Below are 113,349 nucleotides of genomic sequence, written 5' to 3'. Positions count from 1 at the left end.
GCGCGCCGCTCGAGGCCAAAAAATGCCGGGGGCTCGTGGGCCACCACCGGCATGCAGCTGCGAGAGGGCGGGGGAGCGCGTCAGGGCGCACGCGTCTCGGGCGCGGTGCTCCCGTTGCCCTTGCGCCTGCCGCTGGGGGAGGGCTTCTTGCCCGTCTCCTCCTGCTTGCTCGGAGTCGTAGTCGTAGCGGCGGTGCGCTGGCGCCCGGGCACGGCGAAGACCTCTCCCTTGTCCTTCCCGTGGAGAAATTGCTCCACCGCCTCCTGGCGGCGCGTCAGGTCCGCCACGGCCTCGCGCAGCTCCTCGCCGAGCGCCCGCGTCTCGCTCCGCTGAGCGTCGAGCTGGCCCTCGAGCTCGGCCATGGAGGTGATGACCTCCGACTGCGCCTCGTTAATGAGCAGCCTGAAATCGGTCATCGTCTTGGTGTTCATCGCGGTGAGCTTGTCCAGCAACTCCGCATGCTTCTTGTCCAGCTCGTCCGGAGCCAGATGGCCGTGGAGGTTCTTGAGTGACCCGGCCGTCTTGAGCACGTCCGTCACGTCCTGGGGGCGTCCCTGGTTCCGCTTCTCGGAACCGGACTCCTCGTCCGAGAACCAGCTCTGGCGGATGCGCTCGCGGTTGACGTAGCCGACGACGCCCAAGGTGGCTGCCGCTGCGGTGGCGATCTTGCCGAGGTTGTTGGCGATGATGGAGAGGAAGACCATTCGAGACTCCGGGTAGAAGCCGGGAGAAATTTCCCGAGCTCATGTGCTGATACCCACCGGGAGCTGCGGATTTCGGAACAGACGTCCAGCGCGAAGGTCCTCCGCAGCAGCCCAGCCTTGTCCTGCCGGATGTGCGCTCTTTCGCCACGCCCCCATCGGCCAGCTCGGCTCCTCGTCATCTCCGCCTTCGCTTGAGACAGCAGACGACGTATGTGAGAGTGCTGGTGAATCCCTGGGGGGGCGGGCTGGGACACGGCGATCCCTCCCGGTATATTGGGCGCCTCGCAGTCACCGCCATGCTCCAGCTCCAGAACGACACGCCGTTCATCGTCAATCTCGCGATTCTTCCCGATGAGCGGGGCGTCGACACGGCGTACGTGATGGTCAAGGCCACGTTCGACATCCAGGCCGGGGCGCTTCGGGTCGCCGCGAAGCAGCGCCCCCTTGTGGTGGCGGACGAGTACTGGGGCGAGCCCGGACAGTCGAGCCTGAAGTACGCGAGCGAAGTTCACCTCCTCAAGCCACACACGGACGTTGTCCTCGTCGGTGAGGCACACGCGCCCCGGGGACGTCCAGTGGAGTCATGCCCCATCTCCGTGAAGGTGGGATTGCTTCGCAAGGTGATTCTGGTGTTCGGAGACCGCCACTGGGCTCGGGGCGTGCTGGGGCCGCGAATCTCCGCGCCTGCCCCCTTCGTCACCCTGCCGCTCGTCTACGAGCGGGCCTTTGGTGGCACCCACGTGGTGGACCGAGACAATGCGCAGGTCCTCTCTGAGCCCCGGAACCCAGTGGGCACCGGATTCCGGGGCAAGCGGAGCCACTCGGAGATGCTCGGCACGAAGTTGCCGAACCTGGAGGACCCGTCCCACCTCATCCAGTCCCCGTCGGACCAGCCCAGGCCCTTCGGCGTGGGGCACGTGCCTCCCTCGTGGGCGCCCCGGGTGGCTCTGGCGGGGACCTACGGCGACGCTTGGCGGACGACCCGGGCTCCGTATCTACCCCTGGACTTCAAGCGTGAGTTCTTCCAGTCCTCGTCCGAGGGGCTGTGCGCTTCGGGGCACCTGAAGGGCGGGGAGCCGGTGGAGTTGGTGAATGTCTCGCCCGCGGGGACTCTGCGGTTCGCGCTGCCCCGCTGTGACCTCTCCGTCACGGTGTTCATCGCGCGCAAGCGCCATGCGCCGCCGATGCAGCTGGAAACGGTGCAACTCGAGCCGGGACACCAGCGCCTGTGCATGCTCTGGCGGGGCGCCGTGTCCTGCGACAAGCAGGCACTGAAGGTGAGCCTGGCCCACATCCAGTTGAAATCCCTCGAGGGAGCAGCGTAATCCCCATGCGAACGCAGGCTGCGGAGATTCTCGGGCTCGGGATGGTGGCGCCGGTGGGGCTGACCGCGTCGGCCGTGGCCGCCGCCCTTCGGGCCGGAATCGTGCGAGTGCGAGAATCCTCATTCGTCGACCGGCACTCCGAGCCCATCCTGGCGGGCTTCCTCGACGAGGAGTTCCTGCCCGAGCTGAGCCTTCCCCAGGCCATGCTGAAGGTCCCCACGGCCCGCTACGCACGCATGTTGCGGCTGGCCTCCTCCGCGCTCCAGCAGGCGGCCCAGGGCCTCTCGAAGCCTACGCTCCTGCTGGCTCTTCCCGAAGATGGCGGCGTCGTCGGCCCGAAGTTTCTTGAGCAGCTCGCGCACCAGTCCGGCGTGGAGTTGGATGTCCGCGGCAGCAAGCTGTTTCCCCAGGGTCGGGCGGGGGGGCTGTTGGCGCTCGCGGAGGCGCTGCGGAGACTGGGGACTGCCTCCCTGGAGCAGGTCCTGGTGGGAGGGGTGGACACCTATTGCGACCTGCCGTTGCTGGACGCCTTGTGGGACGAGAAGCGCCTCCGGGTCCAGGGGCTCACGGATGGGTTCGTGCCTGGCGAAGGAGCCAGCTTCATGTTGCTGGGCCGGCTGGGACGCGGGCGGCGGCTGGGGTTGACTCCCATTGCCCATGTTCTGGGGGGCGGCACAGGTGTCGAGAAGGGGCACCTGTATGCGACGGAGCCCCATCTCGGAGAAGGCCTGTCGGATGCATTTCGCGAGCTCTTCTCCTCGCTGGCCGGACAGGCGCCCCGGGTCCGGTGTGTCTACGCCGGTCTGAACGGTGAGAGCTTCTGGTCCAAGGAGTGGGGGGTGTCCTATCTGCGGCATTCGCGCTACTTCGAGGAGGGTTTCCGCTTCGAGCACCCCGTCGATTGCATGGGAGACCCGGGCGCCGCGCTCGGACCGCTGCTGGTGTCGCTCACGGCCATTGGCATCCAGCGGGGGTACAGGGAGGCCCCGGGTCTGATATCAGGCTTGATTCAAAGTCCCACGGGAGAGGTCATCCCACCCGGGCCTACGGCTGAAGTATAGTCCCGCCTACAGGCGCCCACCGGAGGCGAGCAGCCGCGGGCAGATCGCGAGGGGGAGCGCCAGCACAGAGCCGGAGACGGGCCGGACAGGTCCGGGGAGAAGAAGGATGAGTGGGAAGAAAAACCGGGGCGGGAGGACTGGCGGGCCATCCACACCCCAAGCGGGAAACGGGAAGGGGAAGAAGGACGAGCAGGAAACCCCCTCCCGCGTGCAGAGGATGATGGCGAGCCTGGGGCTGACATTCAAGGAGGTAAAGGACCCCGGGCCCGCCGGGGACAGAGGCACCCGCTGGCGGCGATGTTGATGCTGCTGGTGCAGGCGATGGCGGTGGGGCGGCGGGTGTTGAGGCATGCCGAGGCGCTGGGGGAGGACATGCTGCGCGAAGGCACGGCGCCCGAGGGGCTGAAGCGGCCGGTGTCCGACACGACGTTGGATAGGCTGCTGGGGAAGTTGGAGCCAGAGGGGTTGGAGCAGGAGGTGCACCAGATGGTGCACCGAGGCCTGGAAGTGGGGCTGATACGCCATGAGCTCTTCGCCCGGGGCGTCGTCAGCATTGACGGGAAGGCAGGGAGAGCACGCCGGGGCAGCCGCCGTGCGAGCCGAGCCACACGACGAAGGATGAGCAGGGGCGGGAGTACTGGTACCCGTACGCGCTGCGCGCCAGTCTCACCAGCAGCGCGGCCCAGCCGGTGCTCGACCAGAAGTTGCTGGAAGGCAAGCAGGGAGAGGCGACGGCGTTCCCGGAGTTGTTCAAACGGGTGGTGGAGAAGTTCGGGCGGCATTTCGAGTACGTGACAGTGGACGCGGGAATGACGAGCGCGGCCAATGCGCGGGTGGTGAGGGAGGCGGGCAAGCACTACCTGATGGCGCTCAAGGAGAACTTCCACCGGCTACATGACAAGGCGTGGGTGGCGCTGGCGGTGGCGCCAGTGAAGGTGCGCACGCGCGAGCGGACGAGCGGGGAGTGGGTGGAGAGGGAGTTGAGGGTGGTGGACAAGCCGCCAGAGGAGGACTTTCCCGGCGCCCAGCAATGGGTATGGGTGAGGCAGACGCGAACCAGAGACGGCGAGCTGCCGAAGGTGGAGACGCGGCTGTTCCTCACCTCCATTCCCACAGGGCAACTGTCCCCGGAGCGGATGCTGACGCTGGTACGCCGGCACTGGGGGATTGAGAACGGGCCCAACTGGACAGCGGACGTGGTGCTGGAGGAGGACAGCGCCTCGCCCAGCCTGCGAGGCAATGCACCCCTGGTGCTCAGCTGGCTGCGTTTGCTGGCCTACAACCTGCTGGCCCTGGTGCGCACGCACCTGCCGACTCGCGACAAACGGCCCCAAAGCTTCGCACGCACCATGGAGGTGCTCTACCAGGGCCTGTTGGGTCTGGCCGTGCTGCCCGAGAGTCTGGCCACACTTGCCTGAGCGCCCGCCAGCTGCTCCCGCTCCGGCCTTCCCGCGCCTCTTCTCCCCTGGCTGTTCGGCCTGTGTACCTTCACTCCTGTCCTTCCACGGCGCCCCTCTTTCAGGCGCCGTCCGGAGGGATGCTCCCTCTTTGCCTGTGAATGTCTGGACTTGCTCTCCGCCTCTTCAAAACCTCTCCTATGGACTTTGGATCAATCCTGGGGTCTGATATGGTGCTCGTCTGACCGCGACGCTCGAGGGGCTGCGTTGGTGGGGGCGGTCCCACGTCAGGAGGCGCGATGAGCACGAAGGTCTTCGCCAACGGTCGGGGCATCGCCAGCGAGGACAGCGGGGGACAGAGCATCGTGTTCCCCGATGTGTGCAAGACGCCCACGCCTGGAGGGCCCGTCCCGATTCCCTACCCGAACACGGGCATGTCCTCGGACGCCTCGAAGGGCCCGACGTCGGTGACTGTCAACGGCAAGATGCCCATGGTGAAGGGCGCTCAGTACAAGCAGACGGCGGGCGACGAGGCGGGCACGGCCGGCGGAGGCGTCGTGAGCGGCTCCACCAAGGGGCCGGCGGAGTTCATGATGTATTCCTTCGACGTGAAGTTCGAAGGCAAGAACGTATGCCGCCTGGGCGACCCGCTCTTTCACAACAAGAAGAACATCATGGGCTGAGCTCCGTCCGTCGCGATGACGGCGAGGGTTCCGGGTTGTGTCCGGGAAACGCAAGGGGAGTGGCTATGGAAATCGGCGAAGCCGTCAATGTCCCGGTGGCAGCCTCCGCCGAGCTGAAGGAGTGGAAGCTCCGGGCTGAAATCCTGGAGGTGACCTTCAAGGGGACCATCAAGGTCAGCCGCGGCAAGACGCTGATCTCCCCGCCCCACTGGAAGAAGGGCGAGGACGTCAATGACGTCTGGACCGATGCCAAGAAGATGGGCCTTCCGCAGGAGGCGGCGTACTCCAAGAAGGCGGCCGCCATGCTCATCCATGAGGCCGATGGCGCCACCAAGGACGTCGAGGTCAAGGTCAAGGTCATCGAGGCGGAGAACGTCAGTGGCGAAGGAGAGCTGCTCGGCTGCCTGGGCGACATGGAGATCACCGCGAAGCTCCCGCTGGGCGTGGGGGAGCACGTCGTCAAGGCCCAGATCAAGACGCTGCCCTATAGAGTTGCCTGGTACCGCGGCAGCATCCAATGGGAGGTTTCCTTCGCGGATCCTGGGGCCACCATCGCCTTGGGCGGGTCCGACGTGGAGGTCTTCTTCCTCCCCGCGGTCCCCATCATCCCTTTCAAGACGGGGGTCTGGGCCGAGGTACTCCGCTTCATCTGCAACAGGATGGGCGTGGTGGGTCTGAAGACTCCCAGCGAGGTCATGGAGAAGATCACCCGCTACTGCCACACGGGTCACGGGCTCGAGTACGACACGAAAGCAGGCGCGCCCCGCTTCGATCTTGCGGATCGGGTGTTCGAGCTCAATGCGTACATGAAGGCAGAGCCCGAGGAGTGCTGTTGCTTCGACCAAGCGTCCGCCGTGCAGGTATTTGCTGCGGCCCTGGGAGTGAGCACGGAGTGGCTGTGGATGGTCCCCTTCGGGTACATCCAGACGACGGACCTGGTTGGCGTGGGGGCCTGTAACAACCCGTTCTACCGGAGTAACGGCACCGACAAGATCGTCATGCCCCTGGACCCCAAGCGGAAGCCCTTCGACGAGCATGCGTTTGTCCGCATGGCCGGCAAGATCCTGGATGCGTGCGCGGGGCCTCACCTCGGGACGGAAAAGACCTGGAGGTACCTCGAAAACACCATCGACTATGACCCGAAACGCTATCCCTATCCCAACTGAGAACGGCCCGGGATGCTCGAGGACATCCTCATTGTTACGCCTGTGACGACTGTCATATGATTCATGAGTCTTCGTCCGGTCCTGTGTATGATTTTGCGGTGCTGGGCTTTCGGCGCGACTGCCTGGGGAGAACCCATGTCGTTGGTTAATCCGCAGAAGTTGAAGGAGTTCAAGGACCGGATTGGTTTCGATCAGGTCGTCTTCAGCCCGAACCCGGACGTCGGGGTGGTTGCGGACTGGGACGGTGTGAAGGAGTTCCTGCCCACGCCCGAGGCGGGCTGGGAACCTTTATCGGAGGATGTCTACACACTCCCCGGCGACTTGGTCATGCGGAAGTGGAGCTTCCGGCGTGGCAAGGCCACTTTCATCCTCAAGGTCCATGTCTTCAGTAACGGCACCGCCGCCGCGCGGGAACGCTTCCTCTCGGGGGTGACCACCACCTCCATGTCCAGGGTTCCCTATGTCCGGGGACCGGCCTGGCTGGGGCAGCTCTCCGTCCAGATGCCTGACACGCCGCTCCAGACGGTGTTCTGGATCTTCCACAATGTGTACGTCGAGCTGCGCGACACCAGTGGTACCTCGGTGGAGCCCATCGCGCGCTCCCTCCAGGGCTTCATGGAGCGGCACGTGAGCCAGCACGTGACCCAGAGCCTGCCGCGCATCGACAAGGTGACGGTGTCGAAGTCTCAGCTCCAGGTTGGCGAGGAAGTGGAGGTCCAGGTCCATCCCAAGCAGTCCCAGGCGTCGCAGCAGTTGCGCATCGAAATCCAATCCAACCCGGAGGAGCTTGACTTAACGAAGCAGTCCAGCACTTCCTCCACGTATCAGGCACTGCGCCCGGGAAAGAGCACCGTCGAGGCCTGGTTGAGCGACACGAAGTTCCTCCTGATGTCACGGGCCCAGGTCCAGGTGGACGTCCAGCCGAAGAAGTAGGCGGCTTTCAGCCTTGGGTCATCAGCCCGTCGAAGCGGCGGGGCGAGATGGATGCTGGGGCGGCGAGCGCTCTGGCCAGCTCGGACGCCTGACGGCGGGTAAAGGCCCGGGCTTCGAGCCGGAACTGCCCCCGGCTCCGGATGGCCAGCTCCAGCGCCAACACCCCCCGTCGGCGCATCGGCTCCTGGCGGAGCGCCCCGAGGAGCGACTGTGCGCTGAAGGGGGTGCCCCGCAGATAGCGGGTGCCCGGGTCGAAGCGTGCTCGTGCCTCCTTCCACCAAGCGACGACCGCATCAGGCGCCGGAGTGGCCAGCGCATCCTCCGGGCCGGGGACGAGGTCGGCGTCGAGGTCCTCCTCCTCCAGGGGAATGGGTTCCTCGGCTTCATCCTCCCGAGGAGGACCCACATAGGTGCCCTCGAGCCGCAACCCGGTGATAGCGGAGAACGCCTCTGCGGCGAGCGCGGCCGTCCCCCGGTCCTTCTCCATCCAAGTGAGACACGCCTCCGCGGCCGCTACTTGGCCGCTGAAGCCGAGCGCCCAGAGGGCGGAGGAACGCAGCTCCGGGATGTCCAGCAACTTCACGAGCTTGGTGACGTCCTGCTCGCTTCCCCCGAGGGCGAGGAGCACCCGCGCCTGCGCGCCGGCCGCCGAGGGCTCCGCAGCCCACTTCTGGCACTTATCCCAGGTCCTTCGGAGGCCGGCAATCAGTCCCGAGATGAGCGCTGCATTCCGCACGCGCACATGGGGATCGTCGAGCGCGGCGTTCAGCGCCTTCCTGGCGCTCTCCTCGGGACGTCCATCCAAGCCGAGCAGGGCAGCGCCCTGGAGCCTCGGGTCAGCGTGCGAGAGGAACCTCGCCAGGGCGGAGGGAGGCACAGCTCTCCGGAACACCAGCGCTTCGAGCACTACCGCCTGGGCATCCACGCTGGACGAACTCAACAGCGGGAGGAGCGCTGCGGGGGCCAGCGAATCGTCGAGCTCCAGGGCCCGTTGGATTCCAGCGAGGGCCGAGCCCTTGCCCGCCTCGAGCCGCTCCAGGACATGCTTCGCCCCGTTCTCACCGCTCGCGAGCAGCGCGAAGGCGGCCGAGGCCACCTCTGTCGGTGCTTCCAACTCGAGGGTGGGAATGAGCAGCCGTTCGGCGACCTCGGGGCCACCGAGGGCGAGTCCGTCCAGGTGGGCCAGGAGCCGCTCCTCCTGGGCTTCGGTTGCCGTGAGGTCCACGGCCGGTGAGGCCAGGCAGCGTTCCCACCGGGTCCAGAGGAAGCCCGCCTCGCTGAGGTGCTCCTCGTAGACATCCATCATCAATCGCGGAGGTGGCATTCAGTTCACCTGGACCGAGCCCCCCTTGATGCGGTTGGTCCCGGTCGCATGGCTCTCCACGTACGTGCCCTTCAGGATGATCTTGCCGTTGCGTCGCAGGGTGATGCTGGCCTGACCACACTTTAGGACAATCTCATCCTTGCCCTCGATGGTGACGCTCTTTCCGTCCACCGAGACATCCATTGGCTCGTGGGCCTTCTGCTCGGACTCCGCGAGGACGGCATTCACGAGGGGAGTGGAGACAGCCGGCTGGATGAAGCCCATGATGACGGGCAGGCCCGGGTCTCCGTTGGCGAAGATGAGCACCACGCGCTGATGGGTGCTCACGGCTTCCTGAATGATGGCGGGCATCAGGGTGACGACCGTTTGCGCTGCGAGCGGGCTGGCGGGGTTCCCCTCGAAGTCAACGAGGAGCTGTCCCGTGGCATCCACGCCGGTCACCCAGCCGATGCGGTTCCCGAGAATAGGCTCTGAGGCGAGCCCGGCGGACCGCTGGCGGCCCCCTGCGCCTTGTGGATCATTCATCCGGGTATCCAAGCAGCTGCATGTGGAAACGGTCAAGGGGCCGGCAGGAATGCGCTCGCATGGGTGAAGAGGACTGCTCGCCATGTCGAATCCTCTTCGCCCGATCACCGCGCGAGTGGGGATGCAGTAGCTAGCAACTGCCGCTCGGTCCACCGTCACCTCCAGCACGGGCTTCCTCCCCGCGGCTCTGAGCCTCGCCGTCTTCGCTGGGACATGGCGTGGCCGCGGCACTGGCCCTACTCATGTGGGGCTACCTGGGCTGGGAGCTCTTCGACCTGGTACGGGCCTGGTTCAAGCTCTGGGAAGAGGCGGCGGAGGCCAGCACGTTCGCGGAACTGCGCGAGGCGGGAGACCGATTCGGCAAGGTCATCGGGCCCAACAGCGTGCGGATTCTCCTCCTGCTGGGCACGGCGGCGGTGGGGGAGACGGCGGCGCTGGTGTCCAAGGCCCCGAAGCTGCCGGGCTTCGCGAAAGCCGCCGGTGCGCTCGAGTCCCATGCCGGCATCAGCGACGTGCTGACGGCCGTGCAGGAAGTGGACAAGGTGAAGGTCGCCGTGGCCGAGGGCACCTTCAGTGTCGTCCTTCCCGCCAATGTCGTGGCCATGACGGTGAACGGGCCATCGAAGTCCGAGCATGCCCGGCAGCGACAGCTGGAGGGCCGGCCTGTCGGGACAGCGTTCAACGATGCGAGGAACGCTCGCCCTGCCGATGTCTTCATTCAGTCGGAGAACGGCAGATTCGTCGTTCGGGGTCCGAACGGTCGAGAACACATCTTCGAGCAGAACGGTACGCACGTTACGACTGTAGCCAGGCGCAGCGCGGCTGCGCACAGGAGTAGAGTCCAAAGTGGTGTTCTCCGGCTGGCTACCGAGCACGAGTTCAATGCATTCAAGTCTCTCTTCGGGAGGTGATATGGAACCCATGAGTCTGGAGGTGGTGCTGGAACTCGTTTCTGGCGACATCGTTGGCATGAAGCGCCATCAGGAGGTTCTGAGGACACTTCTCTCCAGTCCAGCCGGTGAGTGGCGGGATCTCCGGCGACTCGACCCGACAGACGCACTCGCAGCGGAGTGCCAGAACTACTCTCCGGACGTGGGTCCGAGGGTTCTGGATGGTCTCCGGCTAGCGTGGACGCCCCATCCGGATGAGCCGTCAGACAGTCCTTACTGTCTCATCCTGTTCTTCTATGGCCGAGACGGGCTGATATGGCACTCCCTGGCCATCTTCAACCGCGACACGCTGTAATGGGTCATCTTGTAGGGCGAGGCGTGGAGTCGCGCTCGTTGCTGCGGTACCCCACCATGTTGCCGGAGAGGTGCGGCTCACCCACTGTCAAGGCGCTGCTGTCGGTGGAGCGGCAGACCCCCGTGGCGCACGGGAAGAAGGGCCGCAACGAGCTGGTGTGCCGGTTCACGGAGAGCGGCGCGTTGTGTGATGTCGCTCTGGGCTGGTGATGCTGCGCGGCACCGCAGCTGCACGGGCTGCGGAGGTCAAAAAATGCCGGGGGCTCGTGGGCCACGACCGGCATGCAGCTGCGAGAGGGCGGGGGAGTGCTTCAGGGGGCGCGCGTCTCGGGCGGGAGGACTTCTTGCCCGACTCCTCCTGTCTGCTCGGAGCCGTGGCGGCGGTACGCTGACGCCCGGCGCCGGCGAAGACCTCTCCCCGGTCCTTCCCGTGGAGGAATTGCTCCATCGCACCATCCGTCGCGCCAGGTATTTCTCGAACTGCTCGGCGGTGGAGTCACCCTCGAAGCGGTGTGACCGGCACGCCCACAGCCGAGGGGCAGCCGGGATTCTTGCTCTTGTTCTGGACGTCGACCACCATGCCGCTGAGCCGAGGGCGGCCACTCGCACCGAAGTCCCGCCGCGACTTCATGCGGTCGTCACCACTCCCGCGGCCACTGATACGCCTCGAGCTTCTCCGCGAGCGCGTCACGCGTTGGCGCCTCGATGAACACTCGCCCCGTTGGCTTGCCGAGTGCGTAGTGCTGCTCCGGCATCCAACAACCGCCTTCGGTCATGGCTGCCTTTGCGGCCGCTTCGGCTTCATCGGAATCGACGACCAGTTCCCTCACCCGGAAGACGCCGTCCTGCTCGAGGACGGCGACGAATGGGTGCGGTGAGCCGAAGACGAACGGCAGCCTTCCCGCGCGCAGAAGTGCGAGCACGCGGTTCTTTCCAAATGGAGCGACGGGCGCCATGCGCCGGAGTATATCATCACCGGGTCGGCGATTCCGTCCCCAAGGCGTCATTCGCCTCGGCCCCGCGCGCCGTCAATGGATGGTCGGCCGAGGCCGGAGTCCTCTTGGAATCCGGCTTTGTCGGGGGTATTCTTCAAGGCTTCACTTGTTCGCCCATCAGGGAAGGCACTCATGAAGAAGCTATTCGCCGCGGCTTGCCTCGTACTTGGCGTCGTCGCTTGTGGACCGGCTGTCGCTCCTGGCGAGGACAATGCGCTCGAGTCTGTCGAGCAGGAGATCTGCCCGGCGGCGTGTCCCGCCGGCACGACATTCGTCCAGTACACGTGGGTTTGTACCGGCCAGACGACGAGCACGTGCAGGTCTGGAATCGAGAAGGAATACGCCCTTTGCTACGACTCCTCGTCCGGCGGTTACGTGACGGGTACCACGACCTGCCGCACGCGGTGTGGCTGCCTCGTCGTTGAATAATCCATTCCGGGAGATACAAGCGGAGGGGCGGCGGAGGGCCGCGCCTCCCACAGGAGAGGGGCGCCAGGGGGCGCCTCATGCCGGGCCGGTGATGATCGGCGAGGGACGACCGGCGATCCGATCGTGGGTGCTGATGGACATCATGCGCCGGCGCGTGGCGGCCTCGGCATGGAGCACGTCGAACTCGTCCTTGAGCTCGCGCCCGAAGGACTCGGCCGAGGCGTTGCGCCCCTCGAACTGGACGATGTCATTCATGCCCAGGGTATAGGGCACGACCGCGAATGGTTTGCCATTCACGGGGATGAGGAAGGGCTCGTCCCGGCTCACGTCATCGATGTGGTAGGTGAACCCGAGGCTCTGGAGGCTCCCCAGCGTGTGGGGAGTCCCCCGCATCCAGAAGGCGTTGAAGCCCACCGGCTTCGTGCCCGTCGCGCGCGGCGTTCGGGAGCGGAAGGGGAGGGGATGGACATGGGCTTGGTGTGGGTCATGGCGTGGAAGGGGGCTCGTCTGATTCAGGGGACCGGCGCGGGGTTTCTCGAGGAGGCGGGGACCGGTTGGTTCCGGGTCCTGGCCCACCGGGCATCGAGCGAGAGGCGGTTGAGGTGGGCCGTGGCCATGAGCGCGGAGTAGAGGGCCGCGTAGATCATCTGCAGCCCCAGCGTCTCCCAGTCGCTCCGCAGGGCGGTGCCGAAGACGAGGGACACCATGACGAGGCCGCCGGTGAAGAGGGCGGCGCGCGTCAGCAGCCCGAGCGTGAGCAGCACGCCAAGGACGAGCTCGATGAAGGGCAGCAGCAGTGCGAAGAGGCGCACCAGCGGAGAGGGAATCCAGGTGTTGGCGAAGAGCTGCACGAGGGCATCGGCGAAGGCTCCGGGGTTGCCGATCCGGACCAGACCGTGCCCGAGGATGTTGATGCCGAGGGAGAGCCTCAGAAGGAAGAAGCCCGCCATCGCATTCGTGATGCCGGGGAAGGGAGTCGAGGTGTTTTCTGGGGAGGTCGAGAGCTTCATGGTGTCTTTCCGATGGGGTGCGGTGGGGAGGGCGGGATCGCGTCTCGTCCTCGCACCCTCTACTTGCTCTTCGCACCGGCGGTTGAGAACGTGGGCGTGAGGAAAGACGGCTGTGCCTGAACGGAAAAAGCAGGGTCCGGTGCTTCTCGAGGGGTTGATGCCCCTGGTCGTGTTCGTGCGAGCCGTCGACAACCAGGGCTTCTCGGCGGCGGCACGGCAGCTCGGGTTGACTCCCTCCGCCGTGAGCAAGCAGGTGGCCCACCTGGAGGAGCGGCTCGGGACCCGGCTGCTCCGGAGGACGACCCACCACCTGAGCCTCACCGAGGCGGGAAGCATCTTCTACCAGCACTGCCAGCGGGTGCTCGGGGAGCTGGAGGACGCCCGGCTCGCCATGGCGGCCCTCGCCGAGCGCCCGAGGGGCACCCTTCGCATCTCCGCGCCCACGGTGCTCGCCGAGGTTCACGTCGGGGCCGCCGTGGCTGTGTTCCAGGAGTCCTTCCCGGAGGTGCAGGTGGAGCTCGATGCGAGCGATCGCGTGGTGGACCTCGTGGAGGATGGCCTCGACGCGGCGGTGCGGATCGCCGGCACGATGAAGGACAGCGCCCTCGTGGTCCGGCGCCTCGCGGCCGAGGATCGCGTCCTGTGCGCGAGCCCCTTCTACCTCCAGCGCGCCGGCAGGCCCCGGACCCCTGAGGACCTGGCCCACCACGAGTGCCTCCTCTTCAAGCCTGGACGGGTGGTGCGGGAGTGGCAGCTCCAGGGCGCCGGGGGCTCCTCGAACGTGAAGGTCCAGGGGCACTTCGTGGCCAACAACAACCTCGTCCTGCGGCAGGCGGCGCTCCTGGGACGGGGCATCGCCAACCTGCCGCGCTACCTCGTATTGGAGGAGCTGCGCTCGGGGGCCCTGGTGTCACTCCTCACCGAGCACCCGGTGACCCACCGCCACATCTACCTCGTGTACCCGCATCGCCAGCTCACGCCTCCCAAGGTGCGGGCCTTCGCTGACTTCCTCGTCCGCTACTTCCAACGCATCCTGGGTCAGACCGAGACGCGGACGTGACACGGGCTGACGATTGTTCGGAGGACAGCATCCCAAGCAGGGAGTCCGGACTCGTCGGGTCTTTCCGGTTGCCGGGCTGACTTCGGCCTGTTACCTTCATGCCGATTTTTGGTTGATAGAATAGTCAATCAAAAATGACATGGAGAGGTCCATGTGTCTTCGGCAGGCCGACGCGACAACCCCAGGTAACACCAGGAGAAGAGCATGAAGGTCGTGGTCGATTGGGATCGCTGTGAAGCCAATGGCGTGTGCATGAACGTGGCGCCCGAGGCCTTCAACCTGGACGAGAAGGACCAGCTGCACGTGCTCGTGGAGAACGTGCCGCCCGAGCTGCGAGCCAAGGTGGAGAGGGCCGTGCGTGACTGCCCGCGCCAGGCGCTCACCCTGTCCAACGACTGACCCCGCGCAGTCCCCCCTTACCCCTCGAGAAGGAATTCATCGATGTCCGCCAACCCGACGAACCCGAGTGAGACCCGGCCTTCCGTGCAGTTCAATCCGTACGCGCCCGGATTTGACGCGAATCCCTATCCCGCGCTCGAGAAGCTGCGGACGGAGGCGCCCCTCTTCTACTGGGAGCAGGGGCGCGGCTGGCTGGTCAGCCGGTATGAGGACGCCGTCGCCGTGCTCCGCGATAACAAGAGGTTCTCGCCCGACCGGGCCGAGTGGGAGTTCGCCTCGGTGCTGGGCTCCGCCGCGATGGTTCCCGAACTGGCGGAGCTGAACAAGAACGGGCTGTTCGCCCTCAACGCGCAGGACCATGCCCGCGTACGCAAGCTCGTCAGTCCGGCGCTCACCCCGCGTGCCATCGAGCGGCTGCGTCCGGAGATCCAGGCCATCGTCGACGAGATCCTCGACGGCGTGGCGGCGAAGGGCCGGCTGGACGTGGTCAATGAGTTCGCCGAGCGCATCCCGGCGCGGGTCATCGGCTCCATGCTGAAGATCCCCAAGGGGCGCGAGGAGCTGTTCCAGGACTTCACGAACGCGGTGATCAAGAACGTCCTCCCCGGCCTGGTCGCGCCCGAGGAGCAGGAGCTCCTGCGCCGGCACATCCGCGAGGGGATCGCCCTGGTGGGGGAGACGATCGAGGACCGGCGCCGCAACCCGCTGGAGAGCGACATCCTGACGACGCTCATCCAGACGGAGGAGCAGGGGGACAAGCTCAACAAGCAGGAGCTGCTCTCGCTGGTGGCCGCGCTCATCGTGGGTGGTTTCGAGACCACCGTCCACCTGATTGCCTTCTGCGTGTACAACCTGCTGCAGCGGCCCGAGGTGCTCGCCCAGGTGAAGACCGAGCCCGAGCTGCTCAAGAACTTCGTCGAGGAGGTCCTGCGCTTCGACAACTTCGGGAAGTTGGGGATCTCCCGCTACGCCCTGGAGGACGTGGAGCTGGGCGGGGTGCGCATCAAGAAGGGGCAGATGCTGCTGATCATGCTCAACAGCGCGCTGCGCGACGAGAGCACGTTCGACAAGGCCGATGTCTTCGATATCCGGCGCAACACGAACGCGAGCATCGCATTCGGACACGGGGCGCACTACTGCATCGGGGCGAACCTGGCGCGGCTCGAGGTGCAGATCGCCGTGGGCACCCTGGTGCGCCGGTTCCCGGAGTTGCGGCTCGTGAAGCCGCCCTCGTTCGGGCCGCACCCCGTCATCCGCAGGATGGAATCGCTCGAGGTCGACTTGCGCTCGCCCTCGGCGTGATTCGCGGCGAGCCAGGCCCGGGCCCGGCTCTCCGCCAGGCAACCGAACGGGCGAGGGCTTATCGCGCGGGCCATGTCTCCCCAATGGTCGGGGACTTCCCCACCCTCAGGAGGCGGAGGAACGAGATGCAAATGGACTCGGCGCCCGACGTGCTCTTGCCGGAGGTACCCGCGCGGCGCGATTCACGCCACGAGGCGAAAGTCGAGCGGATCGCGCGGCAGTTGCGGCAGCGGAAGAGCACGCGGCCCGTGTCCTTCAAGAAGAAGACACCGCCGCACCAGGTGCCCAAGCGCTACGACCAGCGGCGCGGGGACGAGAAGATCGATCTGAGTGATCTCGACCAGATCCTCGAGATCGATCCCGTGGCGATGACGTGCACGGCCGAGCCCGCGGTCACCTTCGAGGAGGTGGTCCGCGCGACGTGGCGCTACGGGCTCGTGCCCATCATCATTCCCGAGCACAAGACCATCACGCTCGGGGGCGCCGTCGCGGGGTGCTCCATCGAGTCCATGTCCTTCCGGAACGGGGCAGGTGGGTGCACTCGGACAGCGTGCTGAGGGCCGCGGAGCGCTTCCACCGCTTGCTGCCGAAGAAGAACCCGCCGGTCTTCGTGGACGTGTTCATCCCCTTCTTGCGCACGGCCGAGTTCATGGACTGGTACCACCGCGAGATGCACTTCTACCCGGTGTGGTGCGTGCCCTACCGGCGAACGCGGGACTACGAGTGGCAGACGCCCCGCTGGTGGTCCGGCGTGAAGGATCCGCTGTTCCTGGACCTCGCGGTGTATGGGCTCGAGCAACAGCCCGGCCGTAACCTCTACAAGGAATTCGAGGATGAGCTGCAGCGGGTCAACGGCACCAAGACGCTCATTTCGTACAACTACTACGACGAGCAGACCTTCTGGAGCATCTGGAACAAGGAAACCTGGCAGGCCGTGAAACAGCTCACGGACCCGGACAACATCTTCCGCGACCTCTACACGAAGACATGTCGGGCGGCGCTCGGGCTGCGGGAGCAGGCGCCTGACTCCGGAGTCTCGGTGCATTGAGGCCCCGGCGCCACGAGCCGCGGCTCCGCTCCCGGAGGCGCTCGATCAGTCCGTAGATCGCCCGGTCGAACCGCCAGACCAACCACCTGAACCGAAGGTTCCGAGGTGTGGGGCGCTCACGCGTCCCTCAGCTGAAGGTCGTGGTCAGATTCAGCGGGCCGGCGGGGACGCCCACATCGCGGCCCGCGGGGTCATCCGAGGGCGTCTGCCAGGCGTTGGCCTCCGTCACGGTGTGGCCCGTGGCGTCGTTCGAGATGGACATCCTGCCACTGTGGCCCGCGGGGCTGATCTGGCTGGTGTCATAACCGCTCCAGCCCGTGCCGGCGTTCGCGAACGTTGCCTCGCCCCAGGTCTGACCGAAGTTCGCACCGGGCTTCGCCGAGCCGTCCTTCGATGCGCACCACGCCACACTGCTATTGCTGTCGAACGCCACGATCTGTGACTGACCGGGCTGCAGCGTGAACGTCTTCGGCGTGCTCTTGTCGAAGTGCTGCCCGTCGTTCGGGTTGCCGTTCTCGCCCGTCTTGTTCCAGAGGGTGATGGTCTGCGGCTGGTTCGTGTTGTTGACGAACGTGTTGGTGTATTTGAACTGGCTCTTCTGGCTCGGGTCGATGAGCTGCATGTTGCTGTTGTAGGGCGAGCCGACGTTGTTCTTGGCCAACCACGGCTCACTCGGATTCACCTGTTCGGTGGACCCGGCGGAAGGTGCTCCAAACCCCGGGCCCGCGTCACTGGAGTGGGTGCGTGGTGTCGAGTTGCCCGGGATCATGGGCGCGGCATTGGACGTCAGCGCCCCCTGGGACGCGAGGTCCAGCGGCCCCTCGACCTGGGCGCCGCCCGGGCCCCCTTGCAGCAGCGTCTCCAGGGCACTCATCAGCTGTGTGAGCTCGCCAAGCACCTGCGACATCTGCTCCACCTTGCTGGAGCCCGAGGCGCTGACTGGCTTGCTCGGGCCCTGCTCGAAGGCGTCGGACAGGAGCTTCCGCCACAGGTCGTTCCGGGGCTGCGGCGCGGAGGTTCCCTCCACGCTCCCGGCCGGAGCGGAGACTGGCTTGCAGTCGGAGGTGATCGAGAGGGGAGCGAAGAGGGGCGAGCGGTTGACGGACGTGATGGACATTTCCGACTCCGTGAGGCCGAGAAGTGGAGCGTGAGCGTGAACAGCGCAGAGCAGGACGCATGCCAACGCCCAGTCCCAGCCACCCGCGAAGGCCCGGGCTCCCCTTGTCTCGGGAAATCAGTCACTTGGCAGGAGCGCTCCCGTCACCCGGCTCCACCTGGCGTCGCGCGGCGCGATGACTGCATTCACCACCTGGTGTCTGGAGTCATCACCCGCCCGGGCCCCCGTTGCCCCTACCTTCCGAGCTCGTGATAGAGCCCCGCCGCTCAGGAGGCGTCATGAAGCGGTGGAATGGAAATGGGGGGGTGCTCGGAGTGTGCGCGCTGTTGCTGGCCGCGTGTGGGGGCATCAGCCAGGAGGACTATTCGGAGAAGTACAACGAGGCGCTGTGCCACCGGAAGGCACGCTGCGGGCAAATCCGCGACGAGGACGCCTGTGTGCGCGAGGCGCGCGAGTTCGCTCGTATCCAGCGCGAGGCGGGGATGCCGCCCTACTGGGCATACGAGGGCTCGTTCAGCTCTGGCCGGCTGCGTTTCGACGAGGACCAGGCCGAGGCGTGCGTGGAGCGCATCCGGGACAGCTCGTGCGATCAGAGCCTCGGCGAGGCCCGCGATGGGGACGTGTGTGACTTCCTCGTGGGCCAGCAGAAGGACGGTGAGCCGTGCCTGTTCTTCGACGAGTGCGGTCCCACCTCATACTGCGAGCGGACGGCCGTCCCGGTCTGCGCCGCGGGCACCTGCAAGCCGGGCGTGGGCCTGGGCCAGACGCTGGCCAATGTCCAGCAGGAGTGCGCTCCCGGGCTCATCCCCGTGGAGGGCATCTGTCAGGCCCGCCCGGGCGAAGGCGGTGCGTGCTCCCGGGATGCCCTCTGCGCCGAGGGGCTCTATTGCAACTCCAGCACCCAGACGTGCCAGCGCCTGGCCACGGAGGGCGCGGCTTGCGGCTCGGGCGGGGGCCTCTGCCTGCCGCACCTGCGCTGCGTCGAGGGGAGCTGCCGCCGGCTCGCCGACGTGGGAGAGGCCTGCACGGGAGGCGGCTGCAAGGAGGACCTCTTCTGCGAGAAGACGACCGATTCGGAGCCGGGGAGGTGTCGTGAGCTGCACGTCCTCGGCGAGCCGTGCTCCGACGTCTACGGCCTCTTCACGTGCCGGACGAATCTCGTCTGCGGCAGCGACAGTCGAGGCGCGGAGCGCACGTGCCGGCGGCCCGCGGAGGCGGGAGAATCCTGCTCCGGCACCGAATGTGGCCTGGGGAACTGGTGCGACAGGAGGACGGGGACGGAGAGCTGCAAGCCCCAGGGGAAGCTGGGGGAGGCGTGCGATTCGTACGAGTGGGCCTCATGCAGACAGGGCCTGCTCTGCGTCGACGGCACCTGCCAACCGGGCTTTCCTGGCACCTGCGAGAGCTGAGCGGGCAGGGGACCGGGGAATGCCCGCCCCCCCCCTCGGGGTGGGCCTCCAGCCCCTGCCGGCCAGGAAATCCGGGCACTTGGGCGCGCTGAAAAACATCGAAAATCCCATGTCGATCCCGGCGGCCCTCGTTCGACGTCAGGGTAGGAGCCAGGGAGCACACCCCGGCATCCACCCGGAAGGAGATACGGCGATGAAAGTCATGGTGCTGATCAAGGCCACGAAGGACACCGAGGCGGGCGTCCTCCCGACGACGGAGCAGCTGGCCGAAATGGGGAAGTACAACGAGGAACTGGTGAAGGCCGGCGTGATGCTCGCGGGCGAGGGCCTGCACCCAAGCTCGAAGGGCGCGCGCGTCAGGTTCTCCGGAAGCAAGAGGACGGTCATCGACGGGCCCTTCACCGAGACCAAGGAGCTGATCGCCGGCTTCTGGATGTGGCAGGTGAAGTCGATGGAGGAGGCGATCGAGTGGGCCAGGCGCTGTCCCAACCCCACTGGCTCGGAGAGCGAGATCGAGCTCCGCCGGGTGTTCGAGGCGGACGACTTCGGTCCCGCGTTGACGCCCGAGCTCCGGGCGGCGGAGGAGCGCCTGGCCGCGGAGTTGGCCGCGAAGGTCGAGAAGGCGTAGCCGGGGTTCCCCCGGCCTTGCACGGACGGCCGAAGTTGCTCTGATCGGCCGCCGTGACGGCCACCGAGACGCAACGCGCGATCCACGCGGTCTGGAGAATCGAGTCGGCCCGGCTCATCGCCGGGCTCACGCGGTTCGTTCGTGACGTCGCTCTGGCCGAGGAGCTCGCGCAGGACGCGCTCGTCGCCGCGCTCGAGCAGTGGCCGCAGTCAGGTGTGCCGGACAAGCCGGGCGCCTGGCTCATGGCCACCGCGAAGCGCCGGGCCATCGACATGTTCCGCCGGAACAAGCTGCTCGAGCGCAAGCACGAGCAGCTCGGCCACGAGCTCGAGACCGAGCGGACGCCGGACCTCGACGCGGCGATCGACAACGACGTCGGCGACGATCTCCTGCGCCTCATGCTCATCTCGTGTCATCCGGTGCTCTCGACCGAGGCGCGCGTCGCGCTCACGTTGCGCCTGCTCGGTGGCCTGACGACCGAGGAGATCGCCCGGGCCTTCCTGGTCCTGGAGCCGACCGTGGCCCAGCGCATCGTCCGGGCAAAGCGGACCCTCTCGGAGGCGCGCGTCCCCTTCGAGGTCCCGCGTGGGGAGGAGCTCGCCGCCCGGCTGTCGTCGGTGCTGGAGGTCCTCTACCTCATCTTCAACGAGGGCTACTCGGCCACCGCCGGTGACGACTGGGTCCGGCCCGCGCTCTGTGAGGACGCGCTTCGTCTCGGCCGCATCCTGGCCGAGCTCGTCCCGAAGGAGCCGGAGGTCCATGGCCTCGTCGCGTTGATGGAGCTCCAGGCCTCGCGGCTGAGGGCGCGGGTGGGTCCGTCGGGAGAGCCCGTCCTGTTGATGGAGCAGAACCGCGCGCTCTGGGATCGCATCCTCATCCGCCGGGGGCTCGCGGCGCGGGAGCGTGCCGAAAAGCTCGGGGGCGAGCGGGGCCCCTACGTGTTGCAGGCCGAGATCGCCGCCTGCCACGCACGCGCGCTCACGCCGGAGGAGACGGACTGGGCCCGCATCGCGGCGCTCTACGAGGAACTCGCCCAGCTCACGTCTTCGCCCGTCGTGGAGCTGAATCGCGCGGTCGCCGTCGCCATGGCGTCCGGGCCCGCGGCGGGGCTCGAGATCGTCGATGCGCTGACCTCGGAGCGCGCGCTCGAGGGCTACCACCTCCTGCCGAGCGTGCGAGGGGACCTGCTCGCGAAGCTCGGACGCCTCGACGAGGCCCGTGCGGAGTTCGAGCGCGCGGCCTCGCTCACGCGCAACGCACGCGAGCGCCAGTTGCTGCGCGAGCGCGCCGCCGCGTGTACTCCAGGCGCGCCCCGCGGTAGGCCTCAGCGCGTGGAGTAGGACGCGCCGATGATGGCGCAGTCCGTGGACTCGCTACCCCAGCGCAGCTGGGAGGCCACGTTGCCGTCCATGAAGGTCGAGCGGAAGTGCGTGTCCCAGCACTCGTTCATCGTGACGGGGCTGGCGAGATCGCCTCCGGTCGCGCGCACGTCCGCGCGGCCCGCGCCCGTGGCCGTCCAGCGGCTCTTGATGCTCCAGCGCTCCAGGGCGATCCGGGTCAGGTCGAACCAGTGGATGTTGGAGTCGACGGCGAACTCGAACGAGCCCTCGCCCCCGGGCACCTGGCTGTAGCGGTAGGCGGCCGTGTCGGGCCTGGAGGCGTCGTTGACGAACTCCTCGAGGTCCACGTCCACGGTGACCGCGGCCGTGGGGCTCTGCCGGTTGTAGTGGAAGCTCACCCGGCCCTTCTTGCTGTCCTGGTGCGGCAGACGCGCGGCCTTGTCGTAGTCGATGTCGAAGCGCCCCTCGCCATAGCCCTTGATGGCCTTGCCGTTCTCGTCCACCGCCACCGTATGCGAGCCGGTGATGACGGCGGCGTACTCGCTGTCCGCGGCGCCCCTGGCCTTGGCCTCCAGGGTGTAGCGGAAGGCATTGGGCGCGGTGCGCACGGCCGTCAGCTTCCAGGTGGTGCCCTCCCAGTCGTTGGTGTGCGGACCCCACACCGCCGTGGTGCCGTCATCCGAGGTCGGCTCGAAGCCCGCCACGAAGTTGAGCGAGCCGAGCGTCCACAGGGTGACGCCGTTGACGAAGAGCACCGTCCCCCCGGTCACGAGCCAGGTGCGGGACAGATCGCCTCGCAGCGTCTGCTCCACGTGGGCCAGACCCTGGTTGATGCGCTGCTCGCTCTCGGTGGGGACCTCCAGCTTCGCCATCTCCTGGGAGGGCAGGCCGTCCTTGAAGGACACCGTTTCGATCTGGGGGCCGCCGCAAGCGGCGAGGGAGAGCGAAGCCAGGACGCCGAACATCTTCTTCATGGTGTTTCCTCGGGTGGGAAGTCGTGCCGTCCCCATGAGCAAGGGGCGGACCACCGCCAAACCCGCGAAACCACGAGGTGCCCCCGCCGCGCCTGTAGGCCGAACCCTACGGGAGGCACCCGCGCCGTAGGGCGCGCTCTACATCGTGCCGAGGCTCACCGGCACCAGGTGGGGACGCAGACCTTGTTGCGGCAGGCGCCCGTGGGGCCGCAGTCCGCGTTGAGCAGGCAGGCCTCTCCGGGGGCGGCGTACTGCTGGCAGACGAGCTGGACGAAGGGACCGAAGGCGCACCGGCTCCCGAGGCACAGGGCCAGCTCCTCCGTGCCGTCCGGGTTGAAGCACGTCTGGCCGAGCTCCCTCCACGGGCGGCAGCGCGCGGAGGCGGCCTCACAGTAGAGCAGGCCGCCGCACTCGAGGGCCCCGGGCGTGCAGGCCTCGTCCAGGCCCCGGGCCGGGCGGCACTCGCGCGGGGCGGTCGCGCCCGCGGCCAGCTTCACGCAGGCCTGGCCGGGCGCGCACTCGTCGGCGCTCGCGCAGGCACCGGCCTCCTTGCGCGCGACACACAGATTGTTCACGCACGCGGCGTTGGCCTCGGGCGCGCAGCGCACCCCCCAGGCGCAGGACTCGCCCAGGTTCGCGTACGCGCGGCACACGTTGAGCGAGCAGGTGGAGCCGGGCTGGCACGGGACGCTGCCGTCACACCCGCTCCCCGCGGGCACGTAGCGCTTGCACACGCCGGGACAGCCGGCGCTCGTGTCACACCAGCCGCCCTGACAGTCCAGGTTGCTGCCACACGGGTTGCCTTCCGCCACCTGGGGCGTCAGGGCGTCGCAGTGGGCCAACAGGTTGCCCTGGCTGAACTCCTCGAGCGTCAGCGCGCCACAGGGCAGGCCGCGCAGGCGGCGCACGCAAGCGCCGAACTGTTCCGGGAGGAAGGTCTGCCGTCCCGTCTGGACGCTCGCCACCACCGAGGCACACACCGCTTCGGTGTCCACCATCCGCTGGTAGCTGTCCGGCGGCCCGCCGTCGCACTGGTTCGCGCGCCGGGCGAGCGTCTCCACCGCCGTGCGGCAGGACTCCAGCAGGTGCTCCCCGGAGCGGGCGCCCGCCACGCAGCGGCCCTCGGGGGTGCAGCGCTGGGCACTCGGGCACTGCAGGTCGTCCTCGCATGGCGCGCCCGTTACCTGCACGCCGCAGCCCGCCAGGGCCATCATCATCACCACCGTCAGCCAGGCGCGCACGTCAGAAGCTCCCCTCGAGGAAGAACAGGGTCGTGCCCGCCAGCAGGGCCACGCCCGCGGTACCGGTGAGGATGTTGGAGGCCCGCGCCCGTCCCAGGGCCGAGTCGTGCAGTCGCTGCGCCTCGGCGCGCTCGTGCGGCCGGGCCAGCAGCTCCCGCGAGTCGGAGCGCGCCAGTAGCCCGAGCGTCACCGCCCCCGCCGTCGCCACCCCCGCCGCGCCCGCGGCCACCCACGTCCAGACGCGCCTGCGTGGTTGTCCCGGGCTGCTTTCGAGCGCCACTCCGCTCCTCGACAAGGGCGTGAGCATCAACTGGAGCTCGAGGGGCTCGCCCGGCCGCAACTCCACGTCGCGCCGCAGTGGCTGGTAGCCCTCGTGTGTCACCTCGAGCCGGTGCGGGCCCACCTCCAGCTTGCTGCTCCAGGGCGTCACCCCACGCGCCTCGCCATCCACCTGGACGCGTGCTCCCGCGGGCTCGCTGGAGACGGTCACCTGGGGGCGGCGCTCCTCTTCGTGGCGTTTCTCCAGCCGGGCGATGAGCGACTCGACGAGTGGCCGGTCCTCCGCGTCGGGCACCATGCGCAGGTAGTCGCGGTAGTAGCCGATGGCCCGCTGGAGATCGCCGAGCTTCTCGTAACACTGGCCCAGGTTGTAGAGGACCACGCCGTTGGCGAGCGTCTGGTAGGCGGCCTCGAAGGCGGCGGCGGCCTCGGCGTAGCGGCCCTCCTGGTAGAGGGTGGTTCCGCGCTCGAAGTGCTTGCGAGCGGTGGCGCGGGCGGCTCCGGGCTCGGTGGCGCTCGCCCCCGTACCTCCCAGGGCGAGCAGCAGCGCGACGAGGAGCGCCGGGAAGGACATGCGGCGGTGGCGGGTGGTCATCGTCGGTTCAGAAGGGGTTGGGCTTGAGGTCCTGGACGTTGCCCTGGGCCTTGCCCGTCCGGGGCTTGTCGGGCCGCACGCGCGGCGGCGGTGGTTTCTTCAGCGTGACTTCCAGCCGCTCGCCCTCGGGCAGGCGCTCGAGCACCTCGGGGGTGTGGCCCTCCAGGGTGAGGCGTAGGGGGCCGGCGTCTCCGTCCGGGCGCTCCAGTTCCAGGGGCGTGACTCCGAGCACCCGCCCGCCCAGCGTCACCGTGGCGCCCTCGGGCCGCGAGGTGATGGACAGGCGTGGACGGGCCGGAGCCGGCGGGGGAGCGGACTCCTTCGAGGGCTCCACGGCCGGGCCTCGCGAGGTGACCGCCCACAGCCCCACGCCGCCGAGGAGCAGCAGGGCGCCCACTCCTCCCGCGAGGAGCCCGCCGCGCCCGCGACGGTGGACCGACTCCAGGCTCCGGGTGGACACCGCGGTGGGCTCGAGGGGCTCGGCCACGGTAGGCGGAACGGGCGGTGTGGCGGGCGGGAGCACGGGCACGCGGCCCGTAACGAGCGCCTCCAGCCCGGCTCGGAATGTCTCCAGGATGGGGCGAGCGGCCGGGTCCTTGGCGAGCGCGCTCAGCACCAGCGCGTCCAGCTCCGGCGGCAGGCCGAGGTCCGGGCGGCGCCGGCTGGGGGGCTCGGCGGTGGCCTCCAGGTGCTGCAACATCGTGGCGAAGGTGTTGTCCCCACGGAAGGGGCGCGAGCCGGTGCAGAGCTCGTAGGTGAGCACACCCACCGAGTACACATCCGCCCGGGCATCCACCGGTCCACCCGCCGCCTGCTCCGGGGCCATGTAGTTGGCGGTGCCGAGGATGGCGCCCGCCTCGGTGAGCCCGTTGCCCGGCTGCCCCTGCATCACCTTGGAGATGCCGAAGTCCACCACCTTGACGAAGTCCGCCTGCCCCTGGCGCCGCAGGAGCATCACGTTCTGCGGCTTCACGTCCCGGTGGACGATGCCGCGCGCATGCGCCGCCTCGAGTGCCCGGCACACCTGCGTCAGGATGGGCACGGCGCGCCCCAGCGGGAGGAAGTGTTCGCGCAGCAGCAGCGCCCCGAGGCTCTCTCCCTCCAGCAATTCCATGACGTAGAAGAGCTCACCGGTGGGGGTGCGGCCCAGGTCCGTCACGTTGACGATGTGCTCGTGGCCGATCTGGCTGGCGGCGATGGCCTCCTGCTCGAAGCGGCGGGCGAAGGTGGGATCTCGCGACAGCTCACCGCGCAGCAGCTTCACCGCCACGCTCTTGCGCAGGCCCAGGTGCTCGGCGAGGTACACCACACCCATGCCTCCCGCGCCGAGCTGCGACAGCAACCGGTAGCGGCCCTCCAGCACGGCGGGCAGCAGCGCCGCGCCGTCTCGGGGACAGTACGAGACGTCCTCCGCGTACTCGCTCTGGCACGTCGGACAGCGCGGCTTGGGAGCTGGGTTCATGGCACGGGGGAAGGGGAGAGCATGGACGTCAGCGCACCGCGTGCTTGCGCAACAGCTTGATGACGTGGGCCCGGTCCACCTCGGCCTCGCGCGCCATCTGGCTCACGTTTCCGCCCGAGGCCGCCAGGCGCTGGCGCAGGTACGTCTCCTCGAAGTGGGCGAGCCAGGCCTCCTTGGCCTCCTTGTAGGGCAGCTCCACGCGCACGGTGGGGGCCCCGGCCGACGCCGCCGGAGCGCTGGCCGCCTGGAGGAACGAGGCATCCAGCGCGCCGGAGAGGGCCACGCTGCGCTCGACGAAGTTGCGCAGCTCGCGCACGTTGCCGCGCCAGGGCAGGGTGGAGAGCTGGTGCAGCGTCTCGGGGCTGGGGGCGGTGAAGGGCCGGGGCGGCAGGCCGAGCGAGCGGAACGTCTCCGTCCACAGGTGCTCCAGCAGGTGCGGCAGATCCTCCAGGTGCGAGCGCAGCGGTGGCACGCGCACCATGCCCACGGCGAGCCGGAAGTACAGGTCCTCGCGGAACTGTCCGCGGTTGACGGCCTCGCGCAGGTCGCGGTGCGTGGCGGCCACGAAGCGCACGTCCACGCTCCGGTACCCATCCGCGCCCACGCGCTTGACCTGCCGGCGCTCCAGCGCGCGCAGCAGCTTGGGTTGCACGGCCAGGGGGAGCTCGCCCAGCTCGTCCAGGAAGAGGGTGCCCCCGCTGGCGGCCTCGAAGGCGCCCCGGCGCTCGTGGGTGGCTCCGGTGAAGGCGCCCCTCTCATGGCCGAACAGCTCGCTCTCCACCAGCTCGGCGGGGATGGAGCCGCAGTCCACCACCACGAAGGGGCCCGAGGCCCGCGGGCTGGCCTGGTGGAGCGCCTCGGCCACCAACTCCTTGCCGGTGCCGCTCTCGCCCTCGACGAGCACCGTGGCGTCCGTGGCGGCCAGGCGCGCCAGCTGGGCGAACAGGGCCCGCATCACGGCGCTCTCGCCCACCAGCCCGCCGAAGCGGGGCTCGGGGTGCAGGGGCAACACGTCCCGAGTGGCCACCAGGGAGAAGCGCACCGTGGTGCCGCCGAAGGTCAGCGTGGAGCCGTCCGCGACATAGGCGTCCTGCACGCGCACGTGGTCCACCCGCGTGCCGTTGGTGCTGCCCAGGTCCTTCACACGGTAGCCGCCGCGCTCGCGCACCAGCTCGGCGTGGAAGCGCGACACGGTGGTGTCGGTGAGCACCAGATCATTGCCCGGGGCCGTGCCGAGGGTGATCTTCTCGGCGGAGCTGCTCACCGTGGTGCCCGCGTCCGGGCCGGCCGACACCTCGAGGTTCACCCTCTGAACGGAGAGCCCGCTGGCCGGTGTCTGCGCGGGGATGAGCTCGGTACGCCCTGACATGCCAGCCGTGCATAGCACCTTCCGTCCGGGAGGGCACGGGGCGAGGAATCAAGGGGCACGCCGGCGTCACGCCTCCTCGTCCCCCTGGCCTTCGAGGAGGGCGGCGGAGAACGGGCTCGCGGCTCTCTTCCCGGGCCCGGAGGCCCCTGGGGTACGACCGGCGGCGAGCGTCTCCGCCACCAGCCCGGCCACGTGCCAGGGCTGTTCCGCCCCGGAACCGGTGTCCACGTCCAGCAGGGCGCGAGCCATGTCTCCCGCGGAGGCGAAGCGCTCGGAGGGGTGGGGGCGCAGGGCTCGCTGGAGGACGCCCGCCAGGGCCGGCCCGGCCCGTTGCAGCAGGTGCTCGGCGGGCTCCAGGCGCGCGTCCCGCACGGCGAGCAGCAACTGCGCGTCCGTGGCCGCGGCGAAGGGGCTGCGGCCCACCACCGCCTCGTAGAGGAGCACCCCGAGCGAGAAGAGATCGGCCCGCGCGTCCAGGGGGCCGCCGCGCACCTGCTCGGGGGACATGTAGCGCAGCGTGCCGCGCGTGCTGCCGGGCGCGGTGCGCGAGGGCGTGCGCAGCCCCTTGGCGATGCCGAAGTCCCCCAGCTTCACGTCGCCGGTGTGCCCCAGCAGCACGTTGGCGGGGCTCACGTCGCGGTGGACGAGCCCCAGCCACTCGCCCCGGGTGTCGCGCAGGCCGTGCACGTGCTCGAGCGCGCGCAGCAGGCACAGGCCCAGGTGCCGCACGAGCGCGGGTGCCAGCGGTCCTCGCGCGGCGAGCGCCCGGGCCAGGTCCACCCCCTCCACGTACTCCAGCACCAGGTACGGCGCGCCCGCCTCCAGCCCGAAGTCCAGCACCGAGACGACGTGCGCGTGGCCGAAGGTGGCCATCAGCCGCGCCTCCTGGGCGAACATCTGCCGGTAGGCCTCCTGTCCGGCCAGCTCCGGCAGCAAGCGTTTGATGACCACCGGCTTCTCGAAGCCCTCGGGCCCGGGCAGGACGCCGAGGAACACCTCCGCCATTCCACCGCGCGCCAGGCGGGACACCCGCCGGTAGCGGCCCACCGCGCCTGCCTCTCCTCCCTGCGTCATGGCGCCAATATAGCGGGCCTCCCACGCCCCTCGCTCCGAACACTCGACCTGATGCGGAGACGGCCCGGAGGGGCGGAGAGGAGCGGCCCATCGAGCCGCTCCACCGAACGCTCAGTCCTCGACGTCCTGGCAGACCGAGCCCGCGCCACAGACGAGGAGCGCGGTGTTGATGAAGTCCGTTGCACTCGAGCACGAGGTGGTGCGGATGCGCTCCAGGCACGTCTCGAGCCCCTTCTCGTTGATGGCAGGGCAGTTATCCGCCGTCCACACGGCCTGGAAGTAATCGCGGATCTTCACCTCACACTCGCTCCGGTCCTGGAACTGCTTGCCCTCGCCGGAGCCGATCTCCTCACACGCGTCGTAGTAGTCGCAGGCGGAGTCGGTGGCCTGGTCTTGCGCATCGGCGCGGGAGGTCGGGCCACACGCGGGGAGAAGGAGAAGCAGGGACAGCAGGGAGAGGGAGGAAGAGATGCGCATAGGGGTGATTCACGAAGCGGGTTGAGAGTTGAACACGACGGTGCGCCCCATGAGCAAGGGGCGGACCAACGCCAAACCCGCGAAACGACGAGGCTGCGGTGTGGGGGTTGTAGGCTCGAGACAACAGAGGGCGCCGGGTCTGTAGGCCGCGGCCAACACCGGAGGTGAGGCGGTGCAGTCCCTGGGACTGCCCACGCAGCGTGGGAGGCTGGCCCCAGCACGGGAGTCAACTCAGAGCGTGTGGTGTGGAGCCCGGAGCAGTGATTGTCAAAACGCCCAGGCCCCTGCCTCGCTGCTCAATAGACAGGACCAGGGCAGGTGTGTGCCCCAAGCGGGCTGCACTGCCTCTACGTATCCGTCCGGGATTCGACAGCGGGAGAGGGGCTTGAAGACGGACGGGTTCTGGAGCACCTGGGCCTGCTCACGGCTGGTGCGAGGCTGGCTTCGGCGCGCGAGCCCCCTCAGGCATATAGTGGCGCCCTTCGACGAGGGAGGTGAAGGGATGCGTGCTTACGTGCTTGGTTTCCAGGAGGTCGATCGAACCCGACTCATGGTTGTCGGGGGGAAAGGCGCGAGCCTGGGGGAGCTTTCCAGGCTGGAAGGGATCCGCGTGCCGGATGGCTTTTGCGTTTCGACCGAAGCCTTCCAGCGGCTCCTGGGAGAAGCGCCGACGATGGGCGAATGGCTCGATCGGTTGTCGCGTCTGAAGGAGGAAGACCGGGATGGAATCCGGGAGCTCAGCGCGGAGATCCGCACGATCATCGAAGGGATGGCCATCCCTGAAGACGTTCAGGAAGCGATCACCGGCTTCCTTTCCAGGCTTGGCGAGCAAGCTGCCTATGCCGTCCGGTCCAGCGCGACGGCGGAGGATTTGCCGACGGCTTCCTTCGCGGGCCAGCAGGACACGTACCTGAACGTCATCGGGAAGCCGGCGATCCTGGCGCACGTCAGCCGGTGCTGGGCGTCGCTCTTCACCGAGCGGGCGGTCACCTACCGCCTTCGACACGGCTTCGACCACCGCAAGGTCCACATGGCGGTGGTGGTGCAGAAGATGGTCGTCCCGCAGGCGGCCGGAACCTTGTTCACGGCCGATCCCATGACATCGAACCGGAAGGTGTCATCCATCGAGGCTGGCTTCGGCCTCGGTGAGGCCTTGGTCTCCGGCCTGGTGAACGCCGATGGCTACAAGGTGCGGAACGGCCAGGTCATCGAGAAGACGGTCGCCACCAAGAAGCTGGCGACTTGGGCCTTGGCGGATGGCGGTACGCAGGAGCGGGCGATCGAGCCCGAGCGGCAGAACAGCCCCGTGCTGACGGATGAGCAGATCGTGCGGCTCGAGCGCCTGGGCAGGCGGATCGAAGGGCACTTCGGTCATCCCCAGGATATCGAGTGGTGCCTGGTCGACGACGCGTTCTACATCGTCCAGAGCCGGCCCATCACGACCCTGTACCCCATCCCGGATGTGGGTGAGCGAGGCAACCACGTCTTCGTATCCGTCGGCCATCAACAAATGATGACCGACCCCATGAACCCCTTGGGACTGTCCTTGTTCCAGTTGACCGCCGCTCGCCCCATGTATGCGGCGGGTGGGAGGTTGTTCGTCGATCTCACGAAGGAGCTGGCTTCACCGGTTGGCCGGGGCGTCGTGTTGGATGCCCTGGGCCGATCCGATCCGCTCATCGAGGACGCCCTCATGACCCTCATCGAGCGGGGCGATTTCATCGAACCGTCGCCCGCGGATCCACCTGCACCGGGTCCTGCTCAAGGCAAGCCAGGTATGTCGCCCGCGGGTTCCCACCCGCCTATCGACGACGATCCGGCGATCGTCGCCGATTTGATCGCGCGCAGCCAGACGTCGATCGAAGCGCTGAAGCGGAACATCCAAACGAAATCCGGAACGGAATTACTGGATTTCATCCTGGAAGACATTCAGCACTTGAAGAAGAGCTTGTTTGAACCGCGGAGCTTCAGCGTGCTCATGGCCGCCATGAACGCTTCGTCTTGGATCAACGAGAAGATGATGGCGTGGTTGGGCGAGAAGAACGCCGCGGACACGCTCTCTCAGTCCGTGCCGAACAACATCACCTCGGAAATGGGGCTGGCGCTCCTGGACGTCGCGGACGCGATCCGGCCTCATCCGGAGGTGGTTGAATACTTGCAAAATGCCAAGGATGAGGGCTTCTTGGAGGGCCTGGCCGGGTTGGAGGGTGGACAGGCAGCCCACGACGCCATCTCCGCTTATCTCGACAAATTCGGCATGCGATGCGTCGGGGAAATCGATGTGACGAGGACGCGTTGGCGCGAAAGCCCCACGACCCTCGTCCCCTTGATCCTCGGCAACATCAAGACCTTCGAGCCCGGGGCCGGCAGCCGGAAGTTCGAGCAGGGGCGGCAGGAGGCCTTGAAGAAGGAACAGGAGCTACTGGCGCGATTGAAGCAATTGCCGGATGGGGAACAAAAAGCCGGAGAAGCGCAACGGATGATCAGCCGGCTCCGGAACTTCATCGGCTACCGTGAATACCCAAAATACGGCATCGTCAATCGCTACTTCCTCTATAAACAGGCCTTGCTGAAGGAAGCCGATCAGCTCGTGCAGGCCCACGTGATCCATGAAAAGGAAGATATCTACTATCTCACCTTCCAGGAGCTTCGCGAAGTCGTGCGCACGAACCAGCTGGATGGCCAGATCGTCAGCCGGCGAAAGGACGAGCACGAACGATACCGGAAGCTGACGCCACCGCGGGTCATCACGTCCGATGGTGAAATCGTCGCAGGTGCGTACAAACGAGCCGATCTCCCCGCCGGAGCCATCGTCGGTCTACCGGTCTCCTCGGGCGTGGTGGAGGGACGAGCCCGCGTCCTCTTGGACATGGCCGACGCAGATCTGGCAGTGGGGGATATCTTGGTCACCTCCTTCACGGACCCGAGCTGGACGCCCTTGTTCGTGACCATCAAGGGCCTGGTGACCGAGGTGGGGGGACTGATGACCCATGGCGCGGTGATCGCCCGGGAATACGGCTTGCCGGCCGTCGTCGGCGTGGAGCATGCGACCAGGCTGATCCAGGATGGGCAACGCATCCGCGTGCATGGAACAGAAGGGTACGTCGAGCTCCTGCCCTAGCCGGGCCAGCCCGGCAGGTAGGCGGGCGGCACGTGGACTCGGCGTGCGAGCTGGAGTTGCAGACGGTGGCCACGGCGCGGGCGATTTGGACGTCCTCGCCTGGGTCCTTCAGCCAGGTCAACGGCAAAACCCACAAGGTGGACGCGCGGGAGAGCTGAACATGGACGGTTCGACCCTCACCTCGCGCCGCTCCTTCCTGAAGGCTTCCGCTGCGATGGGCGGCGGTCTGCTGCTCAGCGTTTCCCTGCCGCTGCCGGCTGGATCGAGCAGGCGCTCGCCGACGCGACCCAATACGGCCGGCAGGTCGCTGGAGGCAGCATGGCGACGACGCTGCATTACGACGAGATGCGCCGCGTCGGCGCCGCCGGCCTCCGTTCCTGGCACACGCAACGCTGGAGCCGCGGAACTGCACCGCGTCGTACAAGAACGGCAAGGTCGAGATCTGGGCGCCGACGCAGAATCCCGAACCGGGGCGCACGCTGGTGGCTCAGGCGCTGGGCGTGAAGGAAAGCGACGTCACCATCCACCTGGTCCGGGCTGGCGGAGGCTTCGGACGGCGCCTGCAGAACGACTACATGGTCGAAGCGGCGGCGATCTCGAAACAAGCCGGTGTGCCGATCAAGCTGGTCTGGAGCCGCGAAGACGACATCCAGCACGACTTCTACCGCCCCGCCGGCTTTCACTTCTTCCAGGCGGGTGTGGATGCCCACGGCCGCATCACCGGCTTCCGCGACCACTTCGTCAGCTTTGGGGAGGGTGAGAATTTCGCGCGCAGCGCCGGCATGTCGCCCAACGAGCTCCCGGCGCAGCTCGTACCGAACATCGAGCTGGGCGTTTCGGTGATGCCGCTGGGCGTGCCAACCGGGCCGCTGCGCGCGCCGGGCAGCAACGCGTTGGCCTTTGTCCACCAGTCGTTCCTGGACGAGCTGGCGCACGCCGCCGGCAAGGATCCGTTGCAGTTCCAGCTCGAGCTGCTGGGCGAGCCGCGTGAGTTGACGGTGCCACCCAATCCGAACGGCCCTCCAACCGGCTGCCTTCCACACCGGACGCATGCGCGACGTGCTGAAGCTGGTCGCGGAAAAATCCGGTTGGGGCAAGGGCACGCTCCCGCCACGCACCGGCAGAGGCATCGCCTGCTATTTCTCGCATCGCGGCTACTTCGCCGAAGTCGTGCGGGTTCATGTCGCCAATGACGGTGCGATCCGGATCGAGAAGGTCTGGGCCGCCGGTGACGTCGGCAGTGAACACCGCTCGTGTTCGCGCCCGCTCGCCTCATGCCCTGCAACAAGTGCGCAGGAAGAGGTGAAAAGTTTGCGGACCTCGCACGCTTTGCGAGTTTTTCAATTTTTGAGAGACATGGCAATCCTGGGATTCCAGGAGGTTGGAGGGTGTTCGGGAGTGCACGCTCCCGGTATGGCGATTGCTGGGGTCGCGGGACCCAACCCGCCTCGAGGTCCTCATGACCCTGCCATTGCGCCGAAGGTGGACGAGTCTCTGGCTCGCCACCCTGTTTCTCCTTGGCTGTAACCAGACAACCCCTCCGGCCGCCGCGCCCCATGCCGCGGTGGTGGGCGCCGACGCCTTCACGGCGTTCGATGCCTGGGCGGAGCGCTACCTGAGAACGGAAGCCGCGGCCCGACCGGCCCTCGTGCCCGAAGGCGAATCCCTTGCAATGACACGCCGGGTGGCCCTCTCGGCGCTCATCTCCGGGGCTCCCCGTGAGGCGCTGCGGCACGAGGTGGTCTTCCATGTGAGAAGGGAGATGCCGGAGCAGGTGCTGCGGCACCTGGAACAGCCCTTCAGCGGCATGGGCCAACTGAGCGTCATCAGCGCCCTGCCTCCCGAGGGCGTTTCGGAGCAGGAAGAGCACGTCGAGCGGTTCGTGACGCTCGCGGGCCGGACGTACCGGGCCTTCGTCTATGGCTGGCGGTTGGAGCAGCCGAGCCAGGAGAACATCCCGCTGCACGGTGTGTTGCTCGACGACCGCATGGCGGTGAGCGACAGCCCGGTGCGGGTGCTGGCTCCAGAAGAGAGCGTGCGAGGACTGCCGGTGCGACAGGACACCTCGTGCGCTGGGAGGAACCTGAGCGCCGGTGGCGGCCTGCGCGTGCATGTCGGAGATGGGGTGATGGTGCTGTGCGAGCAGCAACGTCTGTCCGTGCTCAGTGAGTCCTTGAAGGACAAGGGCCGGGAGCAGGACCGTTCGGCGCTCGGTGTCTCGCCGCTCTCCGTCTGGACGGAGGGCCACAAGCGCGTGCTCCTCATCCGGGTGGACTTCAGCGATCTGGCCGGCGAGCCCGTCTCCGCCAGTTCCGTGCAGTCGCTCATCGACACGTCCGTGAGCAACTACCTCAAGGCCAGCTCCTACGGGCGCACCACGGTCGGAGTCACCGTGACGCCCGTGTTCCGGATGCCCGAGACGGCCGCCTACTACAAGAACGACTACGTGACCCTGCAGCGGCACGCGCGGGAGGCCGCGCTGGCCGCGGGCTGGGACACGGCCGGTTACGAGTTGGACATCGTCGGGTTCAAGAAGATCTACAGCGACTGGGCCGGGCTCGCCTCGGTGGGGCGCAAGGGACAGTGGGTCAACGGAGAGTTTTCCTTCCGGGTGATCGCGCACGAGTTGGGGCACAACCTTGGCCTGCGTCACGCCAACGCCTGGTCGACGACGAATGGACTGAGCATCGGTGACGGCACGAACGTGGACTACGGCCACCCGTTCGACACCATGGGTTCCAACGGCACGCCGAAGTATGACTTCAATCCCTGGTTCAAGACGTTGCTCGGGTGGCTCCAGACCACGCAGGTGCAGACTGTGACGACCAGTGGCACCTACCGCCTCTACGCACTCGAGCCCTCTGGTTCCAGCACGTATGCCCTGCGGATTCCGCGCTCCAATGACTCGAAGAGCTACTGGGTGGACTTCCGCCAGTCCGTCACCGCGAACCGCTGGTTCATGAATGGGGTCTCCATCAACTGGGGCTATCCGAGCTCCCAGGTGAGCCATCTGCTCGACATGACACCCGGCAGCCCCAGCGGCCGGAACGACTCCGCGCTCGTCATTGGCAGGACCTTCTCCGACGAGAACGCCGGCATCCACGTCACGCCGGTACGCCTCGGAGGCACGCAGCCCCAGTCCCTGGATGTCGTGGTGAACCTGGGGAGCTTCCCGGGCAACCGCTCGCCTCAGGTCTCCGTGAGCGCGAACACCACCGCGGTGGATCTCAATGGCGCCGTCACCTTCACCGCCACCGCGGAGGATCCGGATGGAGACGCACTCGCCTATTCCTGGGACTTCGGGGATGACACCTTTGGAACCAACAGCCCCACCGTCTCCCGCACCTTCGGCACCGCGCGGGACTACCGTGTCCGGTGCACGGTGACGGACATGAAGGGCCAGACCGCCAGCGCCTCCGTTCTGGTGAAGGTGGGCACGCCGAGCTCCTTCGTCCTCTCCGGGCGGGTGACGCACGGGACACTTCCACTCGCGGGCGTACGTATCTCGGATGGCACCGGCACTCGCGTCACGTACACCGACTCGGACGGCAGGTATGCGCTCACCCACGTGCCCGCGGGAAACCACACGCTGAGCGCCAGCCGCTACGGCTACGCCCTCACGCGCGGATTCACCGTGCCGGTGGCGGTGTCCGGCGCTCAGGAGGGCCTGGACTTCACCGCGAGGGCCATCCCCGGCTACACGCTCCAGGGCCGGGTGACGCACGCGGGAAGCGGACTGGCCGGTGTGCGCGTGAGCAATGGCACCCGTTCCGCGGTGACGAACAGCAATGGGGATTACACCCTGGAGGGCGTGCCGGACGGCTTCCACTCGCTCACGGCCACACTGCAGGGCTGGCAGTTCACCCCGTCCGGCTTCACCCTGCCCATCGAGGTCCAGGGCGCCACCGTCACGGGGAAGAACTTCACCTCCAGCGGCTGGTACGTCTCTGGCACCATCTCCGGGGCCACCGGGCCCGCCACCATCACCGATGGGCTGAGGACCAGCACCTCCTACTACAGCTCGGAGCAGGGCCTCTGGAGGTACAGCCTGGGTCCCATTCCGGCGGGGCAGTGGACGCTGACAGCCTCCATCCCGGGGGCGGTGGTCGAGCCGGCGAACTTCACCAATCCCGTCACCATCGGGGGCTCCACCAGGCCCGTCTTCGACTTCGTGGTCTCCGGGGCGGTAGCTGCCTCGCCATGATAGGATATGACGGAGCCTGGTCGCTCCACGTTCCGTGAGCAGCATCGCGCTCAGCCCGAGCCAGCCGAAGCGCATCACGCGAGGTTCTGGCACCCGGAACGCAATTGAGACAGAAGGCAATCGCTGACCAGGCCAGGGAGAGGTCATGTCGATTCGAGCAAGGAAGTCCTTCGTCGCGGCCACCTGTATCGGGGCCTCTCTCATCGCGTCCCTGACGCTCGGAGGGACACAGGCGCGGGCCGACTATGTCGCCACACCCAATCCCTCCAGCAACTTCGTCCGGACCGAGCTGAACAACCGCGGGCTCCAGGACGTGGCTCACGAAGTGGAGCTCCACGCTCGCGCGGACTCTTCCCGTCGAGGCGTCTGGTGCTTGGGCAGCGTCACCACGAACTCCGTACCGGTCTCGTGATTCTCGAACTCGAGCGTTCCGCCGTGGACATTGGAGACGATGTCGTAGCTGAGCGAGAGCCCCAGTCCGGTGCCCTCGCCCGGTGGCTTGGTCGTGAAGAAGGGGGCGAACACCTTGTCCCGAACGGCCTCGGGAATCCCGCCGCCATTGTCCCAGATGCGGAGCTCGATCCGGTCCTCGCGCTCCCGGGTGGAGAGCCGCAGGGTCGGCGTGAACGCGCCCGCGAGCTGCTGGGACCTCTTCTGGAGCGCGTAGAGGGCATTGTTGACGAGGTTGGTGATCACGCGCCCCATCCGCTGGGAGGACAGCGGCACGGGGGGGAGCGTGGGCGCGTAGCGCTCGTCGATCACCACCTGGAATCCGGTGTTCTGCAGCCGGAAGCTGTCATGGGCGAGCTGGAGTGATTCCGAGACCAGCTTGTTGAGATCCGTCTGCTCCAGCGGACCGGCCGTGCCACGCGCATGCTGGAGCATGGAGTTGACGATGGCGTCGGCCCGTCGCCCGTACTGGTGGATCTTCTTCGTGTTCTGCCTCAGCATCGCGAGAAGGTCCTCGACCTCGTCGCGAGCGTCCGCGCCGAGCCTGCTGGCCTCCTGCTTCAGTCTGGCGTTCAGCTCCTCCATGCCCTCGATGGAGAGCTCGGCGAAGTTGTTGATGAAGTTCAGCGGGTTCTTGATCTCATGCGCGATGCCCGAGGTCAGCATGCCCAGGGACGCGAGCTTCTCCTGCACCACCAGCTTGCGCTGGGTGTTGCGCAGGTCCTCCAGCGCCTTCGACAGCTCCTGTGTCCTCTCGATGACGCGGTTGTCGAGCGTCTCGTAGAGGCGGGCGTTCTCGAGCGAGATGGCGGCCTGGGCCGAGAGCAGTTCCAGCACCCGGCAGCGCTCGGGGGTGAACGCGTTCGCCAGCAGGTCATTCTCCAGATAGAGGATGCCCACCAGCTTGCTGTGGTGGAGGATGGGCAGGCACAGGATGGACCTGGACTTGCGCAGCGACAGGTACGGGTCGGTCTGGAAGGCCCCGCGGTCGGAGGAGGCATCGCCGAGCACCACGGCCTCGCGCGTCCGCTCCACGTAGCGCACCATGGCCATGGAGATGTCCGAGCGCTCTCGCAGGGGGGCGTGTTGGATCACCACCCGGTGATCCTCCCGGTGGGTGTCGTCCAGCTCCACGAGGAGCGGACGCTCTCCTGGGAGGAGCATCAGTCCGCGGCGGGCTCCCGCGTTCTCGATCACCAGGCTCATGATCTTCTTCAGGAGCTCCGGCAGCACCATCTCGCCAGAGATGGCCTGCGAGGCCTTGAGCACGGAGAGAAAGTCCAGGGAGCCTGACGAGGGCCGGGTGGTGGTCACGAGGCCCTGCGGCTTGCGCAGGGGCTCGTGCGATTGTGAGAGGGTGGGGTATTGGGCTTCGAGCTGGCGCACCTTGGCGCTCGCGCCCCACAGGCTGTAGAGGTGCCGCGCCTTGGCGATGAAGAGGTTGCCGAACTCCTCCTCTCCGCCCTTGAGCAGGAACCGGGCGAAGAGCTCCGAGGCCAGCGCCTGGTGGTTCGGGTAGTTGTGCTGCTGGCAGAGCGAGATCGCGCGGTAGTAGGCCGCTCGGGCCTTTTCCCGATCACCGAGCACGCGCGCCTGCTCGGCCTCGACGATCGCGTACGTGTGCGCGCGGTTCATGGGCGCGTGGGTGACCCAGCTCGCTCGCTTCTGCTGGCTGGCCTCGACCTTCTCCAGCAGCTGCGCGCGCTCCCGCGGAGAGGCGCGCTCGCAGGCCGCCAGCCGCGTGAGGGCGCCATGGAAGTTGACCATGTCGACGTAGTGCGTGCCGAGCATGCTGTTCTGGTGCTGCTCGGCGACCTCCAGCGCCTTCAGCGCCTCGGCGGTGCGCCCGAAGTACGAGCAGACCATGAGCTTGTGCGTATGTCCCCACCCGATGCCCGAGGCGTCCTTCGCTTCGCGGTGGAACTCCATCATGCGCTCGAAGTCATACCCCTCGTGGACCATCCTCCATGGCTCGGCGGAGTCGCTCTTCATGCTCCGGACCGCCGCGAGGTTGGTCTGCACGTACCGGAGGACGGTCACCTGCTTGAACCGCTCCATCGTCTCCACGTAGCGCGTGAGGAGCTGCTCCAGCTCGGTCAGGTGGGTGCCGAGGGTGAAGGCGTACAGCCCGACATACTGCGCGGAGTACAGGGCGTACTCGACGTCACCTGCCTCCAAGCCTGACTGGTAGTTCTCCTTGAACGCGACCATGGCTTCCTGGAGCGGTGTCTTCCAGTGCGTGAGGAAGGCACCCACGGTGGCGCGGGTCCGGGTCTCGAACTCCCGGGCGTCATAGCGCTCGAGCATCCGCAGCGCGAGCTGACCGAACTCGTGACCGGAGTCGACGTCCCCGAGCAGGGCGTTGAGGAGCAGCCCGTAGAGGCTGTAGGCGAACGCCACGGAGCCGTCGTGTCCCTTCGTCAGACCGAGCACCGTCAACCGCAGGCTGATGAGTGGGAACAGGGCGGGCGCACCGAGGTAGGACGCGGAGGTGACCTTGACGAGGATCCTCACCGCGGCCAGGGTCCGTGCGTCCTTCATGGGCGGGAGATCGATGAGGCTGGCGATGGGGCGGCCACCCAGGGCGGCCTGGGCCTCGGCGAGGTAGGCGCCCACATCCGCGGGCCCGGGATTCTCGGGGAACTCGATGCCGGTGAGCTCCTTCACCAGGTTCAACGCGGTATGGACCGCCTCCCAGAGGCGCGTCTGCGCGATGAGGGCCTCGATCTGGAGCTCGTGGGCCTTCACCTTCTCCAGCAGCTCCCGTGCATGGCGATCCACGGCCAGGACGTGGCGCTCCGTTTCGGCGAAGTCGCTGCCGAGGTAGGCCGCCTCGGCGGCCTGGAGGTGCAGCGCGAGCGCCAGCTCGTACCGCCGTGTCCAGCGGTGCTCGCCGAGCAGCTCCAGCCCGGTTCGACAGTACGACAGCGCGGCCACGCGCGCCGCCGAGGCATTCGCCTTCCGGGCGGCGGTGAGGTTGAGCTCGGCGACCACCTCGTGCTCCGCCGGGTCGGTAATCAGTCCGAGCCCCGCGTTCAGGTGGTTGACGATCTCGAAGACGCGCTCGTCCCGCTCCTCGGGCCGCACGCTGTCCCTCAGCAGCCGGCCGATCCGCAGGTGCAGCGCCGGGCGCTCGGTCTCGGGGATGAGGGAGTAGGCGGCCTGCTGGACGCGGTCGTGCAGGAAGCGCAGCACCACGTCCTCGCCCTGGTGGGACGCGGGTGCCATGGCCTCTGGTGAGAGCAACGCGAGCGTCGCCGCGAGGTCCTCGGCGAACTTGTAGGAGTTGCCCTCGGGCACGAGCAACCCTTCGCGCAGGGCGGGCCACAGCGCGGCGACGGCCTCCGCGACGGACACCGTGCTGACGACCGAGAGCGTCTGGAGATCGAACTTGTTCCCGATGCACGCCGCCAGCTGGAGCTCGCGCTGGGTCTCCGGCAGCAGGCGCTGAATCTTGCCCGCCATCAGCTCGACGACGTCGTCCGTGATCGGGGCCTGGGCGAGCCGCGCCAGCTCCCAGCGCCAGTACCCGTGGTGGGTGTCGAACTCGAAGACGCCCTGCTCATGCAACGCCAGCAGGTACTGGCTCATGAAGAAGGGATTGCCGCCGGTGTGCCGCAAGCAGAGCTCGGCGACGGGCTGGACGTCCGCGGGGCTCCGGTGGAGCGTGTCGGCGAGGAACTCGAGGCACTGCTCGGGGGCCAGCGAGCTCAGGGAGATGCTGCCCACGCGAGCGCCGCGCCGGTGCAACTCCTCCACCGCCTGTGTCAGCGGATGGGCACCCTCCACCTCATTGTCCCGGTAGGCGCCGATCACGAGCAGGTGATGGACCTCCGAGGTGGTGGTGAGGACTTCCAGCAGTCGCAGCGAGGGGAGATCCGCCCATTGGAGGTCATCCAGGAACATCACCACCGGATGCGCCTCGCCACAGAAGACGCCGAACAGCTTCTCGAAAGCGAGGTTGAACCGGTTCTGTGCCTCCTTGGGGGGGAGTTCGGGCACCGGGGGCTGCCTGCCCACGATCAGCTCCAGCTCGTGAATCACCTCGATGAGCACCTGGATGTTGGGGCCGAGCGCATCGAGCAGCTTCTGCTTCCAGCCCGCGAGCTGTTCCGGCGACTCCGTGAGCAGCTGCCGGATGAGGGCGCGGAAGGCCTGGATGAGCGAGGCATAGGGAATCTTCCGGTTGTACTGGTCGAACTTGCCGGAGACGAAGTACCCCCGCTTCGCCACGATGGGCTTGTGCACCTCGTGGACGAGCGCGCTCTTGCCAATGCCGGAGTAGCCGGACACCAGCATCAGCTCGGAGGCGCCGGTGGCGACCCGGTCGAAGGCGTCGAGCAGGGCCTGGAGCTCGCGCTCGCGGCCGTAGAGCTTCTGCGGAAGCTGGAAGGAGTCGCTGAAGTTTCGTTCCGCGATGGGGAAGGGAACGATCCGACCCTCTGACTCCAGGCTGGCGAGGCAGCGCTTCAAATCCGCCTGGAGGGCGAAGGCGCTCTGGTAGCGGTCCTCCGCGCGCTTGGCCATCAGCTTCTGGATGATCTCGGAGATGACTTCGGGGAGGAGCGAGGGCTCCAGCTCGTGCGGCGGACGCGGAGGCCGGGCGATGTGGCAGTGCACGAGCTCCATCGGATCACTCGAGGTGAACGGACGCCGACCGGTCAGCAGTTCATAGAACGTCACGCCGAGCGAATAGAAGTCGGTGCGGTAGTCGGTGGCGCGGTTCATCCGCCCCGTCTGCTCGGGGGAGATGTACGGCAGCGTGCCCTCCAGATCCTTGGTCCCGAGGATCGTGGTGCTCTCCCGCGAGAGCTCACTGGCAATCCCGAAGTCGATCAGCCTGACGCTACCGGTGCGGCTGTTCCAGATGATGTTGCTGGGATTGATGTCCTTGTGAATCACCCGGCGCCGGTGGATGCGGCCCAGCGTCTCCGCGAGCTGGATGGCGAGCTGGAGGAAGGGCCGTAGCTCCATGGCCCTTCCGCGGTGGCTGTGTGCCAGCGACTCTCCGCCGGAGTCCTCCATGACGATGGCCAGGCCATTGTGGTAGCGCTCCAGCGCCAAGAACTCGATGACCCCGTCCATCGCCACTTCGCGACCGACCCGGTACTCACGGCGCAGGCGGGCGAGGTCATCCGCACTCGGGAACTCCGCGTTCAGCCGCTTGATGATCACGGGAGTGCCGTCGGCGTTCCGCCGCGCGCGTTCGATGATGGAGCGGCTGCTCTCGAAGATCCGCTCGACGGCCGAGTACCCGCTCATGGCATGCATCCAGCGCGCTCCTTTCACCGCACTCAGTACCAGGGATTGTCTCCTTGAACCCGCTGACTGGAGGGGCGCGGCGGAGTCCCGAAGGTCGTGTCCATGAAGATTCGCACGCGCTTCACCCAGGTGCTCCTGCCCCGCAGGGTGTTGACGGAGTTGTAGTCGTCCATGCTGTTCGCTGGGATGGACGCGAGGGAGGGCGGTGCGTGGTGGATGGACGAGCGCGTGAGCACCGCCTCCTGCCACGTGCCCACCTGGGTGATCTCTACCCGCGCGAGTTCCATCCAGGGATGCGTGGCTTCGTCCCAGGCCTTGTTGCTGTTGAAGATCTCAGGCGAATCGCCAGCCGAGGCCGTGTGCAGCTGGAGCTGGAGCCGGTAGACGACGGGGCCAGCGGCGACCCGCTGGGCGTACTCGTCCTTGAGGTAGGTGCGATTCGGCGTCTCGCCCGCAGGGGGCCGAGCGTCCCAGACGGTCGCGGCTCGTTCCGGGCTGGGGATTCCCGTCTCGGGTTGAGAGGGATCCTCGGGAATCAGCCGGTACTTCACGTAGCGGGTGACCCCATCCCTGGCGAGGAACAGCGTCGGGGTCTGGGAGTGGTACCTCATCAGCGCGAAGGAGGACGGCAGGTCACGCACGCCTTCGCGCGCGGCCCGGAGACCGTCGGGGTACTTCTTGTAGTAGGGCACGAAGGAGACCCAGCCCTTGCCGTGCTGGAGCCAGAAGAACTCGAGGAAGGTCCTCGCGCTCCAGAACAGCGAGGTCGTCCCCGTGTTCATCTCGAGGTCGAGCGGGCTCTCCCACTGCGAATTCTCGAACTTCAAGGTGGCGGCGCGGACCTGGAGCGCGGCGTCGTCCGGGTAGGTGACGGAGGCGTGGCGCAGGCGGCAGCGGAATTCGCGCCCGGGCTGGAAGAAGTCGTGCGCGGGGAAGGCTGGGTTGTCGACGAGGGTGAGCCGTCCCATGCCGACGAGCCCATTGTTATGGGACATGCGGACGCGTTTGATGATGGAGGCGACGATCACGAGTGCCCACACCAGCAGATACGACCAGACCCAGAGCCAGGCTTTGTTCAGCAGTTGACGCATCGCGCCTTACTACCAGATTGTCGCACTCGAGGGGGTCTGTAGGGGCGGGGAAGGGTCTCGGGGGAGCGGGGTCGAGCACCGCCTGCCTGGTCAGTATGCACTCGGAGGAGGGCAGGGCGCCTCCCGGTGTCCTCACCGCCCGAGCGGGTGAGGCTCTCCGCTCGCGTCTCGTCTCCCGAGCCGTTGTAACGCGGAGAGCGAGGGTAGCCGCACACGGGGCGTGACAGCACGGATTCCCCGTGGCGCTCCGCTCGTTGGCCACCAGCTTCGCTCGGCTCGATTACGGCATCATCCAGTTACGCGAGACGCATGGCATGACCAGCAACTTGAGCGTGTCGCCGTAGTAGCCCTCGGTGGGGCCGTCAAGGTAGTCCGGCGCGGATGTTGTTCGGCTTGCCTCCGGTCTTGCCGCGAATCCAACGACTGATTGAAGCTCCTCTACGAGGGAGTACGCGAGCTCAAGACTTCAGGAAGGTATTGTTCTCGCCGAACCGCTGATGGTGCCAGTAGGGGTAGGCGGGGGGCGTGGCGCTCGCCGCGTCGAGCTTCGCCACCTGCTTCGGGGTGAGGTTCCAGCCGAGCGCGCCCAGGTTCTGGCGCAGTTGCTCCTCGTTGCGTGCGCCGATGATGACGTTGGCGACCGTCGGCCGCTGCAGCACCCAGTTGATGGCAACCTGCGGCACCGTCTTGCCGGTCTCCGCCGCCACCTCGTCGAGCGCATCCACGACCCGGTAGAGGTACTCCTCGGGGATCTCGGGGCCGCCCGCGGCCGTCTGGGAGTTCTGGAGCCGGGTGCCCTCGGGCAGGGGCTGGCCGCGGCGGATCTTCGATGTAGTCGGTGCCCAGGCGGCGCAGGCTCCCCTCGACCGCGCGGATCAGGTGGTAGCGCGACGAGCCCGCGTCGTTGGGACGGAGCCCGCGCGGAGGGTGGCCTTGGTGGAGATGAGCACCCGCTCACGGCGGCCCTTGATCGACTGGCCGAGGATCTCCTCGGCCATTCCGCCCGAGTACACGTCGGCCGAGTCGAACATGTTCAGTCCGGAGTCGAGTGAGATGTCGACGAGCCGGGTGGCCTCCTTCACGTCGCTGCTGCCAAAGCCCTTGAAGAACTCGTTGCTGCCTCCGAACGTCCCCCGAAGCGCCGAGTTGTCTGAATTCCATGGAGTAGACCTGCTTGTTGGGGGCCCGCGTTCGTGCGGAGCGCCCCTCAAGCTACCCAGGCGAACGGGGAAGACTCCAGGGCACGGCAGTAGACTCGCTGCCTGGGCCCCAGGGGCTGGGCACCACGCGCGCTGGGGTGGCTCTTGCGCTGGGGGGCCAGTGCGGCTCGAGCTGCCCCCGGCCGAGCTGCTCCTTCTTCAGCAGGCGGGCGAGTCCGCGGGCTGGCTCCTTCGATGCGTCCTCCGTCGAGACGAACGGGAGCTCCCTCTACCTGTGGGTCGTTCCGGAGCGCGGCGGTCGCGGGGCCATATGCTGGGCGGTGGTCAGGACCTCGCGGAGGAGGCCGGGAGCGGCTCGAGCCCTTGTCCCTGGGAGCGCTTGAGTCCGTAGAAGGCGGCGAGCATCACGCCACAGGTGAAGGCCTCCGCCAGTCGCACGCTCGTGTCGATGACGATGCTCGCCAGGGGCGCGGCGTTGGCGTGCAGCCCGGCGAGGGTGTTTGTCATGAGGCCGATGACGAGCACGACCGCCAGGAAGATGAAGTAGTAGACCACGGACAGACCGAAGAGTTCCCAGCGCCGCCCGGTGGTGAGCTGGATGGAGTTTTCGAGCGCATCCGACTGGCGCTCCCGGTAGGCCGCCTCTGTCGCCACGGCGAGGCTGAGGGCCTTCATGATGCCAGGCACGATGAGCAGCAGGGTGAAGAGGAGGATCCACAACCCACTGCGGAAGCGCGCGGCGAAGAGGCGGGGCCAGACATGCACGCCCTCCTTGAGCGCCGAGCCCACGCTGGACGGAGTGCCCTCGGCCACGCCCACCATCAGCGCGAGGTAGGCGCCTATGGAGATGAGCCCAATGGTGACATCGAAGAGGCGGGAGGCTCCGTTCGAATCGATGGCATGGGAGATCAGACCACTGGGGATGCCCATGAGCAGGGCGATGGGCACCAGTTGAGGGAAGGTGTGGGAGAAGAGCCTCCAGCCGTTGCGCAGGGACGCACCCGGGGAGAAGGGCTGTGCGAGCATGCCCAGCGGGTCACGCGTCCTGGTCTCGCACGCGGTGCAGAGTGGCGGCACTCGCGAGGCGAGGCACGCCTCACAGAGGAACCGACCGCAACGCTCGCAAGGGGCGATGGATGCACGCTCCGGGTGTTCGGGACAGACGGCGAACGGCGAGGGTGCATCGTTCTGGGTGGAGGTCGGTTGCATGGCACCTGCCTTTCCAAGGGGCTTCAGGATATCTCCCCTGGCTTGCAGGCCCAAGAGGCCAACCCTTCCCGCACGTATGGGAGAGAAAGGGTCGCATGTATCTGGGCATGATGTAGGAGCCTCATCCGCCAAGGCGTGCGAGACGCGCAAGGTATTGCCTGCCCAAGGACTACGTGCGGCTGTTCCGCGTGGGCGCTCATGTCTCGGGCATGACCCGGGCGCCCGTGGTCGCGGAATGGGCGAGGCCCGCCCCACACTCGCGAGTGGGAGCGGGCCTCGGGACGACAGGCGTTTTCAGACGTAGTACCAGCGGTTTTCGCCGTCGTTGCACTCCGCGGTGCACCAGTTCGCGCCGTTATTGAAGCCCTCACAAATGCCTTGCTGGACCTCCGAGAGCACGGGCTCCGTGCTGGTTTCGCCGCCATCCGCTTCCGGACCACCGCATCCCACGAGAAGAAAGCCCACCGCGAGGCCGCCAAGAATCTTCTTCATTGGAGACGTTCCTTATGTCTATCCATTGCCCCTGGGTAATGAGTATCGTGGCTTCCACGGACGAACGGCAAGTCACATACAGAGCAAGCCTGAAGAGGCGAGCGGGCCGGCGGAGACGAGATACTTCCCGTCCGAGGCCGTGAAGGCGTGCCCCTCGTTGCAAGGCCCGGCTCGATTACGGCGTCATCCAGTTCCGCGAGACGCTCAGCATGACCAGCATCTTGAGCGTGTCGCCGAAGTAGTCCTCGGTGGGGCCGGTGGAGACGATCTGATTCCACAGGCTGTCCAGCCACGCCTGACCACCGGCGTCCGTGGTGGCCGCGACGGCGAACGGCGCCATGAAGACCATGTCGTTGTAGGGCTCGATCTGGCGGCCGTCGAGGTAGTAGCCGGCGCGGATGTTGCTCGGCCTGCCTCCGGTCTTGCCGCGAATCCAACGACTGATCATGCTGGCCGCGTTGCGCGAGCGTGTGTCGCCACTGATGGCGGCGTCGATGCCGAGGCGCCACGGCACGCGGCTCGCGTTCCAGGAATACCTGCCGTCGTGCGGAGCCTCGAGGAAGTTGGCGGGGGCCGGGCGAGGCGTGGTGTGCGTGTTGACGACGAAGTCGGGCACCAGGCCAGTCGAGCTGGCGTATTGGGCCTGCATTGTTTCAATCAACGTCTGATGCGCGCTCAGCACCTTCGCCCAGTCGGTGCCGGTGTGGCCGATGAAGCCGCGGAAGTGGCCGAGCATCCAGTCCGAACTGCGCGTGGCATAGTAATAGGCAGGATCCTCTTGCAACATGGCCCAATCGCCGAGATTGACCAGCCGGGTGGTCGGATTGACATTGCTCTTCGCGATCGCATTGAGCACGCGGTTTGCTTCGGACGCGTAGTTGATCGACCCGCTGGAACCCCACTGTTTGTGCGCGAGCAGCAACGCGTAGGCGATGTCGAGATCTCCATCGGTGGCCGAGTCGTGATCGAGGATGTCGCGACAGTTGGAATCCTGCGCCCAGGCCACCAGGTCGGGATTGTTCTGGCTGGGATGACGGCGGTTGTAGCGGTGCAGGCCGTCGAAGATCTCTCGAGCCTGCGGGTCCTCCCCGGCCATCATCACGGCGATCAGCATGCCGTAGCCCTGGCCCTCGGACACGACGTAGGCGCCGTCTCCCGTGCTGGCCCGGATGCGGTACTCGTCCGGCTGACAACCGGCTTCTACGTAGCGGCTCTTCCACTTCCAATAGAAGTCCGACGTCGCGCTATCGGCCGCGGCCGTACCGGCCGAAACGCTCAAGGTCGACGAGTGATAGGGCTGATGATGACTGCCGAACGGATGATTCTGGGCATGTGCGGCGCCAGCGATGCCAATGAAGGCCAACGCAAGTCCTTGAATGAGGCGCGTCAACGGACCGGTTCGTCTTGATGATGAAGGCAATGAGCAAGGCATGGACATGGATGTGGTCTCCAATCAGTAACGAGAGCGGAGAGAGGCTAACAGGAGTGGAAGTGAATGCCAGAGGGAAATGATTCACACCCGATTCTCATGTGGCCCATTGGCTTTGTGAGAAAGTTTGACGGACTCGAATCAGGATCAAGGAAGTTGAGAAGGCCAGGAGTGTTGAGTCCGTGAAACAAGAGGGTGCCAGGCGGGGGTCAAGGGATTCGCGAAGCTGGATTCGGACGAGAACCGGACTCGACCTGGACGGGTGCATGGGGCCAACCAGGGATTCCGGCAGCGGCCCTCCTCGGCCCCTCCGCACGAGCCCCCACCCTCAACCGGCCCTCTCTTCCCCCCATGCGCTGTTACGTCAGCGTCAATGTGCTCAGGAGCGGATGTGACAATTCGTTGAACGAATGGACTGCCCCCTCGCCGCCGGTTAAGACCGGCGGGCCGTTGGAGTCGAGGGCCAAGGACTCATGCACCCAAAGACCTGGATGTCGTCTGTTCTTGGCCTCGCGCTGGCACTTCTCTCCCCCGCGGCGCACGCCGGCTCCGCCACCCCGGCCCGCTCGACTCCGTCCGTCTTCTTCATCGCCAAGAGCGAGAACCGGAACCAGGTGCACTATGGCATCCGGGTGGACGAAGACTGCCGGCCCCTCGGCCCCAAGCCCGTCCATGGGTACTGGCGGATGTTCGAGAAGGGTGAGACGGAGATGGAGCCCCTCCTGGGCATCGAGGCACCCGCCTATGGGTTGATCGACGCGCAGCAGGTGGAGCACACCCCGGAGGGTTGGCGGGTCCGGATCCGGCTTCAGGCCTGCTCGGAGCGGACGATCGAGATCGACGTCTTCCGGGAGAATGGTCGCTGTGTCTCCCGGGCCTGGACCACGGTGGGAGGAGTGACCTCGCAGCTCGACCACGTCTATGTGCGCCTGGCCTGGCCGTTTGGCATCGAGCGCGTCCTCCTCATCGGCGTGGGCCCGGATGGGCGGACCGTCCAAGAAGTCATCCGCCACTGAGCGAGGTTCCGCGGGCTGCTTCCCGGGGGGGGGGGGCACGGTCGGTGGCCGGAGCGAAGGAGAGGGGCGTCACTCGAACGGCATTGCGGTTGATCCCTCCAGTATGCGCGCTGGTATATTTCGCGGGCTGCCCCGGGCGCGCCCGCGCCAGGCACTCGAGTCGAACCCATGCCGCGCACGAATCTGAATGACATCACCGTGTTCATGGCCGTGGTCGACGGCGGAAGCTTCGTGGCCGGTGGGCAGGCGTTGGGCATGACACGATCGGCGGCGGGCAAGGCCGTGATGCGTCTGGAAGAGAGGCTCGGTGTACGCCTTCTGAACCGTACCACCAGGACGCTGAGCCTCACCGACGAAGGCCGGGCGTTCTACGACCGGGGCCTGCAGATCTTCGCGGCGATCGACGACGCCGAGGCCAGTGTGGCCAGTCGAGCCGGGACGCCGCGCGGCGTCCTGCGGCTGACCGTGCCTGATGCGTTCGGACGGCTGGTGATTCTTCCTCTGCTGAGGAAATATCTTCAGGCGTGGCCCGACGTTCAGGTCGAAGTGAGCTTCACCGATCGCGTGGTGGACATCATCGAGGAGGGATTCGACCTGGCGGTACGGATTGGTGTCACGGATCCGGACTCGCGGCTGGTCTCCCGGGTCGTCGCCAGATACAGAGCGCTGCTCTGCGCGTCTCCTTCCTACATCGCCGAGCGTGGCGCGCCTGGAGGGCTCGATGAGCTGGCAAACCATGATTGCCTGGTGTTCAGCAGTGCCACCAGAAGGCAAAGCTGGCGCTTTCGTGGCGACGATGGTGCCTGGGTGAAGGCGGCCGGACGAAGCCGTCTGCGGTTGGATAGTGGAGAGGCCATCCGGGATGCCGCCATTTCCGGGGCGGGCATTGCGCTTCTTCCCGACTTTCTGGTTGCAGAGGATCTGGCCGCTGGCCGCCTCACGCAGGTGCTTGCGAACCTCGAGGTCGGCGAGGTGAAGATTGTGACGCTTTATCCGACCAGGCGTCTGCTGGAACCGCGCGTCAGGCAATTCCTCGACCTCATGGTCCGTGAACTCGGACCTTGACGCCTGACTGTGGGTGGTAGATGGACACGCCGCAACGGCGCACCGGCGGAGCCCGCCCCCCGCTGAGGCGTTCCGTCCGCGCGCTGCCAGCGCGGCGAACAGGATTGCCCAACGGCAAGGTTCTCGTGAGCGGTGGGCCCCAGCGCGAGGGCCACGCTGGGAAGACCCCCTGCGAGTCGTCTCAGGGCTGGAGCGAGCTCGGCGGCGGGTCCTTCTTCCTCACGGGCATGTAACACTTGCCCTCGAACTCCGCGGTGCTCCTGGGGCAGGGAGGGCGGTACTCCAAGGGGACCCAGCATCCACCGCGAATCTCTACCTCGGTTCCCTCGAGGCACGGCGGTTTCCGCTGCTCCTTGAAGGGTGCTTTCGGCATGGGGTAGCCGATGGCCTGGGGTGTGGTGTCCTGCATGTCAATGAAGGCGATGGGCTCGTCGAGCGCGGCCTCGGCCACCGCTGGAGCCTGTTGCGTCTGGGTGGATTCGGGAGGACAGGGCCAGAGCGTCAGCGCGAGCCCCGCCGCCACGGCGACTCCGGCTCCCGCGAGCAGCCAGGGCCCACGTGCGAGCAGTCGCCTCGGCCACGCTCCTCTGGGCTTCCGGGTGAGGTGAGCGTGCACCTCCGCCTGCTCCCGGGTTCGGACGTGCCCCAGCGCGCCCTTGAGCAGGTCGAACATCAGCGGCAGTTCGTGGAAGGCGGGGGCCTGCGCATCCGGCGCGGGCTCCAACTCCAGGGCGACGAACAGGGGCGTCACCCGACTCGTGGCGCGCACCGTCCAGGCCGTGTGCGAGCGCCACGTCTCCTCCCGCCCCGGAGCCAGCACGATGGCGAAGGCCCCCGTCTCGAGGTTGTGTGCCTCGTGGAAGCGACCCAGACCCTCGCCGATGTCCCGGGAACGCCTGCCCACGAGGTATGGCCCCAATCTGCCGCCGCTCCACGAAGGTGTGTCGCCCATTTCTGTCTCTCCCGCGAAGTGCTCCCGTCAGCCTACCCGGTCATCGGAGGCTCCACGCCGGAGGGCTTGCTCGGCCCGACCTGACAGCCGAGGCCCGCCATGGGGCATGCCCATGCCGCCGCCATCTGAGCTGCCCCGGCTCAGTTGAGGACGCGGTGCAGCTCTCCCCGGGCCGGGGTCTCCGGCACGGGGGGCTGGCGGGCGATCTGCTCGCTGGCGGCCTGGAGCACCTTCTCCCGGGCGCCCTCGGGATCTCGGAAGAAGTGCGGCGTCCACAGCCGCACCAGCTTCCAGCCCTGGCCCTCCAGGATGGCCGTGCGGAACAGATCCCACTCCACCGGGTCCGCTGCCTTCGGGTAGCGCGTGCCATCGCACAGGACGCCCACCGTGACGTCCCCGGCGCGCCGGGGATGGTGCAGGGCCACGTCCACGCAGAAGCCATCGTTGCCCCACTGCACATCCGAGGAGACGCCGTGCGTCCTCGCCAGCTCCTCCGCCAGCGCCCGGGCGAAGGCCGAGCCCGCTTCCGTCTCGCGCTCGCGAACCACCGGCTCCGGCCGCTCCCGCGCCTCCTCCGTCCGCCCGGACTCGCGCTCGTAGTCCCTGGCCAGCTGCTCGGCGTATTGCAGGTAGGCGAAGAGCAGCCAGCCACCGTTCGGCTTGCGGCCCTGCTCCACGGGAGGCAGCGCCGAGTACACCTCGCGCGGGATGGACGTCACCAGGTGCACCTGCTGCCGCGCTCGCGTCACCAGCACGTTCAGCCGCCGCCCTCCGCCCGCGCTCCCCAGGGGCCCGAAGCGCCGGTAGAAGCGCCCCTTCGCGTCGGGGCCGTACGTGGTGCTGATGATGATGTGATCCCGCTCGTCACCCTGGACGTTCTCCAGGTTCTTCACGAAGAGCCCCTCGAAGGAGCCCTCGCCGCGCCGCGCCCGAGCCGCCGCCAGCTTCGCCGCGAAGTCCGCGTCCGCCGCAGCCAGCTCCTCCAGCACCTCGGTGATGGCGTCGCGCTGCGACAGGTTGAAGCACGCCACGCCGATGGATGGCGGCTCCGGATGCGAGAGCAGCTCCTTCACCAGGGCTCCCACCGCCCGCGCCTCCACCACGTTCACCCGCTTCTCGTACAGGCCCCCCGCGTGGATGAGCCGCAGTGGCGCGTGCTCCACCCGGTTGGACGGGTGCCCCGGAATGGCCTGTAGCCGCGAGTCATAGAAGTGCTCGTTGCTGAACCCGATGAGGTCCGCGTTCTGGGAGCGGTAGTGCACGTCCAGGTAGCACTGGTCGATCTCCAGGTTCAGCGCCGCTCCGAGCAGATCCTCCACCTCGGCCTGCTGATCCTCGAAGAGTCCCTGCTCGTCCTCGGCGTCCAGCTCCTCCTGGCTCTGCACCACGGCGGTCTCGAAGAAGCGCGTGGGGGGCAGCTGCTTGGGATCTCCCGCGATGACCACCCGCTTCGCCCGCGTCAGCACCGGCAGCGCCTCCTCCAGCCGGCACTGTGAGGATTCGTCGAAGATGACCACGTCGAAGAGCTCCCGGCGGGGGAAGATCTGCGCCACCGTCTGGGGGCTCGCCATCCACACCGGCCGCATGTCGAAGAGGGGATCACCCCCCTCGACGCTCGCGCCCGCGGCGATGACCTGGCGCACCCGCAGCGCGCGCTCGCCCCGCAGCAGCAGGCGCCGGCGCAGCTCCGCGCCCAGCCCGTTGAGCCGTCCTCCCGTGGCCGCCAGCAGCCGCTCCCGCTGGCGCTCCGTCCAACGGTGGAGGATGACGTCGCGCACCAGCTCGCGCTTGCGTGCCTCCAGGGCCCGGTAGCGCGTCTGGCTCGCGTGGATGCGGTCCGCGTCGATGTGCTGGAGCACCGGGTTCTCCTTCACCCGTGCGGACACCTCGGCGGCCAGCACCGCCTTGCGTACCGCGCGCCAGCCGCTCTCCACGTCCGCGCCGGCCAGGGCCAGCTTCTCGGCCGCCGTGCCGAGCGCCGGAGGCAGTCCCGCCACCAGGGCCTGGATCCGCAGCAGCCCCTCCACGCTGGACAGCCGCGCCGCGAGGGACGCGACGAGCGGCTGCACCTGCTCGCCCGCGCGCAGCGCCCTGCTCCGGGCCACGCGCCAGTCGGAGGAGAAGAGGCCCACCTCGGCCAGCCGCGACTCCAGCCGGACCACGGCCTCGCTCCGGGCGGCGGACTGGCGCAGGCCCGCGAGCAGACGCGCCCGCGCCGCCTCGTCGGCCTTCAGCGCGTCCCGGACCGCCTGCCGGCAGGAGGCGAGTACCGGGCGCTCCAGCTGCAACAGCACATCGAAGAGCCCGGCATGGGTCCTCAAACCACGGGCGAGCGCCTCATCCGTGAGGGGCTCGTTGGGTCCGGGCGCGAGGACGCCGTGATGGAACTCGGTGAGCAGGAGCCGGGCGCGCACGCCCGTGAGGAAGTGGGAGACGCGCTCGGCTGTCTCGGCCCCCACGGTGAGACCGAAGCGCCGGAGCACCTCGGCGGCCTTCGCCCGGCGGGTGAAGAAGAAGAGGAAGCGGTACCACTTGCGCGCCACCAGCAGCCAGGACGCCAGGAACGCCAGTGCCTGCCCCAGGGCGCTCAATCCCAGGGGTTCCGAGCGGTGCACCAGGGCCAGCTCCGTGTCGAGCGGGCCCTCGTTCAACACCTGCACCTGCGGCGCCAGACCCTCGAGCTGGGTCTTCGTCGCCTGCACGGCCTCGGACATGGACGAGGCCCAGCGCGCCAGCCATTCGGGACGCGCCTCTCCCAGCACGCGCTCCAGCTTGTCGGCGAGCTCCGCACGCGCCCGGCCCTCTGCGGCCACGTCTCCCGTGGGAGCGAAGGCCGGGACGTCGGGCGAGGCCTGGGCATCCGCCTCGCGCGCGGCCTCCACGGCGGACGCCATCCGGTCGCGGTACGTGGCGAGCGGCGTGGACAGGTAGTCCTTCAGCTCGGCGCCGAGCGAGGTGCGCCAGGGGTTGTCCGGGTAGCCTTCCTTGCCGGCGCGCTCCAGCACCTCGCGCACCTCGCGCTCGTGGGGACGCGATTCGGCCAGACGGAAGGTGCCGAGGGACTCCGTCGCGCCGGTCAGGGACGCCGGGGCCTCCTGGCCGAACCACTGGCCCACCAGCTCATGGAAGGAGGGCTCGGTGCCTCCAGCGGGGCGCTCGGAGAGGGCGCGCTCGGCGGAGGACAGCTCGTCGTGGAGCGACTGCATCTCGGTGTCCACGCGGGAGAGCTCGGTCCTGGCGGCGGGGTTGAGCCTGGACTCGGTCAGGTTGTCGAGCTGCTCGCGGATGCCGAGGTAGAGCTCGCGCTGATCCCTCTGCGCGTCGTGCACCACCGCGCACAACGAGCCCAGCCCGAGGTGCTCCAACCGGTGCTTCACCACATCGAGCGCGGTGCGCTTGTCGCAGACGAGGAGGACGCGCTCCCCGCGTGCGAGGTGGTCGCCAATGGCGTTGGCGATGGTCTGCGACTTGCCCGTGCCGGGAGGCCCGTGGACCACGAGGCCGCGGCTGCTGCGCGCGAGCCGCACCGCGCGCGACTGGCATGGGTCCGCGTGGGAGACGAGCCGGTCCTCTCCCGCGCGCCAGGAGACCTGGGCCGCCGCGTCCGTCCTGGGTGTGAGCTGGGCACCCAGGGAGACGCCCACACGCAGGAAGCTCTCGATGGGGCCCTGGACGGGCTCACCCTCCACGAGGGCCCGCATGTCATCCACGAGGCTCTGGTTGGACAGGGGATAGAGGCCGAGCACGGCACAGGGAAGGAGGGTGGCCCCGGCGGCGGTCTCATCCTCGGAGCGAGGGGTCGGGGAGAGGAGCGTCTCCGGGGTGAAGGGGGCGGGAGGGGGCAGTTCAAGAGCAGTGGCCACGGCGGTGGACAGCTCGTTGAGCTCGCGCCAGGGATCCTGACCCTCCTCGTCGGCGAACAGTTCCCCGAGACGCTTGCCGGTCTGCCGCTCCACCCAGGCGATGAGGGCGGTGTTGGGCATGACCCGATCCGCGCCGTCGGCGGCGGACTCGAGCTCGAGGCCCGGCGTGCGGCCCTTCTTGAGGGTGAGGCGGACGGGGATGAAGGCGATGGGCGCCAGGACGCGCTTGGTGCTGGCGAAGCCCCGTGAGTCCTTCGAGCCCGGGGGCAGGTGGAGCAGGGGGAAGCCAACGTGGAGCACCTGGGCTCCCGTGTCCTGCTCGAAGGTGCGGGCATCGTCGGCGATGGTGTTCAGCTTGCGCAGAAGCGCCTGCCGCTCGTCATCCTCACGTCTGGCCGGAGCGTCCGCGGCATCCTTCGAGGGGCTCGTGGCGCGCACGGAGAGCTTCACCGAGGCTTTCTCCCCGAGGAGCCCGGCCAGCACGGAGTGGGGCGGGGTGCCATCCAGACGGCTCAGCAACGTGAGGTCCACACGTTGACGGCTGTTGTGGGGACGGCAGTTGATGCTCGGGCCCGACGCGAGCGAGGCGTACAGGCGATCGAGCATCTTCTCGAGGAAGCGGTTGCGGGGCTCCGACGACAGGGCACACCTCCAGGGATGGGACACTTCCTATCACAATGGGGGCACCACCATTTCGACCGATGCCGACATCAAGGCATGGAGCGATCGCCAATCTCCGGGAAGCGCTCGGATGGTCGTCGGAGAGCGTCACTCGCCCGAGCTCAGGCCCGAGAGGTACAATGGTCGAGCCGACCCTGGACACCGCGCTCGCCCTATGCGCCCCGAGTGGACCATGGCGCTACCGCTTCCTCGGCCTGGTAAGCACGGTGGAGCAGCTCAAGGAAAGCGGGCGCATTGGGTAGGGGCACAGAGCCGATCCGGTGTACCGCAACACCGGGTGTCCACGAGTTCATGACCACGGCCCCGGAAAGCGTAGGCAGATCGGCGAGGGTCACTTCCTGAAATCGCTGGGCCATACCGAGGCGGTCCAGCTGCCGACGGACAATGCCCATCGTGGTACCGCTCAGCATCTCCGCCACGGGCCAGATGACCGCGTCGCCATCCCAAAATGCCAGATTCCAAATCGACCCCTCGCTGAGCCGGCCCCGGCGGTCGACGAAAGCGGCGTCGTCGAAGCCTTGCTTGACGGCCTGACGTAGGAAGTACGTCTTCGCGACCTCGCCAACGTGCTTGACGGCTGGAAGCACCCGCTCGTACTCGACCGTCGCCAACGCCAGCGGCCCCTTCGGGCCTGAAGAGCAGTCGATAAATCCCTCGCGGGAGCAGAGCGCGATCAGGAAGTGGAGGGGAGGGCGGAGGAAATCGCCCATCCCGAGGCGCGGAGTTGGAGGGGGGGGTTGTACAGGTGGGAAGCAGGCGAGAGCGGGATTCAACCACACAGCCCGGGGGCTCATCGCCTGGTTGGAGCCTGAGAGGCCCGGTCACACCACACGCGGCAGGGGGCTGGCCGTCAGAAGCCAGCAGGCAAGGCGGTGACCTGGTCCACCGGCACCGGACTGATGCCGCCACCGAGAGAGGCCGCGTTGCCTGGAGCCAGCTCGAGGAGGTGAGCCGGCTCGGCAAGCGCGCTCTGGCGCGCCAGCAGCGCATCCACCAGAGGCTGGCCGTGTGCGGCCAGGTTGTGCGCCAGGGCCACCAGCAAGGCGACACACTTCACCTTCTCCAGCCCCCGCACCGTCACCTGCGTCAGGCCATAGCGCCCCTTCACCTGCGCGTTGACGTTCTCCACCAGGCCGGCGCGGGCCTTGTACTGCTCCTTGGCCTCGTCGGTGCGCATGCGCTCACGCCACGCCTCTACCTCGGGGGAATGGTCCCCCTGCTGCCCGGCCTGGGCCATGCGCTCGGGCACCGAAATGAGCGCTTCAACCCCTTGGCCGCGCACTGCTTCACGTCTGCGCACGTGGCATGGCCGCCATCGGCCAGCACGCGCTCGGGCACCTGGCCCGTGCGTTGCTCAATCTGCTCCACCATGGGGCTCACGCTGCCCATGTCGCTGCCCTGGTTGGTGACTTCCACTCCCACAATGGTTCTTGGCCCTCCCAGCGCCTCCCCAGCCACCGCGAATTGCAGGTTGTAGGCGGGTCGGAAACCCCCATCGGCCATCTTCATCACCCGTGCATCCGCATCCGTGGTGGAGGCGCGCACCTTCTCCTTGTCCGCCCCCTTCTTCCTGGCCTGCTGTTGCTTTATCGCCTCCAGCGCCGCGTCCACCCGCGCCTGGTAGTCACGCGCCTTGGCCTCTCGTGTCGCCTGCTGCCCACGCGTCAGCTCCGGGTCGTCCTTCTGCGCCAGCACCGCTTGCAAGTGCAGCTCGGCCTGCTCCTGGCACTCCCGCAGCGACTGCTCTCGCCGGAACGAAGGCGCCGAGGCACTGGCCCTCACCCGCGTGCCGTCCTGCGCCACCTGCTCCAAACTCACCAGCCCCTGCTGCAACAGCACCGAGAGCACGTCGGTAAACACCTGCTGCAACACCTCCAGGTGCTCCACCCGGAACTGGCTCAGCTTGTCGTGGCTCACCTTCACTCCACCGGCCAGCCACTGGTACGCCCTGTCCTCCTCGCACCGGCGCGCCAGCTCCGTCGCCGTCCCCACTCCCTGCTGAATCCCGTACACCCACAGCGCCAACAGCAACCGGGGACTTGTCACCGGGCGTCCCGCATGTCCCTCCACCGCCTTGGCCCCGGCCAGAAAGCCTCTCAGGTCCAACGCCTCCACCGCCGCCGCCACTACCCGCACCGGGTGCTCCGGCTCCACCAACTGCTCCGGCATCTGCTTGAACAGCCAGCCTTGCGACCTGTCCGGCTCTTTCGTCCGGACTCTTCCCTCTGCTGCCCGCGCTTTCTTCTGGCTCACTCCCCCTGCCTACTTCACATGGTACCTCTTGCACCCGAACCCCAGGGGTGGGGCTTTGCCTTCCCCACCCACCTTTGGATCACCCAGCTTTCACTTCCTGGGATTTATCGAGCGCTCTTGAGGCGGGCGGTCCGGTACGGATCAGCAATTCGGGGGGGACGCCCGTTCCGCTTGCGGTGAATTCGCCTTCGGGCGAGTACACCGTTGCCACCAGCGACACATCGGCCGGGCTTGCCTCCAGGGCCGCCTGCAAATAGGACCGGACCTGATCGTCGGGCAACGCCTGACCGAATAGCGTCATCGACGCGGAACGAAGCCGTGCCAGATGAAGGTCGAGGCCGCGAACCAGGCCGCCTCGGACCTGCATGGCAGTGAAGTGCGCATAGCCGGAGAAGGCGAGCGGCGCCAGTTCTTCAGCGGACGCCGCCCGAGCGTTACGTTGAACAACGAAAGACTTCGAATGACCTGACATTCTGGCGCTCCTGCGCGTCCGCATCGGGACCCGGCAACCGCCGTGTCGCGACATCGTTGATCATCAAGCTGAGCAACTATCGTCAATTGACCGGGCGTTGAGAAACGAGTACTTCTTGCCAGATCATCAAATACCGCTTGAAGATCGCGATGAACCGAATGCTGCCGGGAACGAGAGCACTGAGGACGTTCGAGGCGGCCGCGCGGCACATGAACTTCACGCGCGCTGCCGAAGAGGTGGGACTGACGCCGGCCGCGGTCAGTTACCAGATCAAGGAGATCGAGGATCAGCTGGGCGTCACGTTGTTCACGCGCACCAGCCGCAGCATCCGCCTTACCCCCGCGGGCACCGTCTTGTACGAGGCGACCGCCGACGCGTTGGACATCTTGCGACGTGCGGCCAGCCGCGCGCGGAGGATGGCGCGGGGGGCAGATCAACTGCGCGTATCGCTCAGCGCGATGTTTGCTTCGAACTGGCTATTTCCGCGACTGCCGCGGTTCCGGGCAGCGAACCCAGGCTTGATTCAAAGTCCCACGGGAGAGGTCATCCCACCCGGGCCTACGGCTGAAGTATAGTCCCGCCTACAGGCGCCCACCGGAGGCGAGCAGCCGCGGGCAGATCGCGAGGGGGAGCGCCAGCACAGAGCCGGAGACGGGCCGGACAGGTCCGGGGAGAAGAAGGATGAGTGGGAAGAAAAACCGGGGCGGGAGGACTGGCGGGCCCTCCACCCCCCAAGCGGGAAACGGGAAGGGGAAGAAGGACGAGCAGGAAACCCCCTCCCGCGTGCAGAGGATGATGGCGAGCCTGGGGCTGACATTCAAGGAGGTAAAGGACCCCCGGGCCCGCCGGGGACAGAGGCATCCGCTGGCGGCGATGTTGATGCTGCTGGTGCAGGCGATGGCGGTGGGGCGGCGGGTGTTGAGGCATGCCGAGGCGCTGGGGAGGACATGCTGCGCGAAGGCACGGCGCCCGAGGGGCTGAAGCGGCCGGTGTCCGACACGACGTTGGATAGGCTGCTGGGGAAGTTGGAGCCAGAGGGGTTGGAGCAGGAGGTGCACCAGATGGTGCACCGAGGCCTGGAAGTGGGGCTGATACGCCATGAGCTCTTCGCCCGGGGCGTCGTCAGCATTGACGGGAAGGCAGGGGAGAGCACGCCGGGGCAGCCGCCGTGCGAGCCGAGCCACACGACGAAGGATGAGCAGGGGCGGGAGTACTGGTACCCGTACGCGCTGCGCGCCAGTCTCACCAGCAGCGCGGCCCAGCCGGTGCTCGACCAGAAGTTGCTGGAAGGCAAGCAGGGAGAGGCGACGGCGTTCCCGGAGTTGTTCAAACGGGTGGTGGAGAAGTTCGGGCGGCATTTCGAGTACGTGACAGTGGACGCGGGAATGACGAGCGCGGCCAATGCGCGGGTGGTGAGGGAGGCGGGCAAGCACTACCTGATGGCGCTCAAGGAGAACTTCCACCGGCTACATGACAAGGCGTGGGTGGCGCTGGCGGTGGCGCCAGTGAAGGTGCGCACGCGCGAGCGGACGAGCGGGGAGTGGGTGGAGAGGGAGTTGAGGGTGGTGGACAAGCCGCCAGAGGAGGACTTTCCCGGCGCCCAGCAATGGGTATGGGTGAGGCAGACGCGAACCAGAGACGGCGAGCTGCCGAAGGTGGAGACGCGGCTGTTCCTCACCTCCATTCCCACAGGGCAACTGTCCCCGGAGCGGATGCTGACGTTGGTACGCCGGCACTGGGGGATTGAGAACGGGCCCAACTGGACAGCGGACGTGGTGCTGGAGGAGGACAGCGCCTCGCCCAGCCTGCGAGGCAATGCACCCCTGGTACTCAGCTGGCTGCGTTTGCTGGCCTACAACCTGCTGGCCCTGGTGCGCACGCACCTGCCGACTCGCGACAAACGGCCCCAAAGCTTCGCACGCACCATGGAGGTGCTCTACCAGGGCCTGTTGGGTCTGGCCGTGCTGCCCGAGAGTCTGGCCACACTTGCCTGAGCGCCCGCCAGCTGCTCCCGCTCCGGCCTTCCCGCGCCTCTTCTCCCCTGGCTGTTCGGCCTGTGTACCTTCACTCCTGTCCTTCCACGGCGCCCCTCTTTCAGGCGCCGTCCGGAGGGATGCTCCCTCTTTGCCTGTGAATGTCTGGACTTGCTCTCCGCCTCTTCAAAACCTCTCCTACGGACTTTGGATCAATCCTGGCAGCGAACCCAGGGCTGGAGCTGACGTTCGATATTTCGGATGAGGTACGGAATTTCGACGTGGATGATATCGATGTTGCCATCCGGTTTGGCACGGGCCGGTATGAAGGTGCGCGATCGGAGAGGCTGTTCGATACGGTGGTCGTTCCGGTTTGCAGCCCGAAATTGATCGAGGCTGACTCGAGCATCAAAGCGCCACGAGACCTGTTCCGCCATACTCTCTGCTACGTGGACTGCAAGACCGACGGGATGGTGTGGCCGAACTGGCGCATGTGGATGGCAGCGGCTGGTACTGAAGGTTTCGATGACAGCCGGTGCGTTGCGTTGCCTGATTCGAGCCATGTGGTGCAGGCCGTCATCGATGGTGCTGGCGTTGGTCTTGCCGAACTGGCCATGGTTGCCAGCGATCTATCGCAGGGCAGGTTGGTGAGGCTGTTTGATATCGACGTGCGGGTGCCGGCGGAGTATGGGTATTACCTGGTGTATCCGGAGGCCAGCAGCCATGATTCGCGCGTGCTGGCTTTCCGGCAGTGGATGCTTGGTGAGACCAGCAAGGAGTCGCGCCGATGATCGTGGGTATCGGGAGGCCCCCATCGGCCTGGCCGCTCCAGCCCCTGTCTGTCGTTGGCATGCGGCTCGACGTGGTATAGGCGGCCGCATGCGCATTCGGAGACTCACCCTGGATGACGTGCCCGCCTGCCTCGAACTGGCCATGAAGCGCGACTGGCCGGCGGAAGAGCTGAAGTGGCGGATGATCCTGGAACTGGGGACCGGCTTCGGCGTGGACTCACCGGAAGGTGGGCTCGCGGGCACGGTCCTCATCGCGCCCTATGGGCGCGAGGCCGCCTGGATCGGGATGATGGTGGTGTCGCCCTCCAATGGGAGGCAGGGGCTGGGACGGCGCCTCATGGAACAGGCGCTCGAGCACATCGGTCCCATCCCCACGCTCCTGTTCGCGACGGACCAGGGCCGTCCCCTCTACGAGAAGCTGGGCTTCGTCCAGGTCGGCGAGGTCGTGAAGCACCTGGGGCGGCTCACCCGGCAGCCACAGGAACTGGCCGTCCCGGACACGCGGGTGCGCGCGATGACGGGGGAGGATCTGGACGCGGTCGCCACGCTGGACGCTGGCGCCTTCGGTGCGCCCCGGCATCCCCTGCTCCACGCCCTGCACCGGGAGGCGTCCCGCGCGCTCGTGGCCGAACGGGACGGGCGCGTGGTGGGCTACGGCCTGGCGTGGCCCAACCTCGAATCGACGATGGTGGGCCCCCTCATCGCCCAGGAGGAGCCGATCGCCCTGAGCCTCGCGGCCGGGCTCCTGCGGGGCCTCGAGGGAGTCGTACGGCTGGACAGCCCTCCGCGCTTCACCGGGCTGAGCGAATGGGCAGCGGGGCTCGGGCTCGAGCGGCACGTCCCGGCGCCCATGATGATGCTTCATGGGACCCGGGCCCCGGGCAGGAGGGAGCACCTCCTCGCCATCGCGGCCCAGGCCCTGGGGTGACAGCTCCTCTGGTGGGCCGGCGTCCTACCTCCAGGCGACGTGGTAGGCGCAGCTGGCCCCTCCGCGCTTGCGGCAGGGCCGGGTGGCGTCATGGAGGATGGTGGCGGTGGGCTGGAACCGCTGTGCCATGGCGATGATGATGCCCCGGTCGAAATCGCACGGGTACGGCGTGGAGCTCTCCAGGGTGATGAGGTTCTTCCCCGGCGTGTGCGCGTAGCCGTAGTGGCCGATTCCCTCGCGCATCTCGCCCGTGTTGGGGCTGAACATGGACTCGCCGCGCACCGCGTGGTTCATGTGGTACGCGACGTCGATGCACTTCAGCCCGCTGTGGATGTCCGTCACCGTGGGCGGGAAGACCGCGTTCTTCGGCGTGGTCATGCCCGACTGGAACAGCAGCACGTGGCCGAACTCGTTGCCGATCCGCTCCAGCGCCGTCAGCCAACGCTCCAGCGGGTACCAGGAGCCCGGCTCGAACTTCACCGCCCCGGTGCCGTCATCGGCGCCCAGGCCCTCCTCGAGGAGGATTTTGTTGGCGATGAGCGTGAACGAGCCGAACCCGTCGATGACGATCTGCAGGTTCGCGCCCAGCACCTGGAACTGTCCGGGAACAATCTGGCTCCGAGGGGTCGGCATCTTGGTCTCTCGTTTGAAGTCCAACGCGGAACGCCCCGGGTTGGGATTGGGCTGGCTCTGCATGACGGTCACCTTTCCGGCTGCAACGGGGGGGGGGGAATGGAAGCAAGGAGCACTGTCAGATGTCGCGCACGTCACCCGGGCAGTTCACCGACGTCTCGCCCGGATCCTCGATGGCGTTGCCGCAGCGCGGGGGGCAGTCCGAGGGGCTGTTCCCGTGGTTCTCGCCCGCGCTCACCAGGCACAGCCCGTCCCCGGAGAAGGGCGTCGGCAGCGCGAAGGCGTTCGGCCAGATGGTGGGCTGGCCCCGGTCGCCCGGGGCGAAGCGGAACCAGAGGCCCCAGATGAACTGGGTCATGTCCTGCGTCTTCACCCAGCCGCGCCGCGCGAGGTGTGCGCCCAGCGAGGGGGCGGACTCCAGCGCCGAGACGCTCGCGAAGTCCGGAACGCCAGGAGTCACCGGGCCCACGCGCTCCATCGTGTACACGAAGGCCGCCAGCCGGGCCTCGGGGTTGTAGACGAGCCACACGCTGGCCAGCCCGCGCGCCTTCGCCTCCGCCACCAGATCCTTCCAGCGCGACTCGAGATAGCCGCGGTGATTGCCCCGGGGCAGCGCGAAGCGCTCGGTCCGGACCACGTGCTGCCGGGTGCGCAGATCCTTGAAGTCCTTCACGCCGATGACGCTGTAGGCCGTGCATTCGGTGCTGGCGAAGTAGGAGCGCTCCGAGAACACGACGCCATCCAGCCGGTAGTCATTTGGCACCCACCGGGCGTACTCCTCGGCGTGCTTCACCGTGTCCACCAGGTAGCGCCCACCGCTGTAGAGGTACGGGTCCGTCGCCGTCGGGAGGCTCAGCGGCAGGTATTTGAAGAGGACGCCCGGCCGGGCCGCCAGATACATCCGGTCCCGCTCGATGACCGCCGGGGCCTGCTCCACCGGGAGTGTGGGGTAGAGCTTGTAGTCACAGAAGGTCGCGCCCCGCACGCCGTGTGAGACGCCCTCCACTCCCTCCGTGGCCGCGAGCTGGATTTCCCGCGCCGTCTGCCCTGTCGTTGACACCGACTCCTGGAGCTCGCTCCCGCCACCGCAGGCCATCACCAGAACACTCAGCGCGAACAGTCTCTTCATGGCAGTCACCCCGGAGTCCCCGAGCGGCGTCACCGCGACTCGTCGGACTGCTACAAGGCAAACCTCGTGCCCGCTTCGCGCGGGGCTCGAGCGCACAGTGCGCCGCGAAATTTATGGTACCTGACGTTCGAGCACGGGGATAGCCTGTGCAATCTGGTTAACCCTTCGTGGTCATCCATGACTCCGGTGTCATTCGTGACCACGAACCTCGAAGGGGCGGGGCGCGGGCCGCGCGGATTCCTGCAGCCACCTCGGAAGTTCGCGCCACCGTGCCGGTATGACTGAGGGGCCAGCGCAATGCGCTCCATTGCCCCTGCGGCATTGCGTCACGGATGGTGCCGGCTCCCCGCGGGAATTCCTAACCGGGTCAACCCGGGGTCCCTGGCACCCTCACCCCGTCCCTCTCCCGGCGGGAGAGGGGAGGTGTGTGACTGCTTCGCGCTGGGGGGGGGGCGGAGATGCCGGCGTGGTGCCCGTCAGGACTGGCTGCTCGGGGGGCGTGGTGTCACCAAGGCTCTCTGCGCAGGCTTGCCCGAGCCGTGCTCAGAGCCGCACGACGGCGATGAGGGCCTGCGAGTCGATGTAGCCCAGCTGCCGCGAGTCCTGGCTGCGTGGGTTGTCTCCGGATACCACCACTTTGCCGGGCGGCACACGGGTCCGTGCGTCCGCGGACAGCGCCTCCAAGGCCCAGTCCGGCACTGGGTCTCCAGGGACGGCGGCAACCCGCTTGATCCGGTAGGGCAGTTCCGCGGAGTCCATCGCCTCGATCTGCGGGCGGGGTAGCAGAAAGACGACGATGTCCGAGCGACCATACCCGGGAGCCCCGGCGCCAGAGCCGCTCAGCCGCCGCGCGATGAGCCGCTGGCCGTCGCGCAGCGTGGGCTCCATGCTGTAGCCCCGCACGGTGACGACGAGCCAGCGGCTCCGCGCCCAGCGAACCAGTGCGGCGCCAGCCACGAGGGCTCCCAGCCCCACTCCGAGCGCGAGGCTCATGCCGCCCCCTCCCGCGAGACGACCCGCGGGTCCTGGTATCCACGGGCCTGCAGCGTGAACAGGCGCGCGTACTCGCCCCCAGCCGCCATCAACTCCTCATGCGTGCCCTGCTCGATCACCCGGCCCTGTGAGAGCACGGCGATGGTGTCCGCGCTCCGCAGCGCGCTGAGCCGATGGGAGATGAGCAACCGCGCCCGCCCTGTCCCATGGCGCTGCAGCGTCTGGTGAATCCGGAACTCCGCGCCCGCATCCAGTCCGGAGCTCGGCTCATCGAGCACCCAGAGATCCACGTCCTCTCGCATCAGGGCCCGGGCCAGCGCCACCCGCTGCCACTGCCCTCCGGACAGCGATACTCCCGGCGCTCCGCCGCCGTCCTCACCCGCGAGGATCCGGCTCAGCAGCGTCTCGTATCCGGCCGGAAGCGCGGCGAGCTTGCCATCGATCTCGGCCAACCGCGCCGCGGCACGGATGCGCGCCTCGTCCTTCAAGTAGGCCACGTTCCCCAGGCCGATGTTCTCGGCCGCGGTGAGATCGTAGGTCATGAAGTCCTGGAACGTCGCCGCCATCCGCTGCCACAGCGCACGCGGCTCGAGCTCACGCACATCCACTCCGTCCCAGAGAATCTGGCCACGCTCGAGCTCGTAGAAGCGGCACAGGAGCTTCACCAGGGTGCTCTTGCCGGCCCCATTGACGCCCACGAGCCCCACCGAGCCGCCCGCGGGAATGAACAGGTTCACCCCGCGCAGCACCCAGGGGCCGCTGGCGTCGTAGCGGAACCACGCGTCCCGGAATTCCACTCCACGCCGCAGCGGCTCCACGGCTCGCGAGGGGCCCGCCACGCGACTGGGAACGCCGAGGAGCTGGAGGTAGTGACCGAAGGTCAGCACACTCCGCCCCGCCTCCTGCATCTGCACGACCAGGCCGGTGAAGGCACTCTGGATGCCGGCCACCGCCGCGAGGAAGAGCGCCACATCGCCCAGGTCGTGCCGGCCCGCGACGGCCCCCTGGACGACGATGAACGCACCGAGCGCCGTGACCCCGGCGGTCAGCAGGGACAGCGACGCCTGCATCCCGGCTCCCTTGCGCGCCAGGGCGAGCTCCCGTGCCGAGGCCCTTCCCAGCGTCGTCACCATCCGGTCCAGGAGCAGCTCCCCGAGCCCGAACAGCCGGCTCTCCCTGGCCGCCCGGACGTCCACGAGGAGCGAGTGATAGAAGTCGCGCCAGCGATACGTCTGGACCAGGGACTCGGAGAGCTGCGCCGTCCAGCGGCTGCGGACGAGCTGCGCGCCGAGCCCCACCGCTCCCGCCAGCAGGAGCAGGAGCGCCATGGGCGGTGACACCGACAGCACGACAGCGCTCAAGGTCACCACCGAGACGACCGCGCGGATGACGGAGAGCACGAGCTCCGAGAGCTGCTGCGGCGCCTCCTGGGCCGCCTGTTCCGCCAGCCGAAGCTGGCCGTGAAAGGCTGGATCCTCGAAGGAGCGCAGGCTCTCCAACGCGATGACCTTCGAGAAGAGAGCGCGCTCGACCTCGAGGGTGACACGCCAGCGGATCACCCCGTTGAGGTACTCGGTGAGGTTCAGCACCGCCATGGCGCCTCCGGCCACGGCGGCTGCGCCTACCGCCAGTCCCAGGGCCCGCTGCGGGTTGACCTGGGCGCCGCGGCCGAGCTCATCGAGCAGCAGCTTGGTCAGCCAGCCTCCCACCGCGGCGACAGACCCGGTGCACAACGTGAGCGCGAGCGCGACGGCCGAGGCGACAGGGGCCGAGCGCCACTGGAGCGCCACGGCCGCGCGCACGGTTCGCGAGGCATCGCGCCACGGTCGCCTGGTGGAGGTCTCCTCCTTCATGGCAGGACGTCACCCAGCTGATGCCCCGCGGCGGCGACGGTGCCGTTCTCCACCCGAATCAACGTGGGATAGCCAGCGGACCGAAACGCCTTGGCCACGGAGTCGGCCTCGGTGATGTAGGCCACCTGGGCGATGGCACTCAAGGCGGTGCCGAGCTCACGCGCGGCGGGGTCATCCGCGCGGCCCTCGACGAAGGCCATCAAGGGGAGCCGGGGCGGCGACTCCAGCAGTTGCGCCCGAACGGTCGCGCAGGGGTGGCAGCCCGTGGTGAAGAAGCCGACCAGGTTCACCCCTGACCGCAGGGCTTCGTCGGTGAGGAGTCCGCCTTCGGGGGTGGCGGCCTGGAACGCCCCCACGGCATCACCCGCCTGAGGCAGCGCCGGATCCCTGGCGGGTCCCTTGGACACCCTCTCCTGCAGGACCCGGACGCGGCGGATGAGCGCGAAGGTCAGCAGCAGGTTCAGCACCACCAGCACGGCCAGCACCGCGCCGCCCAACACGAGAAGCTCCATCATCCCCTCTGCTTTTCCGCGGCCGCCGGAGGTCCGGCCATTGGTTCCGGGCCACTCAGGAGAAACACGAGATCATCCCAGCGCGTGATGAAGAACCCGGTAAGGACTCCGAGGGCCCCCGCGCACCACCCCACCACGGACAACGGAGAAGACGGTGGCCCCACCTCGTGGCCTACCGCGCCCGCGAGGGTCACCGCGATCAAGAGTCCATTGCGGACCAGGTGTGACGCCCCCATGGGCGTGTCACTCGCGCCGAAGCACCGGCATCGCACCCGCTCACCCCGGCGCAACACCCGCGCGATGCCCAGGGTGAAGCCCGTGAAGAGCGCGAGCGCCAACACATACCCGGCCAGGGGGGCGAGGAGCAGCAGGAGCGCGGAGGCCGCCTCCGAGAGGACCACGGCGGCTGCCAGCGGCGAGCCCACCCAGGGCTTGGGAAATCCAAATCGTCCGAGGGTCTGGATGAAGTCCTGGAACGAGCCGCGGCCGAGCACCTTGCTGGCGAACGCCAGCGTGAGCACGACGGCAAGCATCAGCCGGCAGCCGAAATCGACAGCGCTCAAAGCATATCCTTCCGGGAACCACGGCCGGACACCGGGACGGCATGTCCGGCCATGAGCATGGACAGATCTACCGGCAGCCGCTCGAGGAGACACAGGAGCCGTAGCAGTTGAAGCGCTTGCCGGTTGCGCAGCACTGGCCGTGCTCCGGGATGCACGCGCCAGCGGAGACCTCGGACAGGAACATCTTCAGAAGGCGGTCGCTCATCGCTTTGAGGGTCTTCATGTGGGTTGCCCTTTCTCTTCGCGTTCAGAGCTCGCGACGTGCGAGGCTCGATCTGGAGACACGCGCCGAAGCCAGGTGGCGCACCAGGAGCCAGAGATTTTCGCGGGCACTCCGTAACCACTTGAAATCCGAGCCTTTTCACCTTGGCGGGAGCGACGGGCGTGTTGACGCGCAGCTTCGTGTGGAACGGACTGCCAGGCTGTAATGCCTCTCATCTTTGACGGAAGCGCCGCCTCGGCCGGGTGTGATTTTGCTTCGACATGATTCGTCCCTGAGATTACAGAATGGAGACTCGGGTCCCGAGCCGACATCTGGAGAAGAAGAACATGTCCCGAATTTCCCACCTGCTTTCTTTCATGCTCATGCCCGTCCTGTGCACAGCGTGCGCCGGGGCGAGGTCAGCCGCTGCCGGCGCGCCGGCCTCCGCCGCCGAGGAGCCACCTCCGATTCGTCTCTACGTGCTCGACTGCGGTCGGATCGAAATCAAGGACATGGGTTTCTTCTCGGGCAGCGGCGAGCCCACGGGCCAGGCCGGTACGCTCACCGTCCCTTGCTTCCTGATCCGGCATCCCCAGGGCGTGTTCTTGTGGGACACGGGGCTGAGCGACTCCATTGCCCAGGCGCCCGGAGCCGACCCGGTGGGGAATCGGACCTACGTCGATACTCCGCTAAGCACTCAATTGCGGCAGCTCGGTCTCGATCACCAGGACGTGCGCTATGTCGCCTTTTCGCATCTGCATGCCGACCATGCCGGCAATGCCAATGCGTTCACCTCGTCCACGTGGATCCTCCAGCGGCGCGAGCTCGACTGGGCGACCCAGACCCCGACGCCACTCGGTGTGGATGCGACGGTGTTCTCCGCGTATCGCACGGCGAAGCTGCAACTCCTCGACGGCGATGCCGATGTCTTCGGCGATGGCAGCGTGCGCGTCATTCAGACACCCGGGCATACTCCCGGACATCAGTCGCTCGTCGTCCGGCTCCCGCAGGCGGGCACGTTCGTCCTATCAGGCGACCTCTGCCATACGCGCGAGAACTGGCGGAGCCATGTCGTGCCGCACTTCAACCTCAGCCGCCCGGAGACGCTCTCATCCCTCGAACGGGTCGAGGCACTCCTCCAGGAGACCCACGGGCGCTTCCTGGTACAGCATTCGCTGGAGGACGTTCGCGCACTGCCGAAGTTTCCGGCATATCTGGAGTGAGGGGGGCGGGGTGGTGAAGAGCCGCGACTTCTACGGGGCGGAGGGGTTCGCTCTGACAAGGTGACGAGCTGCCCCGGGGATGGGGGGAGTCACACGGGCTGAAAATCGGGGCATGATTCGAAAAACCGGGTTTCTGACTCCATCCGTTCAGCTCCTTCACGACTGGCAATACCCTATGAATGCACGAACTCCGTTGCTCACTTCGCTCCTCCTCTCTCTGGTGGCCCCCGAGGTCGCGCACGCCGCTCCTGACGTCGCGGCCGCCGACGTCCTGCCCCTTGTCGCCTCGACGTACAAGGTGAACACCTTCGAGAGGCCCGCCAGCCTGAGCACCTACTCGCTCGGCGATTGGGCCGCGGACGGCTGGAGCGCCCCCTGGGAGGTGGGGATGAGCACTCGAACCTGGATCGACGGGGTGAATTTCAGGCACTCGGGTCTCAAGTCGCTGCGCATCACCTACCCGGCTGACAAGATTGGCCCAGAGGACTCCGGCGCCCAGGCGCCGTTCACGCTGCTCCCCGGACGGGAGTATTATTTGTCGTACTGGGTGCGCTTCAGCAGTGACTTCAGCTGGGGCACGACCCATTTCGCCGGCAAACTCGGACTCGGTCTGGCGGGGGGCGGCGCGTGCTCCGGCGGCCAGGTCTGCACTGGCTACAACGGGTTCAGCTCGCGCATGATCTGGCGCGCGGGAGGCCAGGCGGCGATCTATTACTACCATATGGGCCATGAGGGAGAGTACGGCGACCAGGCGGTGTTGAAGACCCGAGCAGGCGCCGACATCTACTATCCCCGCGGCACCTGGGTGCACATTGCCCAGCGGCTCAAGGTCAATTCCGTGACCAACGGGAATGCGAACCCCGACGGTGAGATCGAGGTCTGGTATAACGGCACCTCGGCCGCCAGGATTTCTGGACTGCGCTTCGTGCGCAATTCGGACCTGGTCGACAAGGCCTACTTCTCCTCGTTCTTCGGCGGGGCCACGACCGAGTTCGCCCCGACGATCAACTCCTACATCTGGTACGACGACCTGAAGGTCTCGACGAACCCGTCGGACATCTGCGAGCTGTCCGGCGGCTGCTGAGTCGCACGCCGGGCCCGCCCAGGCTCGCCTGGCGGAAGCCATCGCCCGGTCTCGTCGCCATCGCTCGTGTAACGGGTCGAGCCGCCGTAGGGGTAGCACCACTGGTACGCGTTCATGCTGCAGTCCGTCTGGCTGCCGGCGTAGGCCGTCGTCTCGCGCCCGTCATCGCACTTGATCCAGCAGGAGCCCGCCTGTGCGGTGACTGTTGACTGCTGGGCTTCGCCGGCAAGACGGGCTACAGCACCACCAGGTTCGCGGTGCGTGGCTTCAGCGAGACGCTTCAGGGCTCCCGTCGCTCCTATTCGGATTCAGGAGCACGAGCCGCGTGGCTTCCCGGGCCCTCACCCGGAGCGGCTGGCCGACCTCCAGGAGCGTGGAGTCCCGCTGGGTCACCACCAGCCCCGCGTGCTCGAAGTCCACCGCGCCCGACAGCACGAACAGGTGGGTGCCCGCCTCGATGTTCTGCCACTCCTGCGGCCTCAGCTCGCGGTGCTCTCCAGAGCGAAGCAGGGAGAGCCGGCGTGCGCGCTCCAGGTGCCCGTAGCCCTCCAGCCCCCGCGCCACATCATCGAAGCGCCGCTCGGCGAGCGTCTTCCACATCCGCTCGCGCAGGCGGTCATCCCCCTCGAGCAACGGCAGGAGCGCCGAGCGGGGGATGCGGATGAACGTCGAGGCCGTTGCCGTGCGGACGGTCGCCGAGCGGCGCTCATGGGTGAGCAGGGCCAGCTCTCCGAACACGGCGCCGCTGCCCAGCTCGTCCATGAGCTTCCCTCCCTGGGCCAGCACATGGACCACGCCGGTCTCCAGCAGGTACAGCTCGTCACCGGCGCTTCCCGCCTGGAAGACCTCCCTGCCCGCGGGCAGCACGAGGAGCTCCGCGCGCTCGGCCAGGCCGCGCAGGGTGGCCTCGTCGAGCCGGGCGAAGAGCGGAACGTGGCGCAACGTGCGGAGCACCAGGGAGCGGCCCAGGCGCGCCCCGAGCCGCGTGCCCAGCACCCGGGCCGCCAGCCTCGTCATGGACTGGCGCAGCCGCCGCATCAGCAGGGAGCGGGCCAGGCTCAGCACGGTCTCCAGGGTGATGGGCGCCACCGTCACCAGCCCGTGCCCTCCGGCATGGTCCGTGGCGGTCTCGAGGAAGTAGAGCGCTTCGGGCCTGTCGCAGCGGGCCCACGCCTCGCGCTCCTCCTCCGACTCGAAGAGCCGAGCGTGGACGGCGTAGAGACTGTCGGTGAGCTGGTGTCGCGCCTCGGCGGAGAGGGAGGAGGGGAGGATGACCTCGGTGCTCGTGATGCGGGACATGGCGGCCTCGATGTCAGGGCGTCGCGTGAGGGGTTCGCGCCCTGACACGAAGAAGTCTGCCCTGGAGGCCGCGGGGGGACTGTGACGGCGCCAACACCCGGCGAGTGAGTGCCATCACAGGAGGCCGCTCGTACGAGGTGTGCGCGGATTGTGGCGGCCGCTTATGCGCCGCGGCGGACGGGCACGGGCAAGGCGCTGGTGGCCCAGGCAACGAACTGGGACTCGACTCCTGACGCTCTTCCGTTGTCTTCCGTCAGCCCGTGTGGCTTCTTGCCGTGCATGAGGCTCTTTGTCTTTCTGGCCGCGGCCGTTGTGGCGGGCTGTGTGGCCGGCCAGGGCGTACGGTCAGGTGGGGATGGCATCCGCGGCGCCGCCGAGACCCTGGAGGTAACGCCGGGACTGCGCACCCAGGATGTCTCGGAGGCGCTGGCGCCGATACGGCCCCGGTTGAGAAGCTGCATGCGCCTCGCTGTCTTCGGCAACGGCCCCGACGTCCTCGATGTTCAAGACGGCGAGGACGACCGGGTCTTGATCCCCTTCACGATCCTGTCTGAAGGAACGGTCCGGGTCGATTCCTCCTCGATTCGCTCGGTGTACCTCGATGAGAACTGCGTGGAGGAACTGGTCGAGTCGATCCGGTTCGAGCCGCTCTTCGTCCGTGATGTGTCGGTGACCTGGACCCTGACCTTTTCCACTACCGCCGCCGAGCGCACCGCCCGGCGTACGGCGCTCGCGAGCAGCTTCGCACGAGTGTGCGAGGCACTGACCGAGGGCGTCCCACCGGGCGGAGGCCCTCCTCCGGAGGACTACCTGAAGCGCTCGGCACAACGGCTACTCGCGCTGGTTCCGAGCCTCGATCCCATGGTCCGGCGTGCCGCTGAGGCGGTGGCGTCTGTGAACCCGGTGGATCGCTGGACGCTCTTCCGTGCGGCCTCGAAGGAGTACGGGCTCGAGGCCCACTGCCCCGCGGTGGAATGGCTCGCCCAGCCGTAGCCGCCGTACCGCGTCCACGGATCGACATAGGACGGACGGGCCACGTGAAGGGAGGAGCTGCCTGGGCCGCGCCGGTCAATCCTTCCAGGACAGCTCGAACTGCTCGGTCGCCTCCAGGTTGTCGCGGATGGCCCCGAGGATCTCCCGAGCGGGCTGGGCCAGGTCCACGTAGCCTTCGATCTGGAACTTGTGCGTTTCCGGATCCCGTGTGAGCTGGCCGCGGGCGTCGCGCTTCAACCGGCTGAACCCCTGGCCCTGCACGAACAGGCGCTCGGCCAGCAGGTTCGTCACCCAGTCATAGAGGACGTCGTCGTCGCACTTCACCTGGAGCGTGCCGCCTGGCGCCACACTGATCTCCGAGGGCGCGCCCTGTGGGTAGAAATCACTGGCTTTGGGAATGGCGAGAAGGGTGGACATGGAGAAGTCTCCTGGAAAAGGAAAGAGGAAGGCGGGGAGCGGGGAGCACTACGAAATGGTCGGCACGCCCATGTCGCTCCCGGCCATGTCGTAGAAGAATTTGCGCTTGTCCTCATTGGCGTTGAGGTTGCTCGAGACGGTCTCATCGGCCCGCAGGGCGAGGTGGGCCGGGTTGTTGGGAGTGCGTCCCAGGGACTGCCGCTGCTGCTCGAGGAACCTGGTCTGGCCCTCGAAGGAGAGCACCTGCACGGAGTGGCCGGAGCCCAACGTCGTGTTCAGGCGGGACTGCATGTCCGAGACCCTGTCCACCGGGACGAACACGCGCTGGAGGTTGTCCTTGAACATGGCGGGACCGTGCACGGCGACCTCTCCCGGCCCCATGCCCATGGGCCTGGCGTTCAACTTGTCGCCATTGAAGTCGAACATCAAGGGGTAGGGCGTCTGCCGACCGGGCATGTTCGTGCGCAGGCTCTGTTCCGCCTCCAGCTGCCGCAGACGCGCCTCCACTCGAGGCTTGTCCACCATGTCGCCATACGCCTTGCCCTCGGGGGCATTCCAGTTGGCGAGCAGCTTCTTCGACTGATCGATCTCGGTCTTGAGCTGGGTATCCGAGTAGAGGTGGGGGCTGTAGCTGGCCGAGTCCGCCGTCTGCTTGAAATAAGCGCGGGACGTGCCCAGACCCTGTGCTCCCTGACCAAAGCTGATGAAGTTCTTCTCGCCCGCCTGCGCGCTGTACTGGTCTCCCTCGCCCGTCTTGCGCACGATGCCGTGCTGGCTGAGCATCGTGGGGGGAGCCAGTCCTCCCGTCTTGCTCATTCCATCCCACGCGGCCGACGAGGTGGCGTGGTAGAGGGAGTTGGGGGCGGGAAAGCCACCCGGCGTGTTGTGCAGGGTGGTGACATCCTGCTTGATCTGCTGCTTCGTGGGGGATGAACCAAACAGGTTCCCCGGAGACATCCTGGACCAGAAGGAAGGATTGGCGGTGGTCGGGCCCCCTTTCGGCGTGCCCCGGGGCTGCTGATCAAAGGAATCCTGGAGGTGGGGACTCCGCGGCGTCCCCTGGGTCCTGCCCGGCACGTTTGGCCCTGAAGTGCGGCTGGGAGATTCGGACGGTCCGGAGCGCTGACTGGGTCCAGGGGAAGGAGAGCGCGTCGGTGCGGACGGAAGCTTGAAGGAAGGGAACCTGGCTTTGAACATGTGCGCCTCTGGAGAACAGTGCCTGCGAACCCTGAGTGCACCGGGGATGCCAGCCCAGGAGGGACAGCGCTCCCTCTGGGGCCGCCCCCTTTGGCGGGCAAGATGGTGACTGTTGTCACCAGGCCCCAGGCCATGGGTGGTGACGGCTGTCACCAGGCCCCAGCCCCTGCCGCGACAACGACACCTCCCCATCCAGAGTGACGGCAGACGTAGGTGGAAACCCGGTGACTCCGGAGGTTCGAATGGCTGGTACGCCGAAGTTTTCGCGGAGGAGCGCGAGCCGCCCTATAAGGGGGGCTGAGGAGAGCGAGATGCCGGGCTATTGCGCGAATCACAAGGGATTCTACAAGCAGGCGACGTGCGAGTTCTGCGCGGCGAAGGAAGTGCAGCAGGACTCGGCTTCGAACAGCACCCCCAGCATCTCCAGGCCGGTCCAACCCAACGAATCGGCACTGAACATGATCAAGCCCGTCTTGAGTCAGAACAAGACGGCTCCGAACCCGCTGAACCCGGCGACTTCGTTCCGGCACAAGCCGACCCTGAGTCCAACGCCCGTGCTGAAACAGAAGAAGGAAAAGGAGAGCGAGACCTCCTGGCGCCCGTTCCCCTCGCTGTCGCTCAAGAAACCCGTCAACGAGAATGCCTCCACGACGAGACTGACGACGAGCACGAGCTCGGGGTTGCAGCAGGCGTCCTCCGCGAAGGAGACGAACAAATCCTCCGCGGTTCCCAAGGAGCAGATGGATGCGTTCATCGACGGGCTCGTCGGCCTGGAGCCGAGCCTGGGCTTCCCCGTCTTCTCGGTGTGTGACAACAACAGCTTCCACACGACGGGGTATCTCTGGGGTTTGTATGCGGTCAAATCCTTGAAGAAGAGACAGCCACTAGACGGGCCGGTGGCCATCATCAACTTCGACAGCCACTCGGACGCGGGAACGAAGTCCTCCCGGTTCGTGGCCAGCGACCGATGGGGGGGCATGCTGGTGAGCGCGATCGTTCAGGAGGGCGCCCCCGCCTGCTACCTGTCCACCTTCAATCACCCCCACGGGACGGGAAATCACTTCATCGCTCAAGGTGGACAGGGGGTGGCTCCAAGCAAACCCACCTTCAGCCAGGAGGATCTCAAGAACAACGGCAAGGTGCTCGAGATCTTCACGAACTTCTGGGCCAACGTCGAAGACTACTTCGGCAAGCCCATCAAATACGTGTTCTTCACCATCGATCGCGATGTCTTGAGGAACAGCTTCACGCAGTGGGGCGATGGCGCCATCAATGGCACTGCTCAGCTCCAGGACTACATGCGCTGTGCCCTGAGCCCCCTCCATCTCATGAAGGACTCCAGCTCCGAGCAGACGACCTCCGGGAGCAAGTCCACAGCCTCGCTGATCGGCTTCGACATCACCGGGCTGCCCGAAGCCATCTCCATCATCCGAGATCCCTCCGATGGCTTCCAGGTGCCTGCCTTCGTGTGGAAGAGCATGGAAGAAGAGCTCATGGCCGTGCGGACGTTCGTCGACGGGTTGAGGAGGCCTGAGCTGAGCCCGGCTCTGGCCAATGTCATCTTCTTCAGTGGCAGCGTCAGTTACACGACCAAGAGCAAGTTCCAGGCGCCGTTGGATAAAGCGGACTGCTGGGACTTCATCAGCAACCTATCCAGTGGCCTGCATGAGCTCCTTCCCTTCGGCGACTGGCGCTATCTGCTGTGCCGGCAGAAAGTGCCCATCTACCACCATGGGTGGAAGCCCTTCTCCCTGTACCGGCCCGAGCACGGGTTGACGCCCGGCAACCGCAACGAGGTCATGCAGCGACTGGGTACGGCCACGCCCGTGGGTGGGTTTGCCTGTACCGCCTCGGTATCGACCCCGGGGCTGGTGCAGCCCAAGGATGTGCCCGTCGACGACATGGTGCAGAAGCGGGGCGAGTTCGCGGAATACCATCCCGATATCAACTGAGCTCGACGGCTTCAGCGGGAGCGCATGAGGATGGCTACACGACCGAGGTTCGCCTGCTCGCTGCCGCAGAACCACATGAAGTGCGGGAGAGCCACCAAAGCACGGCGCCTTCATCTTCATGGCTCCCTCCTTCGTGGGACTCCGAGGAGTCCAGGAGAGGTCATGGGGCCGCAAAGACTGCGTGCCCATCCGTCCGGCCGCAAGGCTTGCGCCCCTTCGGGCCTCTTCCCCATGGCTCCCGTCCTGGCGTGCTTCTTGCCCTGTCAGTTCCGAGGAAGGCGCCACCATGTTCCACCTCTCCAGGGCATTCCTCGTCGTCCTCGCGCTCCTGCTGACGGGTCCCGCCCGCGCGGTGGAGCCCGGCCGTCCTCTCCTCATCATCCAGCGGCCACCCGCGCCCAGGCCCGTCGAGCTCGCCCGTTTCCTGGAGTCTCCCGGACGCGAGGAGGCCTCCGTGCGGCTGTGGTTGCGCTTCAACCGCGAGGCGCATGGCATCGCGCAGGGCACCCGGGACTTCCTCGACACACTCGGGCGATTCACCGCGCAGGTGCCCCAGGAGGTCCTCCTCGCCCACGAGCACGTGCGGCTCGATGCCGAGCTGATCGCCGCGAACCATGAGCTGGTGACACTGGAGGAGGCGCGAAAGCAGCTGCTCGACGAGCTGGGCCGGAGTGATCCGGACAACGCGATCCTCGAAGGCGAGCGCCCGCCGCCCTGGTCCCCGGATGGAACGTTGGAGCGGGACGCGCTCGTGGGCCTGGTCTTCGCTCGCACCGGCAGGGGAGAGCCGCTCCCTCCCTCCGTGGATCGCCTGCTGGCCCGCCTGGCCTCGGTGGATCGGCTCCTGACCTCCCTGGAGGCGCAGCTGCTGCCCGCGGCCGAGGAGTCCCTGGGGTCCGCGCTCATCGCGCTCTCCTCGGGTGAGGCGGGCCTCCTGGAGGTCCTCAATGGCCTGCGATTCCTCGAGCGGCAGCAGCGGGCCCGCCTGGAGCTGCGCACGCAGCGAGAGCTCCTGCTCCTGGAGCTGGCCCATCAGCTCGGTTGCACCATGGAGCAACTGCCCTGGTCCTCGGCTCCCCCGCAAGGTTGATTTCCATGCAGGGGAGGGGAGGTAACCCGGTGTTTCCCGAATCCGGGCGCGCTAAGACGTTCATCTACGAATGGCGGAGACCTTGTTCGAAGAGTTGAAGCGTTACGTGGGCTTTGGACCCGAGGACGAGCAGGCGCTCCGGGTCCTGCACGAGGTGGCCCAGCCCCAGTTCCCGGCCATCGCGGAAGTCTTCTATGCCCGCATCCTGGAACACGAAGGTGCGCGCAGCGCCCTGGCCGGCGAGAGCCAGGTGGGGCACCTCAAGGTCACGCTGCGGGCCTGGATGGAGCAGCTCCTGCGCGGGCCCTGGGACGAGGACTACTACAACCTGCGTTGCCGTATCGGCCGCATGCACGTGCGCATCGCGCTTCCCCAGCACTACATGTTCGGCTCGATGAACACCCTGCGGCAGGAGTTCAACCGCGTCATCGACGAGAACTACGCCCGCCAGCCCGAGGTGTTGAGGGCCGCGCGCGTGGCGCTCGGGAAGATCCTCGATCTCGAGCTGGCCATCATGCTGCACACCTACCGGGAGGATCTCCTCGCCCAGCAGGCGCGCAACGAGCGGCTGTCCACCTTCGGCCAGCTCGTGGGCTCCATCGGGCACGAGCTGCGCAATCCCCTGGGCGTCATCGAGACGTCGCTCTTCATCCTCAAGGGCCGGCCCCTGGCCACCGACGAGCGCGCCGCCAAGCACCTGGAGCGCATCGGCGAGCAGGTGTCGCTGGCCAATCGCATCGTCTCGGATCTGCTGGACATGATCCGCGACCGGCCGCTCAAGCGCGAGCCCCTGCGGCTCGACGAGGTGTGGAAGGACGCGCTCACCTCGGTGCAGGCGCCCGCGGGCGTGTCCATCCGGGCCGAGGGTCTGGAGGGGCTCCCCACGCTGCGGGGAGACGCCGGGCAGGTGCGCCAGGTCTTCGTCAACCTGCTGGAGAACGCCGTGCAGGCCCTGGGCGAGACGGGGACGGTGACGCTGTCGGCCTCGTCGGGCCCGGCGGCGGTGGAGCTCGTCCTGGAGGACTCGGGGCCGGGCGTCAGCGAGCCCATCCGGCGCCGGATGTTCGAGCCCCTGATGACCACCAAGGCCCGGGGCATCGGCCTGGGTCTGCCGCTCGTCAAGCGCATCCTGGAGCGCCATGGAGGCTCCATCGTCTATGCCCCCGCCGAGGGCCGTGGCGCGCGTTTCGTCCTGAAGCTCCCGCTCCCCACCCCTTCCCTGTAGTAGGGAATACATAGGGAATGGCATGAGGAACTACCTGCTACTCGATGACAACCTGGCCTTCGCGGAGAACCTCGCGGAGATCCTCCGGGATGGGGGGGACGAGGCCACGGTGGTGACGGACGGGGCACGGGCCCTGGAGCTCGCGCGCACCCGGCGCTTCGACGTGCTCCTCACGGACATGAAGATGCCGGGCATGAGCGGGGCCGCGGCGGTGCACCACATCCGCAAGGTGGATCCGGGACTCGCCGCCGTGGTCATCACCGCCCACCCCGGAGAGGACGACCTGGAGACGGCCCGGCGCGAGGGGTTGCTCGCGGTGCTGCCCAAGCCCGTGCCCATTCCCACGCTCGTCTCGCTGTTGTCCGAGGCGCGCCGGGATGGGCTGGTGGCGCTCGTCGAGGACGATCTGGCCCTCAGCGACAACCTCACCGAGGTGTTGCGCTCCCGCGGCTTCTCGTGCGTCACCGCGCGCTCGGTGCTGGACGCGGAGCAACTGGCCTCGGTGCGGCCCTTCGCCGCGCTGGTGGATCTGCGGCTGCCGGGTGGCCCGGATGGCGAGGCGCTGCGCCGGCTGAGGACGCGCTTCCCCGAGCTGCCGGTATTCGTGATGACGGCCTTCCCGGAGGTGGTACCGGATGCGACCATGCCGGAGCACGCGGGCATCTTCCCCAAACCCTTCGATACGGCCACGTTGCTGGACGTGCTGGAGCGCGTCCACGCCTCGCGCCGTCAGCAGGTGTCATGAGCCTTCCGCATTCTTCCCATCGTCCCCGGGTGCTCGTCGTCGACGACAACGCGGCCTTCCTCGACAACCTCCAGGAGTTGCTCGGCGACGCGGGCTACCTGGTGGAGGGGGCGAGCAGCTGCCGTGAGGCGCGCGAGCGGGCCCGGGAGGGCTTCGACGTGGCGCTGGTGGATCTGCGGCTGCCGGACGGGGAGGGGACGGCGCTCGCCCGCGAGCTGAAGGAGAAGGTGCCCGAGTCCGAGGTGGTGCTGCTCACCGGCTTCGCCACGCTGGAGACGGCGGTGGAGGCGGTGCGCGCGGGGGCCTGCGCCTACCTGATGAAGCCCTGCGCGCCCAACGAGCTGCTCCTCACGTTGGAGCAGGCCATGCGTCAGGTGCGCCTGCAGGCCGAGAAGCGCGAGCTGGCGCGCCGGGCCCAGGTGACGGAGAAGCTCGCCGCGGTGGGCACCATGACGGCGGGGCTCTCCCACGAAATCCGCAATCCGCTCAACGCGGCGGCCCTCCAGCTCTCGGTGCTGGAGCGCAGGATCCGGCGGCTCTCCGAGGAGCTGCAGCCCAACCTGCTGGATCCCCTGCTGCTGGTGCGCGATGAGATCCGCCGGTTGGATCACATCCTCGAGGACTTCCTCCAGTTCGCGCGGCCTCGCGAGTTCCGCCCGGAGCCGGTGGAGGTGAGGGCGCTGCTGCGGCGCGTGGTGGATCTCCTGGGAGGCCAGGCGGATGCCCGCCGCGTCCGGCTGGAGCTGGAAGGGGAGGGGGTCCTGTCGGTGCCTCCCGTCTGGGGCGAGGAGGAGCGGTTGCGGCAGGTGATCATCAACCTGGCCATCAACGCGCTGGAGGCCACGCCGGCCGGGGGACTCGTCCGCGTCTCCGCGGGCCAGGAGGGAGACATGGCGTGGATCACCGTGGACGACACGGGCCCGGGCGTTCCCCTGGAGGTCCGCGACCGGCTCTTCGAGCCCTTCTTCACCACGAAGGCGCAGGGCTCGGGGCTGGGCCTGTCCATCGTCCACTCCATCGTGACGCAGCACGGAGGCTCGTTGGAGGTGGACAGCTCTCCGGAGGGTGGGGCGAGGTTCTTCCTGCGCCTGCCCCTGGCCCGCTGAGCCGGGCTACTCGGCGGCGGCCTCGGCCTCCGGGTTCTCCTCCTCCGGATCGGCTGCCGGAGCGGGCTTGCCGTCCGTGGCGGCGCTGTACTCCTTGAGCCGGTACTGCACCTTGCGCACGCTGATGCCGAGGATCTCCGCGGCCCGCGTGGTGGAGCCGTGCACCATCTCCAGGGTGCGGAGGATCGCCTCGCGTTCGATCTGCGCCAGCGAGGCGCCCGGGATGAGGGACGACGGCGACGAGCCGGTGGGCCGTGGGCCTCGCAGCACGGGCGGCAGATCATCCGTCGTCAGCTCGTTGCCCGTGGCCAGCACCACCGCACGCTCGATGGCGTTCTCCAGCTCGCGGATGTTGCCCGGCCAGTCGTACGACAGCAGCGCCTGCAGCGTGCCCGGCGCCAGTCCCCGCACGTCCTTGCCGTACGCGTCGCTGTACTTCTCCAGGAAGTGGTTCACCAACGCGGGGATGTCGCTCTTGCGCTCGCGCAGGGGCGGCAGCGTCACCGCCACAACGTTCAGCCGGTAGTAGAGGTCCTCGCGGAACCTGCCCGCCTTCACCTCGGCCGTCAGATCGCGGTGGGTGGCCGCGACGATGCGCACGTCCACCTTCAGTGACTGCGTGCCGCCCACGCGCTCGAACTCGCGCTGTTGCAGCACGCGCAGCAGCTTCACCTGCACCGCCGGGGAGATCTCACCGATCTCGTCCAGGAAGAGGGTGCCTCCGTCGGCCAACTCGAAGCGGCCCTCCTTGCGGGCCAGTGCGCCGGTGAAGGCGCCCTTCTCGTGGCCGAACAGCTCGCTCTCCAGCAGGTTCTCGGAGAGCGCGGCGCAGTGCACCTTGATGAAGGGCTTGTCGCGCCGCTGGGACTCCTGGTGGATGGCCTGGGCGATCAGCTCCTTGCCCGTGCCGGACTCACCGAGGATGAGCACCGTGGCCCGGGTCGTCGCCGCCCGGCGCACCACGTCGTAGATGGCCTGGAGCTGGGGCGCTTCGCCGATGATGTTGTGGAAGCGCGTGCGCTGGCGCACCTGCTCGCGCAGGTTCTCCGCCTCGCGCTTCAGGGCCCGCTTCTCCAGGGCCTTGCCCAACACCACCAGCACGGCGTTGGCGTCCAGGGGCTTGACCAGGTAGTTCTCGGCGCCGGCGCGCATGGCGTCCACCGCCGTCTCCACGCTGGCGAAGGCGGTCATCATGATGAACGTGGCGTCCGAGCCCTGTTCGCGGGCCTTTGTCAGGAAGGTGAGCCCGTCCATCTTCGGCATGCGCACGTCCGTCAGGACGGCGGCGGGAGAGAAGTCGGCCAGCCGAGCGAGCGCCTCCTCGCCATTGGAGGCCTCGGCGACTTCATAACCTTCCTCGCCCAGGATGGTGGCGATGGCGCGGCGGGCATTGACCTCGTCGTCGACGACCAGGATGCGTTGAGCGGACATGGTGTGAACCGTAACAAGCAATCACCCGGTAGGGGCGAATTCCGGAGAAGGTCAGCAACCACGCCCGGCACGCCGCGTCAAGGTTCGTAACCGGCCGCACGCTCCCCTCTCAACCGGCACCACGGCTGCTCATGGAGGAGATCCTCCTCGAGCGCCTCCTCGTGCTGCTCGTCCCAGGTGTCGATGATGGGCTCGATACGGGGGGTGATCCGCAGCACGGAGCTGGGGAAGCAGCGCTCCGGGAGCGCCTCGAAGACGCGCCGGACGAGTGCCGCGTCGTCCTCGGTCCGCACGGCCACATGGGGCCGGACGATCAGGTCCGTGTAGTGGGGAAGTCCATCCGGACCATCCACCCGGCGGGCCACCGCGGAGCTCTGGTAGAAGAGAACCTCCACACCCAGGGAACGCGCCTGCTCCAGGAAGGCCACCAGGGTTCGTCCCTCCACGGCGCCCACCAGCAGGGTCTCCGGGTTCCACTGCCCTTCCAGCTCGTCAGGTTGCCCGGCCAGGGGAATGGCCGGAGCCCGATCTCCAGACAGCCGTGCTCCGTACTCCCTCTTCCACTGGAGCCGCGTCTCGAACTCGGTGATGGCAACGTAGGTCACATCGCACCTCCGGGTATCGTCTACCCAAGATGGGACCTTCAATGTGCGTGCCGTGGAGAGCCCGGCACCACAAAAATGATCCCTCTCCAGCGGACATCAAGGCAGGAGTCTGATCGTCCGCCTGCTACACGGGCGGCCGGATGAGCAACACCGGCTTGGGGCTGTTCTGGAGCACTTCCTGCGCCACCGAGCCGACCAGCGCCTTGCTCAACCCCGAGCGCCCATGGGTGGCCAGACAGATGATGTCGCAGCCGAGCCGCTCGGCCGCCTGGTTGATGGCCTCGGACACCCTCCGGCCGTGTACCACCTCCACCCGCGTGGAAACGCCACGGGCGGCCGCCTCGGGGGGGATGAGCCCCCGCAACTGTTCGGCGAGGCGCTCCTGTTCGGGGGGGTGAGCCGTGGCGCCCTGGGAGCCGAGGTACTTCGCGTAGAGGGGCGGAGTTCCGTCCAGGGGCTCCAGCACGTGCAGCAGGTAGACGGTGCCGCCGGACGGAACGATTGAATAGGCATGGCGGATGGCGCTGACGCCCACCTCGGAGAGGTCCGTGGGGGCGAGCACCCGGCGCACCTCGGGGATGGTGAGCGCGGAGGCCCTGCTGGCCGGCACGCACAGCACGGAGACGGGCGCCTCGTGGACGATGCGCTGCGACACCGAGCCGTACCACCACTTGCTCGCCCCGGTGCGCTGGTGGGTGCCCACCACGATGAGATCCGCCTCCTCCTTGCGCGCCAGCTCGACCAGGGCGTCCGAGGGCCGGCCCAGACCGACATCCAGGTGCACCCACACCGCGCCGGTGCCGGGCATGTCACCCAGGCGGGCCGTCAGATCCCTCCGCAGCGCCTCCTCGACCTCGGGCGTCACCTCGGACTCGGGGGAGAGGGGGACGCCATAGCGCACGTGGGCATCCGCTCCCCAGTAGTGGTGGGCTGCCACCACCTCGCTGGTGCCGAGCATGCGCAGCTTGCGCACCCAGGCCACCGCCGCCTCGGAGGGCGCGGAGAAGTCCAGGCCGAGGAGCAGACGCAAGCTGCGCTCCCCTCGGGCCCAGGCCTCGAGTGGGCCCGCCGAGCGGACGACCAGCACCGGGCACCGGGCGGACTGCACCACCCGCTCGGCCACGTTGCCGATGCGCCAGCGCGGCGCCCGCTGCCCATGGTGGGACACCACGATGAGCGAGGCATGGACGACGGCCGCATGCTCGACGAGCACCTCGTCCGGGGAGCCCTCCAGCAGGTGGACTTCCACCCGCGTGTCCGCGGTGCGCAGCTCGGAGGCCTGGGCCTCCAGGCGGGCGAGCGCCTCACGCCTCAAGGCCTCATCGGTCGAGGTGGTGCGCCCCACGCTGCCGTACTCGGTGATGTGTACCAGGTGGAGCACCTCGCCACCGCGGCGGGCGAGTGCCGCCGCCGCCCTGGCCGCCGTCATCGCCCGCTCCGAGAAATCCGTTCCGAAGACGATCGACATGGTGCTCCCCCCGTGGCCCGTCTCAGGCCTCGTATTCGGCCGCCAGGCTGCGGCGGTCCATATCCTCGATGAGGTGCTGGGCGTAGCGGACCATGTCCGCCTCGGTGAGGATGCCGATCAGCTCGCCGTCCGCCCCCACCACGGGCAGGCAGCCGTACTTGTTGTCCAGCATCAGCTTCACCGCTTCGCGGGTGGGCGTATCCGACCGCACCGTCTTCACATCGCGCACCATGACGTCCGAGGCCCACAGCGGCTGCTTCGCGGGATCCGCTCCGCCGCGCTGCGCCGCGGCCCGCAGCAGGTCTCGATGGGTGATGAGCCCCACGAGCTTGCCGTTACGAACCACCGGCAGGTGGCGGATGCGATGCAGGCGGAGCAACTCCTCTGCCATGGCCAGGTTCTGGGTCTCCGTGAGCGTGACCAGGTGGTTGTGGGTCATCAGCTCTCCGACGGTCTGCATACGTGTCTCCGGTCCTCTTGTGTCGTGGGTTCTGAAAGAAGCTATTGCAGGTTTGGGTCCAGGGCGGGGCTTGCTCTGGGCCCGCCACGTTGGCTGCCGTACGCGGTAGTCACCAGCCGCAACGTTTTCGTGTGCTCGTGAGCCGCCCGCAGATGTTGCGGGGGCTTCCCTGGTGGCTTTCCCGTGAACAGAGCCCCCTTCGGACGGTTGAAGCGGGGACCTCCGGTGCGTTACACCCCTGTCCAGTCGCTAGGGGTGCCTCCGGAGAGAGGCTGAGACGGTCGTGGAGTGGCCAACCCTTGGAACCTGAACCGGTTAGCACCGGCGGAGGGAAGCGGCGGGCGCTCCTCTTCCTGCCCGCTCCCTTTGTCCGGACAGAGGAGGAGTGACATGAGCGGAGCCTCGAAGAGCCTCAAGGTGGATGGCAAGGTGCTGGAGGGCATTACCCGGGGGCCCCTGCCGGCCTCGCGCAAGGTGTACGTGTCCGGAGTCCAGCACCCAGACATCCGCGTGCCCATGCGGGAGATCAGCCAGACGCCCACCCGCCACGGCCATGGTCCTGACGCGAAGGTGACGCCCAACCCCTCCATTCTCGTCTATGACTCGAGCGGTCCGTACACGGATCCCGACGCCACCCTGGATCTCCGGGCGGGGCTGCCCGCGGTGCGTGCCGAGTGGATCCGCCGCCGCGGGGACGTGGAGGAGTTGCCCGGAGTCACCTCCGAGTATGGCCGCACCCGCGAGGCGGACCCGCGCCTGAACGGGCTGCGCTTCGCCCACCGCCGCAAGCCGCTGGTGGCGAAGCCGGGCGCCAACGTCACCCAGATGCACTACGCCCGCAAGGGCATCATCACCCCGGAAATGGAGTACGTGGCCCTGCGCGAGAACCTCAAGCGCGAGGCCATGGCCTCCGAGCTGTCCCGGCAGCACCCGGGCCACTCCTGGGGCGCCGCCATCCCCCGGGAGATCACCCCCGAGTTCGTGCGCGACGAGGTGGCGCGGGGCCGGGCCATCATCCCGGCCAACATCAACCACCCGGAGCTGGAGCCGATGATCATCGGCCGCAACTTCCTGGTGAAGATCAACGCCAACATCGGCAACTCGGCCGTCAGCTCCTCCATCGAGGAGGAGGTGGAGAAGATGGTGTGGTCCATCCGCTGGGGCGCGGACACGGTGATGGACCTGTCCACCGGCCGCAACATCCACGAGACGCGCGAGTGGATCCTCCGCAACGCCCCGGTGCCCATCGGCACGGTGCCCATCTACCAGGCTCTGGAGAAGGTGGGCGGCAAGGCCGAGGAGCTCACCTGGGAGATCTACCGCGACACCCTCATCGAGCAGTGCGAGCAGGGGGTGGACTACTTCACCATCCACGCGGGCGTGCTGCTGCGCTACATCCCGCTCACGGCGAAGCGCGTCACCGGCATCGTCAGCCGGGGTGGCTCCATCCTGGCCAAGTGGTGCCTGGCCCACCACAAGGAGAACTTCCTCTACACGCACTTCGAGGAGATCTGCGAGATCCTCAAGGCGTACGACGTCAGCTTCAGCCTGGGTGACGGGCTGCGGCCGGGCTCCATCGCGGACGCCAACGACGCGGCGCAGTTCGGCGAGCTCGAGGCGTTGGGCGAGCTGACGAAGATCGCCTGGAAGCACGACGTGCAGGTGATGATCGAGGGCCCGGGCCACGTGCCCCTGCACCTCATCCAGGAGAACATGACGAAGCAGCTCGCGGTGTGCCACGAGGCGCCCTTCTACACGCTGGGGCCTCTCACCACGGACATCGCGCCGGGGTACGATCACTTCACCAGCGGCATCGGCGCGGCGATGATCGGTTGGTTCGGCACGGCGATGCTCTGCTACGTCACGCCCAAGGAGCACCTGGGGCTGCCCAACCGGGACGACGTGAAGGAGGGCGTCATCACCTACAAGATCGCCGCTCACGCCGCGGACCTCGCCAAGGGGCACCCGGGCGCGCAGATGCGCGACAACGCCCTGTCCAAGGCCCGCTTCGAGTTCCGCTGGGAGGATCAGTTCAACCTCTCGTTGGATCCCGAGCGCGCCCGCGCCTTCCACGACGAGACCCTGCCCGCCGAGGGCGCCAAGGTGGCCCACTTCTGCTCCATGTGCGGCCCGCAGTTCTGCTCGATGAAGATCACCCAGGACGTGCGCGACTACGCGGAGAAGACGGGGCTCGACGAGCAGAAGGCCCTGGAGACGGGCATGGCCGAGAAGAGCGAGGAGTTCAAGAAGGCCGGCGGGCAGATCTACCGCTGAGCTGCCGCTGACTTCGGAGGTCTCCTCCCTCTACCCGACGCCAGGAACGTGACATCTACCCCGGGACTGGCGGAAGATGGAGCCGGGAGGACCCGGAAACCGGGTCCTCCCGAAACCAGGAGGGAACCGCGCATGGATGTGCAACAGCAGGCTGGCTTCATCACGGGTTCGCCAGCGCCCACGGCGGACGAGAAGACGTGGGGCATGCTGGCGCATCTGAGCGCCCTGGTGGCGGCGCTCCTGTCCGCGACGGCCCTGTCCTTCGTCGGGCCGCTGCTCGTCTTGATCCTCAAGGGCAAGGATTCCGCCTGGGTCGCCCAGCACGCCAAACGGGCCCTCAACTTCCAGATCCTGATCTGCGCGGTGGTCTGGGCCTGCGGCGCCACGTGTGTGTTGCTCCCCGTGGCGATCGTGGTGGGGCTCGTCGGTGCGCTGTTCAGCATCCTCGCGGGTCTCAAGGCCAACGAGGGGCAGATGTACCGCTACCCGATCGATCTCCAGATCGTGAAGTAGCCGGGCCGGGGACCTCAGCCGCCAATGCCCATCATGGGCAGCAGGAAGGCGCCAGCACCGGGCTCGGTGAAGCGGTGGCCCTCCGGCTTCTCGCCGAGGGCCGCGCGGATGGCCAGGGCGAGCTCCGCGTCCGTGGCGCCGCCGCGGATGAGCGCGTGCAGCGGGGCCTGGGCGCGTCCACCGAGGCAACTGCGCAGGTCTCCATTGGAGGCCACGCGCACGCGGTTGCAGCCGCCGCAGAAGTTCTGGGTGAGGGGAGAGATGAAGCCCACCCGCCCCCCGGGAGCGCGCCAGTAGGTCGCCGGGCCCGCGGTGGCGCCGTGCTGCTCGTCATCGGGGACCAGGGAGAGCCCGGTGGCCTGGAGCCGCTCCACCAGCTCCGCGGTGGGCACCGGCGTGCCCTTGCCAAAGGGCATCAGCTCGATGAACCGAGGCGTCATGCCCCGGGCATGGGCGTAGGCGACCAGGTCCGGGACCTCGGCGTCATTCACCCCGCGCATCACGACGACGTTGAGCTTCAGGGCGGCGTAACCCGCTCCCACGGCCGCGTCGATGCCCCGCAGGATGGAGACGAAGTCCCCCTGCTTGGAGATGCTCCGGAAGGTGGCCTCGGACAGGGTGTCCAGGCTGATGTTGAGCTGGGTGGTGCCCGCCTCGCGCAGGGGCGCGGCCAGCCGCTCCAGGTGGCTGGCATTGGTGGTGATGGCCACCTGCTCGATTCCCGGCAACGCGGCGATGCGCCGGACCACCTCGACGATATCCGGACGGATGAGGGGCTCACCCCCGGTGAGACGCACCCGGCGGATGCCCATCCGGGCGAAGACGGAGGCGATGCGCTCGAATTCCTCGGGCGACAGCAGATCCTTCTTCCCGCCCCAGCTGGCCGGCGAGCAGTACGTGCAGCGGAAGTTGCACCGGTCCGTCACGGACAGGCGCAGGTACGTCATCGTTCTTCCCTGGGCGTCCTGCAGGGGAGGGAGCAGGGGATCCCTCTGTGGGGGGGCGGGCATCATGATGTGGTCCGACTATTAACCCCATTCACCCCCGCTGGCATCCCCTCAGGTGTGCTGACGTTCAGGTCCAACCGACGGGGACCCTATTCGCGCGAGTTGCCCTGGCGTCCCCCGGCCAACACCGAGAGGACCACGGGCGGCTCCGTGCGCCCGGGCGAAGCCGGGGTCGAGGCACCCACGGCGGGGCCGGGCGTGGCGGTCGCGGGGGCCGGACTGGCGCCTCGAGAACCCGGACCCGGGCTCCCAGGGCCGGGGATGGTCTGGTCGATGTCGTCCAGATCATCACTGAGCCGGGCGAGGGTGGCTTCGGCCTCCTGGGCCTGGGCCTCCGCCTGCACCAGCGTCAGCTTCCGGTTGTGCATGTCTTCCTTGATCTTGATGAGCGCCTGCTCACCGATGTCGAGGAAGGCCCGGACGACCTCGCGATCGAACTGCGTCCCGGCGCAGCGGGTGATTTCCGCGATGGCGTTGGCGAAGGTGGTGCCCTTGCGGTAGGGCCGGTCGCTGGTCATCGCGTCCAGGGTGTCCGCCACGGCGAAGATGCGCGCGCCGATGTGGATCTCCTGGCCCCGGAGGTTGCGCGGGTAGCCCTGACCATCCCAGCGCTCCTGGTGCGACAGCACGATCTGCGCCGGCGTGGCCAGGAAGGGGATGTTCTGGATCATCTGGAAGCCGATGTCCGGATGCTTGCGCATCTCCTGCCACTCCTCCGGGGTGAGCTTGCCCGGCTTGAGCAGCACGGCGTCCGGCACGCCAATCTTGCCGATGTCGTGCAGGAGCGCGCCGCGGCCGATCTCCTCCAGTTCCTGGCCCTTGATGCCCAGGCGCTCTGCGACGGCGTTGGTGTAGCGCACGACGCGCTGCGAGTGGTCCGACGTCTCGTGCTCGCGGGCGTCCAGGGCCGCCACCAGGGCCAGCAGCGTGGCCTGGTAGGTGTTGGCGATGTCCCGGAGCGCGTTGCGCAGCTCGGTCGTGCGATCGCGCACCTTGCGCTCCAGCTTCTTCTGGTAGCGCTTGCGCGCCAGCTCGATGCGGCGCTTGGCGAGCGCGCGCTCGATGGCACGGATGAGATCCGTCAGCTTGGGTGGCTTGAGCAGATAGTCCACCGCGCCCCGGCGCAGGCAGTCCACCGCGGACTCGGTGTCGCCATAGCCGGTGAGCATGATGACGGAGGTATCCGGATAGCGCTCGCGCAGCTGCTCGAGCAGCCACAGGCCATCCTTGCCCGGCATCTTCATGTCGCTGATGACCAGCGGCGTCTCTTCCTGCGCGGCGATGTCCAGGGCCATCTCGGCGCCACTGGCCACCACGCAGTTGTAGCCCTCCTCCCTGAGGAGGACGGAGATGACGTCACGCACGGAATCGTCGTCGTCGACGATCAGAATCCGGGGAGGTACAGGAGGAATGGCTTCCACGGGTGGTGATTCTAGGAGGATTGGGCTCCAGAAGGCCAACCCGACGCGGTTTTTCCCGTTTCCCGACCGCCTGGTTGGGTTCCCCAAAAGGTGAGACGGGCCTCCCCGACGGCTCGGCTTCGGTGGGGAATCGATCAAAACGAAACGGAGCGCGGGCCCACCAGGGGCGAGGCCGTGCGGGAAGAGTGGCAGCCTGCTCCAGGTGGGGTTGAAAGCACCGTGACGAGGTTGGGTTGACGGCACGGGGGTCTTTCCGCTACCTAATGAGCCGTGCGTTTCACGTCCATCCACCATCATGCGCATCATCATCGGCCCGCCGACGGGACCGCTCGCCGTGCGCATGCCTGGGTGAACGCGTAGAGACGCCCCCCAGACGCACCCGCCGCAGTGAACGGAAGCCCGTCCCACCCAGGACGGGCTTTTTTCGTTTCCGCGCCCGTCCCCCTCCCAGGTACCTCAAATGCTGAAAATCGCCCTGCCCAACAAAGGTCGCCTCTCCGACGAGGTTCGCGAGCTGTTCAACGATGCCGGTCTGGAGGTTCGGGTTCGCGGAGAGCGAGCCCTCACCGCGTCGCTCGGCGGCGAGTTCGAGGCCATCTTCGTCCGCGCCCAGGACATCCCCGAGTTCGTCGCCGATGGCGCGGCCGACGCGGGCGTCACCGGGTGGGATCTGGTGTGTGAGTCCGGCCGAGAGCTGGAGCTGCTGATGGACCTGGAGTTCGGAAGGTGCCGTCTGGTGGTGGCCGCCCGCGAGGAGAGCGGCATCCAGAAGCTCGAGGACATCCAGGACGGGGTCCGCGTGGCGTCGTCCTTCACGCGGCTGACGCAGGAGTTCTTCACGAAGCGCGGTCAGAAGGTGACGGTGGTGCCGGTGTCGGGCGCCACGGAGATCGCCCCGCACCTGGGCATCGCCGACATCATCGTGGACCTGACCTCCACGGGCTCGACGCTGAAGATGAACGGCCTGCGCGAGGTGGGGACGGTGGTCCAGTCGAGCGCGAGGCTGATCGCCCGCAAGGGTCACGCGCCCGAGGCGGCGGCGAAGCTGGAGGAGCTGCGGCAGGCGCTGGGCTCCGTGCTGGCGGCCCGGGGCAAGCGCTACCTGATGGCCAACGTGCCGCGCCGCGTGCTGTCCAACGTGCGCGAGGTGCTGCCGGGCCTCAATGGTCCCACCGTGGTGGACGTGCAGGGGGGTGACTACGTGGCCGTGCACGCCGTGGTGCCCGCCAAGAGCATCTACCGCACCATCGCCGCCCTGAAGACCCTGGGCTGCGAGGGCATCCTCGTCACCCGCATCGAGAGGTTGATGCCGTGAACACGCCCCCGCTCAAGTACCGGGGACGCCTGAATGCGCTGTCCCCCGAGGCCCGCCGCCGCCTGTTGGATCGCACCGGGACGTCGGACACCCGCGTCGCGCAGCGCACCGCGGACCTCATCGCCCGCGTGCGTCACCAGGGAGACCAGGCGCTGCGCGAGATGGCGCGCGAATTCGACCGGGCGGAGTTGCGGTCGCTGGAGGTGCCGCGCTCGGTGTGCGAGGAGGCGCTGGCCTCGCTGGAGCCGAAGCTGAAGGAGGCGCTGGCCCGAGCGGCGCGCAACATCGCCAAGGCACACGCGGCGCAGAAGCCCCAGGCCACCGAGGTGGAGACGGAGCCGGGCATCCTCGTGGGCCGTCGGCCGGATCCGCTCGGGCGCGTGGGGGTGTACGCGCCGGGTGGCCGCGCCGTGTACCCGAGCAGCGTGCTCATGGGCGTGGTGCCCGCGAAGGTAGCCGGGGTGGGCGAGGTCATCGTCTGTTCGCCGCCGGGTCCGGATGGGAAGCCCTCGGCGGGCGTGCTCGCGGCGGCGGCGTTGGCGGGCGCGGATCGCGTCTTCGCCCTCGGCGGAGCGGGGGCGGTGGCGGCCATGGCCTATGGCACCGAGAGCGTGCCGCGCGTGGATCGCATCGTCGGCCCGGGCAACGCCTACGTGGCCGCGGCCAAGCTCCAGGTGGTGGACGCGGTGGCCATCGACGCACCGGCCGGGCCCAGTGAGATTCTCGTGGTGGCCGACAGCTCGGCGGATCCCGAGGCGGTGGCTCGGGAGATGCTGGCCCAGGCCGAGCACGACCCGGATGCGTGCTGCGTGACCGTGGCGGTGGGCGAAGTCCTGGCGCAGGCGGTCGCCTCGGCGGTGGAGCGGGCGGCGGTCCGGGCGAAGCGTCAGGAGATCGTCACGCGGGCCCTTCGCGAGCGCGGGGCGGTGCTGAGCGTGGACTCGCTGGAGGAGGCCTGGCCCTTCGTGGCGGAGTTCGCTCCCGAGCACCTGCTCATCGCCACCACGTCGCCCATGGAGGATCTGCCGAAGGCACGCAACGCGGGCACCGTGTTCGTGGGCCAGTACGCCTCGGTGGCCTACGGCGACTACATGACGGGCGCCAACCACGTGCTGCCCACCGCGGGCCTGGCCCGTGCGTACTCGGGGTTGAGCGTGCTCGACTTCTACCGGTGGACCACGTACCAGCGCGTGACGCGCGACGCGGCGGCGCGGCTCGCCGATGACGTGGGGTTGCTCGCCGACAGCGAGGGCCTCTTCGCCCATGCCGATGCCGCTCGCGGCTGGAGGAAGTCATGAGCCTGCCCTCTCGCGCTTCGTACCGGGACATCCCGCTGTACTCGCCCTCGAAGGTGAAGTGCGGTGTGGACCTGAGCGACAACACCAACCTCTTCGGCATGCCCCCCGCCGCCGAGCGCGTCCTGCGCGAGACGGTGGCCACCCAGGTGAGCCGCTACCCCGTGGGCTACGCGCCGGACCTGAAGCAGGCCGTGGCCCGCTACACGGGCGTGGCTCCCTCCCGGGTGACCACCGGGTGCGGCTCGGATGACGTCATCGACAGCACCCTGCGCGCCTTCCTGGAGCCGGGTGAGGTCATCGCCTTCCCGGATCCCACCTTCGTGATGATGTCCTATTTCGCCAAGGTGAACGGCCTGCGCTACGCGCCGGTGCCGCTGCGGCCGGACTTCGACATCGACGTGGACGGGCTGCTCGCCACGGGCGCGAAGCTCATCTACGTGTGCTCACCCAACAACCCCACGGGCACGGTGGCCTCGCGCGCCGCGCTGGAGCGGCTGGTGGACAACGCGCCCGGCATCGTCCTGCTCGACGAGGCCTATGCCGAGTTCGCCCGGGAGAGCCACCTGGACCTCGCGGCCAGGCCCAACGTGCTCGTGACGCGCACGCTGTCCAAGGCCTTCGGGCTGGCGGGCCTGCGGGTGGGTTACGCGGTGGGCAACCCCACGCTGGTCGCCGAGGTGGAGAAGGCTCGCGGGCCCTACAAGGTGACGGGGCTGTCCGAGCGCATGGCCACCGCGGCGCTGACCGAGGACCTGCCGTGGATGAAGGCCCGGGCGGAGGAGTCGCTGGCCATCCGGGCCCGGCTGGTGTCGGAGCTGGAGCAGCTGGGACTGAGGACGCTGCCCACCGAGGCCAACTTCGTGATGGTGCCGTTGCCCGGTGCTCCCGCGGTGGCGGAGCGGATGCGGCAGCGGGACGTGAATGTGCGGGCGTTCCAGGGACTGAAGGGCATCGGGGACGCGCTCCGGATCGGGTGCGGCCCCTGGACCATGATGGAAGCGGCGCTCGGCGCGCTGCGGGAGGCTCTGCGGTGAGAGTGACGCTTTTCGACTATGGGGCGGGCAATCTGCACTCGTTGGCCAAGGCGCTCGCCATGGCGCCGGGCGTGGAGGTGCGCGTGCAGGAGGACCCACTACGGGCGCTCGACACGGACGTGCTGGTGCTTCCCGGGGTGGGTGCCTTCGGCGCGGCGGCGGCGCGGCTGGCGCCAGGGCGCGAGCAGATGCGGCGCGCGGTGGAGGCCGGCCTGCCGTGCCTCGGCATCTGCCTGGGCATGCAGCTCATGTTCGACACGAGCGACGAGGGCGGCGGCCAGGGCCTGGGGCTCTTCCGCGGCCGGGTGACGAAGCTGAGCTCCCGGCGCGTGCCCCACATCGGGTGGAACACGGTGGAGGAGGACACCGCGCTGAAGAGCGCGAAGCTGGGCACCGTCTACTACGCGCACAGCTTCGTCTGCCGCGCCGAGGAGCCCGGTGTGGTGGTGGGCTGGACGACGCACGAGGAGGACCGTTTCCCCGCGGCGGTGCGGCGCGGGAAGGTGCTCGGCGTGCAGTTCCACCCGGAGAAGAGCTCGGCGGCGGGCGTGCGCTTCGTGCGGGCCTTTCTCGAGGAGGTGCGCTCGTGATCGCCATCCCCGCCATCGACCTGCGCGAGGGCGCGTGCGTGCAACTCGTGGGGGGCTCCTACGCCGACGAGCGGGTTCGGGTGAATGATCCCCTGGATGCCCTGAAGCGTTGGCGCTCGTTCGGCTTCAAGACCTTCCACGTGGTGGACCTGGACGCGGCGTTGGGCAAGGGCTCCAACGAGGGTCCCATCGGGAGACTGCTGAACCACGAGCCCGGTCTCACCTTCTCGGTGGGCGGCGGCGTGAGGAACACGGCCAAGGTGGAGGCGGTGCTCGCGCTGGGTGCCTCCTACGTGGTGGTGGGCACGCGGGCCATCGAGGACCCGGAGTGGCTGCGCGAGGTGGCCGAGCGCTTCCCGGGCCGCGTGGTGGTGGCCGCGGACGTGAAGGGCCGCGAGGTGGTGACGCGCGGCTGGACGGCGGGCAGCGCCCGGGACATCGCCGGCGTGCTGGAGTCGCTGGAGCCCCTGCCCCTGGGCGGCCTGCTGGTGACGGCGGTGCACAAGGAAGGGCAGATGGAGGGCGTGGACATGCCGTTGATGGAGGAGGTGGCCCGGTCGAGCCAGCACCCGCTGTTCGCCTCGGGCGGCGTGACGACGCTGGAGGACCTGAGGGAGCTCGCGCGGGTGGGGACCTTCGGGGCCGTCATCGGCATGGCGCTGTACACGGGCAAGCTGGACGCGGCCGAAGTGGCACGGGAGTTCGCATGACGACCATCGTTCGGGAGACGAAGGAAACCAAGATCACGGTGGACGTGGCCCTGGGCAAGGGCACCGCCAGGGTGGATACGGGCCTGCCCTTCTTCGATCACATGCTGTCCACCTTCGCGCGCTACGCGGGCCTGGACCTGACGCTGCATGCTCGCGGCGACCTGCGGCACCACCTCATGGAGGACGTGGCCATCACCCTGGGCACGGCGGTGCAGAAGGTGATTCCGGCCACGGCGGCCCGCTACGGCGAGCGCACCATCCCCATGGACGACGCGCTGGTGCAGGCCTGCATCGACGTGGGCGGGCGCTTCTATTACCGGGGCCCCCTGCGCAACAAACTGTACGAGCACGTGATGCGCTCGTTCTGCGAGCACGCCAAGGTGACGCTGCACCTGCGCATCCTGCGCGGCAAGGACAGTCACCACGTGACGGAGGCGGCATTCAAGGCGCTCGGGATGGCGCTGCGTGACGCCATGGTGGATTCGGGAGTGGTGTTCAGCACGAAGGGCACGGTCGCCCTGGAGGTGAAGTGAGATGCTCACGCGGCGACTGATTGTCTGTCTGGACGTGAAGGGTGGACGCGTGGTGAAGGGCGTCCAGTTCGAGGGCCTGCGCGACGTGGGCGATCCCGTCGAGCTGGCCATGCGCTACGAGCAGGCGGGCGCCGACGAGGTGACCTTCCTCGACATCTCCGCGAGCAACGAGGAGCGCGGCACCCTGTGGGACCTGGTGCAGCGCACGGCGGAGCGGCTGTTCATCCCGCTCACGGTGGGCGGCGGCGTGCGCACGGTGGACGACGTGGGCCGGGCGCTGCGCGCGGGCGCGGACAAGGTGAGCATCAACTCGGCGGCGGTGGCCCGGCCCGAGGTGCTCACCGAGTGCGCCGAGCGCTTCGGAGCCCAGTGCGTGGTGGCGAGCATCGACGCCAAGCGGGACGGCGACCGGTGGCGCGTGTACACCCACGGTGGCAAACGTGCCACGGACCTGGACGCGGTGGCCTGGGCTCGCGAGTGCGTGAAACGTGGGGCAGGTGAAATCCTGCTCACGAGCATTGACCGGGATGGGGCCCGTTCGGGGTATGACCTGGAGCTGACGCGGACGATCGCCGAGCAGGTGGACGTTCCGGTCATCGCCTCGGGTGGTGCGGGCAACGCGGAGCACGTACGGGCCGCGTTGCAGGAGGGCAAGGCGGAGGCGGCGCTGGTCGCGGGCATCCTCCACGACGGCGTCACCACTGTCGGGGCGATCAAGTCGCTGCTCGAGAAGAGCGGCCTCGGGATCAGGAGCCTCTGAATGGATGCGCAGGCGTTGATGCAGGCGGCGGAGGAAGTGGCTCGCAGGTCGGGAGACGTGGCGCTCGGGTTCTTCCGCCAGGGCGTCACGGTGGACACCAAGGGGGACGGCACGCCGGTGACGGTGGCGGACCGGACCGCCGAGAAGACGGCCCGCGAGTGGATCGAGTCCCACTTCCCCGAGGACGGCATCCTCGGGGAGGAGTTCGGTGAGACGCGGCCCGGAGCGAAGCGCCGGTGGATTCTGGATCCCATCGACGGCACGAAGACGTTCATCCGCGGCGTGCCGCTGTGGGGCACGCTGGTGGCCGTGGCCGAGGGCGAGCGGATCCTCGCGGGCGCGGCGTACTTCCCGCCAGTGGCCGACATGCTGGTGGCGGCGCCGGGGCAGGGGTGCTGGTGGAACGGGAAGCGGACGCGGGTGTCCGCCGAGGCGGATCTGTCCCGGGCGCTGGTGCTGTCCACCGACGAGCGCTTCCAGGTGCACCCGGAGCGCGGGGTGAAGTGGCGGGCGCTGACGGCGAAGGCCTCCATCGCCCGGACGTGGGGTGACTGCTACGGCTACCTGCTGGTGGCCACGGGGCGGGCGGAGGCGATGATCGACGAGATCCTGTCTCCGTGGGACGCGGCGGCGTTGCAGCCCATCATCGAGGAAGCGGGCGGAGTATTCACGGACTGGACGGGGACGAGGACCTCGTTCGGCGGCAACGCGATCGCGACGAACGCGGCGCTCGCGGGCCAGGTGCGCGAGCTGCTGGGCGCGACGACGAGGGGATGATGCTGGATCTGTCGAAGCTGGATTTCACCAAGGGCAACGGGCTGGTGACGGTGGTGACGCAGGACGCACACTCGGGCGACCTGCTGATGGTGGCGCACGCGGACCGCGAGGCGTTGGAGAAGACGCTGGAGACGGGCGAGATGTATTACCGCTCGCGCTCGCGCGGGCTGTGGCACAAGGGCGGAACGAGCGGGAACGTGCAGCGCGTGGTGTCCCTGACGGCGGACTGCGATGGGGACGCCGTGCTGGCGCGGGTGGAGAAGGCGGGCCCGGCGTGTCACACCGGGGCCGAGACCTGCTTCGACACCGGACCGGTGGACGCGCTCGTCGAGCTGGATCGGACCATCGCCCAGCGCGCGGTGAAGGCGCCGGAGCCGGGGGAGAAGCCGAGCTACACGCGGCGGCTCCTGGACGATCGCAACCTGCGGCTCAAGAAGATCGGCGAGGAGGCCGCGGAGCTGGTGACGGCCTGCGCGGACGAGGACAAGGAGCGCGCGGTCGAGGAGGCCGCGGACGTGCTCTACCACCTGCTCGTGGCGGTGCGTCCCCTGGGCGTGACGCTGGATGACGTGAAGGCGGTGCTCGCGCGCCGGGCCGGTAGGTCCGTCGGCCCCGCCAAGAAGTAGATTCCCTCTCTTCACTCGATTGCCCGGACGAGCGGCACGCTATGGTTCCCACCTGGCGCGCCGCTCGTCGGGCGCGTGAGGGGAGGGCCGATGCAATGCCAGCTGGTGCTCGGTGCGGTACTCGCGGGGGTGTGCCTCGCGGTGTGGCTCGTTCTCGGGAATTCGCGGGTGGCCGCACCCCAGCGGGCGTCCACGGATGGCTCCCGTGCTTCCTCCGCCCGCTCGTTGCCTGTGCTCCAGGCCTTGTTCCAGGCGACGCCCGCGGCCTCGAGCGACACACGGCTCTCCATTCGTGGAACCGTGCGGAGTCCACGTGGGCTCGTTTCGGGCGCACAGGTGCTCGCCTCGGCTCCCGTGGCCGGTGAGTCGCTGTCGGAGCTGCCTTGCGAGAATGGCTCGTCCGTCCGTCGATCGCTCCTGGAGTGCAACGAGGAGACAGCGCGCGCGCAGTTGCTCTCCCTGTGCGAAGGGCGCGCCGATCATGATCCTCGAGGTGAATGGCGAGGAGCAGGTGGACGAAGAGGGCAGGTTCCTCTTTCCCATCCGCCGCTCGGGAACGATGGAGCTCGAGCTGTCCGAGTCCGGGTCCAAGCTCGCGCCCGTGCGGCGCACCGTGACCGTCCAGGAGGAGGTGGACCTGGACGTGGGCACCATCACCCTCCCTCCTTGAACGCACCGGCGCGCGCACCGGGAGATGCGCGCGCCTCCGGGTGATGCTCCTGCTCAGTGCACGGCTGAAGTCCTTCACGAGCTCGGGCCGACGCTCGAGGAGCAGCCTCACCTGCTCGATATCGCGAACGGGGCCGACCTTGATGGGCGAGTCCACGATCGGGCCGATCGGATCGATGCGTGGCGTCCCACGCGTTGACGTTGACCGCCCAGTACGAGGGGGCGATGAGCGCGTTGCCACCCCGGAGGGCGGCCGAGCCGTAGGTGTGGGGGACGTTGAAGGTCGAGGCGCAGGAGGAGACTTCTCCGAACTCGCCGGAGGCGAGCAGCTCCTCTTCTCCCGGGGAGCTCGCATGCGAGGTGAGAACCCATCCCTCCGGAAGAACAGCCGATGGCACGGCATGAGCAACCGCCATGCCGGACGGTCTGACATGGCGTGTCACAGAGGGACATGGACGAGCGGGACGCGAGGCGTGGCCCGAGGGGCAACAACGGGCCGGGGCGGGGTGTTGTCTCCGGGTCAACAGTTGGTGGCGAGCGCGAGCTCGACACGGCCATGTTGCTCGTCGGCGGAGGTCACGCGCACCCGCAGCGGCATGCCGATGGTGAAGGTGCGCGCGGCGCCCACGAGCGAGGTCTCCCGTGGATCGGGACTGTAGGGCCCGTCGGGCAGCGAGTCCGCGGGGAGGTTGCCCTCCACCAGCATGCCGTCGAGCTGGACGAGGAGGCCGGAGGGTCGCACCCGGGTGATGCGTCCGGAGAGCTCCCTGCCCACGTGCGCCGCCATCACCCGCGCCTCCAGCACACGGTGGCGATCCTTCTCGGCGCGGCTGGAGGTGCGGGTGCGCTCGTTGAGATGCACCGCGAGCTGCTCGACGGCGGGGTCCTCGTGCACGAAGTCGCGCCGGCCTCGCAGGTACTGCTTGAGGGTGCGGTGGACAGCGAGGTCCGCGTACCGGCGGATGGGCGAGGTGAAGTGCAGGTAGGCGCGTGCCGCGAGGCCGAAGTGCATGGCCGCCACCACGGTGTAGCGCGAGGGGCCCAGCGAGCGCCGCAGCACCGAGCGCAGCGCGGGCTCCGCGGTGCAGCCGGCGATCTGCCGGTCGAACGCGGCGAGCGCCAGCGGGGTGAGTCTGCGGCCGAAGCCCGCGGCGAAGCCCGAGTGGTGCGCGAAGGCGGCCAGGTCGGCCACGCGCTGGGGAGCCGGCTCGTCCTGGACGCGGAAGAGGGCGGGCACGCCGCGATCGATGAGCCACCCCGCGATGGCCTCGTTGGCGGCCACCATGAAGCGCTCGACCAGGGTGTGCGCCGTCGTGGGTCGCACGGCCTCGATGCCGGAGACCTCGCCCGTCTCCTCGTCGAAGGTGAAGCGGGCCTCCTCGCGCGCCATCTCGATGCCGCCGCGTCCGGCCCTCGCCACCGCCAGCCGTGCCGCCGCCGCGTGGAACCAGGGCATCGCCTCGCGCACCACCGCCATCGGTTCGGACACCTCGCCCTTGTCGAGGTAGTCCGCCACCTCGGTGTAGCTCAGCTTCGCCCACGAGCGGATGAGGCTCTCGTAGACGTCCATCGCGGTGACGCGCCCCTCCGGGTCGATGCGCAGCTCCACCGTGAGGCACAGCCGATCCTCGCCGGGCACCAGGCTGAGCCAGTTCGTGGAGAGCTCCTCGGGGAGCATGGGCTGCATGGCTCCGGCGAGGTACACGCTGGTGGCCCGCTCGCGCGCCACGCGATCGAGCACCGAGCCCTCGGTGACGAACTCGGCCGCATCGGCGATGGAGACGAACAGGCGCAGCGCCCCGTCCATGCCCGCGGGTAGCACGGAGATGGCATCATCGATGACGCGCGTCGAGGCCGAGTCCACGGTGACGGTGGGAATCTGGCGGAGATCCCTCCGTCCCCCGAGCGCGTGGGGCACGGAGAGGATGCGTTGCACCTCGGCGTGGGCCCGCGGGTCGAAGTCCCGGTGCAGCCCGTGGCGCACGAGGATGCGCTCCAGCGAGCGGTCCGCGCCCGGTTCGAGCTTGCGCAGGAGCCAGACCTTGCCGTCGTCGACGCGCGCCACCACCGCGTCATGGGGTTGCACCTCGACGCCGGCCGTCTCCAGGGGCCATTCGCCATGGGCCACGTCGCGATCGATGCGCAGGTGAACCTCGCCCTTGCGCAGCACGACCTCACCGTAGACCTCCTGGCGCGGACGCTTCAGGAGGGACAGCCCGCTCGCGCTCCAGCGGCCGTCCGCCGAGGCCGTCACCGTCGCGGAGACGATGTCGTCGGCGAGGTAGGGAGTCAGCTCGGGGGGCGGGATGAACGCGGAGAGCACCTCGTCGGATCCGGACGGATGCACGACGAGAAAGCCGAAGCCGCGAGGGTGGACGTCGATGCGGCCGGTGACGGTGCGCGAGGAGGTGGGCGTGTCCATGAGAGCGCCGGCATGCTACCCGGTCTCGCTGGCGCCAGGCCTCGTGTCACGGCTTCGCGAGGCTCCGATCCAGCAGCGACACCAGATCCGCCTGCACGCCCACGACCGCGAAGCCGAAGTTGCCCCAGTTGTAGATATCCCGACGCTTCACGTCCGCGCCGCCACCGAGCAGCCGCAGCCGCGCGTAGGCGTTCACGTCGTTCTTCGAGGTCAGGGGAACGCCCAGCGTCAGCGCCACGTCGTAGATGCCGCCCGTCGTGTTGTCGAACAGTCCGAAGGTGGACAGCGCGTCGGCCTCGAGCCCCGCCCACACCCGCGAGGGCAGTGTGTAGCGCAGCCGCGTCTTCAGCGCGCCCACCACGCCGATGTCGCTCTCCCTGGCGTAGCGCGAGCCATCCACCGCGCGCAGATCCACCAGTGCGTTGCGGATCTGCACGCTCGCGCCGATGTCCCAGGTGAAACGCTCGCCGTTGATGACCCGGAAGAGATAGCTGCCCCGGTACCCGTCGAAGAGGTAGCGGCTGTCCACCACCGTCCCCGCCGGGAACACCGTCCCCCGGAAGTCGATGTCCCTGGACAGTGTCGCGCGGGTGGTGAGGTCGAAGGGCGCGTACAGCAGGATGATGCCGTGGCGCTCGCCCAGCCGCGCCTCGAGAGCGATCCGTTGGGACCGGTAGAGGTTCGACTTCTGGTTGAGGTCTTCGGCCTCGTAGGCCGTGCCGGTCGGACCATAGCGTCCATCGTTCTGGAAGATGGCCGCCGGTCCCGTTTCATACTCGGCGATGAGCGCGGACAGCGGGCTTTCGGCCAGGGCCGGAGTGGCCATCAGGATCAGGGCGAGCAGGTGGATTCGCATGGCGGCCGCTTGGATGTCCACCCGCTGACCGCGTTGCGCTCACCGCGTTCCACGCACCTCCACTTCGTTCAGCGTGAGCCTGCCTTTGTCGGGAAAGACACTGAGCGCCTCCACGTCCAGCAGCGGCGTCGGCAGCGTGCAGCTCTCCCACTGTCCGGTGCCGCGGAAGCGGCAGGCTACTGGGAGCACGAAGCTCGTCTTCGAGTCCGGATCGTTCAGCCCCAGCTCGTCCGAGGTGCGGACGGCGGCGCGCAGGGTGCCCGGGCCACTGGCGCGCACGCGCAGGGCCGAGAGCCCCTGGATGGGCGGCTCGAACACCGCGCTCAGCGCGCCGTCCTTCTCCCAGCGAGGCGTTGGGGGCGTCGCCGGGGCGAGCTCCACGCCCGTGGCCTCCTGTCCATCGAAGGCCTGCTCCGCGCCCTGGGGGCCCACGGTGCGGCTCGGTTTCAGCACGGTGCTCGTTCCGGCCGGCGTCTGCTGGACGAGCTGTGCCAGCGCGGGCACGTCCCCCTGCACCACGGCCGCATGCAGCACGTTGGCGGGGAGTTGTCCCGCCCCAGCGCACACCGGGGCGAGCTGTCCGAGCAGCTCCCTCTGCGGGGCCTTCAGTGGATTCTGGGCCAGCGCCGCGGGCGCCAGCAGGGAGCGGGTGATCTCCGCGCAGGCGGCTTGAGTCCCCGGCCCGGCGTGCTCCAGGTTCCAGCGCACGTCCGCGAGGCCGGCCGGGCGCCCGGCGCTCAATCCCATCACCGCGCGTGTGACGTGACTCGCACAGGGATTGGTTCCGGCCGGGCAGCGTTGACACAGCGCATCCAGCAGCTCGCGAAGAGGCGATGTCCCAGCGTCGAGCGGAGCGCGGGCCTCCAGGGCGGCGCCCAGCTCACAGGCGCGCGCGGGGGGCTCGGGGCAGGCGTCGAGCTGCTCCCGGGCCCTGGCGAGGGCCGAGGCATCCTCGGGGGCTCGCACGGCGCCTTCCAGGGTCCGGTCCAGGGTCCGGCAGGCCTGGGGAGTCGCGGGGGAGCCGGCCTCCGGGCTCCTGGGGGTCGTGTCGATGACCACGGGGTTCGAGGGGGCGGGGCGCCCGGCCTGCCGGTGGGTGATGATGTACAGGCGGACGAAGGCCACCAGGGCCAGCGTCATCAGCAGCAGGGTTCGGAGCGGGAAACGTCGCAAGGTGCAAACTCCTTGATTCCGGCCGGGAGGGGTGGTTATCAGCGCCGCTCGGGTACATCCACTCCGGAGGCGTTCTTGGCTGAGAATTTCGACGTGGTGATCATCGGTTCGGGCCCCGGCGGGTATGTCGGCGCGATCCGGGCCGCGCAGCTGGGCCTGAAGACGGCCATCATCGAGAAGGACAAGCGCCTGGGCGGCACCTGCCTCCATCGCGGCTGCATCCCCACCAAGTCCCTCCTGTGGTCGGCGGCGCTGCTGCACCACATCCGTGAGGCCGCGGACTTCGGTATCGAGGTGCCGGCCCCGGTGGTGAACTGGGCCAAGGTCCAGGAGCACAAGCAGAAGGTGGTCACCAAGGGTGCCAACGGCATCGACTACCTGATGAAGAAGAACAAGGTGACCGTCATCAAGGGTCACGGCCGCATCGCCGGCAAGGGCAAGGTCGAGGTCGACCTCGAGGGCGGTGGCAAGCAGGCGCTGGAGGCCAAGAACATCATCATCGCCACCGGCTCGGTGCCCAAGTCCCTGCCCAACGTCCCGGTGGACCACAAGCGCATCCTCAACAGCGACTCCATCCTGACCATCGACCGCATCCCCAAGAGCCTGATCGTCATCGGCGCGGGCGCGGTGGGCTGCGAGTTCGCCTCGGTCTTCAACCACATGGGCAGTCAGGTCTCCATCGTGGAGTACATGCCCAACCTGCTCCCCATCGAGGACGTGGACTGCTCGAAGGAGCTGGAGAAGCACTTCAAGAAGCGGAAGATCGATCTGCACCTGGGCGCCAAGGTGGAGAAGGTGGAGAACACCGCCACCGGCGTGAAGCTGACCATGACGGTGGGCGGCGAGACCCGCTCCATCGAGGCGGAGCTCGTCCTGTCCGCCGTGGGCCGCGCCCCGGTCTCCGAGGACATCGGTCTGCAGCTCACGTCCATCAAGACGGACCGTGGCTTCATCAAGACGGACACCATGATGCGCACCACCGAGCCGAACGTGTACGCGATCGGCGACGTGATCCCCACGCCGATGCTCGCCCACGTGGCCAGCGCCGAGTGTGTGCTCGCCGTCGAGCACATCGCCGGGAAGAATCCCGCGCCCATCAACTACGATCTCACGCCGTCGGCCACCTACTGCTACCCCGAGGTGGCGTCGGTGGGCCTCACGGAGAAGAAGGCCAAGGAGCGCGGCTACGACGTGAAGGCCGCCATCTTCCCGTTCTCCGCCGTGACCAAGGCCTCCATCTCCAACGAGGCCTTCGGAATGATCAAGGTCGTCTCCGACAAGAAGTATGACGAGGTGCTCGGCGTGCACCTCGTGGGCCCGCACGCCACCGAGCTGCTCGCCGAGGCGTGCGTCGCCATGCGCCTGGAGATCACCACCGAGGAGCTCGCGCACACGATGCACGCGCACCCGACGCTCTCCGAGATCGTCAAGGAGGGCGCCGAGGCCACCCTGGGTCACCCGATCCACATCTGAGCCGGGTTCCTTCGTAGCACCCAGGTAGCACTCAGGCCGTCCGGGACTCCTCCGTCTCGGGCGGCCTTCGCATGTCCGCGGGTGGATGCACGCGCACGTGGCCCAGCAGCTCCGCCAGGTCGAACGCGTCCAGCAGCGCGTGCCCGTGCAGATCGTTATTGAAGTAGACCCAGGCCGTGCGCCCCTTGCGTCTCCACCGGTCCAGGTCGACCGCCACCGGCCACATCGCCTCGCGGCCATAGCGCCCGGCGTAGCGTGAGCCCGCTCCGTGGAAGCGCACGTAGCGGAAGCCTCCCGTGAGGCGGGGAGGGGGCACCGGCACGAGGTCGTGCTCGCACACCGCCGCGTCCCACCGGTCCAGCACCTCCAGCACCTCCTCGTGGTACCAGGCCGCGTCGCGGAACTCGAAGACGTATCGCACGTCACGGGGCAGGGCGGAGAGGAAGCGGTCCAGCCTCGCCGGGTCCGGCTTCTTCATGTGCGGCGGCAGTTGCCACAGCACCGGGCCCAGCTTGGGGCGCAGGCGGAGGATGACGCCGAAGAAGCGCTCCAGGCCCTCGCCCACGTCCGTGAGGCGCTTCATGTGCGTGAGGTAGCGGCTGCCCTTGCACGCGAACAGGAAACCCGCTGGCGTCTGCTCCCTCCAGCCGTCCACCGCGTCCGCCGTGGGCAGCCGGTAGAAGGGGGCGTTCAGCTCCACCGTGGCGAAGACGCGGGCGTAGTAGGGGAGCCATCGGCTGGCCGGCAGCTCGGATGGGTAGAAGAAACCCTTCCAGTGCTTGTAGACGTAGCCGCTCGTCCCCAGGTGGATGGCCCGCATGTCCCTAGAATGAGCACTCGGGCCCACCCGGGGAGGCGGAAGCCCGGGTCATGGTCCGCTCATCCTTCGAGCAAGCTGGGCTTACGGCCCTCGGGAAGGGAACGGGCCTCTCCGTCCAGGCATCCGCTGCCCGTTCCTGGTGGAGTCGTTAACAAGGAGTGAAGAGTCTGCAACCCTGGGAAGGTTGACGCCCGGCGTCAAGGCTTCCCGCTTGACCCTGCTTTCGCCCCAACCGTAGAAGGCCCGCGACCCATGGCAACTCCTGACCGTTTCCCCCTGCCGCAGGTAACCGAGACCACCCGGAAGCCCGAGTGGCTGAAGGTACGCCTCCCCCACGGGGAAGGGTACGAACGGGTGAAGTCCATCGTGCGCCGCACGAAGCTGTCCACGGTGTGCGAGGAGGCCCGCTGCCCCAACATCGCCGAGTGCTGGGGCGGGGGGACCGCCACGGTCATGCTCATGGGCGAGGTGTGCACCCGCGCGTGCCGCTTCTGCCACGTGAAGGTGGGCGCGCCTCCTCCGTTGGATCCGATGGAGCCCATCCACCTGGCCCAGGCCGTCAAGGAGATGGACCTGGAGTACATCGTGGTGACGTCCGTCAACCGCGATGACCGTCCGGACGGCGGCGCCAGCCACTTCGCCTCGGCGATTCGCGAGCTGCGCCAGCACTCGCCCAAGACGATCGTCGAGGTGCTCATCCCCGACTTCAAGGGCGTGGAGCGTGACCTGGCCACCGTGGCCGAGGCCCGCCCGCACGTGGTGGCCCACAACGTGGAGACGGTGGAGCGCCTCACCCCGACCGTGCGTGATCGCCGCGCCAGCTACAAGCAGTCCCTGAAGGTGCTCGAGTACCTCAAGCAGCGGCCGGAGCGGCTCTACACCAAGAGCTCCGTCATGGTTGGCCTGGGCGAGACGGACGCCGAGCTGGAGCAGACCTTCAAGGATCTGCGCGCCGTGGGCGTGGACGTGCTCACGCTCGGCCAGTACCTCCAGCCCTCCCAGTACCACCTGAGGGTGGAGCGCTTCGTCACGCCCCAGCAGTTCGAGGACTACAAGAAGCTCGCCGAGTCCTACGGCTTCCTCTACGTCGCCTCCGGGCCGCTCGTGCGCTCCAGCTACCGCGCCGCCGAGTTCTTCATGAAGGGCCTCATGGAGCGCGAGCGCCTGGGGCTCGCCAGCAACACCTGACGCCTTCTCAACCCCATACCCCGAAACGGACCCCCGCGAATGGCGATCTTCGAGTTCAAGCTGCCCGATCTTGGCGAAGGCGTGCAGGAGGGCGAGCTGGTCAAGTGGCACGTGAAGGCCGGTGATGTCGTCAAGGAGGACCAGACGCTCGCCGAGGTGATGACGGACAAGGCCACGGTGACCGTTCCGAGCCCCAAGGCCGGCCGTGTCGTGCAGACGCACGGCAATGAAGGCGACATGGCCAAGGTCCATCAGCTCCTCGTCACGTTGGAGATCGAGGGCGCCGCGCCGGCCCAGGCCTCGGGTCATGGGGCTCCCGCCGCCCACGGTGCGCCGGCCGCCGCCGCTGCCTCCGCCCAGCCCGTTGCCGCCGCTCAGGCTCAGGGCAATGGAGCTCAGGCCGCTTCCGCCGCCTCCAAGGTGCTGGCCACGCCGCTCACGCGCCGCATGGCGGCCGAGCATGGGCTGAACCTCGCGGAGATCGCCGGCTCCGGCCCCCAGGGCCGCGTGATGAAGGCGGACGTGGTGGCGGCCCTCGAGGGTGGCCGCTCCGCGCGCAACGAGGTGGCTCCCGCCGCTCCCGCCCAGGCCCGTCCGGCCGCGCCCTCGGTGAGCCCGGGCCGGGGTGACGAGCGCATCCCCCTGCGCGGCCTGCGCAAGAAGATCGCCGAGAAGATGGTGCGCTCGAAGTTCACCGCGCCCCACTTCGGCTTCGTCGAGGAGGTGGACTGCACCGAGCTCGTCGCGCTGCGCAAGCGCCTCAACGAGACCCTGGTCGCCGCTGGCGAGAAGACGAAGCTGTCCTTCCTGCCCTTCATCGTGAAGGCCGTGATCGCGGCGATGAAGAAGTACCCGCACCTCAACGCCAACATGGACGAGGCCGCCCAGGAGCTCGTCGTGCGCGGCGAGTTCAACATCGGCATCGCCGTGGCCACCCCCGAGGGGCTCACCGTTCCCGTCATCAAGAACGCGGATCGGCTCTCCCTGCGCGAGCTGGCCGAGGAGATCGTCCGCCTCAGCACCGCGGCGAGGGATCGCAAGCTGAAGATGGAGGAGCTCACCGGCGGCTCGTTCACCATCACCTCGCTCGGGCAGACGGGTGGCATCTTCGCCACGCCCATCATCAACCACCCCGAGGTGGCCATCATGGGCATCCACCGCATGCGCAAGCGTCCCGTGGTGGACAAGAACGACCAGGTCGTCGTGCGCGAGATGATGAACGTCTCCATCTCCGCCGATCACCGCGTCATCGATGGCCAGGTGGCCGCTGACTTCGTATACGAGGTCATCAAGTTCCTGGAGCATCCGGACATGCTGTTCCTGGCCATGGCCTGACGGCCGGGCCGCCTGCCGGGGGCGCGTGCCTCGCCGGGAGCGCTCGCGCACCGCGCTCCCGGCCTTCGAGGAGGTTATGCTTCCCCATGGCCGAGAACGTTCGCGACGTCATCCGCGCCGCCCAGGCCGCGGAGCTCGGAGGTGACAAGCCCCGGGCCATCGAGTTGCTGAGGCTCGCCGCTGATCTCTGCCGGCGCTCGGGCAACATGCCCCGTGCCGAGCAGCTCCTGCGCTACGCCCTCCGGTTGGATCCCTCCCGCAAGGAGCTGGAAGAGGAGATCCGCCAGGTGGAGGCGGAGGCACGGGCCGTTTCGCCTCCGGTGGCTCCCGAGCCCGAGCCCGACGAGGAGCCCGAGCCCGGAGTGTGGGTCCTCGAGGAGGACACCTCCTCCTCGCTTCATGAGGCCCTGCGCGAGGCCGAGCTGGCGGTGGATCGCCGGACCCATCCCGTGGCCACGGCCGTGGAGGTCGTGCGTGCCGCCGTGCTCAGCATGGACGTCCCGAGCGGGCAGGTGGCGCGGACCGATGCTCCCGTGGAGGTGAGGAAGGAAGAGCCCTTCATCGAACGGGGACCGACCCGGGCCGATCCTTCTCTGGATGCCTGGTGCTCCTTCTGCTGCCGACCCCGCTCCGAGGTGGGGGCGCTCGTCGCCGGTCCCGCGGGCGCGTTCATCTGCTCGTCCTGCATCGGCGAGTCGGGTGCGTTGCTCGGCGGCGTGGCCCCCGTGGCACCCGCCGCTCGTCGGACCCCCGTCTCCCGGTCGCCCGTCTCGTTCGCGCTGGTGGGGCAGGCGGCGGCTCGCGAGAGTCTCGAGCGCGGCCTGGAGGCGGGTGTGCGCCGCGTGTTGCTGCTCGGGCCCGAGGGCTCCGGGAAGAGCACCTGGATGCGGGAGCTCGTGGAGCAGGGGAGGGGCGTGCTCGTCGGTCCCGACTCCCTGGAGCGCGCTCCGGCGGACGCCGTGCTCCTCGTGGAGGACGTGGACCGGCTCCCGCCTTCCGAGCAGTCCGCGCTGGGCGCCTTCCTGGCCCGTCATCCCGAGCGCACCGTCCTGATGACCACCCGGGGCGGGTCAGCGGTCTCGGGTCCCGTGCTCCTGTCGGACTCCGGCCGCCTGCCCGTGCCCACCACCGCCGCGCTCTCCGAGGCCGTGGGTGGTGCGCTGCCCGTGGTCCTGTTGGAGCAGGTGCAGCTCCTCGTTCCGCTCGAGCAGCCCGGCGTCGAGGACCTGGTCGAGATCGCCCGGCGTCGGCTCGCCTCGCGCGAGGACTGCCGCCTCTCCGACGAGGCGCTCACCGCCCTCGCCACCGAAGCCGCCCGCTCGCCGCGCTCCGGGCATGAGTTGCAGGCCCTCCTGGCCCGCGTGCCCCCTGGCACCTGGCGTCTGGAGGTGAAGAAGAAGGTGAAGGGGAAGGCCAGGCCGGCCCGCCGGGGTCGACGGAAGGGAACGTCGTGAACACGCTGACGGTGTACCGGCTCGGCCGGGTCGAATACGAGGACGGTCTCCAGCTCATGAAGCTCTTCGGCGAGACCCGGCGCCAGGGCCTCTGCGGAGATGTCCTGCTGCTGCTCGAGCACCCGCCCGTGCTCACCCTGGGCCGTGCCGCCAAACGCGCCAACATCGTCGCCAGCGACGCGCGCCTCTCGGAAGAGGGCGTCGAGGTCTTCGAGACCGATCGCGGTGGCGATGTCACCTACCACGGGCCCGGGCAGCTCGTGGCCTACCCCATCTTCCTCCTGCCCGAGCACCGCCACGACGTGCGCCGCTACGTGCGCGACGTCGAGCAGTGCGTCATCCGCACCCTCGCCGAGTACGCCATCACCTCCGGCACCATCCCCAAGTGGCCCGGGGTGTGGATCGGCCAGGAAGGTTCACCCGACGCCCGGAAGATCGCCGCCATCGGCGTCCACCTCTCGCGCTGGCTCACCAGTCACGGCCTGGCGCTCAACGTCAACACGCAGTTGCCCCACTTCAACCTCATCGTCCCCTGCGGCATCCGCGAGGCGGGTGTTACCTCGTTGCAGAAGGAGCTCGGCCGGCTCGTGCCCATGGCTGAGGTGGAGGAGAAGCTGGCCCGGCACTTCGCCGACGTCTTCGAGCTCCAGCGTGTCGAGCCCGCGCCCCTCACGCGCACCGTGAGCGTCACGTTGATGCGGGGCAGGGGGCCCGAGGCCCGCGTGTTGTTGTTGCGCCGGCGCCCCGAGCGCGGGGGGTTCTGGCAGATCGTCACCGGCCGTCTGGAGCCCGGCGAGATGCCGCGCGACGCCGCCGCCCGCGAGTTGTTCGAGGAGACCGGACTGCGCACCGAGGTGGTCGACCTGGAGTACCGCCATGCCTTCGCCGTCGGCGCCGTGGTGCCTCCCCGGCTCGTCGAGGAGAACGGTTTCGCCGCCCGGTGCACCGGCGGCTTCGAGGTCCATCTCGGTGACGAGCACGATGCCTTCGAGTGGGTGGATGTCCCCACCGCGCTCGCACGGCTTCCGTTCCGCGGGCTTCGCGAGGGCGTGCGGCGGGCGAGCCGGGTGCTCGCGGGGTGAGCTCCTGAGCCTGCCGGGGTAGACCCTCACCCCGGCCCTCTCCCAGTGGGAGAGGGGGTTTTGCTCAGAGCTTCAGGATCTCCGACTCCACGGCGGCGATCGTTTCCGGACGGTGCTTGCGCACCTCCTCGACGAAGCGATCCATCGCATCGTCGTCCCGCTTGGGCTCGTGGTGGAAGAGCACCAGCTTCTTCACCTTCGACTTGTTGGCCGTCTCCACCGCCGACTCCCACGTCGAGTGGCCCCAGCCAATCTTCGCGGCGCCCTTGCGGCCCCGGTACTCATCTTCCGTGTACATCGCGTCGATGATGAGCACGTCCGCGTCTCGCGCGAACTCCACCAACTCCTCGTCCTTCTCGCAGCCGTGCTCCACGTCCGTGGCGTACACCACCGTCCTACCGCCGCACTCCACCCGGTAGCCCAGATTGCCTCCGGGATGGTTCAGGTCCAGCGTGTGGATCCTCGCCGGGCCCAGCTCCAGCTGCTGTCCCGAGCCAAGGTCCTTGTACGTCAGCTGGGCCTTGAAGGTCTCCTCGGCCGTCACCGGGAAGTAGGGATGCACCATCTGCCCGGACAGCACCTCCTTCACCGATCTCCCGTCCCGAGGCGCCCCGTACACCGTGAAGGTGAACCTCGGGATGAAGATGGGCGTGAAGAACGGCAGCCCCTGCAGATGATCGTAGTGGTAGTGCGAGAGGAAGATCGACGCGCGCGTGGGTCCACCCGCCGCGAGCAACTCCTCCCCCAGCACGCGAACCCCCGTCCCCAGGTCGAAGATGAACAACTCGTCCCCGCATCGAATCTCGACGCAGGGCGTATTGCCCCCGTAGCGCTGCGTCTTCGGACCCGGTGCCGGGATCGAGCCGCGCACTCCCCAGAAACGGACATGGAAGGGGACGCGCGCCTCGGCGGTCGTCCTCCCCTGTTCGTCCTCAGCCAACCTTCGCTTCCGTGTCGTCGTCCTCGGCGAAGAGCTCAATCAGGTGCCCCGTCCGCTCGCGCTTCGTCCTCAGGTAGTCGACGTTATGCGGATTGTGCTCCGTACGCGAGGGAATGCGTCGACGGACCGGAATTCCTTCTTCCACCAGGCCTGCAATTTTCAGTGGATTGTTGGTGATCAGGTCCACCGAGCGCACTCCGAGCATGCGCAGCATCTCGGCGGCGACGTCGTAGCTGCGCAGATCATCCGGAAAGCCCAGCTTCCGGTTCGCATCATACGTGTCCAGGCCCTCGGCTTGCAGCGCGTAGGCCTTGATCTTGTTTCCCAGGCCGATGCCCCGGCCCTCCTGGCGGAGGTAGAGCACCACGCCGCACCCGTTCTGGGTGACGAAGTCCAGCGCCCGGTCCAGCTGCTCCCGGCAGTCGCACTTCAGGCTGCCGAACACCTCGCTGGTCAAGCACTCGGAGTGCACCCGGACAGGCACACCCTCCAATCCCTGCACGTTCCCCACCACGAGCGCCACGTGCTCCCGCCCGTTGCGCTTCTCGCGGAAGACGACCGTGCGCAGCACGCCACGCTCCGTGGGGACATCCGCCTCGGAGAACTTCTCCAGGAGGGACGCGCTCTTGCGGGCTGGAAGAACCTGAGGTGTACGCGTATCGGACATAAATGAACCCTTCTCCCGCACAACATCCGGGGGCACAAGATGGATGCGAACCGTGATGGTTCGTTCTTCAAGCTCCCCAGGAGAGAGGAAGCAATTCCACCTTGTCACCAGTAGCCAGCCTACTGGATGAGCGTGGAAAGTGGAGCAGGTGGGTCGCCGAGGCCGCCGAGCGCAGGGCGCCCGACGTCTGGGTGGACAGGGGCCGGGCCCAGAGCTCCCCGTCCCGCCAGGCGGCCGTCACCCGGACGAAGTGGGCCAGCCCCTCGGGCTTGCGCAACTCGCCCTCGAGCCTGCCGGAGACCCGCGGTGGCTCCACGTCCTCGTGCCCCAGCATGCGGCGCAGGGCGGGGCGGACGAAGAGCTCGAAGGTGACGAGCGAGGAGGTGGGGTTGCCCGGCAGTCCGATGTAGACGGCGGCCCCCTTGCGGCCCACGGCGAGCGGCTTGCCCGGCTTGATGGCCACGCGCCAGAAGTCCCGCTCCACGCCCAGCTTCTCCAGGGCCTCGCGGACGAAGTCGTGTTCGCCCACGGACATCCCGGCGCTCGTCAGCACCAGGTCATACCCCTCGGCCGCCGCGAGGTGCTGGTACACGTCCTCCAGCGTGTCCCGGGCGATGCCGAGCACCGAGGGCACTCCGCCCGCCCGCAGGACGGCCAGGCTCAGCGCGGGGGCGTTGGCGTCCACGATCCGACCCTCGGCGGGGGCGTCCGCCCGGCACAGTTCGTCGCCGGTGGAGAGGATGGCCACCCGGGGGCGGCGCGGCACCGGGACCGTCAGCAGCCCCTGGCCCACCACCAGCCCCAGCTCCGGAATCCCCAGCGGCGTCCCCCGGGAGAGGAGGAGCTCACCCTCCCGCGCGTCCTCGCCCCTCGGCCGCACGAAGTGGCCCGGCCCCACCGCCTCGAGGATCTCCACCGTGTCCGCCTCGGGGGCCAGCCGGGTCCGCTCGCGCATCACTACCGCGTCCGCCCCCGCCGGCAGTGGGGCCCCGGTCATGATCCGCGCGCAGGTTCCCGGCTGGACCTCCTCCCGGGGCGTCTGGCCGGCGTAGATCGTCTCCTTCACCTTCAGGCGGACGGGCAGGGGACCCGTCAGGTCGGCGCTGCGCACCGCGAAGCCGTCCATGGCCGAGTTGTCCCAGGGCGGCAGGGTCCGTTGCGCGCGCACGTCCCGCGCCAGGGCCCTCCCGAGGGCCTCGTCCAGCCGGACCCACTCGGGGGGTAACGGTTGGACCAGGGCGAGTGTACGGGCTCGTGCCTCCTCTACGGGCAGCAGCGCGGCATCTTCCTTCATGGGTCGGACTCCCTCCGGGTGATCTCCCAGGGCTGATCGGCCTTGCCCGGGCAATGCGAAACAGGTGTGTAGCGACAGGCTGCTTCAGGGATCAAAGTTCCTAGGAAATTCAAGACTTTGTTTGACACTCCAGCTGATCATCGTTACAAGCTCGGGTGATCCCGAGGCCCGCGTCCGGTCGGGGGTAGATGCGCCAACCCGTTGAGATGACACGGGAATTCAAGGAGACAGCGTCGATGGCCAAGCCCAGGTCCGGGGCCAAGAAGGCGACTCCCGCTGCGAAGAAGGTCAAGTCGACGAAACCGGGTGTCCTCAAGACCGCGTCCAAGAGCGTGGCGAAGGCCGCCGCGAAGTTGGTGACGAAGGCGACTGGAAGCGCGAAGGCGGAGAAGAAGGCGTCCGCGGTGAAGAAGAAGTCCGAGCCCGCCGCCGCCGTGAAGAAGGCCGCCACCCAGGTGAAGGAGGTCGCCGTGAAGGCGGCCACCAAGGTGAAGGAGATCGCCAAGGGCAAGGAGGCCGCCCCCAAGGGGAAGGAGAGCTCCGCCAAGGGCAGGGAGGCCGCCGCCCGGGCGGAGATCGTGATGCCGCCCCAGGCCGAGAAGCCGAGGCCCCGCGCCACGAAGCTGCCCCCCCTGGCCGAGCCCCTCAACAAGCGCGACATGGAGCAACTGCTCACCGCCGGTGCGGGTCGTGGCGTGGTGGGCGAGGGCAGCCTCAAGGGTCGTCTGACCGTGCTCGACGGTCTGCCCTGTCTGGTGGTGGTGGGCCGCGACAAGCGCGAGCTGAACTTCATCCTCCAGGGGCCGGATCAGGAGGTGCTGCCGGCGTACCTGGATCACAAGGTGTCCGTCAGCGGTCTCATCAAGAAGACCACCAACTACGGCGGCACGGTGGACGTGCGGAAGTTCTCCGCCAAGAAGCCGGAGGCCGAAGCGCCCGAGCCGGAGCCCGCGGAGGCGGAGCCCCGGTTGCGCTACCTCTCCCCTGGAGAGGTGTCGCAGGTCATCTCGGCCGGCATGGGCGCGGGGATGAAGGGCTTCGCCGCGCTGCGTGGCAACCTGGAGATGACGGGCGAGGAGTTCGTGCTGGTGGTGTCCAATGGCGGCACCCGGCAGCAGGTGTCCTTCATCCTCGAGGGCAAGGGCGCCAAGGGACTGCGCAAGTTCCTGGGCCAGACGCTCTCCGTCACGGGCGTGGTGGACAAGTCCTCCGGCTGGGGTGGCCGCATCGACGTGGAGAACGTGGAGCCGCGTCCCTCCGAGCTCCGGCCCATCTCCCGCGAGGGTCTGGAGACCGTGCAGGTGGAGGGCGAGCAGCCCGGCAGCATCGAGGTGCGACTCAACCACGCCTTCACCGTGCGCCTGCAGGAGCAGCCGGGCTTCACCTGGGCCATCGAGCCCACGGCGGCCAAGCGCGTGGGTCTGCGGGAAGCCAACTTCGAGCCGAGCTCCGATGGGGGCCCCGCCACCCGCGAGTTCTTCTTCACCCCGCGCAACCCCGGGTCCTCCGAGGTGGAGTTCTTCCTCGCCAAGGCGTTCAACCCCGGTCAGGTGGAGCGCTCGTTCAAGCTCAACGTGACCGTCAAGCCCTGAGGGCCTTTCTGACGAGCCGAGACCTCGCGACATCGTCGTTCTTCCGCCCGGGGGTCCCCTGTGGGACCTGCCGGGCTTATTTTTTTCAGGGCCCGTCGGGCTCCCTGCTTTGGGAACTCTCGTGACCGACCTTCATCAAGACGTGAGGCGACATCTGGCGGAGTCCAAGCACCCGCTCGGCGTCAAGGAACTGCTCCGGCTTACCCACCTGCACCCCGGTCAGCAGACGCAGCTCAAGCGCACGCTCCGGGAAATGGTCCGGCGAGGCGAGCTCATCAGGGAGGGCAAGCGCTTCAGCCTGCAGGGCAGGCGGCCAGCCTCCCATGAGGGCAATGGAAACGGTGGGGAGCAGGCTCCCGGTGGG

101 protein-coding genes, 3 pseudogenes and 1 riboswitch (1 of these 105 running past the window's edge) are annotated in these 113,349 nt (G+C 68.1%); of the genes and pseudogenes, 55 read left to right on the top strand and 49 right to left on the bottom strand.

All coding sequences use genetic code 11. The features are described from left to right. Positions 1–80 precede the first annotated feature (80 nt). Positions 81–704 carry a hypothetical protein gene (locus JQX13_RS45180; RefSeq protein ID WP_203405597.1) on the bottom strand — a complete coding sequence of 208 codons (624 nt, stop codon included), beginning with the start codon at positions 702–704 and terminating at the stop codon, positions 81–83. A gap of 296 nt (positions 705–1,000) precedes the next feature. On the opposite strand from JQX13_RS45180, the gene JQX13_RS45175 reads away from it, so the two are divergent. From JQX13_RS45175 to JQX13_RS45150, 6 genes are all read left to right on the top strand, one after another. Continuing rightward, entirely contained in the window at positions 1,001–2,029 is a 1,029-nt protein-coding gene (locus JQX13_RS45175; protein WP_203405596.1) for a DUF2169 family type VI secretion system accessory protein, read from the top strand. Between the two features lie 5 nt (positions 2,030–2,034). Further along, positions 2,035–3,090, top strand: a complete 1,056-nt coding sequence (locus JQX13_RS45170; RefSeq protein WP_203405595.1) for a hypothetical protein — start codon at positions 2,035–2,037, stop codon at positions 3,088–3,090. A 653-nt stretch (positions 3,091–3,743) separates the two neighbouring features. After that, positions 3,744–4,508 (top strand): ISAs1 family transposase, encoded by a 765-nt coding sequence (locus JQX13_RS45165; protein WP_239015279.1) that lies wholly within the window; start codon positions 3,744–3,746, stop codon positions 4,506–4,508. 278 nt (positions 4,509–4,786) lie between these two features. Next, on the top strand, positions 4,787–5,170 hold the full coding sequence (locus tag JQX13_RS45160; RefSeq protein WP_203405594.1) for a DUF4150 domain-containing protein: 384 nt from the start codon (positions 4,787–4,789) through the stop codon (positions 5,168–5,170). 65 nt (positions 5,171–5,235) lie between these two features. After that, positions 5,236–6,336, top strand: coding sequence for a hypothetical protein (locus tag JQX13_RS45155; protein WP_203405593.1), 1,101 nt, complete (start codon positions 5,236–5,238; stop codon positions 6,334–6,336). 135 nt (positions 6,337–6,471) lie between these two features. After that, a complete protein-coding gene (locus tag JQX13_RS45150) occupies positions 6,472–7,269 on the top strand; it encodes a hypothetical protein (RefSeq protein ID WP_203405592.1) in 798 nt (265 codons plus the stop codon). 7 nt (positions 7,270–7,276) lie between these two features. Here JQX13_RS45150 and JQX13_RS45145 read toward each other — a convergent pair whose 3' ends face one another. Next, the gene (locus JQX13_RS45145) at positions 7,277–8,593 is read right to left on the bottom strand and encodes a TIGR02270 family protein (protein WP_203405591.1); all 1,317 of its coding nucleotides are present in this window, start codon (positions 8,591–8,593) and stop codon (positions 7,277–7,279) included. Next, positions 8,594–9,118: a DUF6484 domain-containing protein gene (locus tag JQX13_RS45140; protein ID WP_203405590.1), complete on the bottom strand. Its 525-nt coding sequence runs from the start codon at positions 9,116–9,118 to the stop codon at positions 8,594–8,596. It abuts the gene before it with no gap. A 212-nt stretch (positions 9,119–9,330) separates the two neighbouring features. Between JQX13_RS45140 and JQX13_RS45135 the strand changes: the two are divergent. The 3 genes and pseudogenes from JQX13_RS45135 to JQX13_RS45125 all read left to right on the top strand — a co-directional run. Further along, positions 9,331–10,029 (top strand): annotated as a pseudogene (locus JQX13_RS45135) (AHH domain-containing protein); the annotation flags it as partial. A gap of 10 nt (positions 10,030–10,039) precedes the next feature. Beyond that, the gene (locus JQX13_RS45130; protein ID WP_203405588.1) at positions 10,040–10,363 is read left to right on the top strand and encodes a hypothetical protein; all 324 of its coding nucleotides are present in this window, start codon (positions 10,040–10,042) and stop codon (positions 10,361–10,363) included. Positions 10,364–10,386: 23 nt separating this feature from the next. Further along, positions 10,387–10,572 carry a hypothetical protein gene (locus tag JQX13_RS45125; protein ID WP_203405587.1) on the top strand — a complete coding sequence of 62 codons (186 nt, stop codon included), beginning with the start codon at positions 10,387–10,389 and terminating at the stop codon, positions 10,570–10,572. Between the two features lie 428 nt (positions 10,573–11,000). Here JQX13_RS45125 and JQX13_RS45120 read toward each other — a convergent pair whose 3' ends face one another. The 3 genes from JQX13_RS45120 to JQX13_RS45110 all read right to left on the bottom strand — a co-directional run bounded on the left by JQX13_RS45120 (position 11,001) and on the right by JQX13_RS45110 (position 12,796). After that, positions 11,001–11,318 (bottom strand): hypothetical protein, encoded by a 318-nt coding sequence (locus JQX13_RS45120; protein ID WP_203405586.1) that lies wholly within the window; start codon positions 11,316–11,318, stop codon positions 11,001–11,003. A gap of 543 nt (positions 11,319–11,861) precedes the next feature. Then, positions 11,862–12,200, bottom strand: coding sequence for a hypothetical protein (locus tag JQX13_RS45115; protein ID WP_203405585.1), 339 nt, complete (start codon positions 12,198–12,200; stop codon positions 11,862–11,864). A 98-nt stretch (positions 12,201–12,298) separates the two neighbouring features. After that, complete coding sequence (locus JQX13_RS45110) at positions 12,299–12,796, bottom strand: DoxX family membrane protein (RefSeq protein ID WP_203405584.1); 498 nt, start codon at positions 12,794–12,796, stop codon at positions 12,299–12,301. 112 nt (positions 12,797–12,908) lie between these two features. Between JQX13_RS45110 and JQX13_RS45105 the strand changes: the two genes are divergently transcribed. The 5 genes from JQX13_RS45105 to JQX13_RS54875 all read left to right on the top strand — a co-directional run bounded on the left by JQX13_RS45105 (position 12,909) and on the right by JQX13_RS54875 (position 16,605). Further along, positions 12,909–13,856, top strand: a complete 948-nt coding sequence (locus JQX13_RS45105) for a LysR family transcriptional regulator (RefSeq protein ID WP_203405583.1) — start codon at positions 12,909–12,911, stop codon at positions 13,854–13,856. A 204-nt stretch (positions 13,857–14,060) separates the two neighbouring features. Then, positions 14,061–14,255, top strand: coding sequence for a ferredoxin (locus JQX13_RS45100; protein WP_203405582.1), 195 nt, complete (start codon positions 14,061–14,063; stop codon positions 14,253–14,255). A 42-nt stretch (positions 14,256–14,297) separates the two neighbouring features. Continuing rightward, entirely contained in the window at positions 14,298–15,557 is a 1,260-nt protein-coding gene (locus tag JQX13_RS45095) for a cytochrome P450 (RefSeq protein ID WP_203405581.1), read from the top strand. A 125-nt stretch (positions 15,558–15,682) separates the two neighbouring features. Beyond that, positions 15,683–16,114 carry an FAD-binding protein gene (locus JQX13_RS54880; protein ID WP_239014241.1) on the top strand — a complete coding sequence of 144 codons (432 nt, stop codon included), beginning with the start codon at positions 15,683–15,685 and terminating at the stop codon, positions 16,112–16,114. Further along, positions 16,093–16,605: a hypothetical protein gene (locus JQX13_RS54875; protein ID WP_239014240.1), complete on the top strand. Its 513-nt coding sequence runs from the start codon at positions 16,093–16,095 to the stop codon at positions 16,603–16,605. Before JQX13_RS54880 ends, JQX13_RS54875 begins: the two co-directional genes overlap by 22 nt. Positions 16,606–16,732: 127 nt before the next feature. Here the strand turns inward: JQX13_RS54875 and JQX13_RS45085 are convergent, their stop codons facing one another. After that, positions 16,733–17,722: a hypothetical protein gene (locus JQX13_RS45085; RefSeq protein ID WP_203405580.1), complete on the bottom strand. Its 990-nt coding sequence runs from the start codon at positions 17,720–17,722 to the stop codon at positions 16,733–16,735. A 278-nt stretch (positions 17,723–18,000) separates the two neighbouring features. Here JQX13_RS45085 and JQX13_RS45080 point away from each other — a divergent pair, with 278 nt between their 5' ends. The 3 genes from JQX13_RS45080 (at position 18,001) to JQX13_RS45070 (ending at position 21,099) form a co-directional block, all read left to right on the top strand. Further along, positions 18,001–19,131, top strand: coding sequence for a hypothetical protein (locus JQX13_RS45080; protein WP_203405579.1), 1,131 nt, complete (start codon positions 18,001–18,003; stop codon positions 19,129–19,131). Between the two features lie 193 nt (positions 19,132–19,324). Further along, positions 19,325–19,759 (top strand): YciI family protein, encoded by a 435-nt coding sequence (locus tag JQX13_RS45075; RefSeq protein ID WP_203405578.1) that lies wholly within the window; start codon positions 19,325–19,327, stop codon positions 19,757–19,759. Between the two features lie 53 nt (positions 19,760–19,812). Further along, positions 19,813–21,099 carry an RNA polymerase sigma factor gene (locus tag JQX13_RS45070; RefSeq protein ID WP_203405577.1) on the top strand — a complete coding sequence of 429 codons (1,287 nt, stop codon included), beginning with the start codon at positions 19,813–19,815 and terminating at the stop codon, positions 21,097–21,099. Here the strand turns inward: JQX13_RS45070 and JQX13_RS45065 are convergent. From JQX13_RS45065 to JQX13_RS45035, 7 genes are all read right to left on the bottom strand, one after another. Further along, complete coding sequence (locus tag JQX13_RS45065) at positions 21,084–22,073, bottom strand: hypothetical protein (protein ID WP_203405576.1); 990 nt, start codon at positions 22,071–22,073, stop codon at positions 21,084–21,086. The two genes, JQX13_RS45070 and JQX13_RS45065, sit on opposite strands and share 16 nt — an antisense overlap. A gap of 155 nt (positions 22,074–22,228) precedes the next feature. Continuing rightward, positions 22,229–23,314 (bottom strand): hypothetical protein, encoded by a 1,086-nt coding sequence (locus tag JQX13_RS45060; RefSeq protein WP_203405575.1) that lies wholly within the window; start codon positions 23,312–23,314, stop codon positions 22,229–22,231. A gap of 1 nt (position 23,315) precedes the next feature. Then, a complete protein-coding gene (locus JQX13_RS45055) occupies positions 23,316–24,188 on the bottom strand; it encodes a PEGA domain-containing protein (protein WP_203405574.1) in 873 nt (290 codons plus the stop codon). 7 nt (positions 24,189–24,195) lie between these two features. Continuing rightward, positions 24,196–25,650: a serine/threonine-protein kinase gene (locus tag JQX13_RS45050; RefSeq protein ID WP_203405573.1), complete on the bottom strand. Its 1,455-nt coding sequence runs from the start codon at positions 25,648–25,650 to the stop codon at positions 24,196–24,198. 28 nt (positions 25,651–25,678) lie between these two features. Beyond that, positions 25,679–27,019 carry a sigma 54-interacting transcriptional regulator gene (locus JQX13_RS45045; protein ID WP_203405572.1) on the bottom strand — a complete coding sequence of 447 codons (1,341 nt, stop codon included), beginning with the start codon at positions 27,017–27,019 and terminating at the stop codon, positions 25,679–25,681. A 66-nt stretch (positions 27,020–27,085) separates the two neighbouring features. Continuing rightward, entirely contained in the window at positions 27,086–28,093 is a 1,008-nt protein-coding gene (locus JQX13_RS45040; RefSeq protein ID WP_203405571.1) for a serine/threonine-protein kinase, read from the bottom strand. Between the two features lie 111 nt (positions 28,094–28,204). Then, positions 28,205–28,570, bottom strand: coding sequence for a DUF6184 family natural product biosynthesis lipoprotein (locus JQX13_RS45035; RefSeq protein ID WP_203405570.1), 366 nt, complete (start codon positions 28,568–28,570; stop codon positions 28,205–28,207). Between the two features lie 502 nt (positions 28,571–29,072). Between JQX13_RS45035 and rph the strand changes: the two genes are divergently transcribed. The 4 genes and pseudogenes from rph to JQX13_RS45015 all read left to right on the top strand — a co-directional run bounded on the left by rph (position 29,073) and on the right by JQX13_RS45015 (position 35,895). Next, on the top strand, positions 29,073–31,691 hold the full coding sequence (gene rph, locus JQX13_RS45030; protein WP_203405569.1) for a rifamycin-inactivating phosphotransferase: 2,619 nt from the start codon (positions 29,073–29,075) through the stop codon (positions 31,689–31,691). Next, positions 31,636–31,911, top strand: a pseudogene (locus tag JQX13_RS56630) (twin-arginine translocation signal domain-containing protein); the annotation flags it as partial. The gene rph and the pseudogene JQX13_RS56630, both read left to right, overlap by 56 nt. Beyond that, a complete protein-coding gene (locus JQX13_RS54870; RefSeq protein ID WP_343211159.1) occupies positions 31,901–32,884 on the top strand; it encodes a xanthine dehydrogenase family protein molybdopterin-binding subunit in 984 nt (327 codons plus the stop codon). The pseudogene JQX13_RS56630 and the gene JQX13_RS54870, both read left to right, overlap by 11 nt. 266 nt (positions 32,885–33,150) lie before the next feature. Further along, positions 33,151–35,895, top strand: a complete 2,745-nt coding sequence (locus JQX13_RS45015) for a carboxypeptidase regulatory-like domain-containing protein (protein ID WP_203405566.1) — start codon at positions 33,151–33,153, stop codon at positions 35,893–35,895. Positions 35,896–36,213: 318 nt separating this feature from the next. Here JQX13_RS45015 and JQX13_RS45010 read toward each other — a convergent pair whose 3' ends face one another. The 6 genes and pseudogenes from JQX13_RS45010 to JQX13_RS44985 form a co-directional block, all read right to left on the bottom strand. Next, the gene (locus tag JQX13_RS45010) at positions 36,214–41,607 is read right to left on the bottom strand and encodes a trifunctional serine/threonine-protein kinase/ATP-binding protein/sensor histidine kinase (RefSeq protein ID WP_239014239.1); all 5,394 of its coding nucleotides are present in this window, start codon (positions 41,605–41,607) and stop codon (positions 36,214–36,216) included. A gap of 32 nt (positions 41,608–41,639) precedes the next feature. Then, positions 41,640–42,698, bottom strand: coding sequence for a hypothetical protein (locus tag JQX13_RS45005; RefSeq protein WP_203405564.1), 1,059 nt, complete (start codon positions 42,696–42,698; stop codon positions 41,640–41,642). Positions 42,699–43,156: 458 nt separating this feature from the next. After that, positions 43,157–43,831, bottom strand: a pseudogene (locus JQX13_RS56025) (aldo/keto reductase); the annotation flags it as partial. Positions 43,832–44,182: 351 nt separating this feature from the next. Then, positions 44,183–44,884 carry a hypothetical protein gene (locus JQX13_RS44995; RefSeq protein WP_203405563.1) on the bottom strand — a complete coding sequence of 234 codons (702 nt, stop codon included), beginning with the start codon at positions 44,882–44,884 and terminating at the stop codon, positions 44,183–44,185. Between the two features lie 477 nt (positions 44,885–45,361). Beyond that, the gene (locus JQX13_RS44990) at positions 45,362–45,559 is read right to left on the bottom strand and encodes a hypothetical protein (RefSeq protein ID WP_203405562.1); all 198 of its coding nucleotides are present in this window, start codon (positions 45,557–45,559) and stop codon (positions 45,362–45,364) included. Positions 45,560–45,734: 175 nt separating this feature from the next. Further along, positions 45,735–46,949, bottom strand: a complete 1,215-nt coding sequence (locus JQX13_RS44985) for a glycosyl hydrolase family 8 (RefSeq protein WP_239014236.1) — start codon at positions 46,947–46,949, stop codon at positions 45,735–45,737. Between the two features lie 530 nt (positions 46,950–47,479). On the opposite strand from JQX13_RS44985, the gene JQX13_RS44980 reads away from it, so the two are divergent. Both JQX13_RS44980 and JQX13_RS44975 read left to right on the top strand, forming a co-directional pair. Then, positions 47,480–48,004, top strand: a complete 525-nt coding sequence (locus JQX13_RS44980; protein ID WP_203405561.1) for a DUF4833 domain-containing protein — start codon at positions 47,480–47,482, stop codon at positions 48,002–48,004. 168 nt (positions 48,005–48,172) lie between these two features. Then, positions 48,173–49,069, top strand: a complete 897-nt coding sequence (locus tag JQX13_RS44975; RefSeq protein ID WP_203405560.1) for a LysR family transcriptional regulator — start codon at positions 48,173–48,175, stop codon at positions 49,067–49,069. 181 nt (positions 49,070–49,250) lie between these two features. On the opposite strand, the gene JQX13_RS44970 is transcribed toward JQX13_RS44975, so the two are convergent. The 6 genes from JQX13_RS44970 to JQX13_RS44945 all read right to left on the bottom strand — a co-directional run bounded on the left by JQX13_RS44970 (position 49,251) and on the right by JQX13_RS44945 (position 57,290). Further along, the gene (locus JQX13_RS44970) at positions 49,251–49,973 is read right to left on the bottom strand and encodes a hypothetical protein (RefSeq protein ID WP_239014235.1); all 723 of its coding nucleotides are present in this window, start codon (positions 49,971–49,973) and stop codon (positions 49,251–49,253) included. 188 nt (positions 49,974–50,161) lie between these two features. Further along, a complete protein-coding gene (locus JQX13_RS44965; RefSeq protein WP_239014234.1) occupies positions 50,162–54,550 on the bottom strand; it encodes an AAA domain-containing protein in 4,389 nt (1,462 codons plus the stop codon). A gap of 167 nt (positions 54,551–54,717) precedes the next feature. Then, entirely contained in the window at positions 54,718–55,176 is a 459-nt protein-coding gene (locus JQX13_RS44960; protein WP_203405558.1) for an aminotransferase class IV, read from the bottom strand. 239 nt (positions 55,177–55,415) lie between these two features. After that, positions 55,416–55,742 (bottom strand): transposase, encoded by a 327-nt coding sequence (locus JQX13_RS44955; protein WP_203405557.1) that lies wholly within the window; start codon positions 55,740–55,742, stop codon positions 55,416–55,418. 17 nt (positions 55,743–55,759) lie between these two features. Continuing rightward, entirely contained in the window at positions 55,760–56,818 is a 1,059-nt protein-coding gene (locus JQX13_RS44950) for a transposase (RefSeq protein WP_203405556.1), read from the bottom strand. 79 nt (positions 56,819–56,897) lie between these two features. Beyond that, positions 56,898–57,290: an aminotransferase class IV gene (locus tag JQX13_RS44945; RefSeq protein ID WP_203405555.1), complete on the bottom strand. Its 393-nt coding sequence runs from the start codon at positions 57,288–57,290 to the stop codon at positions 56,898–56,900. Positions 57,291–57,439: 149 nt separating this feature from the next. Here JQX13_RS44945 and JQX13_RS44940 point away from each other — a divergent pair, with 149 nt between their 5' ends. The 5 genes from JQX13_RS44940 (at position 57,440) to JQX13_RS44920 (ending at position 60,982) form a co-directional block, all read left to right on the top strand. Continuing rightward, complete coding sequence (locus JQX13_RS44940; protein ID WP_203405554.1) at positions 57,440–57,865, top strand: LysR family transcriptional regulator; 426 nt, start codon at positions 57,440–57,442, stop codon at positions 57,863–57,865. Positions 57,866–57,971: 106 nt separating this feature from the next. Continuing rightward, positions 57,972–58,271, top strand: a complete 300-nt coding sequence (locus tag JQX13_RS44935) for a hypothetical protein (RefSeq protein ID WP_203405122.1) — start codon at positions 57,972–57,974, stop codon at positions 58,269–58,271. Beyond that, entirely contained in the window at positions 58,238–59,284 is a 1,047-nt protein-coding gene (locus tag JQX13_RS44930) for an ISAs1 family transposase (RefSeq protein WP_203405123.1), read from the top strand. Before JQX13_RS44935 ends, JQX13_RS44930 begins: the two co-directional genes overlap by 34 nt. 260 nt (positions 59,285–59,544) lie before the next feature. Continuing rightward, entirely contained in the window at positions 59,545–60,054 is a 510-nt protein-coding gene (locus tag JQX13_RS44925; protein WP_343211044.1) for a LysR substrate-binding domain-containing protein, read from the top strand. An 88-nt stretch (positions 60,055–60,142) separates the two neighbouring features. Further along, a complete protein-coding gene (locus JQX13_RS44920) occupies positions 60,143–60,982 on the top strand; it encodes a GNAT family N-acetyltransferase (RefSeq protein WP_203405552.1) in 840 nt (279 codons plus the stop codon). Positions 60,983–61,006: 24 nt separating this feature from the next. Here the strand turns inward: JQX13_RS44920 and JQX13_RS44915 are convergent, their stop codons facing one another. The 7 genes from JQX13_RS44915 to JQX13_RS44885 all read right to left on the bottom strand — a co-directional run bounded on the left by JQX13_RS44915 (position 61,007) and on the right by JQX13_RS44885 (position 66,888). After that, entirely contained in the window at positions 61,007–61,678 is a 672-nt protein-coding gene (locus tag JQX13_RS44915; protein WP_203405551.1) for a hypothetical protein, read from the bottom strand. 55 nt (positions 61,679–61,733) lie between these two features. Beyond that, positions 61,734–62,744 carry a hypothetical protein gene (locus JQX13_RS44910; protein WP_203405550.1) on the bottom strand — a complete coding sequence of 337 codons (1,011 nt, stop codon included), beginning with the start codon at positions 62,742–62,744 and terminating at the stop codon, positions 61,734–61,736. A gap of 543 nt (positions 62,745–63,287) precedes the next feature. Next, positions 63,288–63,737, bottom strand: a complete 450-nt coding sequence (locus JQX13_RS44905; RefSeq protein ID WP_203405549.1) for a S26 family signal peptidase — start codon at positions 63,735–63,737, stop codon at positions 63,288–63,290. Beyond that, on the bottom strand, positions 63,734–65,590 hold the full coding sequence (locus JQX13_RS44900; protein WP_203405548.1) for an ABC transporter ATP-binding protein: 1,857 nt from the start codon (positions 65,588–65,590) through the stop codon (positions 63,734–63,736). Before JQX13_RS44900 ends, JQX13_RS44905 begins: the two co-directional genes overlap by 4 nt. Further along, a complete protein-coding gene (locus tag JQX13_RS44895) occupies positions 65,587–66,105 on the bottom strand; it encodes a TlpA family protein disulfide reductase (protein WP_203405547.1) in 519 nt (172 codons plus the stop codon). Before JQX13_RS44895 ends, JQX13_RS44900 begins: the two co-directional genes overlap by 4 nt. After that, on the bottom strand, positions 66,102–66,665 hold the full coding sequence (locus tag JQX13_RS44890) for a MauE/DoxX family redox-associated membrane protein (protein WP_239014233.1): 564 nt from the start codon (positions 66,663–66,665) through the stop codon (positions 66,102–66,104). Before JQX13_RS44890 ends, JQX13_RS44895 begins: the two co-directional genes overlap by 4 nt. A 67-nt stretch (positions 66,666–66,732) precedes the next feature. Beyond that, complete coding sequence (locus tag JQX13_RS44885; RefSeq protein WP_203405546.1) at positions 66,733–66,888, bottom strand: hypothetical protein; 156 nt, start codon at positions 66,886–66,888, stop codon at positions 66,733–66,735. Positions 66,889–67,214: 326 nt separating this feature from the next. Here JQX13_RS44885 and JQX13_RS44880 point away from each other — a divergent pair, with 326 nt between their 5' ends. Both JQX13_RS44880 and JQX13_RS44875 read left to right on the top strand, forming a co-directional pair. Beyond that, positions 67,215–68,090, top strand: coding sequence for an N-acyl homoserine lactonase family protein (locus tag JQX13_RS44880; RefSeq protein WP_239014232.1), 876 nt, complete (start codon positions 67,215–67,217; stop codon positions 68,088–68,090). 193 nt (positions 68,091–68,283) lie between these two features. Continuing rightward, positions 68,284–69,174: a polysaccharide lyase gene (locus JQX13_RS44875; protein WP_203405545.1), complete on the top strand. Its 891-nt coding sequence runs from the start codon at positions 68,284–68,286 to the stop codon at positions 69,172–69,174. 267 nt (positions 69,175–69,441) lie between these two features. Here the strand turns inward: JQX13_RS44875 and JQX13_RS44870 are convergent, their stop codons facing one another. Beyond that, positions 69,442–70,473: a cyclic nucleotide-binding domain-containing protein gene (locus JQX13_RS44870; protein ID WP_203405544.1), complete on the bottom strand. Its 1,032-nt coding sequence runs from the start codon at positions 70,471–70,473 to the stop codon at positions 69,442–69,444. A gap of 459 nt (positions 70,474–70,932) precedes the next feature. Here JQX13_RS44870 and JQX13_RS44865 point away from each other — a divergent pair, with 459 nt between their 5' ends. Continuing rightward, on the top strand, positions 70,933–71,466 hold the full coding sequence (locus JQX13_RS44865; RefSeq protein WP_203405543.1) for a hypothetical protein: 534 nt from the start codon (positions 70,933–70,935) through the stop codon (positions 71,464–71,466). A 75-nt stretch (positions 71,467–71,541) separates the two neighbouring features. On the opposite strand, the gene JQX13_RS44860 is transcribed toward JQX13_RS44865, so the two are convergent. Both JQX13_RS44860 and JQX13_RS44855 read right to left on the bottom strand, forming a co-directional pair. Continuing rightward, complete coding sequence (locus JQX13_RS44860) at positions 71,542–71,883, bottom strand: hypothetical protein (protein WP_203405542.1); 342 nt, start codon at positions 71,881–71,883, stop codon at positions 71,542–71,544. A 48-nt stretch (positions 71,884–71,931) separates the two neighbouring features. Next, positions 71,932–72,840 carry a hypothetical protein gene (locus JQX13_RS44855; protein WP_203405541.1) on the bottom strand — a complete coding sequence of 303 codons (909 nt, stop codon included), beginning with the start codon at positions 72,838–72,840 and terminating at the stop codon, positions 71,932–71,934. A gap of 551 nt (positions 72,841–73,391) precedes the next feature. Between JQX13_RS44855 and JQX13_RS44850 the strand changes: the two genes are divergently transcribed. The 5 genes from JQX13_RS44850 (at position 73,392) to JQX13_RS44830 (ending at position 79,198) form a co-directional block, all read left to right on the top strand. Next, a complete protein-coding gene (locus JQX13_RS44850; RefSeq protein ID WP_203405540.1) occupies positions 73,392–75,032 on the top strand; it encodes a hypothetical protein in 1,641 nt (546 codons plus the stop codon). Between the two features lie 286 nt (positions 75,033–75,318). Further along, positions 75,319–76,122, top strand: a complete 804-nt coding sequence (locus JQX13_RS44845) for a hypothetical protein (RefSeq protein ID WP_203405539.1) — start codon at positions 75,319–75,321, stop codon at positions 76,120–76,122. 70 nt (positions 76,123–76,192) lie between these two features. Beyond that, on the top strand, positions 76,193–77,347 hold the full coding sequence (locus JQX13_RS44840; RefSeq protein WP_203405538.1) for a protoglobin domain-containing protein: 1,155 nt from the start codon (positions 76,193–76,195) through the stop codon (positions 77,345–77,347). 22 nt (positions 77,348–77,369) lie between these two features. Further along, complete coding sequence (locus JQX13_RS44835; protein WP_203405537.1) at positions 77,370–78,092, top strand: response regulator; 723 nt, start codon at positions 77,370–77,372, stop codon at positions 78,090–78,092. Then, a complete protein-coding gene (locus JQX13_RS44830) occupies positions 78,089–79,198 on the top strand; it encodes a sensor histidine kinase (protein ID WP_203405536.1) in 1,110 nt (369 codons plus the stop codon). The genes JQX13_RS44835 and JQX13_RS44830 overlap by 4 nt, the downstream gene beginning before the upstream one ends. 6 nt (positions 79,199–79,204) lie before the next feature. Here the strand turns inward: JQX13_RS44830 and JQX13_RS44825 are convergent, their stop codons facing one another. The 4 genes from JQX13_RS44825 to JQX13_RS44810 form a co-directional block, all read right to left on the bottom strand. Beyond that, positions 79,205–80,629 carry a sigma-54-dependent transcriptional regulator gene (locus JQX13_RS44825; RefSeq protein ID WP_203405535.1) on the bottom strand — a complete coding sequence of 475 codons (1,425 nt, stop codon included), beginning with the start codon at positions 80,627–80,629 and terminating at the stop codon, positions 79,205–79,207. 77 nt (positions 80,630–80,706) lie between these two features. Then, a complete protein-coding gene (locus JQX13_RS44820; protein WP_239014231.1) occupies positions 80,707–81,234 on the bottom strand; it encodes an OsmC family protein in 528 nt (175 codons plus the stop codon). Between the two features lie 124 nt (positions 81,235–81,358). Beyond that, positions 81,359–82,702 carry a universal stress protein gene (locus JQX13_RS44815; RefSeq protein WP_203405534.1) on the bottom strand — a complete coding sequence of 448 codons (1,344 nt, stop codon included), beginning with the start codon at positions 82,700–82,702 and terminating at the stop codon, positions 81,359–81,361. 22 nt (positions 82,703–82,724) lie between these two features. Beyond that, complete coding sequence (locus tag JQX13_RS44810) at positions 82,725–83,162, bottom strand: CBS domain-containing protein (RefSeq protein WP_203405533.1); 438 nt, start codon at positions 83,160–83,162, stop codon at positions 82,725–82,727. 241 nt (positions 83,163–83,403) lie between these two features. Then, positions 83,404–83,512: riboswitch (TPP riboswitch) on the top strand. A 40-nt stretch (positions 83,513–83,552) separates the two neighbouring features. Here JQX13_RS44810 and thiC point away from each other — a divergent pair. After that, positions 83,553–85,436, top strand: a complete 1,884-nt coding sequence (thiC, locus tag JQX13_RS44805; RefSeq protein WP_203405532.1) for a phosphomethylpyrimidine synthase ThiC — start codon at positions 83,553–83,555, stop codon at positions 85,434–85,436. Positions 85,437–85,568: 132 nt separating this feature from the next. Then, positions 85,569–85,949 (top strand): DUF4870 domain-containing protein, encoded by a 381-nt coding sequence (locus JQX13_RS44800; RefSeq protein WP_203405531.1) that lies wholly within the window; start codon positions 85,569–85,571, stop codon positions 85,947–85,949. Between the two features lie 14 nt (positions 85,950–85,963). On the opposite strand, the gene moaA is transcribed toward JQX13_RS44800, so the two are convergent. Then, complete coding sequence (gene moaA / locus JQX13_RS44795) at positions 85,964–86,962, bottom strand: GTP 3',8-cyclase MoaA (RefSeq protein ID WP_203405530.1); 999 nt, start codon at positions 86,960–86,962, stop codon at positions 85,964–85,966. A gap of 83 nt (positions 86,963–87,045) precedes the next feature. Next, positions 87,046–88,377, bottom strand: a complete 1,332-nt coding sequence (locus JQX13_RS44790; protein ID WP_203405529.1) for an HD domain-containing phosphohydrolase — start codon at positions 88,375–88,377, stop codon at positions 87,046–87,048. 460 nt (positions 88,378–88,837) lie between these two features. Between JQX13_RS44790 and hisG the strand changes: the two genes are divergently transcribed. The 10 genes from hisG (at position 88,838) to JQX13_RS44740 (ending at position 96,690) form a co-directional block, all read left to right on the top strand. Next, a complete protein-coding gene (hisG, locus tag JQX13_RS44785; RefSeq protein ID WP_203405528.1) occupies positions 88,838–89,692 on the top strand; it encodes an ATP phosphoribosyltransferase in 855 nt (284 codons plus the stop codon). Further along, positions 89,689–90,990, top strand: a complete 1,302-nt coding sequence (hisD, locus tag JQX13_RS44780) for a histidinol dehydrogenase (protein WP_203405527.1) — start codon at positions 89,689–89,691, stop codon at positions 90,988–90,990. The genes hisG and hisD overlap by 4 nt, the downstream gene beginning before the upstream one ends. Continuing rightward, on the top strand, positions 90,987–92,024 hold the full coding sequence (locus JQX13_RS44775; protein WP_203405526.1) for a pyridoxal phosphate-dependent aminotransferase: 1,038 nt from the start codon (positions 90,987–90,989) through the stop codon (positions 92,022–92,024). The genes hisD and JQX13_RS44775 overlap by 4 nt, the downstream gene beginning before the upstream one ends. Further along, positions 92,021–92,614 (top strand): imidazole glycerol phosphate synthase subunit HisH, encoded by a 594-nt coding sequence (gene hisH, locus JQX13_RS44770; protein ID WP_203405525.1) that lies wholly within the window; start codon positions 92,021–92,023, stop codon positions 92,612–92,614. The genes JQX13_RS44775 and hisH overlap by 4 nt, the downstream gene beginning before the upstream one ends. After that, positions 92,611–93,324 carry a HisA/HisF-related TIM barrel protein gene (locus JQX13_RS44765; protein ID WP_203405524.1) on the top strand — a complete coding sequence of 238 codons (714 nt, stop codon included), beginning with the start codon at positions 92,611–92,613 and terminating at the stop codon, positions 93,322–93,324. Before hisH ends, JQX13_RS44765 begins: the two co-directional genes overlap by 4 nt. Continuing rightward, positions 93,321–93,857, top strand: coding sequence for an imidazoleglycerol-phosphate dehydratase (locus JQX13_RS44760; RefSeq protein WP_203405523.1), 537 nt, complete (start codon positions 93,321–93,323; stop codon positions 93,855–93,857). Before JQX13_RS44765 ends, JQX13_RS44760 begins: the two co-directional genes overlap by 4 nt. Before the next feature lies 1 nt (position 93,858). After that, positions 93,859–94,617 (top strand): imidazole glycerol phosphate synthase subunit HisF, encoded by a 759-nt coding sequence (hisF, locus tag JQX13_RS44755; RefSeq protein ID WP_203405522.1) that lies wholly within the window; start codon positions 93,859–93,861, stop codon positions 94,615–94,617. Further along, complete coding sequence (hisN, locus tag JQX13_RS44750) at positions 94,618–95,394, top strand: histidinol-phosphatase (RefSeq protein WP_203405521.1); 777 nt, start codon at positions 94,618–94,620, stop codon at positions 95,392–95,394. Beyond that, positions 95,394–96,020, top strand: coding sequence for a bifunctional phosphoribosyl-AMP cyclohydrolase/phosphoribosyl-ATP diphosphatase HisIE (gene hisIE, locus JQX13_RS44745; RefSeq protein ID WP_203412499.1), 627 nt, complete (start codon positions 95,394–95,396; stop codon positions 96,018–96,020). Before hisN ends, hisIE begins: the two co-directional genes overlap by 1 nt. A gap of 481 nt (positions 96,021–96,501) precedes the next feature. Next, a complete protein-coding gene (locus tag JQX13_RS44740; RefSeq protein WP_203405520.1) occupies positions 96,502–96,690 on the top strand; it encodes a hypothetical protein in 189 nt (62 codons plus the stop codon). A 519-nt stretch (positions 96,691–97,209) separates the two neighbouring features. Here the strand turns inward: JQX13_RS44740 and JQX13_RS44735 are convergent. From JQX13_RS44735 to JQX13_RS44725, 3 genes are read right to left on the bottom strand one after another with little or no spacing between them, the layout of a single operon-like run. Further along, a complete protein-coding gene (locus JQX13_RS44735; protein ID WP_203405519.1) occupies positions 97,210–99,111 on the bottom strand; it encodes a ribonuclease R family protein in 1,902 nt (633 codons plus the stop codon). 46 nt (positions 99,112–99,157) lie between these two features. Then, complete coding sequence (locus JQX13_RS44730) at positions 99,158–99,967, bottom strand: hypothetical protein (RefSeq protein ID WP_203405518.1); 810 nt, start codon at positions 99,965–99,967, stop codon at positions 99,158–99,160. 39 nt (positions 99,968–100,006) lie between these two features. Beyond that, positions 100,007–101,140, bottom strand: coding sequence for a hypothetical protein (locus tag JQX13_RS44725; RefSeq protein WP_203405517.1), 1,134 nt, complete (start codon positions 101,138–101,140; stop codon positions 100,007–100,009). Positions 101,141–101,215: 75 nt separating this feature from the next. On the opposite strand from JQX13_RS44725, the gene lpdA reads away from it, so the two are divergent. Next, the gene (gene lpdA, locus JQX13_RS44720) at positions 101,216–102,613 is read left to right on the top strand and encodes a dihydrolipoyl dehydrogenase (RefSeq protein ID WP_203405516.1); all 1,398 of its coding nucleotides are present in this window, start codon (positions 101,216–101,218) and stop codon (positions 102,611–102,613) included. A 31-nt stretch (positions 102,614–102,644) separates the two neighbouring features. Here lpdA and JQX13_RS44715 read toward each other — a convergent pair whose 3' ends face one another. Then, complete coding sequence (locus JQX13_RS44715) at positions 102,645–103,433, bottom strand: DUF72 domain-containing protein (protein WP_203405515.1); 789 nt, start codon at positions 103,431–103,433, stop codon at positions 102,645–102,647. 252 nt (positions 103,434–103,685) lie between these two features. Between JQX13_RS44715 and lipA the strand changes: the two genes are divergently transcribed. The 4 genes from lipA (at position 103,686) to lipB (ending at position 108,492) form a co-directional block, all read left to right on the top strand. After that, complete coding sequence (gene lipA / locus JQX13_RS44710; RefSeq protein WP_203405514.1) at positions 103,686–104,621, top strand: lipoyl synthase; 936 nt, start codon at positions 103,686–103,688, stop codon at positions 104,619–104,621. Positions 104,622–104,660: 39 nt separating this feature from the next. Next, positions 104,661–105,956 (top strand): dihydrolipoamide acetyltransferase family protein, encoded by a 1,296-nt coding sequence (locus tag JQX13_RS44705; protein WP_203405513.1) that lies wholly within the window; start codon positions 104,661–104,663, stop codon positions 105,954–105,956. A gap of 86 nt (positions 105,957–106,042) precedes the next feature. Continuing rightward, positions 106,043–107,410, top strand: coding sequence for a ClpX C4-type zinc finger protein (locus JQX13_RS44700; protein ID WP_203405512.1), 1,368 nt, complete (start codon positions 106,043–106,045; stop codon positions 107,408–107,410). Continuing rightward, positions 107,407–108,492, top strand: coding sequence for a lipoyl(octanoyl) transferase LipB (gene lipB / locus JQX13_RS44695; protein WP_203405511.1), 1,086 nt, complete (start codon positions 107,407–107,409; stop codon positions 108,490–108,492). Before JQX13_RS44700 ends, lipB begins: the two co-directional genes overlap by 4 nt. 64 nt (positions 108,493–108,556) lie before the next feature. Here the strand turns inward: lipB and JQX13_RS44690 are convergent, their stop codons facing one another. The 3 genes from JQX13_RS44690 to JQX13_RS44680 form a co-directional block, all read right to left on the bottom strand. Then, positions 108,557–109,432 carry an MBL fold metallo-hydrolase gene (locus JQX13_RS44690; protein ID WP_203405510.1) on the bottom strand — a complete coding sequence of 292 codons (876 nt, stop codon included), beginning with the start codon at positions 109,430–109,432 and terminating at the stop codon, positions 108,557–108,559. Next, positions 109,425–110,099 carry a GTP cyclohydrolase II gene (gene ribA, locus JQX13_RS44685; protein ID WP_203405509.1) on the bottom strand — a complete coding sequence of 225 codons (675 nt, stop codon included), beginning with the start codon at positions 110,097–110,099 and terminating at the stop codon, positions 109,425–109,427. The genes JQX13_RS44690 and ribA overlap by 8 nt, the downstream gene beginning before the upstream one ends. A 67-nt stretch (positions 110,100–110,166) precedes the next feature. Further along, complete coding sequence (locus tag JQX13_RS44680) at positions 110,167–111,393, bottom strand: molybdopterin molybdotransferase MoeA (RefSeq protein WP_203405508.1); 1,227 nt, start codon at positions 111,391–111,393, stop codon at positions 110,167–110,169. A 236-nt stretch (positions 111,394–111,629) separates the two neighbouring features. Here JQX13_RS44680 and JQX13_RS44675 point away from each other — a divergent pair, with 236 nt between their 5' ends. Together JQX13_RS44675 and rnr are read left to right on the top strand one after the other, a co-directional pair. Next, the gene (locus JQX13_RS44675) at positions 111,630–112,985 is read left to right on the top strand and encodes a protease inhibitor I42 family protein (protein WP_203405507.1); all 1,356 of its coding nucleotides are present in this window, start codon (positions 111,630–111,632) and stop codon (positions 112,983–112,985) included. 142 nt (positions 112,986–113,127) lie between these two features. Further along, positions 113,128–113,349: the 5' portion of a ribonuclease R gene (gene rnr, locus JQX13_RS44670; protein WP_239014230.1), read on the top strand. Its footprint extends 3,135 nt past the window's final position; 222 of the gene's 3,357 nt are visible here — the first part of the coding sequence; the start codon lies at positions 113,128–113,130; its stop codon lies beyond the right edge, outside the window.

This window comes from Archangium violaceum (genome assembly GCF_016859125.1).
GTDB lineage: Bacteria > Myxococcota > Myxococcia > Myxococcales > Myxococcaceae > Archangium > Archangium violaceum_A.
The sequence above is the reverse complement of the archived record's forward strand: the minus strand, read 5'-3'. Positions and strand labels throughout refer to the sequence as shown.

Coding starts and splice junctions, on each gene's coding strand:
- JQX13_RS44705 (WP_203405513.1), top strand. CDS start 104,661: ATGGCGATCTTCGAGTTCAAGCTGCCCGATCTTGGCGAAGGCGTGCAG.
- JQX13_RS45095 (WP_203405581.1), top strand. CDS start 14,298: ATGTCCGCCAACCCGACGAACCCGAGTGAGACCCGGCCTTCCGTGCAG.
- JQX13_RS44955 (WP_203405557.1), bottom strand. CDS start 55,742: ATGCGCACCGACGAGGCCAAGGAGCAGTACAAGGCCCGCGCCGGCCTG.
- JQX13_RS45085 (WP_203405580.1), bottom strand. CDS start 17,722: ATGTCCATCACGTCCGTCAACCGCTCGCCCCTCTTCGCTCCCCTCTCG.
- JQX13_RS44825 (WP_203405535.1), bottom strand. CDS start 80,629: ATGTCCGCTCAACGCATCCTGGTCGTCGACGACGAGGTCAATGCCCGC.
- JQX13_RS44880 (WP_239014232.1), top strand. CDS start 67,215: ATGTCCCGAATTTCCCACCTGCTTTCTTTCATGCTCATGCCCGTCCTG.
- JQX13_RS44735 (WP_203405519.1), bottom strand. CDS start 99,111: ATGGACACGCCCACCTCCTCGCGCACCGTCACCGGCCGCATCGACGTC.
- JQX13_RS44850 (WP_203405540.1), top strand. CDS start 73,392: ATGCCGGGCTATTGCGCGAATCACAAGGGATTCTACAAGCAGGCGACG.
- JQX13_RS45040 (WP_203405571.1), bottom strand. CDS start 28,093: ATGACGCAGGGAGGAGAGGCAGGCGCGGTGGGCCGCTACCGGCGGGTG.
- JQX13_RS45010 (WP_239014239.1), bottom strand. CDS start 41,607: ATGAGCGGGTACTCGGCCGTCGAGCGGATCTTCGAGAGCAGCCGCTCC.
- JQX13_RS45055 (WP_203405574.1), bottom strand. CDS start 24,188: ATGACCACCCGCCACCGCCGCATGTCCTTCCCGGCGCTCCTCGTCGCG.
- JQX13_RS45160 (WP_203405594.1), top strand. CDS start 4,787: ATGAGCACGAAGGTCTTCGCCAACGGTCGGGGCATCGCCAGCGAGGAC.
- JQX13_RS44915 (WP_203405551.1), bottom strand. CDS start 61,678: ATGCAGAGCCAGCCCAATCCCAACCCGGGGCGTTCCGCGTTGGACTTC.
- hisIE (WP_203412499.1), top strand. CDS start 95,394: ATGCTGGATCTGTCGAAGCTGGATTTCACCAAGGGCAACGGGCTGGTG.
- moaA (WP_203405530.1), bottom strand. CDS start 86,962: ATGATGCCCGCCCCCCCACAGAGGGATCCCCTGCTCCCTCCCCTGCAG.
- JQX13_RS45035 (WP_203405570.1), bottom strand. CDS start 28,570: ATGCGCATCTCTTCCTCCCTCTCCCTGCTGTCCCTGCTTCTCCTTCTC.
- JQX13_RS44930 (WP_203405123.1), top strand. CDS start 58,238: ATGCTGCGCGAAGGCACGGCGCCCGAGGGGCTGAAGCGGCCGGTGTCC.
- JQX13_RS45015 (WP_203405566.1), top strand. CDS start 33,151: ATGACCCTGCCATTGCGCCGAAGGTGGACGAGTCTCTGGCTCGCCACC.
- JQX13_RS44860 (WP_203405542.1), bottom strand. CDS start 71,883: ATGTCCACCCTTCTCGCCATTCCCAAAGCCAGTGATTTCTACCCACAG.
- JQX13_RS45175 (WP_203405596.1), top strand. CDS start 1,001: ATGCTCCAGCTCCAGAACGACACGCCGTTCATCGTCAATCTCGCGATT.
- JQX13_RS44815 (WP_203405534.1), bottom strand. CDS start 82,702: ATGTCGATCGTCTTCGGAACGGATTTCTCGGAGCGGGCGATGACGGCG.
- JQX13_RS44740 (WP_203405520.1), top strand. CDS start 96,502: ATGATCCTCGAGGTGAATGGCGAGGAGCAGGTGGACGAAGAGGGCAGG.
- JQX13_RS44835 (WP_203405537.1), top strand. CDS start 77,370: ATGAGGAACTACCTGCTACTCGATGACAACCTGGCCTTCGCGGAGAAC.
- hisN (WP_203405521.1), top strand. CDS start 94,618: ATGGATGCGCAGGCGTTGATGCAGGCGGCGGAGGAAGTGGCTCGCAGG.
- JQX13_RS44840 (WP_203405538.1), top strand. CDS start 76,193: ATGGCGGAGACCTTGTTCGAAGAGTTGAAGCGTTACGTGGGCTTTGGA.
- JQX13_RS45145 (WP_203405591.1), bottom strand. CDS start 8,593: ATGCCACCTCCGCGATTGATGATGGATGTCTACGAGGAGCACCTCAGC.
- JQX13_RS44675 (WP_203405507.1), top strand. CDS start 111,630: ATGGCCAAGCCCAGGTCCGGGGCCAAGAAGGCGACTCCCGCTGCGAAG.
- JQX13_RS45110 (WP_203405584.1), bottom strand. CDS start 12,796: ATGAAGCTCTCGACCTCCCCAGAAAACACCTCGACTCCCTTCCCCGGC.
- JQX13_RS44680 (WP_203405508.1), bottom strand. CDS start 111,393: ATGAAGGAAGATGCCGCGCTGCTGCCCGTAGAGGAGGCACGAGCCCGT.
- lipA (WP_203405514.1), top strand. CDS start 103,686: ATGGCAACTCCTGACCGTTTCCCCCTGCCGCAGGTAACCGAGACCACC.
- JQX13_RS44975 (WP_203405560.1), top strand. CDS start 48,173: ATGCCGCGCACGAATCTGAATGACATCACCGTGTTCATGGCCGTGGTC.
- JQX13_RS45050 (WP_203405573.1), bottom strand. CDS start 25,650: ATGAACCCAGCTCCCAAGCCGCGCTGTCCGACGTGCCAGAGCGAGTAC.
- JQX13_RS44810 (WP_203405533.1), bottom strand. CDS start 83,162: ATGCAGACCGTCGGAGAGCTGATGACCCACAACCACCTGGTCACGCTC.
- thiC (WP_203405532.1), top strand. CDS start 83,553: ATGAGCGGAGCCTCGAAGAGCCTCAAGGTGGATGGCAAGGTGCTGGAG.
- JQX13_RS45100 (WP_203405582.1), top strand. CDS start 14,061: ATGAAGGTCGTGGTCGATTGGGATCGCTGTGAAGCCAATGGCGTGTGC.
- JQX13_RS44700 (WP_203405512.1), top strand. CDS start 106,043: ATGGCCGAGAACGTTCGCGACGTCATCCGCGCCGCCCAGGCCGCGGAG.
- JQX13_RS44870 (WP_203405544.1), bottom strand. CDS start 70,473: ATGTCCCGCATCACGAGCACCGAGGTCATCCTCCCCTCCTCCCTCTCC.
- JQX13_RS44845 (WP_203405539.1), top strand. CDS start 75,319: ATGTTCCACCTCTCCAGGGCATTCCTCGTCGTCCTCGCGCTCCTGCTG.
- ribA (WP_203405509.1), bottom strand. CDS start 110,099: ATGTCCGATACGCGTACACCTCAGGTTCTTCCAGCCCGCAAGAGCGCG.
- JQX13_RS44905 (WP_203405549.1), bottom strand. CDS start 63,737: ATGAGCCTCGCGCTCGGAGTGGGGCTGGGAGCCCTCGTGGCTGGCGCC.
- JQX13_RS44995 (WP_203405563.1), bottom strand. CDS start 44,884: ATGCTCGCACAGCCCTTCTCCCCGGGTGCGTCCCTGCGCAACGGCTGG.
- JQX13_RS45080 (WP_203405579.1), top strand. CDS start 18,001: ATGAAGCGGTGGAATGGAAATGGGGGGGTGCTCGGAGTGTGCGCGCTG.
- hisF (WP_203405522.1), top strand. CDS start 93,859: ATGCTCACGCGGCGACTGATTGTCTGTCTGGACGTGAAGGGTGGACGC.
- JQX13_RS44895 (WP_203405547.1), bottom strand. CDS start 66,105: ATGATGGAGCTTCTCGTGTTGGGCGGCGCGGTGCTGGCCGTGCTGGTG.
- JQX13_RS44920 (WP_203405552.1), top strand. CDS start 60,143: ATGCGCATTCGGAGACTCACCCTGGATGACGTGCCCGCCTGCCTCGAA.
- JQX13_RS44715 (WP_203405515.1), bottom strand. CDS start 103,433: ATGCGGGCCATCCACCTGGGGACGAGCGGCTACGTCTACAAGCACTGG.
- JQX13_RS44885 (WP_203405546.1), bottom strand. CDS start 66,888: ATGAAGACCCTCAAAGCGATGAGCGACCGCCTTCTGAAGATGTTCCTG.
- rph (WP_203405569.1), top strand. CDS start 29,073: ATGCGTGCTTACGTGCTTGGTTTCCAGGAGGTCGATCGAACCCGACTC.
- JQX13_RS44980 (WP_203405561.1), top strand. CDS start 47,480: ATGTCGTCTGTTCTTGGCCTCGCGCTGGCACTTCTCTCCCCCGCGGCG.
- JQX13_RS44830 (WP_203405536.1), top strand. CDS start 78,089: ATGAGCCTTCCGCATTCTTCCCATCGTCCCCGGGTGCTCGTCGTCGAC.
- JQX13_RS45045 (WP_203405572.1), bottom strand. CDS start 27,019: ATGTCAGGGCGTACCGAGCTCATCCCCGCGCAGACACCGGCCAGCGGG.
- JQX13_RS44800 (WP_203405531.1), top strand. CDS start 85,569: ATGGATGTGCAACAGCAGGCTGGCTTCATCACGGGTTCGCCAGCGCCC.
- JQX13_RS44940 (WP_203405554.1), top strand. CDS start 57,440: ATGAACCGAATGCTGCCGGGAACGAGAGCACTGAGGACGTTCGAGGCG.
- JQX13_RS45065 (WP_203405576.1), bottom strand. CDS start 22,073: ATGAAGAAGATGTTCGGCGTCCTGGCTTCGCTCTCCCTCGCCGCTTGC.
- JQX13_RS44935 (WP_203405122.1), top strand. CDS start 57,972: ATGAGTGGGAAGAAAAACCGGGGCGGGAGGACTGGCGGGCCCTCCACC.
- JQX13_RS45130 (WP_203405588.1), top strand. CDS start 10,040: ATGAGTCTGGAGGTGGTGCTGGAACTCGTTTCTGGCGACATCGTTGGC.
- JQX13_RS44730 (WP_203405518.1), bottom strand. CDS start 99,967: ATGCGAATCCACCTGCTCGCCCTGATCCTGATGGCCACTCCGGCCCTG.
- JQX13_RS44855 (WP_203405541.1), bottom strand. CDS start 72,840: ATGTCTCCGGGGAACCTGTTTGGTTCATCCCCCACGAAGCAGCAGATC.
- hisG (WP_203405528.1), top strand. CDS start 88,838: ATGCTGAAAATCGCCCTGCCCAACAAAGGTCGCCTCTCCGACGAGGTT.
- JQX13_RS45075 (WP_203405578.1), top strand. CDS start 19,325: ATGAAAGTCATGGTGCTGATCAAGGCCACGAAGGACACCGAGGCGGGC.
- JQX13_RS45170 (WP_203405595.1), top strand. CDS start 2,035: ATGCGAACGCAGGCTGCGGAGATTCTCGGGCTCGGGATGGTGGCGCCG.
- JQX13_RS45155 (WP_203405593.1), top strand. CDS start 5,236: ATGGAAATCGGCGAAGCCGTCAATGTCCCGGTGGCAGCCTCCGCCGAG.
- JQX13_RS44910 (WP_203405550.1), bottom strand. CDS start 62,744: ATGAAGAGACTGTTCGCGCTGAGTGTTCTGGTGATGGCCTGCGGTGGC.
- JQX13_RS45150 (WP_203405592.1), top strand. CDS start 6,472: ATGTCGTTGGTTAATCCGCAGAAGTTGAAGGAGTTCAAGGACCGGATT.
- JQX13_RS45180 (WP_203405597.1), bottom strand. CDS start 704: ATGGTCTTCCTCTCCATCATCGCCAACAACCTCGGCAAGATCGCCACC.
- JQX13_RS44945 (WP_203405555.1), bottom strand. CDS start 57,290: ATGTCAGGTCATTCGAAGTCTTTCGTTGTTCAACGTAACGCTCGGGCG.
- JQX13_RS54880 (WP_239014241.1), top strand. CDS start 15,683: ATGCAAATGGACTCGGCGCCCGACGTGCTCTTGCCGGAGGTACCCGCG.
- JQX13_RS44865 (WP_203405543.1), top strand. CDS start 70,933: ATGCGCCTCGCTGTCTTCGGCAACGGCCCCGACGTCCTCGATGTTCAA.
- JQX13_RS44775 (WP_203405526.1), top strand. CDS start 90,987: ATGAGCCTGCCCTCTCGCGCTTCGTACCGGGACATCCCGCTGTACTCG.
- JQX13_RS44760 (WP_203405523.1), top strand. CDS start 93,321: ATGACGACCATCGTTCGGGAGACGAAGGAAACCAAGATCACGGTGGAC.
- JQX13_RS44990 (WP_203405562.1), bottom strand. CDS start 45,559: ATGAAGAAGATTCTTGGCGGCCTCGCGGTGGGCTTTCTTCTCGTGGGA.
- JQX13_RS44900 (WP_203405548.1), bottom strand. CDS start 65,590: ATGAAGGAGGAGACCTCCACCAGGCGACCGTGGCGCGATGCCTCGCGA.
- JQX13_RS45140 (WP_203405590.1), bottom strand. CDS start 9,118: ATGAATGATCCACAAGGCGCAGGGGGCCGCCAGCGGTCCGCCGGGCTC.
- JQX13_RS45120 (WP_203405586.1), bottom strand. CDS start 11,318: ATGGCGCCCGTCGCTCCATTTGGAAAGAACCGCGTGCTCGCACTTCTG.
- JQX13_RS45005 (WP_203405564.1), bottom strand. CDS start 42,698: ATGCGTCAACTGCTGAACAAAGCCTGGCTCTGGGTCTGGTCGTATCTG.